Origin of the sequence: Streptomyces qaidamensis, from assembly GCF_001611795.1 — a bacterium.
In the GTDB taxonomy this organism is placed as follows: Bacteria; Actinomycetota; Actinomycetes; order Streptomycetales; family Streptomycetaceae; genus Streptomyces; species Streptomyces qaidamensis.
The window spans coordinates 4,108,350-4,217,607 of sequence record NZ_CP015098.1 but is presented as its reverse complement, the minus strand read 5'-3'; the positions used below and the strand labels follow the sequence as shown (position 1 = coordinate 4,217,607).

The window sequence follows — 109,258 nt, the reverse complement described above, 5'->3', positions numbered from 1 at the left end:
CCGTCTCCCGCGACACCGTTCAGCGGGTGCTGACGGAGTTGAAGAGCGAGGGATGGCTTGAATCTCGCCAGGGAAGCGGATCCAGGGTGATCAGGACTCAGCAGATCCACTCGCTCACGAGCGGTCGCGTGGTCACGCTCGGCCCGCTCATCAGTGAGGCGTTCGAGCAGCCCGAGGTAACCCTGGATGTCTTCACGCTGACGTCGGAGTCGCTGGACGCGCACATCCGTCTGCAGACGGATCGCATAGCGGCTGGGGAGATCGCCCCGCAGAGCATCACTCTTCGCATGCTGCTACCCGACGAGTCCCTCGACTTCCCCTACTGGCGCACGAAGGACGGCGTCGACGACGACATCCTGAGGGAACGGTTCCTGGCCATCACTCGAAGGCATACCGCTTCGCTGCGCAGCGTGTTGAGCGACCTGAGAACCATGGAGCTCGTGCCTTCGGTGGACTTCGAGATTCGTAAGGCCAGGTTGGTGCCGGCCTTCAAGCTGTATCTGGTCAACAAGGTGGCGGCGCTGCACGCCCTCTACCAGACGAACGAGCGCAAGATCGTTCTCGAGGACGGCCGGGAGATCGAGGCCATCGACGTGTTCGGCCTGGGGGCCCAGCTCACCCACCACGTCAAGGACGAGGATCCTTACTCGTCGGGCACGGTGTTCGTCAAGACCCATCAGAACTGGTTCGACTCCGCCTGGACGTATCTCACCTGACGCGCTCGGGTGAACGTGAGTCCAAGAGCCTCTTCGCTGCGGCGAGGACGGTGAGGTGTGAGGAAACCACGAAGTCCGCGCCGCTCTGACGCATGTCCTCGGCCCGGCCCTCATGCCTGGTGTAACCGAGAAAGCATGCTCCGGCTGAGCGGGCCGCCTTGAGGTCGGTGAGCTGGTCCCCCACCATCAGGCAGGACGCCATCGGAAGCTCCAGGTGCTCCCTGGCCCGCTTGATGCAGTGCGGGTCCGGCTTCATACGGCGGGCGTCCTCCCGGTCGCGACCGAAGATCCGCTCGAACTTGGTGTCGAGCCCGTGAGCCTTCAGATACGTTCGGATCGGTTCCTCAGCGTTGTTGCTCACCATGACCAAGCGCATGCCGAGGTCGGACAAAGCATCCACGAGGGCTTCGACGTGCGGCGTGGGCGTGGCACCCGCGACCGCTCGCGCCTCCTGTCCCGTGACGATGTCCTCCGCCAGTTCCAGGGGCCGCCGGCTGCGAGGTCGCGATGACCGCCGGTCGTACATGTCCCTGAGTCTCAGGAGGATGCCGTGGGAGTCGTCGCAGGCGCTCACGTCCGGGTCGAGGGTGCCCCAGTGCCGCTGTGCCGCCCGCTTGACCTCCTGCGCGACGGCCCGCGTCGACTCACCGCCGAAAAGGTCACAAACCGGGCCATCGAAGTCGAACAGCACCGCTCGGGTGGGGGCGAGCAAGCGCACCAGGGCATCGTCGGCGGTCGGTTCGGGCATGGGGCTCCTCGGCCTCTTCGTGGTCGCGGCGCCAGTCTGTCCCAAGGGCCCCGGTCCTTCCAACGGCGCAGGTCCGGCGTAGTCCAGGGTCCTCGCCATCGTTCGGGTGTGCGTTCCCTGCCCTTGGGAGGGACATGCTTCTGGGATGGCCGGGTTTTCCTCCGGCAATCGAGTTCGGTGGAGTAACCTGCGTTTCCTCCTCCACCATTGGCACCACCGAAACAGGCTCAATCAGCTGATGACACCTTCCCTGATCTCCGGTGCTCGAGAGCGAGCCGAGGAGATGAGCGGCGACTCGAACCTGGTCAAGGGGCCGCTCAAGGGGTATCACCACGAGACGTACGTTCTCGCAGTGCCAGGCTTGGCGCGCGCGGTCAAAGTCCGTGAGCCGCGGGCCGAGATCCTTTGGTTCGACCGGAGGTGTTTCGGGTCGGAGGAGGAACTGCTCAAGGCACTTCGAGCGCACCTGAGCCGAGTCCCGGACATCATCGACGTGGGGGGCATGGCGCTGCAGGCCTTCATCGAGGGGCGGACACTCGGTGAGCAGCGCCGGCCGGGGCGCCGCGTCACCGAGGCCGTGTTCGCCCAGATCGTCGACGTCTTCCGCGAGATGGTGCGGATCACGCCGGACATGCTCAGCGTGGAGCGGCGCTGTGAGGACCGAGACCGTGCTGAGGACGGTGACAGCGACGGCTTCCTTGATCGCCTGGTCGCCTTCGTCGAGGAGCAGGTCTATGAGAAGAACCACAGAGCCTTCGCCGGACTGTTCCACGCGCTCGGCATTTCGGAGGAATCGTTCAGCCTGCTCAGGAAACACGTGCTGGGACTTCAGGAGCGCCCCTTCTGTCTCCTGCACGCGGACCTGCACCGGGAGAACTTCGTTCTCGACCCCCGACAGCGGCTCTGGGTCATCGACTGGGAACTGGCGATGCTGGGGGATCCGCTCTACGACTTGGCCACCCATCTGTACCTGATGCGTTACCCGGCCGATCAGGAGCACCGGATGGTGCGCGAGTGGTGCCGTGTCGTCGAGGGGATCCGGCCGGGCGGCTCGTCCGGCTGGGAACGGGACCTGCCGATGATCCTCGACTTCAAGAGGGCGCAGTCGGTCTTCACCGACGTCATCCGGGTATCCCTCGCCCTGCGCGAGGAGTGGGGCTTCAACTGGGTGGCTGCTCCCCTTGCCGCCGTCCGGCTGCAGAAGATCCTGGCTGCCGCCGCACAGCCGCTCGGCCTGGTGCAGGTGCCGAGTCGGTCCCACATCATGGCCGCCCTCGTTCGCTGGCACGGGGAACGCGAGGAACCGCTCACGCCCACCACGTCGGACGGCAACTGACGCCGGGCCGGCGCAGCTTGAACGGCATGTGTCCGCCGTGCGGAATCTTCCGGCTGCCTGGAGTTTGCCCCGTATGGTGGTATCCGGCTCCGCCGAGAGGCCCGAGCGATCAGGAGCAGCCCGTGGGCGCACCTCCTTACCCGTCACACTTCCGTGGGGACCCCGAGGGGCCGGCATCAGTCGTCGAGGACTTCCTGGAACGGGCCGTGGAGCGGGGCCGGGAAACCAAGGGCCATCACAACCGGAACTACGTTGTGCCGCTGACCGAGGGCATGGCCCGGCTGCTCGGCCGAAAGGCGGGCACCTCCGTGACCGTACGCATCCGTCGTCGTGATGCTCTGCCTGTCGTGATCCGGACCTGGCAGGACGAGACGGAGATTCTCCGAGCCGTCGCGGGGGCCCTGTCGCACGCCCCCGAATGCCTGATGAAGGGAGCACATTTCGCGATCCACAGCTTCGTGGAAGGCGTACCGCTCTCCAGCGTCTGTGGCAACGGCAAGCCTGTGGACGGCCTGCTCGTCGAGGCGTTGGCGGGTCTGCTCGCCCAGATGACCCGAGTGCGGCGTGGTGCACTGCCCGCCCTTCCACCCGGCTGGCCCCGCGACGACGGGGACAGCCAGAGTTTCCTCCGGACGCTGGTCCACTTGGCCGACCGGCAGGTCAGGCGGCCGAACTGGGGCGTGTTCGGAGGGCTCTTCGCGGCGCTGGGCGTTCGGGACGACGCCCTCGACGAACTCGCCGGCCGGATACCGGCCATGGCCCGACGGCCCTACAGCCTGCTCCATGCCGACCTCCACCGCGACAACGTGATCATGTCGTACGCGGGCGACCCGCCCCTCATCTGTGTCGACTGGGAGTTGGCGACCTACGGCGACCCGCTGCACGACCTCGCGACCCACCTCGTGCGCATGCGGTACCCGGCTCACCAGTGGGCCGAAGTGGTCGACGCCTGGGCCGAGGCGATGCAGGAGGTCCGTCCGGCCGCAGTCGACGGGCTGGCCAGGGATCTGCGGCACTACCTGGCGTTCGAACGGGCTCAGTCCGTCTTCCCGGACGTGATGCGCGCCGCCCGGTCCCTCGAAAGCTCTCTCACGCACACGACACTTGACGAGGCGACGGCCCGGGTCCGGCGCGCCCTCGAAGCGGCGGCGGCACCGCTGCGGCTCGGCAGCGTGCCAGGGGAGGACGAGGTTCGGCGGGCCCTTCTCCGGTGGCTTGCGCCGCGGATGAACGAGGACGTCACCGGGCCGGCCTGGACCGCGAAGGTGATCGAGTGGCGGCCCGATCGGCGGGTACCGGAGCGTCCTGACTTCCCGCCTTCCGCGGTCCTCGAGGCTCTGCTGGCGGAGGGGGCCGCGCCAGCGGGCAGGGTGTTCAAGGGCACGGCGCACCTGAACACGGTGGTGTCGGTGCCGGGCATCGACTTTCCCGTGGTCGTACGCCGCGAGCTGGCCGGGGTGTGCCGGCGGCAGCGCCGCTTTCTCAGCGAGCACGCCGTGCTGCGCGCGATCGAGGAGTCGTCGGCCGGAGTGGCGGCGCCTCGGGTGCTCGCCCTGGGCGAGACCTACCAGGGCGACACCATCGCCCTGCACACCTACGTCGGGCCGCGGGACGTCGACCGGCCTCCCGGCCATCCCGTTCACGGCCTGCTGCCGCACGAGGCGGACGGTCTGGTGGACCAGCTGTGCGCCCTGACGCAGGTCAGGTACCAGGTGGTGGACCCCACCGCCGGCGAGTGCGCGTTCCATCAGTGGCTGCGGGATCAGCTGATCTCCCTGGTGCGGGACCTGCCGAAAGAGTCGCAGCAGCTGGCGCGGCACCTCGGGCTGCCCGGCGCGGACCGGTTGCGAGCGATCCTCTCCCGGCACGAGGTGAGCGACAGGGAGCCCGCCCTCCTGCATGGGGATCTGAGTCCCCGGAACCTCGTGCGCCGCGACGACCGACTGGCGCTGACCCTCATCGACTGGGAGATGGCCGTCGTCGGCGACCCCCTCTACGACCTCGTACGGCACATGCATCTGACTCCTACCCGGCCGGAGATCCGGGCCCGCATGTTCCGCCGCTGGGAGCACCGGCTGCCGGCCGAGTACACCCGTGACTGGCGCAGGGACTGGCCGGTGTACCGCCGGCTGGAGATCGTGCGGTCCGCGTATCTCGATCTCGACCGCCTTGTCACCGGTGCGAGCCTGAGCGTTCCGGAAGCCCGGCGGGCTGCGGATACGTATCCCATGACCCTCGCGGCCGCCATGGCTCTCCTCGGCCTGCCGGCGCCTCCCAGGGCGAACCCGTACCTCGCCCGCGTCTTCGCCTAGCCCACCAGCCGCTCCCCGGCACTGCGTAGGCTCCCCTCATGAGCGACCCCGGCCTGCGTGAGCGCAAGAAGCAGCGGATGTACGAGACCGTGTCGGACATCGCCGTGCGGCTCTTCATGGAGAAGGGGTTCGACGCGGTGTCCGTCGCGGAGGTGGCGGCGGCGGCCGAGATCTCGAAGCCGACGCTGTTCCGGTACTTCCCGGCCAAGGAGGATCTGGTGCTGTACCGGATCGCCGATCACGAGGGGGAGGCCGCCCGGGTGGTCGCGGCGGCCGAGGGGGCGGCGGTGGAGGCGCTGCGGCGGCATTTCCTGGAGGGGCTGGAGCGGGCGGACCCGGTGACCGGACTCAGCGACCATCCCGACGTGCTCGCCTTCCACTCCCTGCTCTACGGGACGCCCTCCCTGGTGGCCCGGGCGTACACGCATCAGGAGCGGTCGGAGGCAGCGCTCGCCGAGGTGCTCGGGGGTGATCTGGACGCGCGGCTCGCGGCCGGGCAGATCATGGCCGTGCTGCGGGTGCTCGCGCTGGAGAACTGGCGTCGGATCGCAGCGGGGGAGCGGGTGGCGGACGTGCGGCCGGACGCGGTGGCGGCGGCGGAGCGGGCGTTCGGCCGGCTCGCGGCCGGGCTGCCGCCGCACCTCTCGACGAGTGAGACTCGGTAATTTATTTAACTCGGTCACATTTTCCCGTACGCTCGGTGGAATGACCTCGACCGAGCCTGCCCTTCAGCACGTCCTCGACCAGGAACGCGCCCACCACGAGCGCTGCCGGACCGCCCTCGCCGCGATGGTCGAGGGCGCCGGTCAACAGGTCGTCATCGGGGCGGACGTCTCCGCGTCCGGGGCCGATGCCGAAGTCCTCGGATACCAGCTGCGCAGCCGGGCGAAGGCGCTGCGGGAACTGCCCGAGGGGCCGCTGTTCTTCGGGGCTCTGCGGGGCAGCGAGGGGCAGTTGCACATCGGACGGCTGCGGATCTCCGAGCACCCGGCCGAACCGCCCCTCGTCGTCGACTGGCGTGCGCCCGTCTCGCGCGCCTTCTACCAGGCCTCGGCCCGGGACCCGCAGGGCGTCACTGTGCGGCGCCGGTTCGGTTGGGCGCCCGGGAGCCGGGGCGACTCCGGGGATCTCACCGGCCTGGAGGACGAACACCTGGAGCAGGGGGAGACGCGCGACAGCGAGATCGTCGCCCGGGAGATCGAACGGCCCCGGGTCGGGCCCATGCGGGACATCGCCGCGACGATCCAGCCCGAGCAGGACGACCTCGTCCGGGGGGATCTGGCGCTGTCGGTGTGCGTGCAGGGCGCGCCGGGCACCGGCAAGACCGCCGTCGGGCTGCACCGGGCCGCGTATCTGCTCTACACGTACCCGCAGCGCATCCGGCGCGGCGGTCTGCTGATCCTCGGACCCAACCGCACCTTCCTGTCGTACATCGCCGAAGTACTGCCCGCCCTCGGCGAGACCGGGGTGCGGCAGTCGACCCTGGGGGAGGAGATCGCGCGCGGTCCGGTCCGGGGCGTGGACGACGAGCGGGCCGCCGTCGTCAAGCACGACGCCCGGATGGCCGGGGTGCTGCGGCGGGCGCTGTACGCGAGGGTGCGCCCCGAGGGGAACGGCGCGGAGATCGCCCTGCCGGACGGGGCCTACCGGTGGCGGGTGCCGGCGGGGCAGCTCGCGCGGATCGTGACCGAGGTCCGGGAGGAGGAACCGCCGTACGAGGTCGGGCGGGAGCGCCTCCGGGCCCGGATCGTGCGCTGTCTGCGCGAGCAGGTCGAGCGGCGGGCCGGGCCGCCCCCGGGTGCCTGGGTCCGGCGGATCGAGCGGGCGCGGCCGGTGTCGGCGTACGTCGACGCCGTATGGCCGCGGGTGCGGCCCGAGGAGGTCGTGGCCGGACTGCTCGGCGACGAGGCGGCGTTGGCGGCGGCCGCCGAGGGGCTGCTCGACGCCGGTGAGCAGCGGGCCCTGCTGTGGGAACGGCCGCCCCGGTCGTGGAAGTCGGCGCGCTGGTCGGCAGCCGACCTCGTGCTGCTCGACGAGGTCGCCGGGCTGATCGCGCATCCGGAGGGGTACGGGCACGTCGTCGTCGACGAGGCGCAGGACCTGTCCCCGATGGAGTGCCGGGTCATCGCCCGCCGGGCCCGCTTCGGCTCCCTGACGGTGCTGGGCGATCTGGCGCAGGGGACGACGCCGTGGGCGGCGCGGGCATGGCCCACGGTCCTCGCACACCTGGGGAAACCGGACGCGGCCGTGGTCACCCTGACCACCGGGTTCCGGGTGCCGCAGGCCGTCGTCGGGCTCGCCAACCGGCTGCTGGAGCGCCTCGACGTGGAGGTGCCGGCGGCCCGTTCGCTGCGCGGGGACGGGGAGTTGCGGATGCGGGAGACGACCGTGGACGGTGTGCCCGGAGCGGTCGTGGCGGCCGTCCGGGACGCGCTGGGGCGGGAGGGCTCGGTCGGGGTCGTCGCGGCGGACGCGGACGTTCCCCGGGTGCGGACGGCACTGGACGCGGCCGGCATCGGGGCGGCGGGCCCGGACGAACCCGGCGCGCGGGTCGCCCTGGTGCCGGCGAGTGTGGTCAAGGGCCTCGAATACGACCATGTCGTGGCCGTCGAGCCGGCGGCGATCGCCGAGGCGGAGGAACGGGGGCTGCACCGGCTGTACGTGGTGCTGACGCGGGCGGTGTCGCGGCTGGAGGTGGTGCGGGGGCGGGAACTGCCGTTCTAGGGATCCTTCTCGACGGGTCCTTCTCGACGGCTAGGGTCCCCTGCCATGGCTGACGTCGACGCGTTCACGGACATCCCCACGACCACACTGGCCGACGTGCTGGGCCGCGGGCAGGTCATGGACTTCGGGATCCGGCCGCTGTGGGGGCCGGTGCCCCGCGTGGCCGGGCCCGCCTTCACCGTACGGTGCCCTCCCGGGGACAACCTGATGCTGCACGCCGCGATCCACCGGGCCGGCCCCGGCTCCGTCGTGGTCGTGGAGTCGGGCGACCTGGACTACGCCCTGGCCGGCGGCAACGTCTGCGCCGTCGCCCGGCGCCGGGGCATCACCGCGTTCGTCGCCGACGGGCTGATCCGCGACCTCGGCGAGGTCCGGGAGATGCGCTTCCCGGTCTTCGCGCGCGGCGTCATCCCCATCCCGGGCACCAAGTCGGCCGCACGGCCGCTGAACGAGCGGGTGCGCTGCGGTGGGGTGGACGTGGACGCGGGTGACGTGGTCGTCGCCGACGAGGAGGGCGTCGTGGTGGTCCCCGGGGCCCGCCGCGAGGAGGTCCTGGCCGCGGCCCGGGCCAAGACGGCCGAGGAGGCCGCGGAGTCCCTGGGCACCTGGGAGTCGGCACACCGGGCCCGCATCGGCAGGATCCTGGCGGACCAGGGCTTCGAGGACTGACGGAGGCTCACCGCCGCCCGCGCCCGGGAGACCGGCCTCAGCCGGTCAGACGCCGGGGCACCGTGAAGTGCGGGTCCGTGAACAGGCGGGCCAGGGCGTCCGGATCGCCGCCGGCGCACGTGCCGGCGAGCCGGTCGAGGAGGAGGTCGTACTCGGGCCCGGTCCCGCCCTCGTACGCCTCCGTCATCCGGCCCCATTCGTCCCAGTTGAGCATCTCGTGCTTGCAGAGGGCGGCGAGGTCGCGGACGGCGTTGCCGCTGATCTCGTGGGCACCCCAGGCGTGTTCGGTCCCGGCCACGCCGAACGTGCCGGGGTCGATGAGCCCCGCGCGGTACCGGACCCACGCCTCACCGCCCGTCAGGAACTCGCCGGGCGCGAGGTCCTCGGGGTGGTCGACGTACCCGTTGCCGAGGTGCTCGGTGTCGACGCGCACCCAGCGCCCGTCGCCGGCGTGCCAGTACTCGGTGATCCAGTGGTCGAGGCCGCGGCCCTCCGCGAAGTAGGTGCCGAAGCCGCAGCGGGCCCGGGCGGGAACGCCCCGGGCCCGCAGCAACGCGCAGGCCAGGGTCGCGAAGTGACGGCAGGTGCCCACGACCCGGTGCTCAGGACTCCGGGGGTGGTGCAGCGGGGCGGGGGCGAGGTCCGTCAGGGCCGCGATCAGTGCGCTCACCGGCCGGATGTCCTTCTCCGCGATCCGCTCCCCGGGGAGCCCGAGCCGGGCGGCGTCCGCGGGCTGGACGACCAGGGCCTGTACCGCGGCGCAGACCTCGACCGGGTCGTCCGGCAGCCCTTCCAGGAGCGCTGCCTGCCCGGGCCCCAGACGGGTGAAGGGGCCGGGTCGGGAGTAGTGGCCGGGCGGGTCGGCGGTCATGGGTGAGCAGCGTAGGGGACGGGTCTGACAGCCGCCCCTCTTCCGCTCACCCTCTCCCGCTCACCCTCTTCCGCTCGCCCTCTTCCGCTCGCCCCTGCTCCGCTCATGCCTCTTCCGCTCACGCCTCCTCCGCGAAGGGGCCTCCCTTCGTGAAGGCCAGATGGTGGAAACGGTCGCCGATGTGGTGGTGGGTGGCCGCGTCCGGGTGGATGCGGTCGGGCAGGGGGAGGGCGGCGGCGTCCTGCGGGCCGTAGAGGTCGAGGCCGTCGAGGTAGTGCAGGTTCGGATCGTCGGCGGCGCGCTGTTCGACGATGCGGGACATCTCCTCGCGGATGACCGTCAGGGTGAGTTTGCCCATGGGCGTCTCCGCCGGGTCGCCCATGGGGGAGAAGAGCAGGCGGCCCTTGGCGATCTCGTCGCTGTCGGGGGCGGTGGGGCCGGGGGTGTCCTCGTGGATGGCGCAGTGGATGGGGGAGACGAGCAGCAGCGGGGTGTCCGGGTGCCCGTCGCGGATCGTGTCGAGGAAACCGTGCACGGCGGGGCCGAACGCGCGCAGCCGCATCGCGTCCGCGTTGACGATGTTGATGCCCGTCTTGACGCTGATCAGGTCGGCCGGGGTGTCCCGCATGGCGCGCGCGGTGAACGGGTCGAGCATCGCGCTGCCGCCGAAGCCGAGATTGACCAGCTCCACACCGCCGCGCAGCGCGGCGATCGCCGGCCAGATGGCCGTGGGGCTCGCGGCGTCCGAGCCGTGGCTGATCGAGCTGCCGTGGTGCAGCCACACCCGGCGGTCCCCGTCCGGCACGGGTGCGACGGGCGCGTCCGTGCGCAGGGCGACCAGCTCGGTGGTCTCGTTGTGCGGCAGCCAGATCTCGACGTCCTTGTCCCGCGCGGGCAGGCCCGTGAAGCGGACGGTGCCGACCGGGCCGGACGTGACCTCGCCCGCCCAGGTGGCCAGGTCGACGGTGAGGACGTTGCCGCCGGTCCCCGAGGCCTGGCCGGCCGGGACGCCGTCGACGAGCAGGTCGTACAGCCCGTCCGGGCGCGGCGGGAAGCCCGTGTAGTCGCGCTTGGTGCGCAGCGTGTCCAGTTCGACGGCGGTCGCGGCGGTACGGAACACCAGGCGGACGCCGGAGGGCTGGGCCTCGGCCATCGCCAGCTGCGGGTTGGTGTTCTGCGTGCGGGCCCGGGCCGGGAGCCGGTGGGGGAGCAGGCCGTGCTCGGTGCCCTCCACGTCGAGGGCGCCGCGCAGCAGGTCCGCCGTGAGGGGGGTGGTGATCCAGTCGTGCTCGGTGTGCATGGGTGTCAGCCTCGGGGGTCGGTAGGGGCCGCGGGCCAGTTCCGCAGCAGGGCGTCGAGGGCGTCGAGGATCCGGGCCCAGGTCTCCTCGGTGTCCGGGGCGCTGTGGCTGAAACCGCCGCCGAGCTCCAGGCTCACGTAGCCGTGGAAGACGCTGCCGAGCAGCCGGACCGCGTGGGTCTGGTCCGGTTCCGTCAGGTCGTAGCCGCGCAGCAGCGCCCGGGTCATCTGCGCGTGCCGGACACCGGCGCTCGCGGCCGCCGTCTGCGGGTCGAGCCGTAGCTGGGCCGCGGCGTAGCGGCCCGGGTGTTCCCGGGCGTAGTCGCGGTACACGTTCGCGAGGGCGGCCAGGGCGTCCTTGCCGGCCCGTCCGGCCAGGGCCTCGGCGGCCCGGTCGGCGAGTTCCGTGAGGGCGAGCAGGGCGATCCTCGTCTTCAGGTCGTGGGAGTTGCGCACGTGCGAGTAGAGGCTCGCGACCTTGACGTCGAACCGCCGGGCGAGTGCCGAGACGGTGACCTGCTCGAAGCCGACCTCGTCGGCGAGTTCGGCGCCGGCCTCCGTCAGACGCTCGGGCGTCAGTCCTACGCGTGCCATGAGTGCTCTCCCTTCTACCTGAAGAGAGTGTGCCTTTGCCTAAAGGTTTTAGGCAAATGTCTGTGACCTTTCGCGGCCGCGGCGGGTCTTCCCCCAGGGCTTGAGGACGGAGATCACCGTCATGAAGACGTACGCGGACAGCGACACGACTGGCCCGAACAGCACGTCACCGGCGTCCGGCAGCGGCCCGCCCGCGGCGACGGCGGTGACCGCGGAGTTCACCCCGGGGCGCAGCGCGAACACCGTGGCGGCGGTCGTGGCGAGGGTCAGCCAGAACTTCGTGTACACCCAGCGGTACCGGGCCAGGCCCCACTTCGTGCCCAGCGACAGCAACAGGCCGCTGAAGAGCGTGAGGAACGCGACGGGCAGCAGGAGCCAGTCGGCGAAGAGCTTCATGGCCCGCACGGAGGCCTCCACGGTCCCGGCGGATCCGTCGCTGGCGGCGGTGATCCCGAGCGCGAGCAGCCCGAGCGTGAGCCCGAGCCAGCCGGCGGAGGCGATGACGTGCACGGCGAGGGCGGCCCGGCGGGCCGGGCGGCCGAGTCTCGGCGACGGGCCCGGGTGCGGCTGCCTCGGCTTCTTCGGCGTGCTCGGCGTGCTCGGCTTCTGTTCGGTATGCGTGTCCACGCCGAACACGGTGCCGAACGGGGGCCGCGGGGTCGTCTCACGGCGGGAGTAACCCGGCGTACCGGCGTCGGAGTACGGACGTGTCACTCCCGTCGCCTAGGTTCGCGGCATGACCGAGCCCTCCCACCTCACCGCGGTCCGCGAGTCCTACGACGCCGTCGCGGCCGACTACGCCCGGCGCGTCAAGGAACCGGCCGAACTGGACCCGGTGTCCCGCGCGACGCTGGCCGCGTTCGCCGATCTCGTCCGGCCCCCGCACCCCGGGCCGGTCGCCGACCTGGGCTGCGGCCCCGGCAAGGTGACGGCACATCTGGTCGCCCTCGGGGTTCCGGCGTTCGGCGTGGACGTGTCGCCGAGGATGATCGAGCTGGCCCGGGCGGCGTACCCGGAACTCCGCTTCACCGTCGGCTCGATGACCGCGCTGGACATCGCCGACGGCGAGCTCGGCGGCATCCTCGCGTACTACGCCACCCACCACACCCCGCCGCAGTGGCTGCCGACGGTGTTCTCCGAGTTCCACCGCACCCTCGCGCCCGGCGGCCGGCTGATGCTGGCCGGCCACATCGGAGGCGGCGAGCACCTCCGCCCGACCCACGCCTACGGCGACCACCCGGTGTCCTACGCGTCGTACCTGCTCCCCGCGGACCGCATCGCCGAACTCCTCCGGCGGGCGGGCCTGGTGGTCACGACCCGGGTGGTGCAGGAACCGGAGGGAGGATCGAAGAGGCAGGTGGGCACGTTCCTGGCGTACAAGGCGGAATGACGTCGGCGGAGCTCAGGCCGGCCGTTCGTGCACCCACACCCGGAGCGGCCCGACGGCCTCGAAACCATGGCGGAGGGCGGCCGTCAGGTCGTCCCCCTGCTCGTAGCCCACGACGGGCAGGGCGGGGAAGAGCCGGCCGACCGCGTGCAGAACGAGGGGCCAGGCCACGTTCGGCGGTCCGAAGACGTTGGACACGCCGACCACGTCACTGCTCCGGCCTGCCACCGCTCCGACGGCCACGCGTCCGTCGGCGGACCGCCCGGCGAGCAGGAACGTCTGCGGATCACCGAGCAGCCCCGGCCGGAACAGGTCCGCGTGCCCGCCCCCGTCGTCCCAGGCCCGAGCCCAGTCCCGCAGCGCGTCCGGATCCCTCACGGCGTCCCACGCGAGATCCGGCGCCGTGACGGGCACACCCGCCGGACGGTGGATCCACTCCGCCTCGAACAGCACCCGGAACCCCGCCCCGGTCAGATCGAGGTCGGCGAAACCGTCCTTCACCGAGGCGCCGGGCGAGACCGTGTCGATCCGCGCCACGAGCGCCTCCGGGTCGGCGCCCGGCTCCAGTGTCACGGCGTCGGGGTAGTAGAGAGGCGTACGCCGGGCGGCGGCCCAGGCCTCACCCTCGAACGTGCTCGCCACCCCGTGCGCCCGGCACATCACCGCACACCACTCGGCGTTGTTGCGGGCGGCCGACCGGACCAGGGCTTGCTGCGGAGTCGTCACGGCGTGGATCAAATCGATGGCAGGCCCGGTCCGTCCACCGATTTGATGGTCGCGACCCCCGGCCACTGCTGGAAGGACTCCCCCTGTGCCCGTCTCCCCTCCTGACTCCGGACCGGCCGTCGCGCTCCTGCGCGGCCTCGGCGCGGCGGACATCGCCCACCCGGGCGGCACGCTCCTCGCCCACCTCACGCGGGTACAGCGACAACTCGCCGCGTGGGGTGCCCGCCCGGCCCTCCAGCTGGCGGGCCTGTGCCACGCGTTCTACGGAACCGACGGCTTCCCGGAAGCCCTGCTGCCCCTGGACCGCCGTGGCGAACTCGCAGCGGCGGTGGGTGCCGAGGCCGAGGCCCTGGTGTACTTGTACGCCTCGTGCGATCGCAGGGCCACCTATCCGACGCTCGGGGAAGCCGACGGACCTTTTCATGACCGGTTCACCGGCCTGAGCCACATCCCGGAACCGCAGTCGCGGCGCGACTTCGCCGAGTTGTCCGCCGCCAACGAGACCGACCTCGCTCGCCTCGACCCCGCGTTCCGCGACCAGTGGGGACCCGGACTCCTCGGCCTCTTCACCCGCGTCCGTCCCCTGCTGAGCCCACCGGCCTGGGCGGACTGTCAGGAGGTGCTGGCCGGATGAAGTTGAGCGCGATAACCCTGGACTGCGCAGATCCGCTGGCGCTGGCGGCGTTCTATCAACGGGCCACCGGACTCGAACTCCATCCGAAGTCGGACGCCGACTTCGCCGCGCTGGGCGGTGAGGGCGGACTCTCCCTCGGCTTTCAGCGGGTCGACGGCTACCGGGCGCCGAGCTGGCCCGACCAGGAGGTCCCTCAGCAGCTGCACTGTTGCTTCAGGGTCGAGGACCTGGACGAGGCCGAGGCGCGGCTGGTGAGGTTGGGTGCGGGCAGGCCGGAGCAGCAGCCGAACGCGGGCAGATGGCGGGTGCTCACGGACCCGGCGGGGCATCCCTTTTGCATCCTCGGGGGCTGAGGCCGCCACAGGGAGAGGCGGGGGTTCAGGTGCTCGGTTCGCCCTCCTCGGGCGCGTCGCCGGCCGGCTCCGGCAGCTCGATGCCGTAGGTGTGCCCTTCGCGGGCAGGGCGGCGACGAGTCCTCGTTGCGGAGTTCGACGACGGCCCGACGCACGGTGCCGATGCTCACGCTGTACAGATCGGTCATGGCGCGCTCGCCCGGCAACGCGGCGCCCAGCGGCAGCTTGCCGGACGCGATGTCTGCGGCGATGGCGTCGACGAGTTTCACGTACTCGTAGCGCGGAAGCTCCGTCGTCTTTCCACCGTGCCGCAGCCCTACGCATGCCGCAGAGGTGGAACGCGTCCTGCCGCAGTGGGACGCGGAGGGGTGCGGGGGGAGGCAGGTGGCGGGGGTCGACAGCCTGCGGTGTCAGAGGTGCCTGGCACAGTGCCGCCGTGGACATCGATTCCTTCTGGAAGCTCATCGAAGAGTGCCGACGGCAGACGCGGGGCCGGGACGAACGGCTGACGTGGTTGCGTGACGAGTTGTCGCGGAGGCCGCTGACAGAGATCGTGCAGTTCCAGGTTCGCCTGGACGAAGTGACGCACGAAGCCTTCACCTGGGATCTCTGGGCTGCTGCGGAGCGGATCTTCGGCGGCTGGTGTTCGGACGACGGATTCTGCTACTTCGGCCTGTGGATGGTGGGGATCGGTCGGGAAGCCTTCGTGCGGGCAGTGATCGATCCCGACTCTCTGGCCGACACCCCAGAGGTTCAGTGCCTGGTGGGTCGCCCTCGGGAGCTCTGGAACGACGACTGGCCGGAGTGGGAGTCTCTCGACTACGTCGCCATGGAGGCGTATGGACTACTCACCCGCGCGGATGACGACTGCGGCGACGCCTTCCATGAAACCGTCGAAGCCGAGGAGGGCGCTGTAGGCGGCAATCGAGGGCCGCGCGGCGAGCAGTGGGACGTGCGATGCGAAGACGAGGCGATGCGCAAACTGCCGAGACTGAGCGCGATGTTTCCCCTCCGGCCACTGGTCCGGTAGGCGCGAAAGCGCGAGGGATCAGGCCGAGGCTTCGGGGATGTCGACAGACAGGCGATGCCACGCGTGGCCGCAACCGTCGGAGCAGAAGCGCTCGCGCCGGCGTTCGTCGGCGACGGCCAGCACCGCGATCAGTAGCCGGAACGACTTGAGGCGCTCGTCGTGCGGGGTGAGACTGGCGATCTTTCCGAGTTGCTGGTCGATCCGCCCTCGTGTGATCAGAACTGCCGGTGTGTGCGTGGCGCGAAGTCCGGCGCGTCGGATACTTTCCGGGCCGTCCTCGGCGGTGGCGCGGGCCTGAATGCAGAAATGTGACAGGAGGCGCAGGGTGTTGGACTGCTCCTCAGCCGAGAGTCCCTCGAACCACTCGATTCCCTGTGGCATCGGCCGAAGCTCTTGGGCGAGTTCGTTGAGAATGATGTACGGATCAGCCATCCTCACGCCCCCGTTGCTCTCGATTCACAGACTTTCCCGGTCATCCAAGCAGACCCTCGGATGCCCGGAAAGGCAGTTCGTCGGCTTCCAACGGCTCTGAGTACCCACGTACCCAGTGGCCGGGGAGGGCGGCGCAGAGCGACTCCAGGTCGGCCAACGTACTTCCCCGAACGTGCAGCCAGCTGTGGTCACTCAGTCCGTCGAGCCGCAAGAGCTTCCCCGGCGCGGAAAACCAGCACACGGGTGACTCTTCCTTCCCCGTCCACATCGGGTACTCGGGAAACTCCACCGGTGCGAACCGACTCGGCAGCTCTCGAATCAGGCCGGCGGGAAATTCGCAGGCGTTGTAGAGCCGTCCTTCGCTGCCAAGCAGCGTCTGCTGTCGCCGAATTCGCATCGTTCCTGACGTGATCCGCACTCTTCGCAGGCAAGTTGCCGTCCGGACCGTGCCGCCGGTAGGCGACGTCCACGCCGTGCACGGACACGGCGCGGGTCGGCGCGTTCTTGTACGACGACGGGGTGGGCGTGGGGGAGCTGGACGGCGCGTTCGTGATCGGGTCCTGGTGTGGGAGAAAGGAGCGTGGGGCGGGTTCTTCTCGTTGTGGCGGGCGGCGTTCACGGCGTCCGGCAGGGCCGTTGCCCTGGGTTCACGTCATGGAGACGACGACCTTGCCGGCTTTTGCGCGGCCTTTCTCGACGTACTCCATGGCCTGAAGGGTCTCGTCGAAGGGGAAGACCTGGTCGACGACGGGGCGGATCTTCCCGGCGTCGATGAGGGGGGTGAGTTCGCGCAGCTGGTCGCCACTGGCCCTCATGAACAGGAAGGAGTACGTGACACCGAGACGCTTGGCCTGGCGCCGGATCTTGGCGCTGAGCGCGGCGACGCCCAGGCGGAGCACCAGGTTCGAGCCGAGTTCGCGGGCGGTGGCCGGGTCGGGCGGGCCCGCGACGGAGATGGCCAGGCCGCCGGGCTTGAGGATGCGCAGGGACTTGGCGAGGTTCTCGCCGCCGAGGGAGTCCAGGACGAGGTCGTAGCCGGTGAGGAGTTCGGAGAAGTCCTGGGTGCGGTAGTCGATGACCTCGTCCGCGCCGAGGTCCTTGACGAGGTCGATCTTGGCGGTGCTCGCGGTGGCGGCCACGTGCGCGCCCAGTGCCTTGGCCAGTTGGATGGTGATGGATCCCAGGCCGCCGGCGCCCGCGTGGATGAGGACCTTCTGGCCCGGCTGGACGTTCGCCCGCTCGACCAGGGCCTGCCAGGCGGTCAGCGCGACCAGGGGGAGGGAGGCGGCCTCGGTCATGGTGAGCGTGGCGGGCTTGGCCGCCAGGTCGTCCTGGTGGACGGCGAGGAGTTCGGCGAAGGTGCCGATGCGGTCCTTGTCGGGCCGCGCCCAGACCTCGTCGCCCACCGCGAAGCGGGTGACGGACGATCCGACGCGGACGACGGTCCCGGCGAGGTCGTTGCCCAGGACGAGCGGGAGACGGTAGGGCAGGATCTGCTTGAGGTCACCGTCGCGGATCTTCATGTCCAGCGGGTTGACACTCGCCGCGTCGATCCTGACCAGGACGTCGTCGGCGCCCACCTGGGGGTCGGGTATCTCGGCGGCACGCATGTTGGACGCGTCACCGTACTTCTCGACCATGAAGGCCTTCATCGTCATCTCCGTTCGTGTGGTCTCCCGTCCAAGCGGGAGGGGTGTTCTGTCCGTGAGGGGTTTGTCTCGTTACGAGACAGTTGGTGGTGTCTTCTGGTCCGCGCGCTCCGCGTCGGCGCGGCAGTGGCCAGTGCCTGCGCGGAGAGCTCTGCGGCGGCCGTGTTTGCGGGCTCAGGCCACCGGCACGCCCGGGGCGATGACGCTGCCCGCGTCGCCGCCCTGGAGGTGTCCCAGCGAGCCCGCGACGCCCTCGTGCGGTACGCCGAGCGGCATGGCGCTGGCCTTGTCGAGGCGCGCGTACTGCTCGTCGGTGAGCTGGACGTCGAGGGCTGCGAGGTAGCTGTCGGCGCTGTCGAGGAAGGTGCCGCCGGCCTCGGCGAACCGGTCGAAGATCCGGCGGGCCTCGTCGGGCTCGGCGCCGGCGCCCCAGCCGGTGCCGAAGTTCGCGGTGCCGAGCGCGTACTCGCAGACGCGCGGTCCGGTCTTGCGGCCGAAGGCCGTGTAACGCATGAGAAGTCCTTGCGTAAGGGGGCCTGGAAGGCCGTCGTGCCGTGGTGGAGAGGGTGAGCGTCAGCCCGCGTTCGGCTGGGGCGCCGCGGACAGGCTCTGCTTGACGTACCTGCTGGTCTCGTCGGCGAGGATCTCGGGCAGGCCGGTCTCGATGCCGTAAAGGGCCTGGGCCGCGACGTCGGCGGCGGCGACCTTCTGATCGGCGGGCACGCCGGCGGCCATGTCGGTGTCCATGTAGCCGACGTGCAGCGCCGAGACGGTGATCCCGCGGGGCGCCAGTTCCTCGCGACTCGCGTCGCTCAGCGCCCAGGCGGCGGCCTTGGAAGCCGCGTAGGAGCCGAGGCCTGCCGGGTGGAACCAGGACAGGGCGGACAGGACGTTGAGGACGGCGCCGCCGCCGTTGCCCTCGATGACGGGAGCGAAGGCCCTGGTGGCTGCGAGCGGGCCGAAGAAGTTGGTCTCCATCTCGCGACGTACCTCGTCCAGGTCGCCGCCGACCAGCGTCGCGCCGGTGGAGATGCCCGCGTTGTTGATCAGAAGCGTCGCGTCCGACGCGATGCGGGCGGCCTCCCGTATCGACTCCTGGTCCGTCACGTCGAGGCGCAGTGGGCGGACGCCCGGCAGGTCGACCGTTTCGGAACGGCGGGCCGCCGCGTAGACCTTCGCGCCGCGCTCGACGAGCTGGGCGGCCAGGTGCCGCCCGAGGCCCCGGTTGGCGCCGGTGACCACCGCGACCGCGTTCTTGAGTTCCATGCTCGCTCCTGTCCTTCGCAGGCGCCGTCGGAGCACCCGCGTCAGTTAGATTGCGACCACAATCTAAACACGCGGCTAGGATAGATGCCAATCGACATCCAAGCTGGTTCGTGCAGGAGGTGGCCATGGGCCGCGTATCGCAGGCGCAGGCGGCGGAAAATCGCAGGCGGGTGGTGGACACCGCGTCGCGGCTGTTCCGGGAGCAGGGCACCCACGTCAGCGTCGCCGATCTCATGAAGGCGGCCGGCCTCACCCACGGCGCCTTCTACAAGCAGTTCGCCTCCAAGGAAGCGCTCGTCGATGAGGTCACCGCCCATGCCTTCGATGAGTTCGCACGGCGCTTTGCGGCCGGGCTCGAGCGGCACGACGGGCAGCGGGATGCCGCTCAGCGGGCCCTGATCGACGCCTACCTCTCCGTGGAGCACCGTGACAACGCGGCGGACGGCTGCCCGGTCACGGCTCTCGCCACCGATATCGCGCGCGGACCCGAAGGCCGCGCGGCGCGCCGTACCTACGCGGAGGGCGTGGCCGACTTCGCCGCGTTCCTCGCCCCCGCCGAGGCCGTCGCGGACGGCGAGGGCGTCGGTGGCGTCGGGGGCGGCGAGGGCGGCCTCGCCCGGCTGTGCACCCTGGTCGGTGCTCTGGTCCTGTCCCGGGCCACCCAGGGCTCCCCGCTCTCCGAGGAGATCCTCGCCGCCGCGCACGCGGCCCTGACGGAAGCCGGCTGACCGGGGCCCGGCATCGGGCGCCGCGCGGCGTGTGTGTACCGGCCGCACCCGCGAGGTGACGCGGGGTCCGAGGCTTCCGTGCTCGCGGCCTGATCGGTCTGGCGTAGTTCCGTGCTCCCTGCGGCAGTTGTCGTGCAAATGCGACACCTGTCGTGCCCGGGCTCATCGGCGGCGGCCGGGTGGCGTGGCGCACTTTTGCAAGCGGGTGCTTGCAATAGTTAGCGAGGTGCTGCACTGTGGAGGCATGGCATCGCTCAACGTCGGCAATCTCGGTGACTATCTGCGCGAACAGCGGCGCACTGCGCAGCTGTCGCTCCGGCAGCTCGCCGATGCCGCCGGGGTGTCCAATCCGTATCTGAGCCAGATCGAGCGCGGGCTGCGCAAGCCGAGCGCGGAGGTGCTGCAGCAGGTCGCCAAGGCCCTGCGGATCTCCGCCGAGACGCTGTACGTCCGGGCCGGCATCCTCGACGCCGAGCGGGACCGGGACGAGGTGGAGACGCGCGCCGTCGTCCTCGCCGACCCGGCGCTGAACGAGCGCCAGAAGCAGGTGCTGCTGCAGATCTACGAGTCCTTCCGCAAGGAGAACGGGTTCGGGAGCGGTGACGGCTCGGATGTCCCGGGTGTTCCGGACGGCTCGGGCGGTGCGGGCGTCGTCGGTGTCGTCCCCGGGGGCGGTGCGGTGAGTGTGGACGGGGACGCTCCCGACGCCGGAGCCGAGATACCGAAGCCCGGCCCGGCCGCGGACGCTCAGCCCGCCCGGCGCCGCAGCCGCAAGAGCCCCGACAAGAGCATCAAGAAGAACGACGGCAGCGACATCGACCCGCAGCAGACGGCCGGCTGAGCCGGACCAGGGCACCGGCCGTACCGCCGCGGATCACACAACCCTCAGCCGAACCCTCAAGCGATACAGAATCCGGGAGGACCATCACCATGGCCATCACCGACGACCTGCGCAAGACCTTCAGCGACCCGACCCCGCTCTACTTCGCCGCAGGCACCGCCGACCTGGCCCTCCAGCAGGCCAGGAAGGTGCCGGCCCTGGTCGAGCAGCTGCGCTCCGAGGCCCCCGCGCGGATCGACGCCGTACGCAACACCGACACCAAGGCCGTCCAGGAGAAGGCGTCCGCCCGGGCCAAGGAGGCCTCCGCCCGCGTCAAGGAGACGCAGGAGACCCTGCAGACCAAGGTCACGGAGTTCATCGGCTCCATCGATGTCGACATCAAGAAGCTCGGCAGCACGATCGACTCGGACCTGAAGAAGTTCGGCGAGAACGCCCAGGACTTCGCGCTGCGCGGCGTCGGCGTGGCCGCCGAGTACGCCGTCAAGGCCCGTGAGACCTACGAGAAGGTCGCCGAGCACGGCGAGCAGGCCGTGCGGACCTGGCGCGGCGAGGCCGCCGACAGCATCGAGGACGTCGCCGAGGGCGTCGAGGAGCTGGCCGTGGCCGTCGAGCCGAAGCCGCAGCCGGTCGAGGTCAAGGAGGAGCCGGCGAAGCCGGTGGCGGCCGCCACCCCGGCTAAGAAGGCCCCCGCGGCCAAGAAGGCCCCGGCGCGCAAGACCACCACCGCGAAGAAGACCACCCCGCCCGCGAAGTAGGACGGCGGAGCGGTCGGACGGGCCGGGCACCCTGAGGGTGCCCGGCCCGTTGTACGGGTACGGTGACGCGTAGGACGAGCCGAGTCAGGTGGTGGATGTTGTGCTGATGCAGGGCTTCCAAGGGTTCATGTGGCTTCTGAGCATGGCCCTGATCGTTTTCAGCGGCTTCGCGTTGTTCGACGCGGCTGTGCGCCGGGAGGACGCCTACCGCGCTGCCGACAAGAAGACCAAGCCCTTCTGGCTGATCATCCTGGGGATCGCCTTCGTGGTGAACCTGTTCTTCCCGATCCTGTCGTTCCTGCCGATCATCGGCCTCATCGCGACGATCGTGTACATGGTCGACGTACGGCCCGCGATCCGGGCGCTTCCGGGCGGTGGCCGCAGCCAGCGGGGCTCCAGCAGCGACGGCCCCTACGGCCCGTACAACGGCGGCCGGTAAGGGCCCTCAGCGGCATCGATGCCCCGCGGCATCGGCGCCCGGGGCTACGGCACCCGGTCCAGCAGCAGGACCGCCACGTCGTCCGTCAGCTCACCACCGTTGAGGTCGCGCACCTCGTTCACCGCCGCCCGCAGCAGCTGCTCTCCCCGCAGGCCCTCGGCGAACTGGCGGCGGACCATCTCCGTCATGCCGTCCTGGCCGAGCCGCTCCCGGCCCTGGCCGATGTGGCCCTCGATCAGGCCGTCGGTGTAGAGCATCAGGCTCCACTCGGCGCCCAGCTCCACCTGCATCCGCGGCCAGCGGGCGCCGGGCAGCAGGCCCAGGGCCGGTCCGTTGTTGTCGTACGGCAGCAGGCGGGCCGGCTTGCCCGGGCGGGCCAGCAGCGGCGACGGGTGACCCGCCAGGCACAGGCCCGCGCGGCGGCCGTCCGACGCGATGTCCACCGTGCACAGGGTCGCGAAGATCTCGTCGTCGGCCCGCTCGTGCTCCAGCACCTGCTGGAGTGTGCCCAGCAGCTGGTCGCCGCACAGACCCGCCAGCGTCAGCGCGCGCCAGGCGATCCGCAGTTCCACCCCGAGGGCGGCCTCGTCCGGGCCGTGGCCGCAGACGTCGCCGATCATGGCGTGCACGGTGCCGTCCGGCGTGCGCACGACGTCGTAGAAGTCGCCGCCGAGCAGTGCGCGCGAGCGGCCGGGGCGGTAGCGGGCGGCGAACCGCAGCGAAGAGCCCTCCAGCAGTGGCGTCGGCAGCAGGCCGCGCTCCAGGCGGCGGTTCTCCTGCGCCCGCAGCCGGCCCTCGGCGAGCCGGCGCTCGGCCGACTCGGAACGCTTGCGCTCCACCGCGTAGCGGATCGCGCGGCTCAGCAGCCTGCTGTCCAGCTCGTCGCGGAAGAGGTAGTCCTGGGCGCCGACGCGCACCGCCTCGGCGCCGCGCTCGGCGTCGCCTGACGCGGTCAGCGCCAGGACGGCGTGCCGGGGCGCGAGCTCCAGCACGTGCCGGAGCACGGCGAGCTCGTCCTCGGAGTCGCTGTGGCCGGGCGCGGGCAGCGCCAGGTCCAGCAGGATGCAGTGGACGTCGTCGGTCAGCAGTCGCCCGGCCTCCGTCAGGTTGCGGGCCGTGCGGACGCGGATCGGCTTGCCCGCCTGGTCGAGCATGTCCGGCACGATCGGCGAACCGGCCGGATCGTCCTCGATCAGCAGCAGCGTCAGGTTGGTGTGGGCGGTGTTGTTCTCCACCTTGTCCGTGGTGTTCCCGGCGGTGTCCGGCGTGCGGCCCGCGGGCGAGGCGTCCTTCGCGGACTCCCCGGCCGAGCCGCCGCGCGGGGACGCGGCCTGCGCCTGACCACTCTCCACGGCCGGGATCGCTCTCTGCCGCGGTATGGGTACGGGCATCGTCTTGGGTTCCTTCCCTCCCCCCGAGGGCACGGTGGGGCGAGGGACCTCGACCCACCGACGGGGACCATAGCGGGTGTCGGCGCCGCATTGGAATGGTGTGAGCCACGCCGCTGTGCCATCGGCCAGTGTCATATGCCGCGATATGTACCGCAGTTGGACAGCTCGGAGATGCTGCGGGGATGACGAACGTCACGTCAGCGCACGGTTTTGCCCGTGGTGGGGCGTGCGGTGGGTCACGTGGGCCGGGTCACCGCGGGTGTCCGATATCCGGTGCGCCGTCTTCAGGCAGTCGCCAGGCGGTCGCCAGGCCACCGTCTTCAGGCTGCCGTCTTCAGATCGTCGTCTTCAGGTCGTCGTCGGCGATCAGTTGGTGCCGGTGTCGGTGCCGGTGTCCGCGTCCGGCCGGACCACCCCGAGGATGGGCATGGATCCGGCCCCCGCGATCGTCACGGTACGTCCGGGCCGCGGCGCGTGCACCATCGCCCCGTCACCGATGTACATCGCGACATGGCTGGCGTCGCCGAAGTAGATGATGAGGTCGCCGGGCCGCATGTCCTGGATGTCGATGTGCCGCAGCCGCTTCCACTGCTCCTGCGAGGTGCGGGGGATGCCGCGCCCGGCGGATATCCAGGCCTGTGACGTCAGCCCCGAGCAGTCGTAGGTCTTCGGGCCCTCGGCGCCCCACTGGTACGGCTTGCCGATCTGGGCCGTGGCGTACTGCACGGCCTTCTTGCCCTGCTCGGAGGCCTTTCCGTCGACCTCGTCGAGGATGCCGGAGTCGAGCCAGGCGGTCTGCGCCTTGTTCGCGGCCTCCTTCTCCAGCTCGGCGAGGCGCTCCTGCTCCTCCTTCTGCAGTGCGGATTCGAGCTTCTCCGCCTGCGCGATCTGCTTCTCGATCTTCTTCTGCGCGGCGGCCTTGGCCTTGCGGCCCGCCTCCAGTTTCTTCCACTGTGCGGAGGCGTCCTTCGCGTACTGCTCCAAGTCCTCCTGGGTGCGGGTCAGTTCGCCGAGCAGGCCCTTCGTCGCGTGGTGGCCCTCGCGGACGCGGCCTGCGCCGTCGAGGAAGTCCTGCGGGTCTTCGCTCAGGACCAGGTGGGCCTCGGGCGGCAGCCCGCCCCCGCGGTACTGGGCGGCGGCCGCGGCGCCCGCGCGATCCTTCAGCTTCCGGAGCCTCTCCTGGCCCTTGACGATCTTCTTGGCCAGTTCGACGACCTCGGCGGACTGCTTGTCCGCCTTCTCCTCGGCGGCGTTGTACTCGTCGGTGGCGCGGCCCGCGGCGCGGTACAGCTTGTCGAGCTTCTTGCGGACGGCTTCGAGGTCCTTGCCGGCTGCGAGGGCCGGGCCCGCGCTCGGGGTGGGGGAGGGGGTGGGGTTCGCGAACGCCGTGCCCGGTGCGGCCAGCACCGTGACCGCACAGACCACGGCCACCGCCGTCGCGATCAGGCCACGCTTGCCCGTTCCCATACCTCAGCCCCCAACTGATTAACCGTCAGTAACTTGCGGTTCGTCTGGGGATGCTGCCATGTCGATCAGGAAAGCGACAGAGGTAGTACTTCCCGCCGCCCCCTCGCCGTTATGCGGCACGCGATCTCCCCGGTCTGTGTGACGAACGACTCAAAGAGATCGTTCCATCGGACCGTGCCCGGATCGCAGCGGCGCCCGCCGGGAGGACGAGAGGTCCCTTTCGGACCGCAACGGAATTTCGGCGGAGCGGCATGGGCTCCGCCCTGGGCACGGCAGCGCCCGCCAGGTCCGTAACAGGCGCAGCCCGGTTCGCATCTGGTTCCGTCCGGTTCCCAGAGAGCCCCGTCCGGGGTGCCATGGGTCCCGCCCGCACCGCAACGGCCTGCAACGGCCTGCCGGGAGGGCGACGGGCCCTGCCCTGTGCCCTACGGGTCTCTCGCGGTCCCCAACGGGCCTCCCGGGGTGGGGGCGGCCCATGCCCGGAGGGAACGGGCCCCGCCCGGACCGCAAGGGCCCCGCCCGGAGCGCAACGGGCCCCGCCCGGACCGCAACGGGGTCCGTCCGGAGCGCAACGGGGTCCGTCCGGAGCGCAACGGGCCCCGCCCGGACCGCAACGGGGTCCGTCCGGAGCGCAACGGGGTCCGTCCGGAGCGCAACGGGCCCCGCCCGGACGCAACCGGGTCCGTCCGGAGCGCAACGGGGTCCGTCCGGAGCGCAACCGGGTCCGTCCGGAGCGCAACGGGGTCCGTCCGGAGCGCAACGGGCCCGCTGGGAAGACGACGGGCCCTGCCCGGTCCTCGACGGGTGCGCCCGGTCCTCGATGGGCCCCGCCCAGTCCGCAACGGCCCCACCGGGAGGGCAACGGACCCAGCCCGGAGCGCAGCAACCCCGCCCGACCGCAGCAGCCCCCGCCCGGAGGGCAACGGCCCCGCCCGGAGGGCAGCGCCCCCCTGCCAGGAGGGCAACGGCCCCCGCCCGGGGGTCAGCGCCCCCCTGCCAGGAGGGCAACGGCCCCCGCTCGGGGGTCAGCGCCCCCCCCCGCCCGGAGGGCAACGGCCCCGCTCGGAGGGCAACGGCCCCCGCCCGGGGGTCAGCGCCCCCCTGCCAGGAGGGCAACGGCCCCCGCCCGAGGGTCAGCGCCCCCCGCCCGGAGGGCAACGGCCCCCGCCCCGGAGGGCAGCGCACCCCGCCCGGAGGGCAGCGCACCCCGCCCGGAGGGCAGCGCCCCCCGCCCTGACCGCAGGGGTCAGGCGCAGAAAGACGACGGGGCCAACGCCCCCCACCGCACCGTCACTTCTCCCTGCCGCCACCGCGTCGGCCCGTCCGTCACAGGCCAGTCGGTCGTCAGGTCGCGTACCGCGCGGATCCAGCGCTGCCGGGCGCCGTACGCGGCGTAGGGCGCGGCGGCCGCCCAGGCGCGGTCGAAGTCGCGCAGGAAGGCGTGCACCGGCTCGCCCGGGACATTGCGGTGGATGAGTGCCTTCGGGAGCCGTTCCGCCAGGTCCGAGGGGCGCTCCAGGGAGCCCAGCCGGGTCGCGAAGGTGACCGTGCGCGGTCCCTCCGGGCCGAGCGCGACCCAGACGTGCCGGCGCCCGATCTCGTCGCAGGTCCCCTCGACCAGCAGCCCGCCGCGCGACCCGGTCGCCGGCTCGGCCGGTGCGAGCCGCGCGCACAGCCGGTGCCACACGGCCGCGACCTCGCCCTCCTCGTACTGCCGCAGCACGTTCGCCGCGCGGACGAGCAGAGGCCGCTGCGGGACCGGGATCTCGAAGCCGCCGTGCCGGAAGACGAGCCCCGGCCGTTCGTAGGGCAGCGCCGCCGCGACCCGTGCCGGTTCGATCTCGACGCCCACCACGCGCGCGCGTGGCGCGGCCGTCCGCAGGCGCTGCAGCAGCTCGACGGCCGTCCAGGGGGCGGCGCCGTACCCGAGGTCGACCGCCACGGGATCGGCGGCGCGGCGCAGCTCGGCACCGTGCGTGGCCGCGATCCAGCGGTCCATACGGCGCAGCCGATTGGGGTTGGTCGTCCCGCGCGTCACCGTGCCGAACGGGCGGGCGGCTGCGCGGGGTGTCATACGTACGAGGTTAAGCGGCCCCCGGCGCTGTCAGGGCGCGAGGTGCCACCGCGGCCGCTACGCCCCGGCCCCGTACGTCCCGAACCCCGGCGCCCCCGCCGACTCGAAGACATGGACCGACAGACCCCCCGGTGTCGTCCGGTGGTCGGTCAGCCGCAGCCCCGCGGGTGCCCCGCCGTCCGGGAAGAGCCGCCGCCCCTGGCCGACCACGACCGGGGCGATCGCCAGCCGGAGCGTGTCGACCAGCCCGGCCGCCAGCAGCGACTGGGCGAGACGGGCGCTGCCGTGGATCTGGAGCTCCCGGCCGGGGTGCCGCTTCAGCTCCGCGACCTGGGCGGGGACGTCACCGGACAGGATCGTGGTCGGGTTCCACCCGGCTTCGGCTTCGGTCAGGCTGCGGGAGGCGACGTACTTCGGCAGGCTGTTCATGATCCCGGCGAGGGGGTGCCCGGTCATCGCGGGCCAGTCCCGGGCGAAGCTCGTGTACGTCCGGCGCCCGAGCAGCAGCGCGTCGGCCTCGCCGAGCCAGTTGCCGGCCAGCCGCTCGAACTCCTCGTCCAGATGCGGCACGAACCAGCCGCCCCGCTCGAAGCCGTCACTGGTGTCCTCGTCCGGGGCGCCCGGCCCCTGGGAGACACCGTCGAGCGACAGGAATTCCTGCACCACCAGTTTCATCACGAACCACTCTCTTCCCGGTCGTCACCACCACTGCTTCAGACGTCGTGGCGCGGCGAAACTCATCGGTGCGCCAGATCACCTCCGGGTCACCCCGCACGGACCGACGGACACGGACCTCCACGCCCTCGAACGGTTGAGCGACAAGCGGTAATGATTCGGTAAAACTGCCGAATCGGGAAATGGAGCACCTGCTTCCGGTGTTGGACTCCGTCGGAGGGCAGCGTGCGCCCTGCGGAAGGCATGCCCCGAGCGAGGAGGAACGCCACGTGAGCCAGTACATCGGCAGGCTCGGCCGGCTCTCCGCGTCGTCACCCACGCGTCTCCGGCTGCACCGCAAGCCCCGCCGCGTCGCCATGCTCTCCGTGCACACCTCCCCGCTCCACCAGCCGGGCACCGGCGACGCCGGCGGCATGAACGTCTACATCGTGGAGCTCGCCCAGCGCCTCGCAGCGCACGGCGTCGAGGTCGAGATCTTCACGCGCGCGACCGCGGCGGCCCTCCCCCCGGCCGTCGAGCTGGCCCCCGGCGTCCTCGTCCGGCACGTCGACGCCGGTCCCTACGAGGGCCTCAACAAGGAGGACCTCCCCGCCCAGCTGTGCGCCTTCACCCACGGCGTCATGCAGGCGTGGGCCCACCAGCGCCCGGGCCACTACGACCTGGTCCACTCCCACTACTGGCTCTCCGGCCACGTCGGATGGCTCGCCGCCCAGCGCTGGGGCGTCCCCCTGGTGCACGCCATGCACACCATGGCCAAGGTCAAGAACGCCAACCTGGCCGACGGCGACACCCCAGAACCCGCCGCCCGCGTCATCGGCGAGACCCAGATCGTCGCCGCCGCCGACCGGCTCATCGCCAACACCACCGAAGAGGCCGACGAACTCGTCCGGCACTACGCGGCCGAGACCGACAAGGTCGCCGTGGTCCACCCCGGCGTGAACCTCAGCCGCTTCTCGCCCGCCGACGGCCGCGCCGCCGCCCGGGCCCGTCTCGGCCTGCCCCAGGACGCGCTGATCCCCCTCTTCGCGGGCCGCATCCAGCCCCTGAAGGCGCCGGACGTGCTGCTGCGCGCCGTCGCCGTCCTCCTCGACCGGCGTCCCGAACTGCGCTCGCGCATCCTCGTGCCCGTCGTCGGCGGCCCCTCCGGCAGCGGCCTCGCCAAGCCCGAGGGCCTGCAGAAGCTCGCCGCACGCCTGGGCATCGCCGACGTCGTACGGTTCCGCCCGCCCGTCGGCCAGGAGCAGCTGGCGGACTGGTTCCGCGCCGCCTCCGTGCTGGTCATGCCCTCCTACAGCGAGTCCTTCGGCCTGGTCGCCATAGAGGCGCAGGCGGCCGGCACCCCGGTGCTCGCGGCGTCGGTCGGCGGCCTGCCGGTCGCCGTGCGCGACGGACACACCGGCTTCCTCGTCCGGGGCCACGACCCGGCCGAGTACGCGCGCGTGCTGGGCGACTTCGCCGACGACCCGCAACTGGTGCCCCGGCTCGGCGAACAGGCCGCCCGGCACGCCCAGTCCTTCGGCTGGGACACGGCGGCCGCCGCCACGGCGGACGTCTACACGGCCGCGATGCAGGCCCACCGCCGTCGCGTACGCTCGCTGCATGGGTGAAACCGATCAGGAACAGCGCGCGGCCCAGGTCATCGAGGGAGCGCTGAAGGACGCCGAACTGGAGTGGGAGAGCCCCCAGCCCGGCACCTACGTCGCACAGCTCCCCGGCACCCGCAAGCTGAAGACGACGGTCTCCCTGATCGTCGGCCGCCACTCCCTGTCGCTGAACGCCTTCGTCATCCGCCACCCCGACGAGAACGAACAGGGCGTCCACCGCTGGCTCCTGGAACGCAACCTCAAGCTCTACGGCGTGAGTTACGCCGTCGACCAGCACGGCGACGTCTACCTCACCGGCCGCCTCTCCCTGTCCGCCGTCACCGCCGACGAGCTCGACCGGCTGCTCGGCCAGGTCCTGGAGGCGTCCGACGGCGCCTTCAACACCCTGCTGGAGCTGGGCTTCGCCTCGGCGATCCGCAAGGAGTACGAGTGGCGGGTGTCGCGGGGGGAGCCCACGCGCAACCTGGACGCGTTCGCCCACCTCACGCAGCGCCCCGAGCGCTAGGCCCCTTCTGATGGAACTCCGCGGCGTCGCGACGCCCGGCACGCACTCTCGCCGCACCGCGCGAAGGCCCAGGTAGCTCCTCCCCCACTCTCGGCTTCGTTCGAGCGGGGGGACCCCCATCGAGGGCTTCCACGCGGCACGCCGAGAGCACGTACCGAACGCCGCTCCTTCTCCCGCGGAGATCCATCAGAAGGGGCCTAACCCTTGCCGCCTGCGCGGTAACGCCCCGGCGGCACACCCACCAGCTTGCGGAAGTGCCGGGTGAGGTGTGACTGGTCGTAGAACCCGGCCGCCACCGCCGCATCGCCCGGTGAGCGGCCCTCCAGGAGCAGCCGCCGGGCGCGCCCCACGCGCAGGGACGTCAGGTACTGGTGCGGTGCGATGCCGTAGGCGGTGCTGAACGCCCGGACCAGATGGGCCGGATGGGCGCCGAGCAGCCCGGCGGCCTCCCGCAGGACGACGCCCTCGACGATCCGCTCGTCCAGCAACTCGCGCAGCCGCCGCGCGAGTACGGGATCGGTGGGCCGGAGGGAAGCGGCGTCGCCCCGCAGATGCCCGCGCAACCGCTCCCCGACGAACAACAGCCTGCTCTCGGCCTCCAGTTCCTCACCGGGCCGCCCCAGTGTGCCGTGCAACTGCCCCACGCGCCGCCGCAGCAGCGGATCGCGCAGATCGGGCCGGTCGACGGCAGCCCCGATGAACTCGTCGCCGAGGTGCGTCGCGTCGAGGTACAGCACCCGCTTGCGGAAGCCCTCAGCGGTGACGGGGGAGCCGTTGTGCGGCACGTGCGGCGGCAGCAGCGACACGGTGTCGTGCGGGGTGCCGTGCTCGTGCCGGTCGAGGTCGTACCGCACGGCGCCGGTGTCGACGATCAGCAGCGTCCAGGCGTCGTGGACGTGCATCGGATACGCGTACTCGGTGAACCGCGCGTGGAAGACCTCGACGACACCCGGGACGGCGGGCCGCCAGGCGGAGACGATCCGGGCGGGCTGGGAGGCCATGCAAAGAACGTACAAGACCGCGACGGGGACTGCCCGGCACGCTCGGATCATGAACACGAGTACCGAACCCGAACCCACTGGGCCGGAGCCGGTCCGCTTCGACACGAAGATCGCCGTGCTGCTGCGCGCCGACCTGGAAACCTGGCAGCGCCTCAACGTGACGTCGTTCCTGGTCAGCGGCCTGGGAACGCAGCTTCCCGAGGTGATCGGCGAACCGTACGAGGACGCGGACGGCGTGCCCTACCTCCCCATGTTCCGCCAGCCGGTCATGGTCTTCGAGGCCACCAAGGAAACCCTGGCCACGGCTCACACCCGGGCTCTGACGCGCGCCCTGCCCCGCGCGGTCTTCACCTCCGACCTCTTCGCCACGGGCAACGACCGCGACAACCGCGCGGCCGTGCGGGCGGTGCCGACGGCGGATCTGGACCTGGTCGGCCTCGCGGTCCACGGCCCGAAGAACGCGGTGGACAAGGTGGTCAAGGGGGCGCGGATGCATCCCTGAAACCAAAGTCGAAGGCCCGTAGACCAACGGTTGATGACGGGGCGGACGGCCGCTGAAGAGACTGGCTGCATGGAGGAAGCCAGGAACGTTCCCATGGGCAAGAGCCCCCGGCCGCGGGCGGGCGAGGCGACGGAACTCGCCGAATCGGCCTGGGCCGTCGTGCTCTTCTGCGTCGCCTGCGGTGCCGTGGCCGGCGCCCTGCTCCCGCTTCTCGCCCGCTGGCTGCTCACCCTGCCGTGGGCGCCGCTCGAAGGCCCGGCCGAACTGCTGACCTCGGTCCCGGAACCCGCCCTCACCCTCGGCACGATCGCGGTGGGCGTCTTCGGCGGCCTGCTGCTCGGCTTCACGGCGGTGCACGAGTCGCTGTCGGTCGGCATCTCCGGCACCCAGGTGACCCTGACCATCAGGGACGGCTCCCAGGAGTTCCCCCGCGAGGAGATCTCCGTGCTGTTCCGGGACGGCAAGCAGCTCGTCCTGCTCGGCCCGGACGGCATGGAACGGGCGAGGGAGCACTGCGGCCTGCCCTGGCAACGCCTCGCGGACGCCCTCGCGGAACACGGATACGAGTGGGCGGAGGAGGACCCGTACCGAACCGAGTTCCGCCGCTGGGTCCCCGGCACCCCCGGCCTTCCCCCGGGCGCGGACGCCCTGCTGCGGGCTCGTGCGCAGGCCCGCAAACACGAGGACGACGCCAAGGACGCCCGGGAGTTGCGGGGTGAACTGCTGCGGCTGGGCGTGGTCGTACGGGACGAGGAGAAGCGGCAGTACTGGCGGCTGGTGCGACGGGACTGAGGTGCACGGCGTGGGTCCGCGCCGCCGCCACCGCTGGCTGGACCCCTTGGCGGCCGTCCGGCCTGACGCCCCCTCGGGCCTCTCCGGCGCCCCGGCTCCACCAACGTCCCGGCTCAGCGACAGAGCCCGGTCAGGGGGCGCAGGCCTCGGCGATCGACAGGCTGTTCTCGTAGAGGTGGTGCCGGGTGATCCGCCCGTCCTCGACGGTGAGCCGCAGCGCGAACGGCCCCGAGAAGGACTTCCCGGTCGCCCGGACGGTCCCGGAGACCTGCCCCATCAGCACGGCGTCGGTCCCGTCGACGAGGACGGTGTCCACGGACGCGCGAGCGTCCTCCGGGACGGTGTACCGGGCCAGCTCATCGGCCTGTGCCGCACATTCGGCGGCGGTGGACCGAGGCCGGATCCAAGGGACGCCGGGGTTGTCGGCGAGCACCCAGTCGACCTCGTCGGCGAAGAGCGCGGTGAGCCCCTCGGTGTCACCGGCGAGCCGGAGTCCGAGGAACTTCTGAACGGTGAGGCGGGTGGCTTCGGCGATGTCAGTGGATGTCATGGGGCCCAGCCTGCCGGGACGGCGGCGGAGCGTCGATGACGTCGGAGGTAATGGGTGCCGCCGCCGGTGGTGGTCCGGGGTGGGCCGGAGGCGACGGCGAACCTAGAATCGAACGCATGAACGATCCAGAGTCGCGGCTCGCGCTGCTCCGCTTCCTGGAGCGCGTGCAGGAACGCGACCTGGCACGCACCCGCCGGTGGATCGCGGACGAGGAGCGCCGCCAGGCCGAACGCCGGCACGGTCTCCTGTCCCGGCCGCCCGCGCCGGACTGGCTGATCGAACGCGGCCTGTCCGGGCAGGAGGCGGTGTACGTCCACGTCGGCGGCTGCTGGAACGCGGGCCGGCGCAGCAAGGGCGTCGACCGCGACCGCGCCCGGCGCGCCCTCGCCGAGGGGATCACGTCCTGCCCGCAGTGCCGGCCGGACACGGAGCTCGGCTTCGTGGACGGGTAGGGCGGCCGTGCTCGGGCGGGGTGAGAGGCCGGAGCCGTGTGCCCCGTGACCGGTGCCGTGTGCCCCGTGACCGGTGCCGTGTGCCCCGTGACCGGTGCCCTGTTGATGCTCCTATCGCTGTCAGTGCCCGGCGCTATGGTCGCGAGCGCGCGGCCGGCTTCCGGGGGTTCCAGCTCCGCAGGGAATGGTTGCATCCCCGGCCTGTCAGGGGGCGGCCCGGAGAAGTCGTCCGGGACCCAACCGACGACCGGGCTTCGTCGATGGCCAGGAGGAGACCTGCCAGCGCCGGCCGCGCGCCACGTCGCTGCGGACGCGAGGGACGGCCATGAGGTCACGCGTCGCCTCGGCGGGCCGCCGCGCCGCCGTCACGCCGAGGAGTGGTACTCCTCCCGCGTGATCGCCATGACCCGGACCGGCTGCCCATGGGCGGGGACGCGCGTGGTGCGGTCGTACGTCATTCCGAGCTTGGTCATGACGCGGAGCGAGGCGTGGTTGTCGACGTGGCAGATGCTGACGACGCGTTCCAGGCCGGCGCCCGCTTCCGCCTCGCCGAAAGCGAACGCCAGGACCTCGCGTGCGGCTTCCGTGGCGTAGCCCCGGCCCCAGGACCGGCGCCGCAGCCGCCATCCGATCTCCACCGCCGGCATGACTTCCGGGAGGAAGGCCGGAACGGCCAGCCCCACCCAGCCCACCAGCTCGCCGGTCACCCTCTCCTCGGCGGCGAACAGGCCGTAGCCGCGCTCGTCCCAGACCGCGCGCATCCGGGCCAGGGCCGCGGCGGTCCGCTCACGGGTGCCGGGCGAGCCGTCACCGATGTACCGCATGACGTCCGGGTCCGCGTCCATCTCCGCGAGCACGTCCAGGTCCGCCTCGCTCCACTGACGCAGCCGCAGGCGTGCGGTGTGGCGCTCGGGGTGCCGCGTGGTCACAGTGTCCGGCTCCTTCGCGTGTCCCTGCCGGGCCCGGCAGGCAGCGCCCGGAGCCCGTCCGCCGCCTCCGTCCCCGCCTCAGCCTTCTCCCCGTCCTCCGCGACCCGCCGCATCAGCGCGGCGTACCCCGCCCCGGCCGCCGTCCCGAGCACCGCGCAGGACCCCCACAGCCACTCCGCCCCGAACCGGTCGATGACGAACCCGGACAGCAGCGGCGCGACGAGGGCGGCCACGGACCAGGACATCGTGTACATGCCCTGGTAGCGCCCGCGCCCGTGCACCGGGGACAGCCGTACGACGAGGCCCGTCTGCGTGGGCGCGTTGACGATCTCCGCCAGGGTCCACACGCACACCGTGAGCGCGATGACCCCCACGGACCCCGCGAAGGCGGTGAGGGCGAAGCCGTACCCCGCGAGGAGGGACGAGACGACCAGCAGCCGGCGGGGGTCCCGGTGCTCGATGAAGCGGGTGACGGGGATCTGGAGGACGACGATCAGCGCGCCGTTCACGGCGATCGCCATGCCGTACTCGGCCGGGGAGAAACCGGCCTCGCCCATCGCCACCGGCAGTCCCACCGACCCCTGCTGGAAGATCAGCGCGACCAGGAAGGACAGCCCGACGACGCTCATGAACCGCCCGTCGCGCAGGACGGTGCCCAGGCTCACGGAGTCCGCCGGCACGGCAGTCGAGACCGCCGGCTCTGCGGGCTTGGACTCCGGCAGCCGCAGGAAGACGAGGATCGCGCAGGCCATCGTCATCCCCGCCTCGATCAGGAACCCGGCGCGGTAGCTGACCTCCGCGATGAACCCGGCGGCCATGGAGGAGACGGCGAAGCCGAGGTTGATGGCCCAGTAGTTGAGGGAGAAGGCACGGATCCGGTCCTCGGGCCGGACGATGTCCGCCATCATCGCCTGCACGGCGGGCCGCGAGGCGTTGCTCGCCATGCCGACGAGGAAGGCGACACCGGCGATCGCGACCGGGTCGTGCACGAATCCCAGCAGGGCCACGGACACGGCGGTCGAGGCCTGCGCGATCAGCAGCGTCGGCCGCCGGCCCAGCCGGTCCGCCATCACCCCGCCGCCCAGCGAGGAGAGCACCCCGCCGAGCCCGTGCAGGGCGGCGACCAGACCGGCGTACGTGGCGGAGTAGCCGCGGTCGAGGGTCAGGTACAGCGCCATGAAGGTGGCGACGAAGGCACCGAGCCGGTTGACCAGCGTGCTGGTCCACAGCCACCAGAACTCGCGGGGCAGACCCGAGACCGTCTCCCGGACGGCACGTCGGGCACGCAGGACGTACGGCATGGATCCCCCCGGAGGCGACACGTGTCGGCTGCGCTGTCAGCCGCGCTTGTAAGCAGCGCTGATGGCAAGCGCAAATTACAAGCCGCCGGTTGACGGGGGCCACTCAATTAACAGATCCAGTCAAACGTCCGCCTGCCGGGCAGCCACGCGAACGGGCGAAAGCGTGGATTACGCTCTGAGGCATGGCCGACGCACCGTACAAGCTGATCCTCCTCCGCCACGGCGAGAGCGAGTGGAACGCGAAGAACCTGTTCACCGGCTGGGTGGACGTCAATCTCAACGAGAAGGGCGAGAAGGAGGCAGTCCGCGGTGGCGAGCTCCTGAAGGACGCCGATCTCCTCCCCGACGTGGTCCACACGTCCCTCCAGAAGCGCGCGATCCGCACGGCCCAGCTCGCGCTGGAGTCCGCGGACCGCCACTGGATCCCGGTCCACCGCTCGTGGCGCCTGAACGAGCGCCACTACGGCGCCCTGCAGGGCAAGGACAAGGCCCAGACGCTCGCCGAGTTCGGCGAGGAGCAGTTCATGCTGTGGCGCCGGTCCTACGACACCCCGCCCCCGCCGCTCGACGTCGACGCCGAGTACTCCCAGTTCTCCGACGCGCGCTACGCGACCCTCCCGCCGGAGCTGCGCCCGCGCACGGAGTGCCTGAAGGACGTCGTCGTCCGCATGCTCCCGTACTGGTTCGACGCGATCGTCCCCGACCTGCTGACCGGCCGCACGGTCCTGGTAGCGGCCCACGGCAACTCCCTCCGCGCCCTGGTCAAGCACCTGGACGGCATCTCCGACGCGGACATCGCGGGCCTCAACATCCCCACGGGCATCCCGCTCTCCTACGAGCTCGACGCCGACTTCAAGCCCCTGAACCCGGGCGGCACGTACCTGGACCCCGAGGCTGCGGCAGCGGCCATCGAGGCGGTCAAGAACCAGGGCAAGAAGAAGTAGGGTTTGTGATCATGCCTCCCACCTGCGCATAGGGCGCGAGTGGGAGGCATTTTCGTGCTCTGGAACCTCCCTGGAACCTCAGCCCTCGTGATCTTGTGGCCTGAGCTGCCCTGCCGAGAGCCTTCCGAGCCCGGTCCTGGCTGCTCGGCATGAGGTGCGCGTACACCTTCAGCGTCAGCCCCGGGTCAGAGTGCCCGAGGTACTCCGCGAGCACCTTGATGCTCTCTCCCGCATCCAGGAGCACGTACGCGTAGAAGTGACGCAGGGCGTGCATGCCGTGCTCACGGGCGGCGGCGTGCTCGCGACTCTTGGCCTTGGGGATGACACTGGCCTTGGCGAGCGCGGGCTTCCAGTGGTCTTCGTTCAGCGACGTACGCCGGACGTGCCCACCGTTCGGGCCCGTGAAGATGAGCCGCCGGGTCACCGGCTGGCCGTTCGCTCGCATCCACGGAAGCTTGATCTCCACAGGCGGGAACCGCTTCATGTGCTCCTGTAGCGCCTCTGCCACGGGATCGGGCAGAGGTACGTCACGGAGCTTGCCGCCCTTGGGGGGCGCGAACACGGCCTTGCTCAGGCTCAGCTTGACTGCCGTCTCATCTGCTTCGACTACATTCCGGAGAGGAGCATTGACTGCATCGGAGAGCTCCTGATATCCCGCTTCCACGGCGCGTTGCTGCTCTCGCGCTTCGACGCCACGGGCCGCCCCTTCCTCCCCCGGGGGCGCCGGCACCGTTGATGCCCTTGTCGCTTGTCGCTTGTCGTGACAAGACGGGACCCGCACTGCGGGTAGCCCAGAACAGGCTCTGACCTGCGAGCCGACAAGCGACAAGACAAGCGACAAGCGGACCAGGCCCATGGGTTAGCCCGGACACGGCGGCGGAAGGCTGCTGACATGCCCAAGCCGAAGAGCTTCACCGCATGGTTGAAGACCCACGCCGACCAGCGCAATGCCATTGGGGATCTCGCGCGGGACGTCTCCACTGACCCTGACTGGCCCTCACACAAGGGAAGGCAGGGCCAGTTTGACTACCTCGAAGAGCGCGGCGCCATCGACGCGGCTGTCGAGACCCTCGAACGCGCCTGGGCTCAGTACGAGGCGTACCGGGCCGCTCAGACAGATACCTGAGCGGCCCGGAAGGCGGATGGCTCATCCGCCGTAGATCATGAGCGCGCCAGGACCCGGAACCTGTCTGGAACCTCCGAGGTCCTGTCCGTCACTTCTTCGTCCCCGCTCGTCTGCTGATGCTGTGACCTCATTGGGTCGCCGGGTTGGCTCAGTGTCAGGCGGCCGGGTGGGTGGTCATGGCTTCCCCCTCTGGTGGGGAGCAGAGGGGGCGGAAAAAGCCCGTCAGCCCTGGGTGCCGTCCTGGTTGACGGGGTACAGGCCGAGCACGCCCTGCGGGTCGGAGGGGTTCACGCCCTTCACGTCGCCGACATAGAGGTTGATGCGGGCCTTGTAGCGGTCGAGGGCGGTGCGGTTGTTCATGAACTCGCCGAGACCGAGCGGGTTCATGTTCTCGTAGTCGAAGATGCCCCTGCGGCCCGCCGGCGCGGCGACGTCGGTGCGGGCGCTCCAGGTGCCGATGGAGTTCTGCTGGGCTTCCTTGGACAGCAGCCAGCTCATGTAGAGCTTGGCGGCGGCCTTGTGCGGGGCGTTCTTGAGGATGGCGCCGGTCTGCGGCCAGGCGACCCACGGCGACTTCTTCGGCAGGGTGGTCTCAGCGACGCCCGGGGTGCCTCCGGTTGTGCCGAAGCTCGCCACGTAGTTATCGGAGCCGACCAGGTCGGCGGAGTCCTGGGTGCCGCGGACGAACTTCGGGTTCTGGGCGAGCAGCTTCTTCAGGTAGTCGAAGCCGTACTTGTCGGTGAGCTGTTTGAAGTAGTAGAGGACGGCGTCGTCGTCGTTCGGGTAGGTGAAGACGAGCTTGTTCTTGAACTCGGGCTTGAGGAAGTCCTTGGCCTCGACGGGTGCGTCGCCGCCGAGCTTGGTGGCCGTGACATTGGAGAAGGCGAAGAAGAACAGGCCGGTGTAGTAGCCGTCCTTGTCCTTGATCTGGTCGAAGACCTTGTCCCAGCCGACCGGCTTGTACTTCTGCAGCACTCCTTCCTTCTTCCAGCGCGGGAAGTCGTCGACGGTCTGGAGGTGGACGACGTCGGCAACCACGTGGTGCTCGGCGATCTGGTTGTCGACGCGGGCGTCGTGGTTCTTGCTGAAGTCGACGACGATGTCGACCTTCATCTTGGGGAACTTCTTGACGAACGCGTCCTTGAGGTAGTCCGCCTGGCCCGGCTTGTCACCGCCGGCATAGACGACCAGGCGGCCGTCCTCGGCCACGGCTTCCTTGTACAGCTTCTGCAGTTGGTCTTCTTCGCTCGTGTGCTTGGGGGTGGGTTTCGGGGAAGGGGTGGCGGCGGCGATGGTGGCACCGCTTGCGGCCAGGACGCCCAGGGCGACGGCGACGGCCCATGCCTTGTGGGGGGACTTCACACTCGACTCCTTCGTGGTGGGGCAAGAAGGGGAAGCTTGATGCTTCAAGCATCTGATTTCACCCTAGGGCAGGTATTGCAGATCTGCAAGAAAATGCGATGAGTGCCTGAATGGTCATGCAGGGTAGCCAGGGAGGCTGGCAGTCCGGCGGGCTCGGCTCTGCCTCTGCCTCTGGAAGGAGGTCAGCGGCGCCAGGGGAGGTCGGCGGGGAAGGCCGGGCGGTCCGGGCCCGTGAGGCCGGTGAGGATGATCTCGCACGCTTCACCGAAGGCGCGCGCCTGCTCAGGCGTCAGCCGGTCGAAGACGGCAGCCCGAACGGTGGCGACGTGACTGGGGGCGGCCTCCTCAAGGGCGGTCAGCCCCTCCTCCGTCAGCACGGCGAGCTGGGCCCGCCCGTCCCCCGGCGCGTCCTCGCGGCGCACCCAGCCGCGCTCCTCCATGCGGCTGACGGTGTAGGAGAGCCGTGTCCGGGCGATCTTCAGCTGTTCGGCGAGGTCTGTCATGCGCAGCCGTCGCTCGGGGGCCTCCGAGAGGAACACCATCACCGAGTAGTACAGGTGGCTGAGGTCGGCCTTGTGTCGCAGTTGCTGGTCGAGGACGTCCTCCAGGACCAGGCTGAGGTCGCGGTAGGCGCGCCAGGCGCGCTGCTCCTCGGGGGAGAGCCAACGGGGTTCCATGGATCGCACTCTAGTGAGAGCTCCTTCGCGGGCCGTCGACCCGACGGGGTTCCGGGAGGCCTGATGGCACCGGCATTCAGGTGGCTATCCGTACTGGATGAGGCGAGTCGGCGACTAGCTGTATTGAGCCGCAGCGTTGTTCACACGGCTGATTGGTGGCTGGCCGCCGAGTGCGGTGTGGCAGCGATGGTGGTTGTAGGTGTGCAGGAACCCGGGCCCTGCACCGCTACCTGCGCTGGCGCAACGCCAACGCCCGCCACCCCGACGTCCTGGCTGCACAGCGCAAGGAACGCGCCCGTATCCGCAGCGAGAAAGGCACGCTGGGGCGGACGCCCTCTGACGGCCGCAGCCTGATCCAGACCGGCGAAGACTGGACACGCCCGCGAAGGCTCGAATCGGTGCGGTAGGAACTGGTTTGCTGCCGTCCCTGCTACGCAGCGCAGCCGAAAATCTCTTGCGGAGTCGTCTGAGCACTCGATACCCAGCATCGAGACGACAAGGAGCACAGGATGACGACCCGTCTGGGTTCATTGAACGAGTTCTGCTGGATGGACCTCAAAACCCGTGACCTGGCCAGCACCGCCACCTTCTTCTCGAAGACGCTGGGCTGGCGCTTCGCGCTGGACGAGAAGGACTGGCGAAAGGCCACCAGGATAGCCATCGACGGCCACCTGATCGGTGGCGTGAGCGACCTGGCGAACCCGGTCTACCCACCGGGAACACCCGCCCACATTGCCTACTACTTGGCAGTCGACAACGTCGACCGTCGCGCCGAAGTGGCGACGGTGAACGGCGCTCGTCTTGTCGTACCTCCCTTCGACGCGGGCGATCAGGGGCGCATGGCGACATTGATCGATCCGGTAGGTGCTGCCTTCTCGCTGTGGCAGCCGCGCAACTTCACCGGATGGCAGTTCCCGTCCCACTTGGCGGGCGCCCCGCACCGCATGGTCCTGACGTGCGACCAGCCTGACAGAGCCCGGCACTTCTACGACAAGACGACGGGGACCCCTCTGAACTGCGCCGATTTCATCGCTACACGTGGACCCAGTGCATCCGTTCCGCAGTGGGAACTTGCGGTCGACGTCGAGGATTTGGACAGCGTCGTCGTACGCGCACACGAACACGGCCATGACTTGGCCACGCGGTCCGAGAAAACCGGTCGTCGTGTTGTGCGGTTGAGCAGCCCGGAGGGACTGACATTCCTGGTTCGCTGCCTTGAGCAGTGACTTGGCCGTCGACCAGGCGCGGTGGTGGGTCGCAGCCTGGACCGACCCGGCGGACCATGCGGTCACAGCACTAGGTTGAGAGCGTGAACGAGGAAGCGATCACCATCAGGCTCACGCGCGATCAAGCGTTCGTGCTGTCGGACTGGCTCTACCAAGTCATGTTCCAGTGGCGATGACCTTGAAGGGATCGTGCACGACCGAGCCGTCTGGTTGCCCGCAGCTTCCCCAGCTGAGGGCGCACGTGGCCTGCTCTCAGGCTTCCCAATCCTCTTCACCGCCGGGACCGACGGTGATGGCGTGGACGCCGCTTCCGGTCAAGTGCCAGGACTCGAAGTGCGGATCCGGTCCGATGCGCAGCCCAGTGCCGTCCTGGAACTCGATGGTCAAGGTGCCGAGATACTGGACGTCAACTGCTGCGACCGATTGGCCGAGGAGGCCGAGCACGGGGGCAAGGCGGACGCCCGTCCCGGGCTCCAGTTCGTGCCCATGACCGGCTGCGTCACGGAGCAGGAATGGTGTCTCCAGGATCAACTCGGCCTCGACACCAAGCCCCCAGGGCAAGAAGAAGTAGACCCCGTGATCATGCCCCCGACCTGCGCTTACGGCGCGAGGCGGGGGCATTTTCGATCTTGCGGCTGAGTGCCCTGCCGAGAGCTTTCCGAGCCCGGTCCCGGCTGCTCGGCATGAGGTGCGCGCCGACGCAGCCAGGCCTCGACCACCTGTACGTCAGACAGTCGTCACTCCGCAGCCGCCGTCACTGCGAAGGCTTCCGACCCGGCACCATGATCAACGTGACCGGGTCGATGCGCCCTCAGCAGATGTCGAGGCGATTGAAGTCGTACGTCGCGTGGTCCGGGAAGTTGTAGATGTTGCCGTCCGCGGGGGCGTGGTACGCGTAGGTGGGACCCCAGAAACGGACCTGGGCTCCGCCGGTCTGGTTGTTGCGGACGGAGAGCGCGTCGATGAAGTTCGAGAGCGACCGCGTATCGCACTTGAACAAGTGGAAGATGCTGTGTTTGCCGTCGCCCTGACCGACCGCCACGCAGGCGATCCCGGATGCCCGGGAGCAGTCGATCAGCTCATCCCTCCGCTTGTCACCCGACACATCCCGCTTGACCCACTCGCCTGAGAACAGCGGGTAGATCTCCGGTGTCCAGGCGGCCGTTCCGGTCGCAACGTTCGGTGCTGCCTGTGCCGGTGCCTGCGCCGCCAGCGGAACGAGGGCCACTGCGGCGATCATCGTCACGGCCGTTGCAGTCGCCCGTTTTCTGATGCTTCTCAAGCTCATTCGGTCTCCTCCGTAGTCGCAACCGATGCAGCCGCGGCTGCTGCTGCTACCCGACCGGAGCGCTCACATCTCCTGCTCAGATGCCGTAGTGGCCAAGAGCTCCCCCGCGTCAGCGCCTGGCAGCGTAAAACGCGTCAGGGACGTCGCGGTCCTGACAGATGTCAGGGCGTGGTATTCGGGGCCGGCCGACGCTGCGGCCCCTCTGTTCCCCGGCGTGCGGTGGGTCGTGCGCGGCGTTATCCGCTCTGTCCTCACGACGAGAACCCGCGTGCCGCCCGCAGGATGTCACCCGGGGCCGTCCCGCACTGGGCCCATGCGATGCCGACACCCGCGTGCATGCGCACGGTCTGGTCGCCCAGGGGGATCGGCAGGTGGATCCGGTCCTGCATCCACACCGCGGCGGTGTGCGCGCCGGCGGGGTCCAGGCCGTCGGCCAGGACGACGAACTCGTCACCGCCGTACCGGGCCACCGTGTCGTCGTCGCGCACGGCCTCACCGAGCCGTCGGGCGACCTCGACGAGGACGCCGTCCCCCGCGTCGTGCCCGAAGCGGGTGTTGATGGCCTTGAAGTCGCGGAGGGCGAAGAACAGCACGGCCAGGCCGTGGGTGTCGGCGTCGCCCACGGGGGCCCGGACGTGAGTGTGGGGGGTTGTGGCCGGGTAGGCGTGGTCGAGGTAGGGGTCGTCGGCTCCTTCCGCGGCGTCGGACCCGTGCTCCCGGAGCGCGCAGAGCCGGGCGTCGATACGGGCATGCAGCTCGGCGGAGTTCGGCAGGCCGGTGAGGGCGTCGTGCGAGGCGCGGTGGGCGAGATCGAACTCGCGCTGTTTGCGCTCCTCGATGTCCTCGACGTGAGTGAGCAGGAAGCGGGGGCCCTCGGCCTCGTCCGCGACCACGCTGTTGCGCATCGAGACCCACAGGTACGTCCCGTCGCGGCGCCCGAGGCGCAGTTCCGCGCGCCCGCCCTCGGCGCTGGTGTGGAGCAGAGTGCCGATGTCCTCGGGGTGGACGAGGTCGGAGAAGGCGTAGCGGCGCATGGCGGAGGCCGGGCGGCCCAGCATGCGGCACAGTGCGTCGTTCGTCCGGAGGATGCGGCCGTTCCGGTCGCCGCCCAGCTCGGCGATGGCCATTCCGGTGGGCGCGTACTCGAAGGCCTGCCGGAAGGACTCCTCGCTGGCCCGCAGTGTCTGCTGCTCCCTGTCCAGTCTGACCAGTGCGCGTTGCATGTTCGTGCGCAGCCGCGCGTTGCTGATCGCGATGGCGGCCTGGAAGGCGTACTCCTCCAGGTCCCGGCGTTCGTCCGGCCTGGGACGGCGGCGGGTGAGGGGGTGGTCCACGGAGATCACGCCGATCAGCTCACCGTGCGAGGCACCGGAAGCGCTCCGGGCGTACATCGGGGCGAAGAGGCGGTCGGAGGGGTGCCACTCGTCCTCGAAGCGGGGGGCGGGGCCCTCGGTGTGCCACTGCGGGACGTCGTCGTCGTCGAGGACCCAGCCCTCGCTGTGCGGTATGAACACCAGGTCGCCCCAGTGCTCGCCCATGCTCAGCCTGCGGTCCCAGGACGCGCGCGAGCCGACACGGCCAGTGAGGAGGGCCTCGGCGGCGGAGTTGCCCGCCAAGGAGGCGACCACGAGATCGCCGTCCGGGCGGGCGAGGTTGACGCACGCCAGCTCGTAGCCGAGACCGGTGACGACTCCGTCGGCGACGATCTGCAGAGTGTCCGCGAGACTCCGGGCGAGATGCAGACCCTGGACCGCGGCCTGGAGATCGTGACTCTTGTCGATGGCGAGCGCGCTGCGGGTGGCGAACTCGGCGGCGACCGACAGGTCGGCGTCCTGGAAGGCCCGCTCGGCGGCGTGGCGCAGGAGGACCGCCGTGCCGATGATCCGCCGGCGGCCGTGCAGGGGCACGAGGACGGTGTGGCCGCCGCCGGGTGTCCCATGGCCCTCACCGAGCAGTTCCGGCAGCGCGGCGCCGCCGACCGGCGAGTCGGTGGCGACCGGCAGTGCCCCGTTCAGTACGTCGAAGAGCGCGCTGCCGGGGCGCACCTCGCACAGCGCGGCACCGCCTCCGGCGTGGAGCGGGTGCACCTGCTGCAACCGCAGGACCAGCGGGCCCGCCTGTTCTTCGTCGCCCATCGGGATCGGGTCCCGCAGATAGACCATGACCGCGTCGGCGACGGTGGGGACGACGGCCCGGCACAGCCGCGTCACGATGTCCTCCGCGTCCCTGCCCCGGGTGATCCGGCGGGCCGCCTCGGAGATGTCGCTCTGGGGGTCGGCGGCCGGGGACCGGGGGGATTCCAGTGCTGGGAAGGATGTCTCCTGGCCGGTCGGCGGGTTGTCCGGGGTTGTTCCGGACAACTCGAAGGGTTGTCCGGGCAGGTCTTGCCCGACCTGCCCGGGCGCGGAGGCGGCGGCTTCCGCCGGAGCAGCCGAGGGGATCGAGGACGACCAGTAGCCCACCTCGCCGGCCGCCTGCTGAACGGCCTCGTGCTCCTCGTCGAGGACGGCGCGTGCCTTCTCCAGCGCGCGGTCCACGTCGTTGAGCGCGGCGTCGTCGGGGCCGAGGGCGTGCAGGTCGGGGTGGGACAGCGGCGGCGCCGGCTCCTGCGTCCGGGAGGGCCCGTCCTCCCCCATACGGAGCCGCAGCTCGGCGAGTTCGGCCTCCAGCTCGTGGATACGGCGTGCCGCGTGGTCGGCGACCTGCTGGGCGATGCCCCGCTCCCGCTCGGCGCGGACCAGCTGTTCGCGCAGATCCGTCTCCTGCCGTTGCGCCCGTGAGAGCAGCTCCACGACCCCTTGGCCGTCGGGGAGTTCCGTCGTCACCGACTCCAGCGCGTCGAGCCTTCGCCTCAGTTCGGCGACCTTCGCCTGGGCCTGTCCGAGCATGACGAACAGCAACGTGGCGATGGACAGGGCCTGTTGCCGCCCGTGCTCGCCGGCCTCGTAGGCCTGGCGGACGCGCTGCATCTCCTGGAGGACCTCGATGGTGCGGTCCTTGGCCTCCAGCAACTCCCGGGCGGGGACCAGTTCCTGTGCCTCCGCGATGGCTGTGGGGTTGGTGCCCGCCCGGTCCCACAGCGTCCTCGCCTCCCCGAGGCGTCGCCGGGAGAGGTCGGCCTGTTCGTCGGGAAAGCAGACGTCGGCCACGGCCTCGACGAGATCCCACTCCAGAAACTCGCCGGACAGCCGGTCACGCAACCGGCGTAACTCGGGCACGGACCCGGCGACGAAGTGCTCGGGAGTGAGCCGCGCGTGCAACTCCCGCACGGACACCGCCGATTCGTCGAGCCAGGACCGGACCACCGCGACCAGCTGGTTGATCTCGACGCACGAGCCCCGGGCCGGTCCCCACGGTCGCCCCGCCCGCTTCCTCTGGCCGGCCACTCGTTCTCCCCCACGGTTTGTTCGCCGGACAACCCCCTGTTGTCACCGGAGAACACATCCAACCGTCCCACCTGCGGTTCCGCCCGGGGATCGTCGTAATTCGTCATCGACACCACACGACCCAGGCGGTGCCTCCATGAAACACACCTTCCCGGCGTTGCTGCTTCTCGCGCTGGCGGTGGCCGTCCTCTTCTCGCTTGTCGCCGCTGCGATCGCCTTCGCCCTCGCCCGCTGGGAGGGGGCCGCGGTGCCGACGGCCCTGTCCCGCTGCGGCATCGCGTTCGCCGCGAGCCTCACCCTGTGCCTGGCCGTCTTCACGGCGTTGGACCGGACGTAGCGGAGTGGGGACAGGGGGCAGGCGGTCGACGGAGCCAGGCCGCGAGGGCGCGGAAGTCGGCGTCCACGAGGCCCGCGGCCGGGTCGACGCGATGCAGCAGGGACGGCCCGGGGTGACTCACGTCGACCCACAGGTGATCCATCGTGCCGATCTCGTCGTCGACCCAGATGAACGGCCGGCCGCCGGCCCACTCGACGAGGGGGCCGGTCTTCCAGTGCAGGCCGTTCGGGCCCTGGTCGGCGCCGGGGGCCGGCCACTCCACCACGGGCAGTCGCGGCAGTCCGACGAGGGGAGAGACGACCTCGTTCGCCTCCTCCATCCAGGTCGTCGCCCAGATGAGCTGACAGTCGAGGGCCAGCAGACGCGGACCCAGCCCGGGGTCGAGCCGCTCCAGCAGGGGGTTTCCCCGATCGGGGCGGGCCGGAGAGCCGGCCGCAGCGGTCGGTGACCGAACGGACGGTGATCCGAATGGGAGGAGCGGGCCGTCAACGTCGAGGAAGAGGAGGGGACGATCCGTCGCGCCGGTCACGCCGGCACAATAGCCCGGCGCGGCGACGGCGGCTTCGTCAGCGCCGGGTCGTCCACAGGGCCGCCGCCCTCCCGTACCGCCGTCCACGGGGCCGCCGCCCTCCCGTACCGCCGTCCACGGGGCCGCCGCCCTCCCGTACCGCCGTCCCCGATATTCGGTGGCGCCCCCACCCCGCCCGGTCCACCATGCCCGCATGGTCTCAGGCGAACACACCGGCGAACGAGCGACATCCACCGCGTCAGGAACCTCGGACACGACGCGGTGGACGAAGGCCACCGTCTATCCCGACATGTGGGTCGATCCCGACGACGACCCTCGCGAGACCGACACCCAGCCGGTAGACGAACGCGGCATCCTCCTCGACTACCTGCGCAACTACCGCCTCACCTTCGAGATGAAGTGCGCGGGCCTGGACGCCGAGCAGATGGCCCGGCGGTCCTGCCCGCCGTCCACGATGTCGCTGCTCGGACTGGTGCGGCACCTGACGGAGGACGAGCGGCATATCCGCCGGGTGATGGCCGGCGAGGACGCGCCGAAGCTGTATCGGACGGAGGCGGACCGGGACGGTGACTTCAACGGTGCCGTCGCCGACCCGGCGGTCGTGGAAGAGGCCTGGCGGCAGTGGCGTGCCGAGTGCGAGCGCACGGACCGCTGGCTGGCCGGCGTCACCGACCTCGCCACGCGCAACACCGGCTTCTCCGACTACGGCCCCGAACCCGGCGGGCAGGTCCAGCTCCGCGACATCCTGGTCGCGCAGATCGCGGAGTACGCACGGCACTGCGGCCACGCCGACCTCCTGCGCGAACGGATCGACGGCCGCGTCGGGCAGTGAGGACCGGCCCACAAAAAATCGGCGGCAAAAAAAACCTCGGCGGCGATGTCGAGAACCCGTGCCCCGCTCCGTCCCCGGGGTGAAGGCGGCCAAGATGGGTCGCACCAGCACCGAGGAGAGCCACCATGGCCAAGTACCTGCTTCTGAAGCACTACCGCGGCGCCCCGGCAGCGGTCAACGACGTGCCCATGGACCAGTGGACGCCCGAGGAGATCTCGGCGCACCTGCAGTTCATGCGGGACTTCGCGGACCGGCTGGAGAAGACCGGCGAGTTCGTCGACGGTCAGGCGCTCGCCCCCGAGGGGGCATGGGTCCGGTACGACGGTGAGGGGCGCCCGCCGGTCACCGACGGCCCGTTCGCCGAGACCAAGGACCTCATCGCCGGCTGGATGATCATCGACGTCGACGGCTACGACCGTGCTGTGGAGCTGGCCGGGGAACTGTCGGCCGCCCCCGGGGCGGGAGGCAAGCCGATCCACGAGTGGCTGGAGGTGCGCCCCTTCCTGGCCGCCCACCCCACCGTCACGGACTGACCCCACCGATGGACGAGGCCCTCGTCAGAAGCCTCACGCCCGGCGTGCTCACGATCCTCGTCCGCCGCGGAGCCGACTTCGCGGCGGCCGAGGACGCCGTGCAGGACGCCCTGATCGAGGCGTTCCGCGTCTGGCCGGCAGACCCTCCCCGGGATCCGAAGGGCTGGCTGGTCACCGTGGCCTGGCGGAAGTTCCTCGACCAGGCGCGGGCCGACAGCGCCCGCCGACGGCGTGAGGACCTCGTCGAGGACGAGCCGCCGCCCGGGCCCGCGCCCGGCCTGGACGACACGCTCCAGCTCTACTTCCTGTGCGCCCACCCCTCGCTGACGCCGTCGTCGGCGGCCGCGCTCACGCTGCGCGCCGTCGGCGGGCTCACCACCCGGCAGATCGCCCGGGCCCATCTCGTGCCCGAGGCGACGATGGCCCAGCGCATCAGCCGGGCCAAGCGCACCGTCTCCGGCGTGCGGTTCGACCGGCCCGGCGACGTCGCGACCGTGCTGCGCGTGCTCTACCTGGTGTTCAACGAGGGCTACTCCGGCGACGTCGACCTCGCCGCCGAGGCCATCCGGCTCACCCGGCAGCTCGCGGCCGCGATCGACCACCCCGAGGTGGCGGGGCTGCTCGCCCTGATGCTGCTCCACCACGCGCGGCGGGCGTCCCGGACCGGGCCCGACGGCAGCCTGGTGCCACTCGCCGAGCAGGACCGCGGCCGGTGGGACACGCGGATGATCGCCGAGGGCATCGGGATCCTCCAGGCGGCCCTCGCCCGCGACCGGCTGGGCGAGTTCCAGGCCCAGGCCGCCGTCGCGGCACTCCACGCCGACGCACCCACCGCCGGGGAGACCGACTGGGTGCAGATCGTCGAGTGGTACGACGAACTCGTGCGCCTGACCGACAGCCCGGTCGTCCGGCTCAACCGCGCGGTGGCCCTCGGCGAGGCCGACGGACCGCGCGCCGGACTCGCGGCGCTCGCGGCACTGGACGACTCACTGCCCCGGTACGCGGCGGTGGCGGCGTACCTCCACGAGCGCGACGGTGACCCGGAAACGGCGGCCCGGCTGTACGCCGAGGCGGCCCGCAAAGCGCCCAACCTCGCCGAACGCGACTACCTGACCCGGCAGGCGGCCCGCCTCAACGCCGGCCGGCGCCGCTGACGGACCGCGTGGGGTGGGTCACCGCACCGTCAACGGCACGGGGTGCACCTCGTCCGCCTTGTGCCCGGCGCGCTCGTGAATGCGCTGGACCGCTTCGGCCGAGGGGGCCTCGGAGAGGCAGTAGACATGGCCGGATTCCGGGTCCGCCCAGGCCGTCTCGAAGTGGACCTGCTCGTCCTTCTCTATCGCGAGGTCCGCGTTGTGGGCTTCACGCAGCTGTTCCTCCGTGATGCCCTTCATGCCGCTGTGGACATCCATGAACTTGGGCATGCCTCGCGCCTCCTTCCGGCAACGGCGACGGCAACGCCGACGGCGCCGGCCCGCGCCGCCTCGCCTCCCTCCCATGCTCCGCCCGTACGGCCACCCGGGCGACCCCAAGCTCCACGCCGCAGGGCCCCGGCGAGACCGCCGGGGCCCTGAAGGACGTACGGAACGACACTGCGCCGGCGTCAGCCGCACTGGCAGGGGCTGCCCGACTGGCACCCGCAGCCACAGCCCGAGCCGCAGCCGCACGCGGCGATCAGGGGAAGGTTCCTGATCTCGGCGGGCTGTTCGGTCTCGCGCTGCCGGGCAGGGTCGGGCGTCGTGCTGGGGGATTCGGCCATGGGTCCCTCCTAGAGGCTGGTGCCTGTGCCCATTGGATGCCCATGGCGCTGGGCGCATCAACGGCGCATTGAGGCGCCCGCGCGCCCGGGCCGGACCTCCGCCGCGCGCCCGGGCCGGACCCCCGGCCCGCCCCCCGGGCACGACCCGTCAGGCGCTCTCCGCCCCCGGAACCGCCTGGATCTCCGGCTGCGCGTCCGCCTGGAGCTCGTCCGCGTGCTCGCCCGTCACCAGGTACACCACGCGCTTGGCGACCGAGACCGCGTGGTCGGCGAACCGCTCGTAGTAGCGGCCGAGCAGCGTGACGTCCACGGCCGTCTCGATGCCGTGCTTCCACCGGTCGTCCATCAGGTGCTGGAAGAGCGTGCGGTGCAGCAGGTCCATCTCGTCATCGTCCTGCTCCAGCTGGAGCGCCAGGTCGACGTCCTTGGTGATGATCACCTCGGCGGCCTTCGCCATCAGGCGCTGCGCGAGCTGGCCCATCTCCAGGATGGTGGCGTGCAGGTCGCTCGGGACCGCGCGGTCGGGGTAGCGCAGGCGTGCGAGCTTCGCCACGTGCTGGGCGAGGTCGCCCGAGCGCTCCAGGTCGGCCGACATCCGCAGCGACGTGACGACGATCCGCAGGTCCGTCGCCACCGGCTGCTGCCGCGCCAGCAGGGCTATGGCCCGGGCCTCCAGTTCGTGCTGGAGCTCGTCGACCCGCTGGTCGGCCTCGATGACGTTCTCGGCCAGCTTGAGGTCGGAGTCGAGCATGGCGGTCGTGGCGCGCCCGATCGCCGACCCGACCAGCCGGGCCATCTCCACCAGACCGTCGCCGATCGAATCCAGTTCCTCGTGGTACGCGTCCCGCATCAGGCTTTCCCTCTCGTGCGTCTCAGTCGGGGGTCCAAAGGGCCGGGGCCCACCGGACAACCGGCGGTACGACCGTCGTATTACCAACGGTCCGAACCCCACGCTCCCACGTTCCGGCTCTTACGCGTCCGTTTCCGTCACCCCAAATGAACCAATACTGGCTCCAAGGTGAACTCTGGGCGACGAGTGTTCGAGCTCGCAGCCCGACGGCTGTGGAGGGTGCCCGAGCCATGCCTAACCTGGGTGCATGGACGTGAACGCGGCGGTCGCCGCAGTGGCTGCGATCGCCGGGGTGCTCACCGGCGTCATCGCCATGCTCGCGTTCCGCTGGAGTGAGCGCGAGCAGAAGCGCCCCACCCGTAGCTCCCTGCACACCGACGCGGTGCTCCCGCCGGGGGTGGACACGGTCCTGTCGGTCCTCAGGTCGTCCGCCGTCGTCCTGGACGAGGCGGACGCCGTGGTCAAGGCCAGCTCGGCGGCGTACGCCCTCGGTCTGGTCCGCGGCGGCAAGCTCGCCGTCGAGCCGATGCTGCAGATGGCCAGGGACACCCGGCGGGACGGCGAGATACGCCAGGTCGAGCTTGACCTGCCGAGGCGCGGCACCGGACGCGGAGAGGCCCTGGCCGTCTCCGCGCGGGTCGCGCCGCTCGGCTCCCGGCTGGTGCTGCTCCTCGTGGAGGACCTGACCGAGGCCCGCCGCATCGAGGCGGTCCGGCGCGACTTCGTCGCGAACGTGAGCCACGAGCTGAAGACGCCCGTCGGCGCCCTGTCGCTGCTCTCCGAGGCCGTGATGGACGCATCCGACGACCCCGAGGCCGTCGAGCGGTTCGCCGGGCGCATGCAGATCGAGGCCACCCGGCTCACCAGCCTGGTGCAGGAGCTCATCGACCTCTCGCGGGTGCAGAACGACGACCCGCTGGAGGACGCCGAACCGGTCCGGGTCGACGAGCTCGTCGCCGAGGCCGTCGACCGCTGCCGGCACCAGGCCGGCGCCAAACAGATCACCATGGCCTCGAATGTATGGGCGCCCGAAGGGCCCGATCAGGGTGGTGGCGGGCGACGGGCCGGCGAAACCGCCGACCTGCGCGTCTGGGGAAACCGCGGCCAGCTCGCCGCCGCACTCGGCAACCTCGTCGAGAACGCCGTCAACTACTCACCCGCCCGCACCCGCGTCGGCATAGCGGCCCGCAGCGTGAACGCGCCCGGCGGGGACCACATCGAGATCGCCGTCACCGACCAGGGCATCGGCATCTCCGACAAGGACAAGGAGCGCATCTTCGAGCGCTTCTACCGCGTCGACCCGGCCCGCTCCCGTGCCACCGGCGGTACAGGACTAGGACTGGCGATCGTGAAGCACGTGGCCGCCTCGCACGGCGGGGAGGTCACGGTGTGGAGCGCCGAAGGCCAGGGCTCCACCTTCACCCTGCGGCTGCCGGAGGCCGGTGCGGCCCGCGACCGCGCACATCAGCAGCCCGCCCGAGAGACACGCGCAGGAGGCGCGGGCCTCGACGTGGAGGCCGGGCGGTCCACCTCTCCATCCCCCGATTCGAACGCGTACGAAACGCTTCCCGCCCCGGAGGTCCTTCCGTGACCCGTGTGCTCGTCGTCGAGGACGAGGAGTCCTTCTCCGACGCCCTGTCGTACATGCTCCGCAAAGAGGGCTTCGAGGTCGCGGTCGCGACCACCGGGCCCGACGGACTCGACGAGTTCGAGCGCAATGGCGCCGACCTCGTCCTCCTCGACCTCATGCTGCCCGGCCTGCCGGGCACCGAGGTGTGCCGCCAGCTGCGCGGCCGTTCCAACGTCCCCGTCATCATGGTGACCGCCAAGGACAGCGAGATCGACAAGGTCGTCGGGCTGGAGATAGGAGCCGACGACTACGTCACCAAGCCGTTCTCCTCGCGCGAGCTGGTCGCCCGCATCCGCGCCGTGCTGCGCCGCAGAGGCGAGCCCGAGGAGGTCACGCCGGCGGCCCTGGAGGCCGGTCCGGTCCGCATGGACGTCGACCGGCACGTGGTCACCGTCGGCGGCACCAAGATCGACCTGCCGCTGAAGGAGTTCGACCTGCTGGAGATGCTGCTGCGCAACGCCGGCCGCGTGCTCACGCGCATGCAGCTGATCGACCGGGTCTGGGGCGCCGACTACGTCGGTGACACCAAGACCCTCGATGTCCACGTCAAGCGCCTGCGCGCCAAGATCGAGCCGGACCCGGGCGCCCCGCGCTACCTGGTGACGGTCCGCGGCCTCGGCTACAAGTTCGAGCCGTAGACCGGCCGCCGCGCGACGGCACGACGACACGACGAAGGGCGGGCCCTCTCCTCGGAGAGGGCCCGCCCTTCGTTCTACGACCGACTGCTCAGTGCCCGGCGCTCGCGCTCGCCGAGGCCGCGTCGGTCGGCGTGCTCGACGCTCCGTGGCCACCCGGCGTCTCACCGCCCGCGGGGCTCTCCGGCGCGCCCGACTCACCCTCGGCGGGGGAACCGGACGGCGAACCGGACGGGGAGGACGAGGCGCCCGGCGCGGCCGGAACCTCCGTCGGGCCCCACTCCTTGAAGTAGTGCTCGGCGGGGACGACGAACGCGCGCAGGCTCACGGCACCCGTCTTGCTGAAGGTGAAGGTGACCTTCTGCGCGTTGCCGTCCTGCACCGCCTCGCGGCTGCTCGGCAGCATCGCCGTGGCGTTGTTCTGGCCGCCCAGGATCAGCGAGCCGCCGGGCGGGATGGTGAGGCTGCCGCCCTTGGCGGGCTTCAGCTGGGCGGTCTTGCCGGTGCCCGGGAGGGTGATGGACTCCAGCGTCTCGGCAGTGCGGCCGGAGTTGAAGAAGGTCGCGGAGATCGCGGCCGGGCCGGTCGACTCGAGGTCGGGCTGCGTGATCACGACAGCGTTCTGGATCTTGATGTCGCCGACGCTCGTGGCAGCGTTGTCCGGCTTGATCTCCAGGGTCTGGGCGTCGGAGCCGGCGCCGCACGCGGCGAGCGAGGCGATCGAGAACGCGGTGACGACGGCGGCGAGGGCACCGCGTCGAAGGCTGCTGCTCACGGCGGCGGCAACTCCTTGACTCGAGCGGAGCGGCCGATAAAGCCGCCCTAAGTGTCTGTCAGCGGGCCTTAGGTTACCGAGCCGTCCTCGTCCGGCCGCACCCGACCCCCCGTCACCGCCGAGTCCACCCGAGTCACACATGACTGCCGCGTCACATTGGCGTGGTGCTCGTCCGGCATTCACATAAGAGCCCCGGGCAGTAGCACGGATTTTCAGTGGAGGAATGCGCGGGGCACCTCGGAATTGATCACCGACGGCCCGTCCGGGAACCTCGTGATCAATTCCGGATTCGACCGGAACCCGGCTCGGGCCTCCGAACGGAGTAGCGGAAGTCGATCATACGGAACTGGACATATGGGGATGTTCGGCCGTCTGGAGGATGCTCCGGATGCGTGTAACGTACGCGTTTCGCTCACCCCGGAGAGCCGCTCCCACCTGCGAATACCTTCTTCCACTCCCTGTCCGAAGCACGTTCCTGTCGGAGTTGTCAAGCCCCGAGATGCGCCCTGACCTGCGAAAACGCCATTCAGAACCCGCGATTTCCGTGTTACCCTGGATAGCCACGGAAGGGGTACCTGTCACATGACGTTCAAGGTTGGCGACACCGTGGTCTATCCCCATCACGGGGCCGCGCTGATCGAGGCTATCGAAACTCGCCAGATCAAAGGCGTGGACAAGACCTACTTGGTGCTGAAGGTCGCCCAGGGCGACCTGACGGTACGTGTGCCAGCGGACAATGCGGAGTTCGTCGGCGTGCGTGATGTGGTCGGTCAGGACGGGCTGGACCGGGTCTTCGAGGTGCTGCGCGCGCCGTACGCCGAGGAGCCCACGAACTGGTCCCGTCGATACAAGGCAAACCTGGAGAAGCTCGCCTCGGGCGATGTCATCAAGGTCGCGGAAGTGGTGCGTGACCTGTGGCGTCGTGAGCGCGAGCGTGGACTCTCCGCCGGTGAGAAGCGCATGCTCGCCAAGGCCCGCCAGATCCTGGTGAGCGAGCTGGCCCTCGCGGAGAACACCAACGAGGACAAGGCCGAAGCCCTGCTCGACGAGGTTCTCGCCTCCTGAGGCGAAGCCGGTCGTTCAGCGCTCTGCGCATCAAGCGCGCGCCTGCACATCGAAATGCCGCGGTGCCCGATGACGAATTCTCTGTCGCCGGGCGCTGCGGCATGTTCATACTCCGACGCCGATGCGCCACCGCCCCAGAGTGTGCTATCACTCACGCCCCGGTGTTTCGGGGTGCCGGGCCCGGGCAGCCGGCTCGACCAGCGTCACGGAAGGGTCCGGTCGAGCGCGTCGCGCCCGGCACTCCTCCAGGCCATACCCACGCCAGGCCAGCACACAAACCTGACAGGAACCGATGTCTGACGATTCGCGTCCCTCGCCGCCCGCCGGCCCCTCGGCGGCCCGTACGGCGGCCGTGATCCCGGCCGCCGGCCGCGGTGTGCGGCTCGGTCCGGGCGCGCCCAAGGCGCTGCGCGCGCTGAGCGGCACCCCCATGCTGATCCACGCGGTCCGCGCGATGGCCGCCTCCCGGGCCGTCTCCCTGGTCGTCGTCGTGGCCCCGCCCGAGGGCGCCGCTGAGGTCAGGTCCCTGCTCGACGCGCACGCGCTGCCCGAGCGGACGGACTTCCTCGTCGTGCCGGGCGGGCAGAGCCGCCAGGAGTCAGTGAAGCTCGGGCTGGACGCCTTGCCGCCCGGCCACGACATCGTGCTGGTCCACGACGCGGCCCGGCCGCTGGTGCCGGTGGACACGGTCGACGCGGTGATCGAGGCCGTGCGCGACGGCGCACCCGCCGTGGTTCCGGCGCTCCCGCTGGCCGACACCGTCAAGCAGGTCGAGCCCGCCGGCACCCCCGGCGAGCCGGAGCCGGTCGTCGCCACGCCGGAGCGCGCCCTGCTGAGGGCGGTGCAGACCCCGCAGGGCTTCGACCGGGCCACGCTGGTCCGGGCGCACGAGACGGTCACCGGCGAGGTCACCGACGACGCCGGCATGGTCGAGCAGCTCGGCCTCACGGTCGTGGCCGTGCCCGGCCACGAGGAGGCCTTCAAGGTCACCCGCCCCCTGGACCTGGTTCTCGCCGAGGCGGTCCTGGCCCGCAGGAGGCTCAACGATGGCTTCTGACCAGCCCGTTCTGCCCCAGGTCGGCATCGGCACCGACATCCACGCCTTCGAGGAGGGCCGCGAGCTGTGGTGCGCCGGCCTGAAGTGGGAGGGCGAGGGCCCGGGCCTGGCCGGCCACTCCGACGCGGACGTCGTCGCACACGCCGCCTGCAACGCCCTCTTCTCCGCCGCCGGCCTCGGCGACCTGGGGCAGCACTTCGGCACGGGCCGCCCCGAGTGGTCGGGCGCCTCCGGCGTCACCCTCCTGACGGAGGCCGCGCGCATCGTGCGCGAGGCGGGCTTCCGGATCGGCAACATCGCCGTACAGGTGGTGGGCCCCCGCCCGAAGATCGGCAAGCGCCGGGACGAGGCGCAGAAACTCCTGTCCGAGGCGGCCGGAGCCCCGGTGTCGGTGTCGGGCGCGACGACGGACGGCCTCGGCTTCCCCGGCCGGGACGAAGGGCTGATGGCGGTGGCCACGGCGCTGGTGGTGCGCGCGGGCTGAGGGCAGGCGTTCGGGGCGGACCCGTTGCCAATGTCACGAATATGTGAGCCCCGAGGTGAAGGTCCTGATGCACACCCCGGGGCCCACTACCCTGGAGTGGTGACTATTCGCCTGTACGACACCAGCGCCCGGCAGATCCGTGACTTCTCCCCGCTCCAGCCGGGTTGCGTCTCGATCTACCTGTGCGGTGCCACCGTGCAGGCCGCCCCGCACATCGGGCACATCCGGTCCGGGCTGAACTTCGACATCATGCGCCGCTGGTTCGAGTACCGCGGCTACGACGTCACGTTCGTGCGGAACGTCACCGACATCGACGACAAGATCATCGCCAAGTCGGCCGACCAGAACCGCCCTTGGTGGGCCATCGGCTACGAGAACGAGCGGGCGTTCAACGACGGCTACCGCGCCCTCGGCTGCCTGCCCCCGACCTACGAGCCGCGTGCCACCGGCCACATCACCGAGATGGTCGAGATGATGCGCGGCCTCATCGAGCGCGGGCACGCCTACGAGGCCGACGGCAGCGTCTACTTCGACGTCCGCTCCTTCCCCGCGTACCTGGCGCTGTCCAACCAGGACATCGACGACCTGCGCCAGCCCGACGAGGGCGTCTCGGGCAAGCGCGACCCGCGCGACTTCGCCATGTGGAAGGCCACCAAGCCCGGCGAGCCCGACTGGGAGACGCCCTGGGGCCGCGGCCGTCCCGGCTGGCACCTGGAGTGCTCGGCGATGGCCCACAAGTACCTCGGGACCGCCTTCGACATCCACGGCGGCGGCCTGGACCTGGTCTTCCCGCACCACGAGAACGAGATCGCCCAGGCCAAGGCCTACGGCGACGAGTTCGCCCGGTACTGGGTGCACAACGCCTGGGTCACCATGAGCGGCGAGAAGATGTCCAAGTCGCTCGGCAACTCGGTGCTGGTCAGCGAGATGGTCAAGCGCTGGCGTCCCATCGTGCTGCGCTACTACCTGGGCACCCCGCACTACCGGTCGATGATCGAGTACAGCGAGGAGGCGCTGCGCGAGGCCGAGTCGGCGTTCGCGCGGATCGAGGGCTTCGTGCAGCGCGTGGTCGAGAAGGCCGGCGTCGTCGAGCCCGCCCCCGAGGTGCCGCTCGCCTTCGCCGAGGCCATGGACGACGACCTGGGCGTGCCGCAGGCGCTCGCCGTGGTGCACACCACGGTCCGGCAGGGCAACAGCGCCCTGGCCGCCGACGACAAGGAAGCCGCGGTGGCCCGGCTCGCCGAGGTCCGCGCGATGCTGGGCGTGCTCGGTCTCGACCCGCTGGACCCCCAGTGGGCCGGGGAGGGCGACCGCGGCGATGATCTGCACGGTGTGGTCGACACGCTCGTCCGCATGGTGCTGGACCAGCGCGAGGCCGCCCGGGCCCGCAAGGACTGGCCCACCGCGGACGCCATCCGCGACCAGCTGAGCCAGTCCGGTCTGGTCATCGAGGACAGCCCGCAGGGGCCGCGATGGAGCCTCGGCCCGCGCTGAGACCAGTCCCACGGGCTGATCGACTGTGCCGCCGGGGCCTCCGGGCGGCACACTGCACAGACGTAAGAGCCGTACACAGACGTACGTACGCATCACTTCACGGAGACAGGTAGCTCAATGGCCGCGAACAACCGCCGCATGTCCGGCAAGAAGGGCGCGCAGGTCGGCAGTGGCGGCCAGCGGCGCCGGGGCCTGGAAGGCAAGGGCCCGACCCCGCCCGCCGAGATGCGCAAGGGGCACAAGAAGAACCGCGTCGCCAACGCCAAGGCGAAGCAGGCCGTGCGCCGGCCCACCGTGCGCGGCCGGGGCGGCAAGGGCACGTCCGAGCTGGTCGTCGGGCGCAACCCGGTCCTGGAGGCGTTGCGCGAGGGCGTGCCGGCCTCGACCCTCTACGTCCAGCAGTTCATCGACAACGACGAGCGGGTGCGCGAGGCCCTCCAGGTCGCCGCCGAGCGCGGCGGGATCAACCTCATGGAGGCCCCGCGCCCCGAGCTGGACCGGATGACCAACGGTCTCAACCACCAGGGCATGGTGCTCCAGGTCCCGCCGTACGAGTACGCCCACCCCGAGGACCTGGCGTCCGCCGCCTACGACGAGGGCGTGGACCCGCTGATCGTCGCCCTCGACGGCGTCACCGACCCGCGCAACCTCGGCGCGGTCGTCCGCTCCGTCTCCGCCTTCGGCGGTCACGGTGTGGTCGTCCCCGAGCGCCGTGCGGCAGGTATGACGGCCGGTGCCTGGAAGACGTCCGCCGGTGCGGCGGCCCGCACCCCGGTCGCCCGCGCCACCAACCTGACCCGGACCCTGGAGGCGTACAAGAAGGCCGGCATCACGGTCGTCGGCCTGGCCGCCGACGGCGAGGCCGACCTCGGCGAGCTTCCGGCGCTGAACGGCCCGGTCGTCATCGTCGTCGGCAGTGAGGGAAAGGGCCTGTCCCGGCTGGTCGGAGAGACCTGTGACGTCCGGGTGCGGATCCCGATGCCGGGCGGCGCCGAGTCGCTCAACGCCGGTGTGGCGGCGGGGATCGTGCTGTACGAGGCGGCCCGCCGACGTCACTGAACAGGCGTCCGGAACTTCACCCGTACGGGGTAATTCCGGTGTCAACGGCGCGACGAGGACAAGCTTGACGGGGTCCGGACAGATCTGGCGGGTCAAAGCAGTGTCCTAATGCGACGTCACTCGGTTAGATGAGTGTGGACACCAGAACACCCCGCACACCCACGGGGGACCGCTCGTCGGGACTCGACGACGCTCCCGCGCTGAGCATGGTGAAGGTGCCGAGCGACCCGGCGCAGGTCATCGTCAATCACGCGAGTTTCCGCGTGCAGTTGGGCGTATCGACGCGTCGCGTCCAGTCCCCCCGGGTCGCACGGCATCTGACCGCCACCGAGGACACCGCCCGCATCCCTCAGGTGGGGGGCGAGGCGGACGGGGCCACCGCCCGCCGCCGGCCCGTCGTCTGGAGCGGCAGATCCGCCCCCGACGACACCGGCGCACACCGGCTCCTGCAGGCCGTGCGGCACGAGAGCGTCCGCCACGCCGACGAGCCTGCCTCCGACACCGGAGCCACCCAGGTCATCTCCCGTGTGGGCCCGGGCTACGACGACCCCGGGTACCAGGGCGCGGGCTACAGCGGCGGCGGCTACGAGGACAACCTCGCCCAGACCGTCGAGACCCCGGTCGTCGGCCCCCAGCGCACCCACGAACCCGCCGACGGCACCCGGCTGCTGCCGCCCATGCGCACCGTCGGCAGCGCCTACGACGAACCGGCGTACGGCGAACCGGCCTACGGCGACGGAGAGTTCGAGGAGTCGGTCTCCGGCGCGGACGGCACTGGGCGCCGGGCCAAGCGGCACGGCGACGACCCGGCCCGGCACGCCTACTACCCGGGCCGTCGGATGAACCTCGGCGTCGTCCTGCTCCCGTTGCGGGTCTTCCTCGGCTTCATCTCGATCTACGCCGGCATGGGCAAGCTGTGCGACCCCGTCTACTTCGAAGGCGGCAAGCGCGGCTCCATGGTCAAGTGGCTCAACACGCTGCACCCGTGGGAAGTCGCCGAGCCGCTGCGCCAGTTCGCCCTGGAACACCCGGTGGGCGCCGGCCTGGTCATCGCCTTCGCCCAGGTCATCGTCGGCGTCCTGACGGTGCTGGGCTGCTGGCAGCGCGTCGCCGCCTGCCTGGGCGCCCTGCTGTCGGCCGCGCTGCTGGTCACGGTCAGCTGGAAGAGCGTCCCCGCCTACGAGACGCCCGACATCATCTACCTCGCCGCCTGGTCGCCGCTGATCATCGCCGGCGCCCCCGTGTACTCCGTCGACGGCCGCCTGGCCGGCAGCGCCTGGCGCCGTCTCGGCCCCCGCGCCGACATCTGGGACCTGCGCCGCTACGTGCTGCGCCGCGGTGCCCTCGTCACCGCCATCGCCACCGGCGTCACCCTGCTCGTCGGCTCGCTGCTCGGCGGTGCCGTCCGCGACGCCGACCGGGTCGTCGTCCCGGGTCCCGGCGAGGCCCCCCGCAACGAACTGCCCGGCTCGCCGCTCCCGGGTGAGCCCGGCAAGCGCAAGGAGAAGCGGACCCCGTCGGCTTCCTCCTCCTCGCCCACCCAGGGCGCCACGGCCGGCTCCGCGAGCCCGAGCGCGGGCACCACGACCCGGCCGGACGCCACCCGCGACACCGGCACCGTCACCGGCGGCTCGCCCAGTCAGACCCAGGGCACCGCGGGCCAGGCCCCGCCCCAGCAGTCCACCCCGGAGAACCAGGCCCCCAGCACCACGACCGGCCCCACCTCCGGCGGCACGGCGACGGGCGGCGCGGGCTCGACGGGCGGCTCGGGCGACGACGGCTCGTCCTCCACGGGCCGGCCGGGCCTGGTGGGCGGCCTTCTGGGCTAGCCCCCGCCCCGAACGACAGAGGGGCCCCGCACCGGGAGGCGCGGGGCCCTCTCACGCGTAGGGTCGGACGTCCCTCAAGGGGTGCGGGGAGCTGCGCGAGTGACCACATCGGGTCCGCGGCCGCCTGGCATGCCGGGGGCAGTTCTTGGCGCGTGCGGGTCGGACGTCCCTCAAGGGGTGCGGGGAGCTGCGCGAGTGACCACATCGGGTCCGCGGCCGAAGCGCAGCGCACCGCACACCGCGGCTAGCGCCCCGCCGCCAGTTCCTTCGCGGCCTCCGTCAGGTCCTTCGCCGTGTCGATGGCCCGCCAGTACGACCCCTGCGGGATCGTGAACCCGGCCAGCCGCCTCTCACGGGCCAGATGGGGAAACGTCGTCCGCTCGTGGTCCCCCCGGTGCGGCAGCAGCCCGGCGAACTCGGGGGAGAAGACGTACACGCCGGCGTTGATCTCGAAGGTCGACGGGGGCGCCTCGATGAAGTCGGTGATGCGCCCGAACCCGTCGGTCTGCACCGCCCCCCACGGCAGCCGGGGCCGCGCCAGCGCCAGCGTCGCGACGGCATCGCGCTCGGCGTGGAAGTCGGCCATGTCGCGCAGCGAGAACCGGGTCCAGATGTCCCCGTTCGTCGCGTACCAGGGCTGGTCGGGGTGGGGGAGATGCGCCGCGGCGTACTTGAGGCCGCCGCCGCGCCCGAGCGGCTCGGGCTCCACGACCGTCTTGACGGAGACGGGCAATTCGGCCGTCTCCAGCCACTTCTGCAGCACCTCGGCGAGATGGCCGCAGGAGACCACGACGTCCGTCACACCCTCGTCGGCGAGCCAGGACAGCTGATGACCGATGATCGGCGTCCCCGTCCCGGGGATCTCGACCATCGGCTTGGGCCGGTCGTCGGTGTACGGACGCAGCCGGGAACCCTGGCCACCGGCCAGAACGACGGCTTGAACGGGGCGGGACGCGGCGCTCGGATCGCTCATGAGAACGAACTGTACGTGGCGTCCCGCCCGTGACAGCGGCTGACGATCGGGCCGGCGTCAGCCGTCAGGGACTTCCCACCCGGTGGCAGGGCGGTGCGCTCAGCTGTGCGCGGCGGCGACGCCGGTGGCGAAGGCAGTGTCGCACACCGGTCGCGCGTAGGACTGGGCGCGGGTCGGGCCGTAGATCCGGACGGCGGCCTGCCCGAGGGTGCGGGCGATGGATGCGCAGTGCTTCGCCAGCGACGGGCGGCCGTTGACGGCCTGCTGGAGGTGGGTCAGGGCGACGCCCGGGTCCTCCTCCTGCAGTTCGGTCAGCAGCTTGTCGCGCAGGACGTCCTGGGGGGCGCGCTTGGCGGCCCGGGGGGAACCCACGGAGGTGTCCGCGGCGGTGAGCACCGGGTCGGTGGAGTTCCCCGACCAGTTGACTCGGGTGACCGCGAGGGTCCCGGAGAGCACCAGGACGACGGGCAGGACGAAAGCGAGGGTGCGGCCGATCCGGCGGGCGGGGCCCCGGCCGCGTCGCGTCTGTTGGTTCATGGAGTGCTTCACGCGTGTGAGGGTAGCGCCCGGTAATGGTTTGTAGACATTTAGTCACCGGTTCGGGGGATGAGAGAGTGCCACTTTCTGGGTATGGCGTTGACGCACACAGCTCGAAACGTCCGGTCTGCCGGGGTATTTGTCGACAACGGGAAGGGCCCCGCAGCACGCTGCGGGGCCCTCTTCGTCAACCTGGGTGATTCACCCGGGGTTGTGCGGTTGCTGGTTGATCAGTCGGACAGGCGCGCACCGGTCGACGTCGAGAACACGTGGGTCTCGCCGGAGCGGGGCACGACGTGCAGCTGGCTGCCCTTGTCCGGGACGTCACGGCCGCTGACGCGGACGACGAGGTCCTTGGAGTCGTCGCCGACCTTGGCGGTGCCGTAGACGTACGCGTCGGCGCCGAGCTCCTCGACGACGTTCACCGTGACCGCGAGGCCCAGCTCGGCGTCCGCGCCGGCCACCTCGAAGTGCTCGGGGCGCACGCCCACGGTGACGGTCTTGTCGGTGGCGGCGGCGATCGCGTCACGCTGCACCGGCACGACCGACTTGCCGAACTTCACGCCGCCGTCGGTGATCGGCACCTCGACGAGGTTCATCGCCGGGGAGCCGATGAAGCCGGCGACGAAGAGGTTGGCGGGCTTGTCGTACATGTTGCGCGGGGTGTCGATCTGCTGGAGCAGACCGTCCTTGAGGACCGCCACGCGGTCGCCCATCGTCATGGCCTCGACCTGGTCGTGGGTGACGTAGACGGTGGTGATGCCCAGGCGGCGCTGGAGCGAGGCGATCTGCGTACGCGTGGACACACGGAGCTTGGCGTCCAGGTTGGACAGCGGCTCGTCCATGAGGAACACCTGGGGCTCACGCACGATGGCGCGGCCCATGGCGACGCGCTGGCGCTGACCGCCGGAGAGGGCCTTCGGCTTGCGGTCCAGGTACTCGGTGAGGTCGAGGATCTTCGCGGCCTCCTCGACCTTCTGCCGGATCTCCGCCTTGTTGACGCCGGCGATCTTGAGCGCGAAGCCCATGTTGTCGGCGACGGTCATGTGCGGGTAGAGCGCGTAGTTCTGGAACACCATGGCGATGTCCCGGTCCTTGGGCGGCAGGTGCGTGACGTCGCGGTCACCGATGCGGATGGCTCCGCCGTTGACGTCCTCGAGCCCCGCGAGCATGCGGAGCGAGGTGGACTTGCCGCAGCCGGAAGGGCCGACGAGGACGAGGAACTCGCCGTCCTCGATGTCGATCTCCAGCGCGTCGACGGCGGGCTTGGTGGAACCCGGGTAGATCCGGGTCGCCTTGTCGAACGAGACAGTGGCCATGGTGAATGAACCCCTTCTACCGGCAGGAACGTGCCGGACGATCCGAGTAGGAAGGTGGTGCCACGACGGGTGTTCCGTTGTGGTGTAGTCCACGCGTGTGAACTGGCTCAGGACGGTACCTGGCGTTCACACGTCTGTCAGTAGTTCCGGGCCTGTGAACTTCGCGGAAATTTTCGAAGCGACACGTCACGGCTGAACGGGCCTGTTCACGACCGGCCGGGCCCGCTCACGGCAGTGCGGGCTCTTTCACGGCTGCCCGTACCGGTCGGCCGGCGCCGTCACCGCCCGGGCCACGGCCTGCCGGAGCCCGGGAGAGCCGAGCACCTCCGCCTCCGTGCCGAACCGGAGCAGGCCTCCCGCGGCGACGGCCCCCGTCTCCTCCACGGACAGCAGGCGCGACACCCGGTAGGTCCGTACGGCCTCCTCCGCGAGGGCGACCAGGTACCAGATCCCGCCCTTCGAAGTGAAAGGGCCGCTTCACCGCTCGGCACGGTGAGACGGCTGTGGCGTACCACTTCGAGTACGAGACGCCGTGACCCCGGCCCGGACGGAACTTCGTGGCTCGGCGTAACGGGCTCTGTGTACAGTGGTGCCGCCCTCGCGCACGACAACCCGGCGCACGGCACCCGCCTCCTTAGCTCAGCTGGCCAGAGCAACGCACTTGTAATGCGTAGGTCGTCGGTTCGAATCCGACAGGGGGCTCCACTGAACCCCAGGTCGGATGTGGTCTGACCTGGGGTTTCGTCGTCAGCGGACCCGGCGGCGGCGCCGGGTGCGGGCCGCGCGATCGTCGGCGGCCTCAGTTCTGGTCTCGGAAGTCGCCGCACTCCTCCTCCAGCCGGCTCGTCCCACGTGGCACAGGACACGTTCATGACAGGATTGCGCCGGGGAAGGGTCAGGGAAGCCATAGGGGCGCCCATGATTGCCGTGAAGGGAGTTCCGTGACGTCCGCTGCGTCTCTCCCCATACCTCGGGCTGCCGGATCGCTTCCGTTCATCGGCCACGCTCTGAGAATGCGCGACAACCTCGGCTTCATCGACTCGCTGCGTGACACACGGGAACCGATGGTCGAGATCGTCCTGCAACCCGGAACGCGCACCGTCGTGGTCCAGGACCCGGCCCTGATCCACCAGATGCTCAAGGCCCTGGCACCCACGCTCGACAAGGGCCGGCTCTACGACAAGCTGGGCCAGCTGCTGGGCGACAGCGTCGTCACCGCCACCGGCCGGCCTCACGTACGCAAACGCCGCCAGCTGCAACCGGCGTTCGCCCACACCGAGATCAGCCGGTACGTCGACATCATGCGTACCGAGGTCACGGCCACGGTCGCCGGCTGGGAACCCGGGCGGCCCCTCGACGTACGCGAGGCGATGGTCGGACTCAGCCTCGACATGCTGGCCAAGACGGTGTTCTCCGGCAGCCTCGACGACGCCGTCTTCCGCCGGCTGCGCAGCGACCTGTCGGTGGTGATGAACGGCGTCGGTGTGCGCCTGATGCTGCCCGACTGGGCCGAGCGCCTGCCGTTGCCTTTCAACCGCCGTTTCGACCGGGCCCGGGCCGGCGTACGCGCCACCGTCAACACCGCCGTCGAGGAGTTGCAGGCCTCCGGGCACGACACCGGAGACATGCTCTCCATGTTGCTGCGCGCCGTCGACGAGGAGACCGGCGAGCCGTTGACCGGGCATCAGATCGCCTCCGAGATCCTCACCCTGGCCGTGGCGGGCACCGAGACCACCGCGTCGGTTCTGTCCTGGGCCCTGTACGAACTCGCCCGCCACCCCGGCATCGAGGCCCGGGTCCTGGCCGAGCTGGACGAGGTCCTCGGCGAGCGGCCCGTCGCCCTCGACGACGTGGCCCGGCTGCCGTACGTGAATCGGGTGATCACCGAGACCCTGCGGCTGCACCACCCCGGCTGGTTGGTCACACGCCGTACCACCGAGGAGACCCGTCTCGGCGAGTGGACGCTGCCCGCCGGCACCGAACTTGCCTACTGTCAGCACGCTCTGCACCGCGACCCCGAGCGTTTCCCCGATCCGCTCACCTTCGACCCGGACCGGTGGAACGACGCCACGCAGGAGCCCCCGCCAGGCGCGTTCCTGCCCTTCGGGGACGGCAAGCACAAGTGCATGGGGGACCGCTTGGCGCGCACCGAGATGGTCACGGCGATCGCGACGATGCTGCGTTCGGTACGGCTGGAACTCGCCGAGGGCCGGACCGTCCGCCAGGTCGCCCGGCTCACCGTACGGCCGCGCGCCCTGCGGATGACCGTCCTCCCCCGGAACCGCCCCCGAGCCTGAACGTGTTCGGCCTCAGCCCGGGGCCGGGCCTGTGCGGTCGATGCGGACGATGTCGCCCGGCTGCAGCAGCTCGTAGCACCACTTCGCGTCCGCCGAGCGCAGTCCGATCCAGCCGTGTGTGACGTCGCGTTCGCCGGGGGCCTGCTCGTTGTAGGCCAGGGCGACGAGGTAGTTGATCGTGCCGTCGGCGGCCCGCAGCTCGACCACCCAGCGCATGGCGACGTCGTACTCCTCGCCCAGCCCGACGGTCGCGCCCGGCAAGCGCCGTTCTGGGTACTTGGCGACGACGGTCATCCGGCCGGTCGGCGTCGGATGCTGTGCGGTGCCGCCGGACACGGGCAACCGGCGCCCGGCCAGAACGAGTTCGTGCTGCGTGAGGTCGACCGTCGCCGTGGCCTGCTGCTGCGGCGGTGACGGCCGTGGCGGCGCGCTGGCGCTCGCAGCGGCGGGTGGTGCGGGGCGGGCACCGTCGTGACCGGTGAACGCCACCGCCAGACCACCGGCGAGAGCCAGTGCGACGGCGGCGGCCCCGCTCGCGTACGCCGCACGGCGCCGGCGCCCACGGCGCTCGGCCAGCCGCCTGATCTCCTGCGCCGGCACCGACGGGGCGACCCGATTCCGGTCGGCGACCTCGTGCAGCAGGTCGGTGAGGTCATCGGACACGGTCGCCCTCCTTCTCACCGCTGCTGCGCTCGGGGTCGAGATGCACGGCGAGCGCGGCCCTGCCGCGTGACAAGCGGGCCTTCACCGTTCCCACGGCCGCGCCGGTCTCGGCAGCCACCTGTTCCACACTCAGGTCGCACAAGTGGTGCAGGACGATCGCGGTGCGCTGTGCCTGCGGCAGCCTGCGCAGGGCCTGGACCAGCGCGGTGTGCTCCGGGCCCGGTCCCGGGACATGCTCGGGGGCCGCGTGGTGGCGCATCAGCTCCAGCCAGCGCCGGGCACGGCGCCAGCGGCTGACCGCGAGCCGTACCGCGACCGTACGCACCCACGCCTCCGGTGCCTCGTCCGTCAGCATCTCGCGCCGCCGGTCCCAGGCGCGCACGAACGCTTCCTGGACGACGTCCTGCGCCTCTGCCAGATCCCCCGTCACGGCGTAGACCCGCCCGACCAGCCGCGGGAAGGCTGAGGCGTAGAAGATGTCGAACTCCTCCTCCGTCATGCCCCGTTGCGCCCCCGTGTGGTCCTCGCCCGGAAGTCCGGGAAAAGAATTCGTATCCGCTGCAACCCGGCTGCCGTGCCGTGCGTACAGGTGGCGTACATGGAAGCACAGGCAGCGAGTTGTGCGCGTGATCAAAGGAGACAGACGACGATGCAGCGTTTCACTTCACGTTCGAGGATCAAGCTCATGACGGCGGCTGCCGCGGCGATCCTCGTCGGGGCGGGTGCGGCGGCTCCGGCGGTCGCCGCGCCGGGCCAGCAGACCGAGCGGGCCGCCGCGACCGTGCGTGCCAGCCAGACGGTCGTCACCTGGATCAACGGCAACGTGCGGGTCGGGCCGGCGGTGGGCTACCGAATCGCCTACACCGTCGCACCGAACCAGAGCCTCAGCGCCGAATGCTGGCTCGTGGGCGGTCCTGTCACCGCCAACGGCATCAGCCACGACAAGTGGGTGCTGCTGTCGGACGGCAACTACATCTGGGGCGGCCTGCTCAAGGGCAACGAGGTGGGCAACGTGTCCCGCCCCTGCTTCTGACGGACGGCACCGGGCCGCGGTACGACGGGGGGGTACCGCGGCCCGGGCTGTTCGCTTCCCCGCCCGCGTCAGAGGCCGCGGCCGCGCAGCCGCCGGGCGATCTCCAGCTGGGCGTCGTCGACGGGGCGGTCCTCCTCGATGTCCCACAGGGCGTTCTGGAGGAGGCGGGCGAGGGTCCAGGCGTGAGCCCGGGGGCGGTCCAGGGCGAGGATGTCGGTCATGGCGTCGAAGCGCCAGAGGATGTCGTCGGGGTCGTAGCGGTTGTCGAGGGCGGGCCACAGTTCGAAGCCGGGGTCACCGGCGAGGGGCTTGGGGTCGATCGCGAGCCAGGGGGTGCGGTCGGAGGCGAGGACGTTCTCGTCGTGCAGGTCCCAGTGGAGGAGGCGGTCGCCGGGTTCGTCCACGACCTCGCGTACGGCTGCCGCGCAGTCGGCGACGAGGCGGCGGACCGCGGGGTCGGGGATGCGGGCCAGGGCCCAGGGGGTCCGGTCGAGCATGCCGCGGGCGATGTCACCGAGGCGGCGCATGCCGGGCGGGGACGGGAAGGACGTGAGGTGGGCCAGGAGCTCGGCGATGGTGACCACGGCCGCGTGGGCGTCCGGCACGTGGGACAGCATGCGGGTCTCGTCGAGGCGCTCCAGCAGCATCGTGCCGGTGGGCTCGTCGTGGTCGAGGAGACGGACGGCTCCGTCACCGTTCCAGGCGCGCAGCGCGACCGGTTCGCCCGCGCTCTCCTCGTCGAGGATCTGGAGCTTGAGGACCACGGGGGTGCCGTCGGCGCGGACGACCGGGAGGACCAGGGCGGAGACGCCGTGCATGGGTGGTCCGTCGGGTCTGAGGTCCCAGTGGTCGAGGAAGCGGGCCGACTGCTCCGGTAGTCCGGCGATGAAGGCGCGGCCCGCCTCTCCGTTGAACTTCTCCTGTGATGCCGCCAGTTCCCGGGGAATGTCGATCACCCCGGCACGGTAGCGGCGCGCGCCGGGGGCCGGCATGCGAATTCGCCGGGGGCTTCCTCGTGCCTGCCTGGCCGCCGGTCAGGGCTCCAGAACCACCTTTCCGGTCGTGGCCCGGGTCTCCAGCGCCCGGTGCGCCGCGGCTGCCTCGCTCAGCGGGAAGCGCTGTACGGCCGGGGTGAGCCGGCCGGATGCGGCCTCGGCGAGGGCGCGCAGTTCCAGGGTGCGGACGGGGTCGGGTCCGCCGGCCTTCCCCAGCATCACCGGGCCGAGGACCTCCTCGGAGACGCCGTCGACGAGGTGGGGGCCGCCGCCCTGGATGCCCGCGCCGGACCAGCCGAAGACGATGTGCTTGCCGCCCGGGCCGAGGAGGGCGACGGCCTCGCGGGCGATGTCGCCGCCGACGCCGTCGAAGACGACGGTCGCGGTCCGGCCGCCGAGGTGCGCGCGGACCTTCGCGGGCCAGGCGGGGTCCTTGTAGTCGACGGCGAGGTCGGCGCCGCCCGCCTGCACCCGGGCGGTCTTGTCCGGCCCGCCCGCGAGGCCCACGACGGTCGCCCCGGCGTTCTTGGCGTACTGCACGAGGAGGGTGCCGAGGCCTCCGGCGGCGGCCGGGACGACGACCACGGAGTCGGGGCCGAGGTCGGCGAACTGGAGGATCCCCATCGCCGTACGGCCCGTGCCGATCATGGCGACGGCCTCGGCGAAGTCCAGGTTCCCGGGGATCTCGTGCAGGCGCTCGACCTCGGTGACGGCCAGTTCGGCGTAGCCGCCCGGGACGAAGCCGAGGTGGGCGACGACCTGCTTGCCGCGCCACACCTCGGCCACACCCTCGCCCAGGGACTCGACGACACCGGCGACCTCACGGCCGGGGATGGTCGGCAGCGGCGTCGGCTCGGCCGCCGGGCCGCCCCGCATGCCCTCGCGCAGGGCGGCGTCCAGGAGGTGGACGCCCGCCGCGCGTACGGCGACACGGACTTGCCCCGGGCCCGGCAGGGGGTCCTCGACCCGCTCGTAGCCGAGGTTCTCGGCCGGGCCGAAGGCGTGCAGGCGGATGGCGTGCATGGCGACTCCTCTGGAGGAACGTTCGGTGCGACCAGTCTTGAACCTCAAGCTTGCTTGAGGTCAAGCTCGTGCCGGCCGAGGGCCAGCGAGACCGCCGTCAGGGCGCTGTTGAAGGACACCTCCGACAGCACACCGGGGGCCGCGACCTGGTCACCGGCCAGGTAGACCCCGTCGCCCCGGTCCACGGCCGGCCGGTCGCGCCAGCTGGTGCCGGGCGGATCGACCGCGCCCGTACGGCCGTTCGCCACCGCCTCGCGCCGCCAGGTGAGCCGTTCGCGCCAGCCCGGGAAGCCCAGGTCCAGCAGCTGCTCGGCGCGGGCGGTGCCGTCGGCCTTCGACTCGTGCGGGGCGATGGGGATCTGGCCCTGGATCAGCTGCTCGCCGGCCGGAGCGAGACCGCGGTCCTGGGCGGTGAACCGTTCGAGCCAGCCGGGCGCGTCCAGGTCGGAGACCGCGAAGGCGTCGCCGCGCCGGGTGCGTACGGCCAGGTCGACCAGGGCGGTACGGCCGCTCGGCCAGGTCAGGGAGTCGTCTCCGAGCAGGCGGCGGGCGGCGTCGAGGGAGGTGGCGACGACGACCGGCGTGTCGGTGGGAAGCGTGTCGACGCGGGACAACGTCTCCATCCGAACGCCAAGGTTCCAGGCGCGGGCGGCCATCCGGTCGATGAGGCTCGCCCAGCCGCCGCGCGGATAGTGCGCCTCGGGCGGCAGCTTGGTGGCGCGGCGCAGCCGTTCCTGCACGAACGCGGCCGACAGCGACCCGGGATCGTGGTGGAACAGGGCGACCGCCGAGTAGTGGGCGGCGGCCCGGGCCCCCTCCTCGCCCGCGATGCCCGTCGCCCAGGTCAGGAAATCGGCGTCGACGGGTGCCTGCCGGCCCGTCCGGCGCAGCAGCTTCAGCATCGCGAAGGGCGGGGTGCGGCGCAGCACGCCCTGGTGCCGCAGCCGGAGCCGGGCCGCTTCCAGGGGCGGCAGCGGGGCGAGCGGCCCGATGAGGTCGCGCTGCCTGAGCCAGGCCCAGTGCGGGCCACCGTTGTAGAGGGCGTGCGGGCCCTCGTTGGTGCGGTACGGGCCTTCGGCGGTGCGTGCCCGGCCGCCGAGCGTGTGATGGGCCTCGTGGATGGTGACCCTGGCGCCCGCCTCGGCAGCGGTGATGGCCGCGGTCAGTCCGGCGAAGCCGCCGCCGATGACGGTGATGCGGTGCATGACTGTGGTTCTCCCTCGGGTCGGGGCCGCCTTCTGCCCGTACGACCGATCGAGGGCGCCGGAATGTGACATCACCGGTGTCCGTGCAGGTCAGGGGCAGGTCGCAGTCGGTTGTCAGTGGTGGGGTGCAGCATGGGCGCATGGCGAGGAGAGCGGCGGGCGGTACGGGTGTGAAGGGCGCGCGGCGACCGGAGGTGCGGCTGCCGGTGCTGGAGCCGTTCGAGGGCGGCGAGCTGGAGCCGGACGGGGACTACGACGGGCTGGACTTCCGGGAGGCCGACTTCACCGGGCAGGACGGATCGGGCGCCCGTTTCATGGACTGCGCCCTGACGGGCTGCGCGCTGGACGAGACCCGGCTGCGGCACGCCCGCGTCCTGGACTCCGCCTTCACCGGCGTCCGCGGCGTCGGCACCGACCTCGCGGAGGCGACCCTGCGCGACGTGGAGCTGACCGATGCCCGGCTCGGCGGACCGCAGCTGCACGGGGCGGTGCTGGAGCGGGTGCTGATCCGCGGCGGCAAGATCGACTATCTGAACCTGCGCACGGCCCGCCTCAGAGACGTCGTCTTCGAGGGCTGCGTCCTGGTCGAGCCGGACTTCGGCGGTGCCCGCCTGGAGCGCGTGGAGTTCGTGGACTGCGCACTGAAGGGCGCCGACTTCCACGCGGCGACCCTCACGGACGTCGACCTGCGCGGCGCCGCTTCCCTGGAGATCAGCGGCGGGCTGGACCGCCTGTCGGGGGCGGTGATCAGCACGGCGCAGCTGCTGGACCTGGCGCCCGTGCTGGCCGCACAGTGGGGGATCCGCGTGGAGGGCTGACCAGAGCGGCGTTCAGGGGGCGCTCAGGGGGCATTCAGGGGGTGTTCACGGCACGCGGGGGAAGCGGGCCTGGAGGGTCCAGATCGCCGGGTTCTCCGCGAGGTCGTCGTGCAGGTCCGTGAGGTCGGCGATCAGGTCGTGCAGGAAGTCCCGTGCCTCGCGGCGCAGTTCGCTGTGGGAGACGGTGAGTGCGGGCTCCTCCGCGCGCATCCAGTCGGCCTCGATGTCCACCCAGCCGAAGCGGCGCTCGAACAGCATCCGGTCCGTCGACTCGGTGAAGTCCAGTTCCGCCCGCTGCGGCCGGGAGGCCCGCGAGCCCGCCGGGTCCCGGTCGATCCGCTCCACGATGTCGCACAGCGCCCACGCGAAGTCGAGCACCGGCACCCATCCCCAGGCTGTGGACACCTCGTGATCCGTCTTGGTGTCCGCCAGGTAGACGTCCCCGCAGAACAGGTCGTGCCGCAGCGTCCGGACGTCCGCGCGGCGGTAGTCGGTCTGCGGCGGGTCGGGGAAGCGGTTGGAGAGGGCGTAGCCGATGTCGAGCACGGAGGTGATGGTGTCACGCGCCCGTAGGATCGCGACCGTGGCCCGTTCTGTGCGTCTTGTCCCCACCCTGTCCGCAGCCACCCCGCCCGCCCCCGCGCTGCCCGTCTCCGCTCTGCTCGCCTCCGCTCTCGTCCTCACCGCGTGCGGCGGTGGAGTGCACGGCACTCCGGGCGGCTCCGGCGTCCGTGACCCCTATTTCCCGAAGGCCGGCAACGGCGGCTACGACGTCTCCCACTACGGACTGCGCCTCGCCTACGACCCCGCCGACCACCACCTCACCGGCACGGCCACCCTCACCGCCCGCGCGACCAAGGACCTCTCCGCCGTCAACCTCGACCTGCTCGGCATGGAGGTCGAGGAGATCACCGTCGACGGCGAGACGGCCCGCTGGAACCGCGCCGGGCAGGAGCTCACCGTCCGCCCGCGGGAGGATCTCGGCCGGGACGCGACGTTCAGCGTGACGGTCCGCTACGCGGGCGCACCCGAGACCGTCACGGACCCGGACGGCTCCCAGGAGGGCTGGCTGCGCACCACGGACGGGGCGCTCGCGCTGGGCGAGCCGACGGGGTCGATGGCGTGGTTCCCCGGCAACCACCACCCTTCCGACAAGGCGTCGTACGACCTCACGGTGACCGTGCCGGAGGGGCTGCGGGCCGTGTCCAACGGGGAGTTGCGCAGCGAGCGGACCGCGCGGGGCCGTACGACGTTCGTGTGGCACAGCGGGGAGCCGATGGCGAGCTACCTCGCCACCCTCGCGATCGGCCGCTTCGACATCAGCCGCTCCAGAGCCGGGGACCTGCCCGTCTACACGGCCGTCGACCCGGCCGAGGCGGCGGCGAGCCGGCCCGTGCTCGGGCGGCTGCCCGAGGTGCTGCGGTGGGCCGAGCGGCGTTTCGGGCCGTACCCCTTCTCCTCCACGGGCGCCATCGTCGACAGCGCCGCGTCCGTCGGCTACGCGCTGGAGACCCAGAGCCGGCCGGTGTTCCCGGGGGCGCCCGACATCACGCTCCTCGTCCACGAGCTCGCCCACCAGTGGTACGGCGACTCGGTCTCGCCGGAGAGCTGGCGGGACATGTGGCTCAACGAGGGCTTCGCGACGTACGCGGAGTGGCTGTGGGAGGAGGACCACGGCGGGGACAGCGCGCAGGAGACGTTCGACGCGCTGTACTCCGGTGAGCACTTCGGCACGGAGGAGGACGGGGAGGAGATCTGGGCGTTTCCGCCGGCCGACCCGCCGAGCGCCGCGCGGATCTCCGACCCGCCGGTGTACTTCCGGGGGGCGATGGTGCTGCAGAAGGTGCGGCAGGTGGTCGGGGACGACCGGTTCTTCTCGATCATCAGGGGGTGGGCGGCCGAGTACCGGTACGGCAACGCCGACACCGCCGACTTCACGGCCTACGCCGAGAAGCGGGCTCCCGGGGCGGACTTGGAGGGGGTCTGGGAGGACTGGCTGTACGGGGAGGGCAAGCCGGAGCGGCCCTGAGGCCTCACGGCGTGGCCGGTTCCTTGCGCAGGACGGTGCAGGGGTGCCCCATGCCCCGGTTCTCACGGTGGTCGAGCACCTCGTAGCCCAGGGCGGTCCAGAAGGCCATGGCCTTGTGGTTGTTCGCCAGGAGGGCCAGCCGGGCGGCGGTGCGGCCGGCCGCGCGGAAGCGGTCCTCCAGGAGGGCGGCCAGGCGGCTGCCGTGGCCCTGGCCGTGCAGCTTCGCGTCGACCATCAGCAGGCCGATCCAGGGGTCCGGATCGGCGGGGTCGGGGTGGTGGGCGAGGGTGACGGCGATGCCGGTCAGACGGCCGGAGCTGCGGGCGGGCGTCGTAGCGGGGTCGGGCGTCCTGCCCGGTGCGGGTCGGGCGCGGCATGTCGCGCCCCGCGGCGGAGCCGCCGATGCGGCACAGCCCCGCGCCCCTGAGGGCGAAGCCCCCGGGAGGCGCAGTTCCCCGCGCCCCCTGAGGCGAAGCCCCCCGGGCCGGTCACCGGCCCGGGGGGCTTCCCCGCGAAACGCTCAGGCGTCCGTCAGACGTTCACGCCGAAGTCCTGGGCGATGCCGACCAGGCCCGAGGCGTAGCCCTGGCCGACCGCGCGGAACTTCCACTCCGCGCCGTTGCGGTAGAGCTCGCCGAAGACCATGGCCGTCTCCGTGGCCGCGTCCTCCGACAGGTCGTAGCGGGCGATCTCCGCGCCGCCGGCCTGGTTGACGATGCGGATGTAGGCGTTGCGGACCTGGCCGAAGTTCTGCGAGCGGTTCTCCGCGTCGTAGATCGAGACCGGGAAGACGATCTTCTCGATGTCGGCCGGGAGGCCGGCGAGGTTGACGTTGATCGCCTCGTCGTCGCCGGCGCCTTCACCCGTGCGGTTGTCACCGGTGTGGACGATCGTGCTGTCCGGCGTCTCCTTGTTGTTGAAGAAGACGAAGTGGGCGTCCGAGTAGACCTTGCCCTGCGTGTTGACCGCGATCGCGGAGGCGTCGAGGTCGAAGTCCGTGCCGGTGGTGGTGCGGACGTCCCAGCCGAGGCCCACGGTGACGGCGGTCAGGCCCGGAGCCTCCTTGGTGAGCGAGACGTTGCCACCCTTGGACAGGCTTACAGCCATTGTTGGGAGTCCCTTCCCTCGTTTACGTGCGGCAAAGACACTGCGGCATCGAAGCTACAGCTACCCCCATGAACGTGGAGAGGGGTACGCGAGGTTCCAGCTCCTTTACTTTCTTTACTCGCGATTATTCGGGTGACGTGGACGGGACAGGAGCGGGAACATGGACGGCATGTCCGGTCCCCATGTCATCCGCGGTTCCGTCTCCCTGCCCGAGGCCGAGCTCATGTGGCGTTTCTCGCGGTCGTCGGGCCCGGGCGGGCAGCACGTCAACACCAGCGACTCCAAGGTCGAGCTGAGCTTCGACCTGGCGAAGACCGAGGCGTTGCCCGCGGTGTGGAAGCAGCGGGCGCTGGAGCGGCTGGCCGGGCGCCTGGTCGACGGAGTCGTCACCGTACGGTCCTCCGAACACCGCTCCCAGTGGCGCAACCGCGAGGCCGCGGCCGTACGCCTCACCGCGCTCCTGGCCGAGGCCACCGCACCCCCGCCCCGGCCCCGCAAGCCCACCCGGATCCCCCGGGGCATCAACGAACGCCGGCTGCGGGAGAAGAAGCAGCGCTCGGAGACGAAGCGGGGGCGCAACGGGCAGAACTGGAGCTAGGCCAGCTCAAGCACTCCCACCGTCTGGCCCCCGCTGTTCTCGCCGTCCGGGCGGAAGCCGAGGCCCAGGTAGAAGTCCTCGGGGCCGTCCGGGCCGGGGTGCCAGGTCACGTAGAACTTCTCGGTGCCGCGGCGGCGCAGCTCGGCGGCGACGGATTCGACGGCGAACCGGCCGTACCCCCTGCCCTGCTCAGCGGCCGCGATGTTCAGCCGCCACAGGCCCGAGCGGATCTCGCTGCCGTCCCCGTACCAGTCGATGCCGAGGCAGGCCATCAGGAAGCCGACCGGGCGGTCGCCGTCGACGATCAGGCGGGGCCAGGCGATGCCGGGATGGACGTAGGCCTCGGCGAGGGACTTCACGACCGGGGCGACCGCGTGCTCCTGGCCGGGGCGGACGCGGATGCCGAGGGCGGCGTCGAGGTTCGCGGGGGTGATCTCTTCGAGGCGCGGGCCGGTCGTGGTCATGCGCGCACCCTAGGCAGGCCGTAGGCGGCCGGGCCAGCGGGTTTCCTCAGCCCAACTGCCGGTACCGGCCCCGGAAGTACGTCAGCGGCCCGCCCTCCGCGCTCGGCACCCGCGCCGTCAGGACGCGGCCGATGACCAGCGTGTGGTCGCCCGCCAGGACGCGCTGCTCGGTGCGGCACTCCAGGACGGCCAGGGCGCCGCCGACCAGCGGGGCGTCGGTGTACTCGCCCCGGGTGTACGGGATGTCGGCGAACAGCAGCCGGTCGCTGAGGCGGCCCTTCATCGCGAAACGGCCCGCGATGTGCCGCTGGCTCTCGGACAGGACCGAGACCGCCCACAGCTCCTGCTCCTCCAGCAGCTCGTCCATGCGGGAGCCCTCGCGCAGGCTCACCAGCACCAGGGGCGGGTCCAGGGACACCGACATGAAGGCCGTGGCCGTCATGCCCACGTCCTCGACATCCGGCGCCGAGGGGTCGTCCGGGTCGAGCGAGGGCTCCTGCGCGGTCACCAGGACCACACCCGAGGCCAGCCGGGACATGGCGGCGCGGAACTCGTCGTTGCTCACCCCCTCAGCATGCCCGGAGGCGGGCGACGGAATGATCGCGGACGGGGCGGCGGGAGTGTTCGACACGCCGGAAACGCTAATCTCCGCCCCGCACGCCCCGCATCGGACTCCCGCCCGATCACGGTCCTAGGACTCCCGACGGACCTGCGGCCCGCGGATGAGCAGGGCGGATGAGCAGGGTGAAAGAGCAGGAAGGAAAAACATGTGCGCAACCTGACAAAGTTTGCGTTCGGTAGCCGCCCGTGAAGAACGCAGAAACTCCACTCAATTGTTCAGGTTTGCCTGTGACTTGAGTCACAAGGGGCAGGAATTGTTGACCCTGTGTACCGAGTGAGCAGCGCGCTGTGATTCAGTGGCTGGGAAGCTGCCAGGACGATACGCCGACGAGACCCTTGAATCGCTGCGAGTACTCGGGGGGAGGGCGAGCATGGAGACCGAGTCGGAACCCTACGTCCGTCTTGCGTCCCTGCGACAACTGCACCAGGTCATGGCCGACATGAACACGGCCCGCAGCCTGGCGGACACCCTGCAGACCGTCGCGGAGGGCGTCGTGGCGGCCCTCGGGTACGAGCTGGCGTGCGTGAACCTCGTACGGCCGGACGGCGACCTCGTCGTCGCCGCCTTCGCCGGGAACCCCGCCGCCGAGGCCCTCATCACCGGCCGGGTCGGCTCGCGCGACTCCTGGGAACGCCGCCTCGGCATGGGTGAGCACTGGGGCGACCTGGTGTTCATACCGCACACCGAGGGCTGGGTCCTCGACGACGACGACGTCCCGCAGTGGTACACCGACGGCCCCGCCCCCCGCTTCGAGGACGAGTGGCACCCGGCCGACCGGCTCTTCGCCCCCATGTACGCGCCGGGCCCGCAGGGCAGCGGGGCGTGCGGCGAGCTGGTCGGCGTGCTGTCCGTGGACCGGCCGCGCAACGGCCGCCGGCCCGGGGCCTGGGGCCGCGAGGCGCTCCAGATGTACGCCTTCCAGGCCGCCATCGCCATCAGCAACGCCCGGCTGCGCGCCAACATGCAGCGCGCCCTGGTCCGGCTGGAGCGCGAGCAGCAGGCCCTGCGGGCGAGCGAGGAAAGCTTCAGGCAGGCCTTCGAGTACGCACCGTCCGGCATGGCCATCGCCGAGATGGGCGGCGACCAGCACGGCCGGATCCTGCGCACCAACGACGCGCTGTGCCGGCTGCTGGGCCGCCCCGCCTCCGCGATGCGCCGCTACTCGTTCTCCGACCTGGTCCACCCCGAGGACATAGGCACCCTGCTGCGCACCTCGGCGGAGGGCGGGCGCGCTGAGCTCCGCCTCGGCCGCCGCGACGGCACGTACGTCTGGGTCAGCCTGCGCAACAGCGTGGTCGCGGACGCCGCCGACGGGCCCCGCTTCCTCCTCACCCACGTCGAGGACATCGAGGAGCGCAAGCGCCGCGAGCTCCAGCTCGCCCACCGCGCCTCGCACGACTCGCTCACCGGCCTGCCGAACTCCGCGGAGCTGCGCTCCCGGCTGTCCGCCCGGCTCTGTCAACGCGCGTCATCACCGCTCACCGCCGCGGAGTCCGTCGACGCGGCCTACGGCCATCCGGCCTTCGACGTGGTCGGGCCCGGCTTCGACTTCCGGCAGGGCGCCGAGCCGTACGACGCCTACGACCACCACGTGCACACCGTCGCCCCGGACGGGGACCACGACGACGGCACCAAGGGGCTCGCGGTGCTCTTCTGCGACCTCGACGGCTTCAAGTCGATCAACGACCGGTTCGGGCACAACGCGGGTGACGCGGTTCTCATCGAGGTCGCCCGGCGGCTGAGCAACGGCGTCCGTGACGGGGACACGGTCGCGCGGCTCGGGGGTGACGAATTCGTCATCCTGGCCGACGGGCTCGGCCGCGCCGACGCGCAGGACCTCGCGGTCCGGCTCCGCAACGAGATCATCCAGCCCATCCGTGCCGAGGGGCGGGCCGTCCGGGTGGGCGCCAGCTTCGGCATCGGATGGGCACACTGTGGAATGACGGCGGACGAAGTGTTGAAATCCGCTGACGAGCGGATGTACGTCGAGAAACGATCTCGTCCCAAACAACACAGACGCGCCGGGTGAAGCCCTGGTCAGCGAGTTGATGCGGTCTGAGTCACCCGTTTGGGTCTCTGGGAGCGGGTAGGCTCGCTTACTCACCCGTGTACCGCATGCACCGCACCTGACTGAGGAGACCAAGGGATGACGCCCGGCAACAACGGCGCGAGCACGCCCGAGGACGACGACCCGTTCGGCTATCTCTACGCCGACGGGCAGGCCAACGGGGCCCAGCCGCCGTCCGGGGGCTACGGCTACCCGAACTCGGTCAACCGGGTGCGCGCGGTCGGCACGCGCCAGTACGGCCAGCAGCCGCAGAACGCGCAGACCGCGCCGTACGGCCAGGTCCCGCAGCAGCAGGGCTCCTACAGCCAGCAGAACGCGCACTACGCGGCGCCGGAGACGCTGCCGGGCGGTGCGCAGACCGCGCACCACGCGACCCCGGCGGGCGGCGGCGGCCGGGGTGGCCGCGGCCCCAACACCAAGGGTCTGCTGATCGGCGCGATCGCGGTGGTCGCCGCGGCCGTCATCGGCATCGGCGTGGCCATGCTGGGCGGCGACAAGGACAAGGACGACGCGTCCGACAAGACGGGCACGACCCCGACCCAGTCCGAGGAGTCGAAGCCGAGCCCTTCGACCAGCAAGGCCGGAGCGGCCAAGCAGGATCTCCCGAAGACCGACGCGAAGGCCCTGCGGCTCAGCCCCGGCATGACGACGGCGTCCGACATCAAGGGCGCGAAGGCCGGCGGCGGGGTCTACGTGACGGGCCTCAACCAGGTCGGTGCCAAGGTGACCTGGACGGTCGATGGCATCAAGAAGGCCGACATCTACCGGTTGTATGTGCGCTACGCCATCCCCGGCGTGGACGCCAACGCCACGCTGGTGGTCAACGGCGATGCTCAAGACCGGCCCGTCAACATGGAGAACTTCGGCAAACTGCCCAAGGGCGACTGGGAAAAGGGCTGGCAGGAGACGTGGTCCAACGTCAACCTGACCAAGGGCACCAACACGATCGAGATTGCCTGCAACGAGGGCAACCAGTGCGATGCGCTTCTCGACCAGCTCTGGATCGCCCCGGAGAAGGGCCAGTAGAGCCGGCAACGGTCCCACTGCCGGAGCGGTTGGGGGCCACCCGTGGCGGACGGCCCCCGCTGTGCGAAATCCCCCTTGTGGCGATCTACTGACCGGGGCGGAGCATGCCGGGCGTCATCCCCAGACGGCCATGCTCTTCACCGGCCACGGGGTCTTGTCCGAGTAGTGGCCCGGCTTGATGTCGAAGTGGCTGCCGTAGCACGACGCGTCCTTGTAGACGGTGATGAGCTTGCCACTCTGGTTGGACACCGAGCGGCCGCTGCGCGGGTAGCACCCGTTGTCCTTGCCGTAGGTGTGCTTCGTTCCTCCGAAGTCGGCCTTCTGCCAAGTGCAGATCTTGCCGCTTGCGCACCTGGTCGCGGCGGAGGCGGTCTGGGTGGTGAGCGGCAGAGTGGCGATCAGAGTGGCGCCGAGCAGCGCGAACAGGCGCATGCGCATGAGGTTGTTCCCCCTACATGGTCAAATCTGGTCGCTCATGATCATGTCGATCATGTGACTGAAAGGCAATCGGGTTCCGGTCAGGGCGAGTGTTTCGTCAGATGCTGGACCGACCTCAGGCAGCGCTGGCCTCGGCAGTCACCGTCACCCTCGCCAGCAACTCCTCGTACGTCCCCCGGTCGAACTCCCCCGCCACCGGCGCCTGCACCGTCGCCGCCGACAGAGCGATGGCCCGGGCCAATCGGTCCGGCCACGGGAGGTGTTCCACCAAGCCCGACAGGAGGCCCGCTACCGCCGCGTCGCCCGCGCCGGTCGGGTTGCCTCGTATGGAGGTCGGTGGGGTCGCTCGCCAGCGGCCCTCTCGGGTGGCGGCGAGGAGGCCCCCCGGGCCGAGGGACGCGACCACCGCGCCCGCGCCCCGGCGGCGGGCGTCCTGAGTGGCGCGCAGCGGTTCGTGGGAGCCGGTCAGTTCCGCCAGTTCGTCGGCGTTCGGCTTGATGATGTCGGGGCGGGCCGCGACGCCCCGGCGCAGGGGTTCGCCGCTGGTGTCCAGGAGGACCGGGAGACCGAAGGAGCGGGCCGTGCGGATCAGGCCCGCGTACGCGCCCACCGGGACACCCGGCGGCAGGCTGCCGCACAGGGCCACCGCCGACGCGGTGTGCAGCAGGTCCGCGTAGGCCTCCTGGAAGGCCGACCATTCGGTGGGCGTGACCGTGGGGCCGGGTTCGTTGAGCTGGGTCGTGTCGCCGGTGCGCTCGTCGACCACGGCGACCGTGCGGCGGGTCGCGCCCGAGAGGGGGACCAGCGCGTCCAGCACGCCCGGTACCGCCGCGAGCTTCTCCTGCACGACCCGGCCCGTCGCCCCGCCCGTGAAGCCCGTCACCGTCACCTCGTGCCCGAGGGCAGCGAGCACCCGGGCCACGTTGACGCCCTTGCCGCCCGGGCGTTCCGTCACCTCGGAGACGCGGTGCGAGGCGTGCGGCCTGAGGGACCGTATGCGGTAGGTGATGTCGAGAGCGGTGTTCAGCGTGACCGTGAGGATCACCTGGGTCGACCTCCCCCGATGTGCTTGCCGACGTGAACGTGCAGGTAGTCCGATCATGCCAAAGAGACGGCGGTCGGCCCACTCCTGGGGTCGGCCACCGTCTCTCGACTGGGGGATGGATCAGCCCAGTTGGGGACCCACCACCCATTCACCCCGGCGCATCACGCCCTTCACCTCGTACGCGGAGTCCAGGATCAGCAGGTCGGCGTACTTCCCGGGCTCCAGTGAGCCGATCGTGTCGGCCATGCCGAGCAGCCGGGCGGGGGTGGCGGACAGGGCCGTCACCGCGTCCTCGACGGACAGGCCGTCGACCGTGACCGCCCGCTGGAAGGCGCGGTCCAGCGTGAGGGTCGAGCCGGCGATCGTGCCGTCCTCCACGAGCCGGGCCACGCCGTCCGCGACCTCCACCTCCAGCGGGCCCAGCCAGTAGCGTCCGTCGCCGAAACCGGCCGCGTCCATCGCGTCCGTGATGAACGCCACGCGGTCCGCTCCCGCGTGGTGGAACGCCAGCTGCAGCGCGGCGGGGTGGAGGTGCGTGCCGTCGTTGACCAGCTCGACCGTGACCCGGTCGTCCTCCAGGAGGGCCGCGATCGGGCCGGGGGAGCGGTGGCCGAGCGGGGGCATCGCGTTGAAGAGGTGGGTGGCGACGGTGGCGCCCGCGTCGATGGCCTCGACCGTCTGTTCGTACGTGGCGTCCGTGTGGCCGATCGCCGCGATCACGCCGTGGTCGGCGAGGAGGCGTACGGAGTCCAGGCCGCCGGGGAGTTCGGTGGCCAGCGTCAGCATCCTGGCCTGGCCCCGGGCCGCGTCGATCAGCTTGCGGACGTCCGTGGGGTGGGGGTCGCGCAGGAGGGCCTCGGAGTGGGCGCCCTTGCGGCAGGGGGAGATGAACGGGCCCTCGAAGTGGACGCCGGCGATCTCGCCCTGCTCGGCGAGTTCGCTCAGCAGGCCGGCGCGCCGGGTGAGGAAGTCCATGTCGCCGGTGACGGTGGAGGCGACCAGGGTGGTCGTGCCGTGCAGGCGGTGGGTGTGGATGCCCTTGAGGATGTCGTCGACCGAGCCGGAGGTGAAGGAGGCTCCGCCGCCGCCGTGGTTGTGGATGTCGACGAAGCCGGGGATCACGTAGTGGTCTGTTACGTCGATGACCTGGGCGTTCTCCGGGGTGACCCGGGTGATGCGGGTGCCGTCGACGGCTACCTGGCCGTTTTCGACGGTTCCGGTCGGGAGGACCACTGTCGCGCCGGTGAGCACGGTGGGGGTCCCCGATGTAGCGGGGTGCGGGTGCGTCGTGGCTGGTCGCGCAGTTCCCCGCGCCCCTTGCGGCGATGCCATCAGGGCGTTACCTCCATGCGGTCGGTCGATGCCAGAAGGTCCCAGGCCAGCAGGCCCGCCCCCAGGCAACCGGCGCTGTCACCCAGCGCCGCCGGGACGAGTGTCGGCTGTTTCTGGAAGGTGATGCGGCCGCGGATCGCTTCCCTGAGCGGCGTGAACAGGGTTTCCCCCGCCTCCGCCAAGCCGCCGCCGATGATCAAAGTGCGGGGGTCCAGCAACGTCAGGGCCGTGACCAGTCCGTCGGCCAGGGCGTCCACGGCCTGCTGCCAGACCGCCCGGGCCTTCGGGTCTTCGGAGTCCACCGCCTTCGCGCAGTCCGCCGCGTCCGCGGCCGGGTCGCCGGAGGCCGCGGCCCAGGCCTCGCTCACGGCCGCCGCCGAGGCGAAGCGCTCCAGGCAGCCGTGCTGCCCGCACGGGCAGGGGGACCCGCCGGGGCGTACGACGATGTGGCCGATCTCGCCCGCGAAGCCGTGCGCGCCCGCCTCGACCCGGCCGTCGACGCCGATGGCGCCCGCGATGCCGGTGCCCAGGGCCACGAACAGGAACCGGTCCGCTCCCCGGCCCGCTCCGACCCGGCCCTCGGCGAGGCCGCCGGTGCGCACGTCGTGGCCGAGGGCGACCGGAACGCCGAGCCGCTCCGACAGCAGGGCGCGCAGCGGGACGTCGCGCCAGCCGAGGTTGGCCGCGTAGACGGCGACGCCCTCCGCCTCGTCGACGATGCCGGGGACGGCCACGCCGGCGGCGGACGCGAGCGTGCCGAAGTGCTCGGCGCCGTAGGCGCGCAGCTCGGCGGCGAAGTCGAGGATGCCCGCGACGACGGCGTCCGGCCCCTGGGCGCGTCCGGTGGCCCGGCGGGCCCGGTGCAGCACCTCGCCCCCGGGCCCGGCCAGCGCGGCCTTCATTCCGGTGCCGCCCACGTCGAGGGCGATGACATGTCTCACGGAAACAGTGTGACCCGCTGACCCGCGAGAGGTCTAGTCCACTCGCGTGGTGTAGACCTTATTCCGAATATCGAAAAGTTTTCAGAGGCGGCGACGCCAGGGTTGGGGAAGAACAGCGGTGCAGCGGCGGCGAATGGCAGGAACGATCGCGGCGGTGTCCGCACTGGGCATGACGGCGGTGCTCGGCGGCTGCGGCATCACGGGCGGCTCGGCGGACGTGACGCTCAAGCTCGTCGCCGCCGACTACGGCGACAGCGCGGCCAACAGCTCGAAGAAGTACTGGGACAAGCTCGTCGAGGAGTACGAGGCCGACCACCCCGACGTCAAGATCGACGTCAGCGTCTACTCCTGGAACGACGTCGACCGCAAGGTCAGGGAGATGGTCGCCGCCGGTGACCCGCCGGACATGGCGCAGATCGGCGCCTACGCCGACTACGCGGCCAAGAACCAGCTCTACAAGGCCGACGACCTGCTCTCCATACCCGTGCAGGCCGACTTCGTCGGGCAGCTGGCCTCCGCGGGCCGGGTGAAGGGCGTGCAGTACGGGATGCCGTTCGCCGCCTCCACGCGCGTCCTCTTCTACAACAAGACCCTCTTCGCCAAGGCCGGCATCACCCCGCCCGAGTCCTGGGACGACCTGGCCGAGGACGCCGAGGCGCTCAAGGCCGAGGGCGTGAAGTACCCGTACGCGCTGCCGCTCGGTCCGGAGGAGGCACAGGCCGAGACCATGCAGTGGATGCTCAGCGGCGGGGGCGGCTACACCGACAGCGTCGACAGCTACGGCATCGACTCCCCGGAGAACATCGACACCTTCTCCTGGCTGAAGAACGACCTGGTCGGCAAGGACCTGACCGGGCCGGTCGCGCCGGGCGAGCTGAACCGGGCCGCCGCGTTCGCCGCCTTCGCCAAGGGCCAGGTCGGCATGCTCAACGGCCACCCCTCGCTGATGAAGATCGCCGAGAGCAAGGGCGTGAAGTACGGCATGGTGCCCATGCCGGGCAAGGGCGGCCCGAGCAAGTCCACGCTCGGTGTGGCCGACTGGATGACGGCCTTCCGCGAGAACGGCCACCGCGACCAGGTCGGCGACTTCCTCGACTTCGTCTACAGCGAGAAGAACGTGCTGGCCTTCTCCCGCGAGTACGACTTGCTGCCGGTCACCTCCTCCGCGTCCGGCACCATGGCCGCCTCCGACGAGGACCGGCACCTCAGGCCGTTCCTGGAGGAGCTGCTGGCCTCCGAGCTCTACCCGGTCGGCAAGACCTCCTGGGCCGACGTCAGCGCCCAGGTCAAGCAGCAGATCGGCAAGGCCGTCGCGCCCGGCGGCAGCCCCTCGGGCGTCCTCGGCCACCTTCAGGCGGCGGCGGGCCGGGCGGAGAGTGCGGAGTAGCTCCGCTGTCGGTGGCAGGCGTTACGGTGCCGGGCATGGACGAGGACACGGGTGAGCAGGGGCTCGGGCGCAGGGAACGGGACATCCTCGCGCTCGAACGCCGGGGTTTTCCCGGACCCGGTGCGAAGGAACGGGCCATACGTGAGGAGCTGGGGCTCGCCCCTGTGCGCTACTACCAGCTTCTCAATGCGCTGTTGGATGATCCACGGGCCTTGGCTCATGACCCCGTGACGGTGAACCGGCTGCGGCGGATACGGGAGACGCGGCGGGCGGAGCGCTGAGGAACGCGGGGCGTCCGGTCGTCGCGGGGCGCGGGTGCGTCGTGGTTGATCGCGCAGTTCCCCGCGCCCCTGAGTACGTGCCCTTCAGCCGATGAAATCAGCAAGCGCCCGCAGCAGCCCCACCACACCCTCCGGGCCGTCCACCACCACGTCCGCCCGCTCCCTGAGCTCGGTCACCTCGTCGCTGCCGCTGCACACCAGCAGGCCCGGCGTGCCGGAGGTGCGGAGGGTGTCGACGGCGGAGTACGCGGGCAGGTCGCCCAGGTCGTCGCCGCCGTAGAGGACGGATCCGGCGCCGATCTCGCGGGCGAAGCCGGCGAGCGCGACGCCCTTGTCCATGCCGGGCGGGCGCAGTTCGAGGACCATGCGGCCGGGCTCGACGATCAGGCCGTGCCGGGTCGCCAGGCCGGTGAGGGGCTCGCGCAGGGCCTCGAAGGCGGCCTGCGGGTCGGCGGCCCGGCGGGTGTGCACGGCCACCGCCCGGCCCTTGTCCTCGACCCAGGTCCCGCTCCCTTCGAGCAGCCCGGGCAGCTCGGCGCGGACGGCGTCGACGCCGGGGTGCGGATCGGGGGCGGTGACCTCGCCGCTGCGGGCGTCCCACCGCTCGGCGCCGTAGTGCCCGAGGACGACCAGGTGTTCAAGACCCGGTGCGTCCGCGAAGCCACCGTTGCGTACGGCGACCTCGGCCGGCCGGCCGGTGATCACCGCGATGGCGGCGACCTTCGGGGCGAGCGCCACCAGTGCGCCCAGCGCCTCCGGATGGGCCCGGGCCAGCTCCGGATCGGCGACGATCGGCGCGAGCGTCCCGTCGAAGTCCAGTGCGACCAGCGCCTTGCCGGGATCGGCGAGCAGGGCGGCGAGCCCGTCCTCGCCGGCCTTCGTGACAGGCACGGGCAACGCGTTCGCGCTCATCGCCGCTCAGCCCCTCAGCGCGTCGAGCTGGTCCACGAACCACTGGGCCGGCGGCAGTGCCGTCGCCGCCGCTGCCAGGCGCTTGCTGCGCTCGGCCCGTTCCTCCGGGCGCATCGACAGCGCCTCGTGCAGGGCCGCGGCCGTGCCCGTCACGTCGTAGGGGTTCACCGTGATCGCGTCCTCGCCCAGCTCCTCGTGCGCCCCGGCCTCCCGCGACAGCACCAGCGCGCAGCCCGCGTCGGAGACGACGGGAACCTCCTTGGCGACGAGGTTCATGCCGTCGCGGATGGGGTTGACGAGGGCCACGTCGGCCAGCCGGTAGGCGGCCAGCGAGCGGGCGAAGTCGTCCTTGAGGTTGAGGAGGACCGGGGTCCACCCGGGCGTGCCGTACTCGGCGTTGATCTCGTCGGCGACCCGCTGCACCTCGGCCGTGTAGTCCCGGTACACCGCGAGGTCCTGCCGCGAGGGGTACGCGAAGGCGACGTGCACCACCCGCTCGCGCCACTCGGCGTGGGTCTCCAGGAGCCGGCGGTAGGCCAGCAGGCCGCGCACGATGTTCTTGGACAGCTCGGTGCGGTCGACGCGGACGATGGTGCGGCGGCCGTCGCCGATCTCCTGCCGCAGCGCGGCCATCCGCTCCTCGACGTCCGGCTCGTGCGCCCGCTTGCGCAGGAAGTCCGCGTCGGCGCCCAGGCCGTGCACCCCGACCCGGGTGCCGCCGAGCCCGCCCGCGAACCGCTCGGCGCACTCGGTGAACGCCTCCGCCCAGCGCTCGGTGAGGAAGCCCAGCCGGTCCGCGCCGAGCATGCCGCGCAGCACCTGCCCGGCCACGTCGTCCGGCAGCATCCGGAAGTACTCGGGCGGTGCCCACGGCGTGTGCGAGAAGTGTCCGATGCGCAGGTCGGGCCGCAGCTCGCGGAGCATGCCCGGCACGAGCGTCAGGTGGTAGTCCTGCACCACCGCCGCCGCGCCCTGCGCCGCCTCCTCGGCCAGCGCCTCGGCGAACGCCCGGTTGTACGCCTCGTAGGACGCCCACTGCCGCCGGAACTCCGCGTCGAAGACCGGCTCCAGGGGCGTCTGGTAGAGCATGTGGTGCACGAACCACAGGACCGAGTTGGCGATGCCGTTGTACGCGTCGGCGTGCACGTCGGCCGGGATGTCCAGCATCCGCACGCCGTCCTCGCCGATCCCGCGCCGGACCGCCTCCCGGTCGCCGTCGGACAGCGCCGAGCACACCCACAGCGCGTCCGCGTCCGAGCCGATCGCGGAGAGCCCGGAGACCAGCCCGCCGCCGCCCCGTTTGGCGTCCAGCGAACCGTCCTCACCCACCGTGTAGGAGACCGGACCCCGGTTGGAGGCCACCAGCACCTGCGCAGCACCGTACGTTGAAGCCATAAGCCTCAACCTAGCCCGGCCCGGAAACGCTCAAACGTGCGGATCTGTCGTACCCGGCCGAAAACGGCCCCGGTCAGGCCGCTCTCCGCGCCTGGTACTCGGCGATGTCCACCATCGGCGGACGCTCCTCGGTGTCCACGGAGTACGTGCGCGGCTCGAAGCCGTCCTCCCCCCGCTCGAACTGGGTGAGGGAAGGCCGGATCAGATGCCCGCGGGCCAGCCGCAGCTGGGCCGTGCGGTAGATCGCGGCGGCCATCCGGCCGAGCGCCTGACCGTCCTGGTGCCGGTGCTTGCGCACCCCGACGTCCACCTGGGCGAGGGCGTCCAGGCCCGCCAGGTGCAGGGCGTCGACGAGCATCCCCAGCTCCACGCCGTAGCCGACGGGGAACGGCAGCTGCTCCAGCAGCGAGCGGCGGGCCGCGTACTCGCCGCCGAGCGGCTGCACGAAGCCGGCCAGCTGCGGCCAGTGCATGTTGAGCAGCGGGCGCGCCATCAGCTCGGTGACCCGGCCGCCCTGCCCGGCGGCACCGGACAGCGGCCGGTCGTACATGGCCTTCACCAGGTCCACGTCCGGGTCCGTGAGCAGCGGGCCGACGATCCCGGAGACGAAGTCCGACGAGAAGTCCCTGAGGTCCGCGTCGACGAAACAGACGATGTCCCCGCGGGTGACGAGCATCGAGCGCCACAGCACCTCGCCCTTGCCGGGCACGGCGGGCAAGCGCGGGAGTATGTCGTCCCGGTGCACCACCCGCGCGCCCGCGGCGGCGGCCACCTCGGACGTACGGTCGGTCGAGCCGGAGTCGACGACGACCAGCTCGTCGACGAGCGGGACCTGCCGCATCAGGTCGTGGCGGATGACGGCGACGATGTCGCCGACCGTCGCCTCCTCGTTGAGGGCGGGCAGCACGACACTGACCGTCTGGCCCGTGCGCTGCTTGGCGGCCAGGATCTGGTGGAGCGGGCGATCGGTCGCGGACCAGGAACGGGTGCTCAGCCAGCGCTCGACTTCTTCCAGCACCGTGGCGGCTCCTCTGCGTTCTCCAGGCGGGACGGACTGTGATCCATCTCGCGGTTCGGACGACTATCTCAACTGTCCTGGTCGTCGGTTACAGTCTTGAACAAGGCGGATGACCATCGCATGTCCGGGGTCACCCGCCGCCTACAACCACATACAGCTCATCCAGAGGGGCAGAGGGAAACGGCCCGATGAAGCCCCGGCAACCCTCCAGTCGGTACTCGTAGGTCACTGTCGACCACATGCGCGAGGCTCCCGGCTCGGGAAGGTGCCAAATCCGTCTCACGGCGAGATGCGTCGTGAGGAAGATGAGGAGAAAGGGCCTCGCCTCACATGGCTGTGCAGACTGTTGCAAGCACCACTGACTCCACCGTAGACCTCGGTCCCGCCGCTGCCCTGAGCTGCCGCGAGTGCGGTCACCGTGTACCCCTCGGACCGGTCTTCGCGTGCGAGGAGTGTTTCGGGCCGCTGGAGATCGCCTACGACTTCTCGGCCTACGACACCGAGGAGCTCCGCAAGCAGATCGAAGCGGGCCCCGCGAACATCTGGCGCTACGCCCCACTGCTGCCGGTCCCGGCCGACGTCGCGGACAAGCCGAACATCAACCCCGGCTGGACCAAGCTCGTCAAGGCCGACAACCTCGCGCGCGAGCTGGGCGTCGACGCCGGCAAGCTGTTCGTCAAGGACGACTCCGGCAACCCGACGCACTCCTTCAAGGACCGCGTCGTCGCCCAGGCCCTGGAGGCCGCCCGCGCCTTCGGCTTCACCACGCTCTCCTGCTCCTCCACCGGCAACCTCGCCGGTGCGGTGGGTGCCGCCGCGGCCCGCGCCGGCTTCCGCTCCTGCGTGTTCATCCCGCACGACCTGGAGCAGGGCAAGGTCGTCATGGCCGCGGTCTACGGCGGCGAGCTCGTCGGCATCGAGGGCAACTACGACGACGTGAACCGCTTCTGCTCCGAGCTGATCGGCGACCCGGCCGGTGAGGGCTGGGGCTTCGTCAACGTCAACCTCCGGCCGTACTACGCGGAGGGCTCCAAGACCCTCGCGTACGAGATCTGCGAGCAGCTCGGCTGGCAGCTGCCGGACCAGCTGGTCGTGCCGATCGCCTCCGGCTCGCAGCTGACGAAGATCGACAAGGGCCTTCAGGAGCTGATCAAGCTCGGTCTGGTGGAGGACAAGCCGTACAAGATCTTCGGCGCGCAGGCCGAGGGCTGCTCGCCGGTGTCCGTCGCCTACAAGGCCGGGCATGACGTCGTTCGGCCGCAGAAGCCGAACACCATCGCCAAGTCGCTCGCCATCGGCAACCCGGCGGACGGGCCCTACGTGCTGGACATCGCGCGGCGGACCGGCGGTGCGGTGGAGGACGTGAACGACGAGCAGGTCGTCGACGCGATCAAGATCCTTGCTCGCACCGAGGGGATCTTCGCGGAGACCGCCGGTGGGGTGACGGTGGGTGTCACCAAGAAGCTGATCGAGAGCGGGCTGCTGGATCCGTCGAAGACGACGGTGGTGCTCAACACCGGGGACGGTCTCAAGACGCTGGACGCAGTGGCGGGCACGGGTCTGACGGCGACCATTCGCCCCAACCTCGAATCGTTCCGTGAGGCCGGGCTCGTCTGAGCGTCGTTGTTCGCTGCGGGGCCGTGGGGGGCTGGTCGCGCAGTTCCCCGCGCCTCTGAGCGCGATACCCAACCGGAGGTTTTGAAGTCATGAGCGTCACCGTTCGCATCCCCACCATCCTGCGCACCTACACCGGCGGGCAGGCCGAGGTCGCCGCCGACGGGGCGAACCTCGGCGAGGTCATCGCCGATCTGGAGAAGAACCACACCGGGATCGCCGCCCGGGTGCTCGACGACCAGGGCAAGTTGCGCCGGTTCGTCAACGTCTACGTGAACGACGACGACGTGCGGTTCGAGCAGGGCCTGGAGACGGCGACGCCGGACGGTGCCGGTGTGTCGATCATTCCCGCCGTCGCCGGCGGCTGAACCGGTCGACCGGCCCGATTGTTACCTTCGGTAACGACAATTACCGAGAGTTCACCGAATTGCCCCCTCCGTGAGAGAAGCGGAGGGGGCAATTCTGTGTGGTTGAGCGGGGTACAGTTGGGGAACGCGGTATCGATCCTCTGATCGGAACCCTGAATTCCTGCCGCGAGCCCGACAAGATGTAGCCAAAGTGTGCACGTCTTTCGCGCCTTTTGTTCCTTTTGTGTAGCCCGATTTGCCCTGAATTCGGGCGAGTTCTCCCCACATTCCGGACCCTGCGCGTCCAGAATTCTCGTCCGATTGACCTGTTGCAGACGGCAGTTGGACAGATACATTCAGCCGCGGTCGACGCGTTCCGGCGCACGCCCCCAACCGTGGGGGGTGAGGTCTGACCCGGGTCCGCGAAGTGTGGATCTGTGCAAGGGCCAGTAATAGGGGAGTTAGGCATGGCTCAGGGCACCGTCAAGTGGTTCAACGCGGAGAAGGGGTACGGCTTCATCGCGGTCGACGGTGGTGCGGATGTTTTCGTCCACTACAGCGCGATTCAGATGGACGGCTACCGCACCCTTGAAGAGGGCCAGCGGGTCGAGTTCGAGATCTCGCAGGGCCAGAAGGGACCGCAGGCCGACATGGTTCGCGTCTCTGCCTGAACGCGCACCACGACCAACGCTCAAGCGACCGGTCTTCTCAGAAGGGCCCGTACCCCCCGGGGTGCGGGCCCTTCCGCGTGCCCGCAGGGCCCGCCGGCCGGTGTTCGCGGGCGGCTGACGTCCCTGCCCGATCCCCTGCGGGCGCTTGCACTCGCAGGGGTCGAGTGCTAATCATTGCGTTAGCACTCTGAAGGTGAGAGTGACAACGTAAGGACCGGGTCGGTGAGGCCCAGGACCGGATGGGGCAAGGAACCAGCCGGTCGGGGCCGTCCGTCGCGGGCGCGGGCGCGGTCCGAAGTAATCACCCCCAGTCCTGGAGGGACCACTTCACATGGCCAAGATCATCGCGTTCGACGAGGAGGCGCGGCGCGGCCTCGAGCGCGGCATGAACCAGCTCGCGGACGCCGTCAAGGTGACGCTCGGCCCCAAGGGCCGCAACGTCGTCCTCGAGAAGAAGTGGGGCGCGCCCACGATCACCAACGATGGTGTCTCCATCGCCAAGGAGATCGAGCTCGAGGACCCGTACGAGAAGATCGGCGCCGAGCTGGTCAAGGAAGTCGCCAAGAAGACGGACGACGTCGCCGGTGACGGTACGACCACCGCGACCGTTCTCGCCCAGGCCCTGGTCAAGGAGGGCCTGCGCAACGTAGCCGCCGGCGCCAACCCGATGGCTCTCAAGCGCGGTATCGAGAAGGCCGTCGAGGCCGTCTCCGCCGCCCTGCTGGAGCAGGCGAAGGACGTCGAGACCAAGGAGCAGATCGCCTCCACGGCCTCCATCTCCGCCGCCGACACCCAGATCGGCGAGCTCATCGCCGAGGCCATGGACAAGGTCGGCAAGGAAGGCGTCATCACCGTCGAGGAGTCCCAGACCTTCGGTCTGGAGCTGGAGCTCACCGAGGGTATGCGCTTCGACAAGGGCTACATCTCGGCGTACTTCGCGACCGACATGGAGCGTATGGAGGCCGTCCTCGACGACCCGTACATCCTGATCGCGAACTCCAAGATCTCGAACGTCAAGGACCTGCTCCCGCTCCTGGAGAAGGTCATGCAGTCGGGCAAGCCGCTGCTGATCATCGCCGAGGACGTCGAGGGCGAGGCCCTGTCGACCCTGGTCGTCAACAAGATCCGCGGCACCTTCAAGTCCGTCGCCGTCAAGGCCCCGGGCTTCGGCGACCGCCGCAAGGCGATGCTGCAGGACATCGGCATCCTCACCGGCGGCGAGGTGATCTCCGAGGAGGTCGGCCTCAAGCTGGAGAACGCCACGGTCGACCTCCTGGGCAAGGCCCGCAAGGTCGTCATCACCAAGGACGAGACCACCATCGTCGACGGTGCCGGCTCCGCCGAGCAGGTCCAGGGCCGGGTCAACCAGATCCGCGCCGAGATCGAGAACAGCGACTCGGACTACGACCGCGAGAAGCTCCAGGAGCGCCTGGCGAAGCTCGCCGGCGGCGTGGCCGTCATCAAGGCCGGTGCCGCCACCGAGGTGGAGCTCAAGGAGCGCAAGCACCGCATCGAGGACGCCGTGCGCAACGCCAAGGCGGCCGTCGAGGAGGGCATCGTCGCCGGTGGTGGCGTGGCCCTGCTGCAGGCCTCCCAGGTCTTCGAGAAGCTGGAGCTCGACGGTGACGAGGCGACCGGCGCCAACGCCGTGAAGCTCGCCCTGGAGGCCCCGCTGAAGCAGATCGCCGTCAACGGTGGTCTCGAGGGCGGCGTCGTCGTGGAGAAGGTCCGCAACCTCCAGGTCGGCCACGGCCTGAACGCCGCGACCGGTGAGTACGTCGACATGATCGCCGAGGGCATCATCGACCCGGCGAAGGTGACCCGTTCCGCGCTGCAGAACGCCGCCTCCATCGCCGCGCTGTTCCTCACCACCGAGGCCGTCATCGCCGACAAGCCGGAGAAGAACGCCGCGCCCGCCGGCGGCGGCATGCCGGGCGGTGACATGGACTTCTGATCGACCCGGTCGATCAACGTCCTTGCCGAGGGCGGTACTTCCTGTTCCGACAGGGGGTGCCGCCCTCGGGCGTGTCCGGGATCACAGCGGGGCCGGGATGCCAGGGCCGCGCCGGGTGGTTGAACCATGTGTCCTATGCGTATGCACATACCATCCGGTACCTCCAAGGGAGCCCCCACGTGACCGTCGCCGCCTCCGCTTCCCGCGCCGCCGAAATCCTGTCCCGGCCCGTATCGCTGGGCGGCCTGACCGTTCCCAACCGGATCGCGATGGCGCCGATGACCCGCATGTTCTCCCCGGGCGGTGTGCCCGGCGAGGACGTCGTGTCGTACTACGGGCGCCGTGCCGCCGCCGGAGTGGGCCTGATCGTCACCGAGGGCACCTACGTCGGCCACGAGTCGGCCGGGCAGAGCGACCGCGTGCCGCGGTTCCACGGCGAGGAGCAGCTCGCGGGCTGGGCGAAGGTCGCCGAGGCGGTGCACGCCGGGGGCGGCACTATCGTGCCGCAGCTCTGGCACATCGGCATGGTGCGCAACCAGGGCGAGCCCCCGTTCGCCGATGCCCCCGCCGTCGGCCCCTCCGGTCTGCGCATCGGCGCCGACGAGCCCACCGGCAAGGTCATGACCCAGGCCGACATCGACGCCGTCATCGGCGCGTTCGCCGAGGCCGCTGCCGCCGCCGAGCGCATCGGCTTCGACGGCGTGGAGCTGCACGGCGCCCACGGCTACCTGCTCGACCAGTTCCTGTGGGAGGGCACCAACCGCCGCACCGACGCCTACGGCGGCGACCGGGTCGCGCGCGCCAAGCTCTCGGAGGAGATCGTCGCGGCCGTCCGCGAGACGGTCTCCGCCGACTTCCCCGTCATCTTCCGCTACTCCCAGTGGAAGCAGGAGGCCTACGACGCCCGCCTCGCCGAGACCCCGGAGGAGCTGGAGGCCATCCTGACGCCGCTCGCCGCCGCCGGTGTCGACGCCTTCCACGCCTCCACCCGCCGCTACTGGGTCCCCGAGTTCGAGGACTCCGACCTCAACCTGGCCGGCTGGACCAAGAAGCTCACCGGCAAGCCCACCATCACCGTCGGCTCGGTCGGCCTGAACGGCGACTTCATCAAGGCCTTCCAGGGCGAGAGCGCCGAGGTCGGCGACCTCGACAACCTCCTCGACCGCTTCGAGCGCGACGAGTTCGACATGGTCGCCGTCGGCCGCGCCCTGCTCCAGGACCCCGAGTGGGCCCGGAAGGTGCTCGACGGCCGTCTGGAAGACCTGGCTCCGTACAACCCGGCGTCGCTGAAGACCCTCAGCTGACACCCGTCACCTGAGCCTCTGGATCTGCTTGCGTCAGTCAAGGACACTGGCCGGACGCCTGTTCACCGGCATCCGCGAGGAGATCCAGATGACGACGACCGAATCCCGCCCGTCGGCGGGCGGCCCTTCGGAGGAGCCCGCACCGGTGGTCCGTACGACCGCCGGTGCGGTTCGGGGCCGAAGGGAAGAGGGACTCGCGGTCTTCCGCGGCATCCCGTTCGCCGCACCCCCGGTGGGCGAGGCCCGCTTCATGGCCCCCCGCCCGGCCCGTCCTTGGGACGGCATACGCGACGCCCACGCCTTCGGCCCGCCGCCCCCGCAGGACCTCGGCAACCTGGGCGGCCCGGGCCTGCTCGACGTGCCCGAGGGCGACGAGTGGCTCACGGTCAACGTCTGGACGCCCGAACCCGACCCGGGCGCCCGGCGGCCGGTGATGGTGTGGATCTACGGCGGCGCCTACAAGCTGGGCCACTCCGGCAGCCCCGGCTACGACGCCCGGCGCATCGCCACCGAGGGCGACGTGGTGGTCGTGTCCCTCAACTACCGCCTGGGCATGGAGGGTTTCGCGACGATCGAGGGCGCTCCCGCCAACCGCGGCCTGCTCGACCAAGTGGCCGCCCTGGAATGGGTGCGGGACAACGTCGAGGCCTTCGGCGGCGACCCCGGCCAGGTCACGGTCTTCGGTGAGTCCGCGGGCGCGGGTTCGATCGCCTCGCTGCTGTCCATGCCGAACACGGCCGGACTGTTCCGGCGGGCGATCGTCCAGAGCGTGCCCGGGACGTTCTTCTCCGACGCCCTGGCCCGGGACGTCGGCACCGCCCTCGCCGCCGAGCTGGGCCTGCGCCCCACGGTCGCCGACCTCTCGACGATCGCTCCGCACCGGCTGACCTCGGCGGGCGAGACGCTCAGCGCCAAGATGCTCCAGCGCGTCGACCGCTGGGGCCAGGCGGCGCCCACGGTCACGCCCTTCTCCCCGGTGGTCGACGGCGAGGTCCTGCCGACCATGCCGTGGCAGGCGCTGCGGTCCGGATCGGCGAAGGACGTCGACCTCCTCGTCGGCCACAACCGCGACGAGTACCGCCTGTTCATCGCGATGGCGGGCCGACTGGGCCGGATCACCGACGAGAGGGCGGCCTCCGCCCTGCGCCTGTTCGCCCCCGGGCCCGACGGCGAACAGGCGTACCGCGCCGCCTTCCCCGAGGCCTCCCCGAGCGAACTCTACGAACGCGTCCAGACGGACTGGCTGTTCAACATGCCCACCCTGCACCTGGCCGAGGCCCAGCGCGCGGGCGGAGGCCGCGCCCACGTCTACGAACTGACCTGGCCGGCCCCGGGCAACGGCGGCGCGCTCGGTGCCTGCCACGGTCTGGACATCCCGTTGCTGTTCGGCACGTACGGCGCGGACCTGGGGCTGCTGCTGTTCGCGGGCGCGGAGCCGTCCGCCGAGGCCCTCGCGCTGTCGTCCCGCTTCCGCGCGTCCTGGACGTCCTTCGCGAGGACGGGCGACCCGGGCTGGCCGGCCTACGACGACGAGCAGCGGCTGGTACAGGTGCTGGACGCGGAGCCGGAGGTGAGGGCGTACCCGGAGGAGCGGTCGCGGCGGCTGTGGGAGGGGTACGAGTTCCTGCCGCTTCCGCTGCTGTAGCCCGGCCGGTCAGAGGTTGCCCATCGGCTCGATGTCCACCTTCACCGGCGTCCCCCACACCCGCAGCACCTCGTAGTCGGTGAACTCGTGCACCAGCCGGTACGCCATGGCGGCCCGGGGAGCCTTGCGCTGGGCGTTGATGAACAGCTCCGCCTCCCGCCGGTCCCGGCGCGGGGTGCCGCACAGCTGCCAGTTCTGGCCGTTCCACAGCTCCGCCAGCCAGCGCTGCTGGGGCTGGGGGCGGTCGCCGCGCACGCCGTAGCGGGACGGCGCGGGTTCGACGGGCTGGTACTGGGGAGCGGGCCCGTTGAACTCGGCCCTGCGGGCGGCCCGGCGCCGCGTCTCGCACAGCAGGCACAGGTCGGGGGCGGCCTCGTCGACCGGGCCGTTCGGGTGCTCGGGGCAGCGGGTGGTGGGCGCGGCGTTCGAGACGCTCTCCTCCAGCAGGTCCAGCGCACGCTTCAGATCGGCCTTGACCTCGTGCAGCTTGGCGTCCGGGGTGTCGGCCGTGAGGGCCTCCCCGTGCTCGCCGAGGAGTCGGAGGGCGCGGCCTAGGGCGGTGAGCTGGGCGTGGTTCATGGGTCCATTGTCCTCAGTCGGCGCAATCGTGGCGTCGTCGGGACATCGCCGCGCGGATCACAGCCGCGTGGGCGTGGACCGTAGGGGCGGAAAGGGGTGCAGCGGGTTGTGCGGGGGCGCGTTCGCCCCGGCAGGCGCTGCAACGACCCCCTGGCAGGGTTTCCGGACGCCCCGGGGCGCCGCAGTTCGCGCACTCCAGGATCCGTAGGGGTGGGCGGGGAGGGGGTGGTGGGGATGGAAGTTTGCTGGTCAGGCGGTTTCGGACCAGCGCGGCGGCGTGGTGGACGGGCGTCGGCAGGCCGGCGGTGAGCGCTCGCAGTACGTCGTCTTCCGATGCGCCCCGCTCGAACCACTCCGCCACGAGTGGGGCGAGGGTCGCGCAGTCCGCCTCGGAGAGGGACAGGACGGGTGCTGTGCGGCCGAGGGCGGCGAGGAGGATGTGGGCCCGGGATCGGGTCGGGCGTGCAGTCTGCGGCCGTGGTGCGTCGCCGCGGGTGAACGCCGTCCACCAGTCGTCATCCCGTGCGGTGCGGGTGAACCACGTTCGGGTGATCCAGCGGGAGCTGCCGTCGTCGGCCGTCACGCACTCCCGGCCTCGGCGCAGGTGGCCCGCCTGCTGGATGCGGTTGAGGGCCGTGCCGAGGGCGCACTGTCCGTAGGGGAGCTGTTTGGCCAGCGTCTTCACGGAGATGTCGGCGCCGTCGGGGAGCCGGTCGAGGTAGGCGGCGATGGCGGCTTCGCGGGGCGGGAGGTGGGCGAAGTCGTGTTTCGTGCCGGGGAGTTGGCCGGGGGTGGTGCGTTTGCCGTAGCCCGGCCCCGCCATGGGGTGCGCGGACGGGACGGCGGCACTAAAGTTGGCGTCAGCCATGGGATCGACTGTCTTTCGATCTCGTTGGTTAAGCCCCCGCAGGTGTTGGCGCACCGGGCGGGGGCTGTTGCTTGTCCAGGAACGGTAGAGGTATGTGACTGTCCGTGGCAAGCCGAACGCGTCGCGTCAACTCACTGGGTGGGAGGGTGGGTTGAGGCCCTCCACCCGTTCCTTGAAAAGAGGGCTCGAAGCCCGGGTCCCGAAGCTCAGGCCGTCTCGTCCTTGAGGTTCTCGACGAATGCGGTCCAGGCCATCGCCCGGAACACGAGCTTCGGGCCGTGAGGGGTCTTGGAGTCGCGGACGGGGGTGAGGCTGGGGTGGCCGTCGGCTATTTCCAGGCAGTCGCCGCCGCTGCCGCCGCTGTAGCTGGACTTGTGCCAGGTCGCGCCGTCCAGGTCGTACTCAGGGATGCTCCTCATGGCTGCCATCCTGCGCGATGTCCTCGATGAGAACCAGGGACCTTTCCGGCGAGAGGGCGTACGCGGTCAGTAGTTGGAAGGTGCGCCGCTGATACCGGACGGTTGCCGGGTCATCCTCCAGCCGCCCCGTGCCGACCCCCTCGAAGTAGAGCAGCGGAGGGGCGTCCTCGAAGTCCATGAGCTTCATGGAGCCCTCCATCGAGGCGTGGGCGCCCGCGCTGAAGGGCAACACCTGCGCGATGATCCGGTTCCGGCGGATCAGGGCAGTGACGTGACGTAGTGCCTCGGCCATGACCTCCGGGCCGCCGGTCTGCCGACGCAGTGCAGCCTCGTCAAGCACCGTCCACAACAACGGGCTTGTTGGAACGTCGAGGATGCGGGCCCTCTCCGTCCGGGCCGTCACCAACTCCTCGATCACCTGCTCCGGTGCTGTGGGCCGGTACGCGCGGAAGACGGCCCGTGCGTACGCGGCGGTTTGCAGCAGCCCGGGAATGAGGAGCGGCGCGAACTGTCGGATCTCAGTAGCCGCAGCCTCTGCCTCCGCCGCCTCCGCAAAGTGCTCCGGATACTTCGACTTCGCCGCCGCCGCACAGTTCCGCTGGAAGAAGTCCTCCGTCCCCAGCACCTCGTCCAGCAACCGCGCGTACTCCCGCTGCAACCTCCGCGTCCCCGCCTCCAGCTGCCCGATGAACGACCCGCTCACGAACAGCCGCTGTCCCAGTTCCTCCTGGCTCAGGCCGGCCTTTTCTCGGGCGTGGCGGAGTTCGGCGCCCAGGAGGGCCCGAGGGGAGGAGGACGGGTCGAGGTCCCTGGATCCGGGCATGGGCGACTCCCTGTCGTACGGATCGGGTTGTTGGACCGCCGTGTCTGGCCAGGTTAGGGACGCGTCGGACACGCTGTGTGGTGATTCGCCAACTCAGCGTGGAGGTAGGACGGGATGCGCTCGACCGAAGAGATCGTGAAGTCGCTGCGGGACGCTCTCGCGGGGGTCGGTGTCGTGTTGCCGTCCCTGCGCGTGGACCCGGTCACGGCCGCGAGTGACGAGCCGTTCGCGCTGGTCGATCTGGGGCGGTGCAACGTACGGACGGCCGAGCAACTCACCGACGTGCTGCGGTCGTTGCCCGTGCGGGAGGCCTTGCGGGCTCGCGTTCGGCAAGTCAACCGGGAGCCCAAGTCACGGTGAAGTAATAGCCAACGATGGATGTACAACCATTCGCCCTCCGCCACCGTCGAACAGGCGTATCGCGCATACACCGGCGTTCGCCCCACCGCACGCCACTCCGGAAATCACATCCTTTCCCCAGAGGAATCCTGTCTTATGACGTTCCGTTGGCTGTGCGGTGTCCTGCGTGTGCGCGGGAAGACCGACCTTTTGCTTGTGTTCCTGTTCGCCGCCGGATTCGCCGCACTGCCCGTCTTCGCGCTGCTCCCCTCACTGTGGGGCTTCGCCGCGGCCTCGGCCGTGACGTACGCCGTGGACGAGGTGCTGCACACGCGGGCTCCCGCCTTCGTGCGGCGGCTGGCCGCGTTGCAGCTGACCCGGACGATGCGGTTCGCCGTGCGGACGGTGATGCTGCTCGCGCTGGCCGAGCGGATGGGCGCGCCGGAAGCGGTGCTGGTGGCCGCGCTGGCCGTGTTCAGCGTCCACTTCGGCATGGTGATCATGTATACGGCGGTGCACCACGCCATCCGGCGGCGCCGCACGCTGTCGGTCGTGGTGCGCAACCTCGACATGAGCGGGGCGGGCATCCAGCAGTCGCCGCCCGCGCTCCTCTACCGGCGCTTCCTGCGCAAGCTGCTGCATCTCGACGTGCCGGCCCACGCCGGGCTCCTCGCCGCGCTCGCGGCCGGGGCGTGGCAGTCAGCCGGCATCGGGTTCGCCCTCACCGCCGGGCTGGCGGTCGCGGCCGTGGCGGCGCTGCTGGGGCAGCTGCGCCGGGCCCGCCGGATGCCGCCGGACGCCGAGGTGATCGCCGAGCTCAACCGGCAACTCGCCGGATACCGGCCGGAGGTGGCGCTGTACTTCAGCTTCGCTTCCGTGTCGCGGGACTTCATGTACCAGGTCAACATGTGGATCGAGACGCTGGAGCAGCTCGACCGGCGGCCGCTGATCATCCTGAGGGAGCGGGCCTCGTTCCGCTACCTGGGCCGTACGTCGATCCCGGTCGTGTGCGTGCCGAAGGCCGACGACGTGGCGCAGCTGGAGCTGCCCGAGCTGCGGGTCGTCCTCTACCCGGGCAACGCGGGCAAGAACGTGCACATGCTGCGCGTCGCCGAGGCCAAGCACGTGTTCATCGGGCACGGCGACAGCGACAAGCTCGCCAGCAGCAACCGGGTGAGCAAGGTGTACGACGAGATCTGGGTGGCCGGGCGGGCCGGGCGCGACCGCTACCAGCGGGTGCGGCACGCCATCAGCGACTCGGCGATCGTCGAGGTGGGCCGCCCGCAGCTGTCGTCGATCCGGCTGCACGCCGACCACGTTCCGGGACCGGTGCCGACCGTGCTGTACGCGCCGACGTGGGAGGGCTGGAGCGACGACGACTGCCACACGTCGCTGATCCCGATGGGCGTGCCGCTGGTCGAGAAGCTGCTCGCCGAGAACGTCCGGGTCCTCTACAAGCCGCACCCGCTCACCGGCAAGCGCTCCCGGGTGGCGGCCGAGGCGGACCGGGCCGTCCGGGAGCTGCTGCGCGCAGACAACGAGCGGCGGGACGCCCGGGACGCCCAGGAGGCCGAGGCCGCGATCGCCGCCGCCCGGCCGCGGCTCGCGGAGATCCAGGCCCGGCTCGGCGAACTGTCCGGGCGGCTCACCGGCGACGACGCCCAGCAGGTGCGCGATGCGCGGATCCCCGTCCGGGACGGGGAGGCGGAGTGGCACGAGCTGCGGGCCGAGTGGCACCGGCTCTTCTGGCAGAGCCGGGGGCCGGTCCGGCACCAGGTGATCCTCAAGCAACTGCCCACGCTGTACGAGTGCTTCGACCAGGCCGACGTCCTCGTCAGCGACGTCTCGTCCGTGGTCGCGGACTTCGTGGCGAGCCTCAAGCCGTACGTCCTGACCAACGCGAACGATCTGCCCGACGAGGACTTCCGGGCGGCGTACACCACCGCCGGGGGCGCGTACCTCCTGGACCGGGCCTGCACCCGCCTGCCGGAGATCCTCGACTCGGTGCGCGCGCCGGGCCGCGACCCGATGGCACCCGAGCGCCGGGTCCTCAAGGAGTACGTCCTCGGCCCGGACCGCCCCACGTCGATGGAGCGGTTCAACACGGCGGTCAACGTCCTGGCCGAGAAGGCGACGGCGGAGCAGGCCGAGCGGCTGGGGGAGGGGGAGGTGCAGAGGGTGGTCGTGGGCGCGTGACGGTTCAGCCGGCGGCAGCCGCCAGGGCCTCGCGCAGGTGGCCGTCGGACTCCTCCAGCAGCCTGGCCGCCGTCGGTCCGTCGACGTCGGCCAGGAGGGCGAGGATCGCGTTCTTGACCTCGCCGTCCGTGGCGGTCAGGGCCCGCTCGATGTCCTCCTCGGCGGCGCCGGTGGCGAGGGCGACGATGCGGTGGGAGCGGGCCCGGAGCTTATCGTTCGACGCGCGGACGTCGACCATCAGGTTCCCGTAGGTCTTGCCCAGCCGGATCATCGTGATCGTCGAGAGCATGTTGAGGACGAGCTTCTGCGCCGTGCCCGCCTTCAGGCGGGTGGAGCCGGTGAGCAGTTCGGGGCCCACGACGATCTCGATGCCGTGGTCGGCGGCGGCCGCGAGCGGGCTGCCGGGGTTGCAGGCGAGGCCGATGGTGAGGGAGCGGCGGGCGCGGGCGTGTTCGACCGCGCCGATGGCGTACGGGGGGCGGCCGGAGGCGGAGATGCCGACCACCGTGTCGTCGGGGGTCAGGGCGAGGACCTCCAGGTCCGCCTCGGCCAGTTCCCGCGAGTCCTCAGCGCCCTCCACCGAGGTGACCACGGCGTCCCGGCCGCCCGCGATCAGGCCGACGACCCGGGAGGGGTCGGTGTTGAACGTGGGAGGACACTCGGAGGCGTCCAGGACGCCCATCCGGCCCGCCGTGCCCGCGCCCGCGTAGACCAGGCGGCCGCCCCGGGCCATCCGCTCCGCGACGGCGTCGATCGCGGCGGCGATCTGCGGCAGCCGGGCCGCGACCGCCCCGGCGACGGTGGCGTCCTCGCCGTTCATCAGCCGGGCGATGTCGAGGGTGGGCAGCCGGTCGATGTCCGCGAGTTCCGGCCGGAAGGCCTCGGTGGTCAGGGACTCCAACTCGGTCCTGACATCGCGGGGGCTGGAGGTGGAGGTCATGGACGGCTCTTTCCGTGTCTTTCCGGTGCTGGGCGGGGCGGCTGCCTCAGGAACGATGCCGGTGGGCCAGCGCCTCGTACGACGCCGAGAGCGCCGGCGCCGCCGTCTCGTACGTCCGCTGCGCCACCCCCACGAACAGGCAGTCCACCACGAGGAGCTGGCCCGTGCGGGACGACATCGCCGCCGGGCGCAGCTCGCTCTCGCGTGCGGTGGACGTGGTGAGGACATGATCGGCGTACTGCGTGACCGGGCCGTCCGGGCGGCCGGTGATGGCCACCGTCGTCGCGCCGCGCTCGAAGGCGACCCGCAGCGGCTCGATGACGTCCCCCGTCGACCCGGAGTGCGTGACGGCCACCGCGACATCGCCCGCGCGCAGTTGCACGGCGTTGGTGACGGCGAGGTGCGGGTCGCTGTGGGCGTGGGCCATGAGTCCTATGCGCAGCAGCTTCTGCGTGAGGTCCTGGGCGACCAGGCCGGACGCCCCGACGCCGTACACGTCGGTGCGGCGGGCCGTGGCCAGTGCGGCCACGGCCGCGCCCAGTTGGACGGTGTCGAGGCCGGCGGCGGTGTCGGCGAGGGTCTGCTGCTCGTCGTAGGCGAGCTTGGCGACCACGTCGGCGATCGGGTCGTCCACCGCGATGTCCGTCGTGATGGCCGGGGCGCGGCCCGACTGCTGCTGCGCGGCGAGGCCGGCGAGCGCCAGGCGCAGGTCCCGGTAACCCGGATAGCCCAGCAGGCGGGCGGTGCGTACGACGGTCGCCTCGCTGGTGCCGGTGAGTTCGGCGAGGCCGGTGACCGTGAGGGCCGCGCAGCCGGCCGGGTCGCCGGCGACGGCCTCGGCAACGCGCTGCATGGAGCGCGTCATCGACGGGCCCAGCGTGCGGACCTTGGCCGCGAGGGCGGCGGGGGCGGGTGGGGCGCCGCTCGCCCCCAAGGAGCCGCTCCGCTCGCGGGCGAAAATTTCCTTCACGTCACGGGTCACGATTGAAAGATATTTTCGGCGCGGCGCCGGGGTCAAGAGTGCGCACAATGGGTGCATGGAACCCATCAGCCCCCTGGAGCAGGCGCTGCACGCCGCGCGCGCCCTCGTGCTGGCCGACCTCGTCGCGGGACGCGTCGCCGAGGCGGATGTCGTGTCCCTGGTCGAGGACTCCGTCACACAGCGGCGATGGTGGGTCGAGCAGTGGCCCGAGGGCGCCCGGTACGTGGCCGGCCTGGTCGCGCAGGACGTCCAGGACGCCCTGCTGGAGCGGTACGGCCGCTGGCCGCTGTGCCCGGTGTGCGGGGCCGGTGAGCCGCACGCCCTCGACGTGGAACCGGAGTTGGGGCCCGACCCGCACTGGGTGTGCAGCGAGGCGGGCGTGAAGGTCGCCGCGGTGGGATCGCTGGGCGAGGCCATCGGCGGGCCGGCGTCCTCGTGAGGCCTTCGTGACGATCTACATCGACCCGCCGACCTGGCCCGGCCACGGCCGCATGTGGTCCCACCTCGTCAGCGACGTCTCCTACGAGGAGCTCCACACCTTCGCCGCGCGCCTCGGCGTCCCCCGCCGGGCCTTCGAGCGCGACCACTACGACATCCCCGACGAGCGGTACGCCGACGTGGTGGCCGCCGGGGCCGTGGAGGTCAGCAGCCGTGAGGTGGTGCGGCTGCTGCACGCGGCGGGGCTGCGGTGGCCCAAGGGGCGCTATCCCTCGCGGGGTTCGCGCAGCTCGTAGGCCAGAAGCTCGGGGTCCTCGGCGGGCACCTGGATGAATCCGGCCCGGGCGAGCACGTTCTGCGACGGCAGGTTGCCCCGCTCGACGTTCGCGAGCACGGTCCGCACCCCGTCCCGCTTCAGCGCCCGGGCCGACAGCGTGCGCAGCGCCTCGGTGGCGTAGCCGTGGCCGCGGGCGCCCTCGACCAGGTCGTAGCCGATCTCGACCCGCCCCGCCGCGTCCGGGACGCCGTGGAAGCCCATGGCGCCGAGCGCGCGGCCGTCCTCGCGCCGGACGAGCACGTACATGCCCCACTCCGGCCGGTGGGTCCCGTCCTCGTACTGCTTGTACACCAGCCCGGCGCCGACCCGGGTGCCCTCGACCGGGCCGCCCTCGATCCACTCGAAGCCGCCGTCGCCGACCGTGGACAGGTCGGTGGCCGCCGCGGGCGTGACGCCCTCCAGGGTGAGCCGCTCGGTGTCGAGCACCAGGTTGTTGTTCCAGCGCCACTCGGTGAGCGGGGCGCGGCCTGCCAGATCCCCCCGGCCGGTGGCCCACAGCAGGGTCGGCCACGGGGTGGGGCCGGGCTGGACGTGCGGGAAGATCCGGGTGAGCACGAAGTCGCACAGCTCGGGCGCCGGTTCGTACGACAGGCCCAGCCCCTCGCAGATGTCGTGTGTGTGCAGCAGCACCTCGATCACGCCCATCGCGGCGAACCCCTCACGGTTCGCGCTGCGGAAGGGGTACGGATGGAAGGCCCGCACGTGCCGCGGGGCGGTACGGATCGCGGCCGCGAGCAGGGCACCCGTCGTGCCGATCACCCGCAGCACGTCCGCGTTGCCCGTGTCCTCCTCCATCGACAGCTCGAACGGCGCGTACCCGTCCTGCTCCCGCCCCGCCAGCTGCCCCGCGTACGCGATGAGGTCCTCGGCGATGTGCACCGCCGTCCGCCGGCAGTCCCAGTCGAGCCGCCCCGCCCGTACGCCTTCCCAGTCCCCCTCGGTGACCGCCCCCAGCAGCCCCACGCACTCGGCGACGGCCTGCTCCACCTGTTCCGCTCCCGTTGTCCACATGGCGGGCAGGCTACGAGGCGTCCCGGGATGGGAGCGACAGCATTTCCAGCTCGGCCGTGAGGTTGTAGCGGGCCGTGACCTCCCACGCGGCGGTGCCGTGCGGTGTCCTGAACAGGCGGGGGAGAGCGAGGAGCTGGCGCAGGATCGTGGCGCGCCCCTCGCGGAAGGCGTCGTTGGGGACGAAGTGGTACTCCGCGCGGACGGCCGCGGTGTAGGCGGCGTACGCCGACGGGGGCGAGGCGAGGACCGCGAGGTCGGCGTCGCACAGGACCTGGCCGTCGGGGTCGTCGTCGGCGGGGTCGTGGGTGACGGTGAGCCGGACCAGGCGGGCCACCTCGGCGGTCTTCGCGTCGGGCACGCCGGCTTCGGCGAGGGCGCGTTCGGCGAGGCGCGCCGAGCGCTCCTCGTTCTCGGAGCGGTCGGGCAGGTACACCGCGTCGTGGAACCAGGCGGCCAGCCGGACCACGTCCGGGTCGTGCGCGTACCGCTCCAGTTCGTCGACGCGGTCGAGGACCGCCGTGAGGTGTCCGACCGTGTGGTAGCGGCGCTGGGGCTCCTGCCAGCGGGTGAGCAGGTTGTCGGCGTACGGCGCCGGGTCCGGGCCGCCGGCCGCGCCCCGGGTCGCTTCCAGGGTGCGGGCGAAGCGGGTTCGCAGGGAGTCGAGATCGGCCATGGGGGCATTCTCCCGCCGAGCGGGGTCGGGCACCTAGCGTGGGGGCATGACGACACCTGCTGATGTTCCAGACGTACGGGACCCCGAGCAGCCCGGGCGGCTGCTGACGATCGAGCGTGACGCGCTGATCCCGCTGCTGCGGGGCCGGGCCGGGGAGGACTTCGCGCGGCCTGTCGCCGCGTGTCCGGGCTGGACGGTGCGGGACGTGCTGGCGCACTGCTCGGCCGCGCTGACCCGGGTGGCGGAGGGCAGGTTCGAGGAGGGCGTGTTCTCACCCGAGTCCAACGACCGGGACATCGCGGACCGGGCCGAGTGGAGCGACGCGCAGGTCGTCGACGAACTGGAGCGAGGGATGGGCGCGGCCGGAGCCGCGATCGCCGGGGCCGACGGCAGGCTGGACGGCCTCGCCCTCGGGGAGTGGGTGCACGCCGGGGACGTCCGCGAGGCCCTCGGCGAGCCGGGGGCGTACGGCGGGGCCGGGCTGCCGGACGCGCTCGCGCTGCTCGCCCGGATCACCCGCGAGCGGGGGCACGTGCCGCTGCACGCCGACCTCGACGACCTGGACGAGCCGCTGCGACTGGGGGAGAGCGGCGGGGAGCGGCCCCCGGGCCGTTTCATCGGGGACGGACCGACACTCGTACGGCTGTACACGGGGCGGCCGGTCGACGGGGCGGCGGCGTTCGAGCTGGCCGGGGTCGAGGCGAAGGAGCTGAACATCTACGGCTGAGGCGGGGCCCCGGGGGCTTCGGATTCCGCGGGAGTGGGCAGCGTAGTCTTGATTGGACTAGACCTGTCGCAACCGCCGGGCGTCCGAACGCCGACGCCATCCCGACGAAGGGGCCCCATGAGCAAGCGTGCAGTCCTGGAGGTGATCGCCCTCGGCGTCGAGGACGCGGTCGCCGCCCAGGCGGGAGGCGCGGACCGCCTTGAACTGGTCACCGACATGGCGGCCGACGGGCTCACACCGTCGGCCGCCACCGTCGCCGGGATCCGGGGGGCGGTCGACATCTCCCTGCGGGTGATGATCCGGCCGGCTGACGGGTTCGCCGCGGGTGATGTCGACCGGCTCGCCGATACGGCTGCGGAGCTGCGGGAGGCCGGGGCGGAGGAGTTCGTGCTGGGGTTCCTCGACGGAGGGGGTGCGGTTGATCTCGCCGCCGTGGAGCGGGTGGTCGCGGTCCTGGACGGATGCCCCTGGACATTCCACCGGGCCATCGACCGGGCCGCCGACCGGGACGCCCTGCGTAAGCAGTTGGACGGGATGCCGGGGCTGGACACGTACCTGACGGCCGGGGCTGCGGGTGGGGTCGACGAGGGGCTGCCTGTGCTGCTCGCTGAGGCCGGGCGGGCCGGGGAGCCCGGGTATGAACAGCGGTTGCTGGTGGGGGGCGGGTTGCGGCTGGAGCATGTGCCGGTGCTGTCGAAGGCCGGGGTCGATGGGTTTCATATCGGCGGGGCGGCTCGGCCTCGGGGGTGGGACGAGCCGGTGTCCGTCGAGGCGGTCGCGGTGTGGCGGGCTGCGGTGGATGGCGCTCAGTAGGAACTGCGCGTCGGGGCCGGCGCCGGGTGGGTGCGCGGCTCGGCGCGACGAGGTACCGCTGCGCCCACCCGTGCCGCCCCCCCCGGCGGCACGCACGCCCGCAGCTAAGCCAGTTGGTCCGGCAGCGGGGCCGTGTGGGTCACCGTCAGGCCCGATACCGCCCTCGTCAGTGCCACGTACAGGCGGCGTAGGCCCGTGCGTTCGTCCGGTTCTGCGGCTACCACCGCCCGGGGGTCGTCCAGGACCACGTAGTCGTACTCCAGGCCCTTCGCCAGCGACGCCGGGACCAGGGTCAGGCGGGTGTCCTGGGTGGTCTCCTCGCCGGGGCCGAGGTACGGGATGCCGGCCTCCGTCAGGGCCTCGGCCAGCTCGGGCACGCGGGCGTCCGCCGCGATCAGGCCCGTCGAGCCCTCGTGGCGCAGCGACTCGCGGCAGGCCTCGACCACGTCCTTGCCGCCGGAGACCGGCCGGACTTCGAAGTGGCCCGGGTTCTCGCGGATCGACACGACCGGGGTGAGGCCCGGGGCGATGTGCGGGAGCAGCCGGGAGGCGTAGGTGATGACGTCCGTCGGGACGCGGAAACCCGCCGTCAGTTCCTCCACCAGGGCGTCCTGCTTGCCGAGGTGCGCCAGTGCCTCCTGCCAGCTCCGGGTCGCCCAGGGCGTCGTGCCCTGCGCCAGGTCGCCGAGGACGGTGGCGCTTCCGGTGGTGCAGCGGCGGCCGACCGCCCGGTACTGCATGGGGGAGAGGTCCTGCGCCTCGTCGAGGACGACGTGGCCGAGGGAGTGCGTGCGCTGGATCAGGTCGGTGGCCTCGTCGATCAGGACGGCGTCCGCGGGGGACCACTTGGCCGACTTCACGCTGCGCGCCGGCTTGGCCCACAGGATCGCCTTCTGCTCGTCCCCGTCGAGGATCCCTTCGGCGTGGGTGGCGAGGAACTCCGCGTCCGACAGCAGCCGCAGCACCAGCTTGGCCGGGTCGACGGCCGGCCAGACCGCCTTGACCGCCGCCTTGACCGCGCTGTTGCGGGCCACCGCGTCCTGCACCCGGTCGTCCGGCGCCTCACCCGACCGTTCCATCTGTACCAGCACGGCGTGCGCGATGCGCTGCGGCAGGGCCTCGCGGGCGGCGCCGTAGCGGATGTCCCGGTCGAGCAACTCGCGGACGAGTTCTTCCAGTTCGTAGGCCGGGACCCGCCAGCGGCGGGAGCCGCGCACGACCACGACCGGTTCGGCGGGCATCGTGACGTGCGAGTAGAGGGCCCTGCGCAGCACCTGCGCCAGCCGGGCGTCGCCCTTGACGACGGCGGCCGTCGCGTCGTCCGTGCCCTTGATCTCGACATGGGCGACGAGGTCGTCGACGGTGGCCTGCTGGACGGCCAGCTCGCCCAGCGCGGGCAGGACTTGCTCGATGTAGTGCAGGAAGGACCGGTTCGGGCCGATGACCAGCGTGCCGGTACGGGCGAGCCGCTCGCGGTGGGCGTAGAGGAGATAGGCGACCCGGTGCAGGCCGACGGCGGTCTTCCCGGTGCCCGGGCCGCCCTGCACGCACACCGTGCCGGACAGGCCGGACCGGACGATCTCGTCCTGCTCCGGCTGGATCGTCGCGACGATGTCCCGCATCGGGCCGACACGCGGCCGCTCGATCTCCTGCTGGAGCAGCTTGCTGGTCCGGGCCTCCCCGGCGGAGCCGGATGGTGTCACAGCCGCCGGGTCGGACAGGTGCTCGTCCTCGTACGCCGTGAGGTCGCCGCCCGTGTAGCCGAAGCGGCGGCGCAGCGCGATGTCCATCGGGTCCTTCTTGGAGGCCCGGTAGAACGGCTGCGAGACCGGCGCGCGCCAGTCGATGACCATGGGGTCGCCGTCGTGGTCGTGCACATGGCGGCGTCCGATGTAGAAGCGCTCGCCTTCCGCGCCCTCCGCCTCCTCGGCGTCCGGGGCGTGCAGGTAGTCGAGCCGGCCGAAGAACAGCGGGGTGCCGCTGAGGTCGGCCAGCGCCTTGATGCGTTTCTCGATCTGGTGGGCCAGCGCCTCGGCGTTGACCCAGTTCGCGGTGACGTCGCTGATGTCGAGGGCCTCGACGCCCTCGCGCATGGCACGCAGGGCGGAACGGGACGCGCAGAGGTGGGAGCGCTCACGCGCGAGCGGGTCGTCGACGGGCGTGGACAAGGGGGTGCCTCCGGAGGGACCTGCTGAAGAGTGGGCGGTGAGATGCCGGCCGGTTTCCGTCCGGTCGGCGGCACTCCGTGGCGGAGGCGGGCAAGAGCGGAGATCCTAGAGGAGCGGGGGCGCCGGCCGCGAACGGTTTTCCCCCTTCCGGTTCCCCTGCCCCCTCGTCCCCTAGGGGACAGAGCCCTCCTCCCCGAGGGGGCCGGATCGCCCCACGGGCGTACGCGGACCACCGCACAGTTCGGTCCGGAGACCGACGCGGGCTTTACGGACGAAAACGCACCATGGAGACATGAGCGCAGCAACCATTCACCCCGCCCCGGCACCGGGCCGCCCGCCCGGCGCCACCGCCGTGGCAGGCAGCCACCGCCACCGCCTCGGCGATGCCCTGCGCGCCGTCAAGGTCTTCGCGGGCGCCGCCTTCGACGTGGTCGTCCTCGGTCAGTACGGAGAGGAAGTCGGCGTGGTCCGCCGCAAGTGAGGACGCGTGGTCCGCCGCAAGGGAGCCGACCGGCCCGGCCCCGTCAGCTCTCCGCCAGCAGCTCGTCCGCGTCCATGATCCGGTACGCGTAGCCCTGCTCCGCCAGGAAGCGCTGGCGGTGGGCCGCGAAGTCCTGGTCGATGGTGTCCCGGGCGACCACCGAGTAGAAGTGCGCCTGGTGGCCGTCGGACTTGGGGCGCAGCACCCGGCCGAGGCGCTGGGCCTCCTCCTGCCGGGAGCCGAAGGTGCCCGAGACCTGGATGGCGACCGTCGCCTCCGGCAGGTCGATCGAGAAGTTCGCGACCTTGGACACGACGAGCACGCTGATCTCGCCCTCGCGGAAGGCGTCGAAGAGCTTCTCCCGCTGCGCGTTCGACGTCTCGCCCTTGATCACGGGCGCGCCCAGATGCTCCCCGAGCTCGTCGAGCTGGTCGATGTACTGCCCGATCACGAGGATCTGCTGCCCGGCGAACCGCCGCACGATCGCCTCGGTCACCTTCCGCTTCGTCGCGGTCGTCGCGCAGAAGCGGTACTTCTCCTCCGTCTCGGCCGTGGCGTACGCGAGCCGCTCGGAGTCGGTCAGATTGACCCGGACCTCGACGCAGTCGGCGGGCGCGATGTAGCCCTGCGCCTCGATCTCCTTCCACGGCGCGTCGAACCGCTTGGGACCGATCAGGGAGAACACGTCCGACTCGCGGCCGTCCTCGCGCACCAGGGTGGCGGTCAGACCGAGCCGCCGGCGCGCCTGGAGGTCGGCGGTGAACTTGAAGACCG

At 71.2% G+C, this 109,258-nt stretch carries 115 protein-coding genes, 1 tRNA gene, 3 pseudogenes and 1 riboswitch (2 of these 120 only partly in view); of the genes and pseudogenes, 58 read left to right on the top strand and 61 right to left on the bottom strand.

The annotated features are described in order from the left end of the window. Positions 1–716, top strand: partial view of a GntR family transcriptional regulator gene (locus A4E84_RS18505; RefSeq protein ID WP_062927655.1) — the 3' portion only. 139 nt of this gene lie to the left of the window's left edge; 716 of the gene's 855 nt are visible here — the last part of the coding sequence; its start codon lies beyond the left edge, outside the window; the stop codon is at positions 714–716. Here the strand turns inward: A4E84_RS18505 and A4E84_RS18500 are convergent. Continuing rightward, a complete protein-coding gene (locus A4E84_RS18500) occupies positions 709–1,464 on the bottom strand; it encodes an HAD family hydrolase (protein ID WP_062927654.1) in 756 nt (251 codons plus the stop codon). The two genes, A4E84_RS18505 and A4E84_RS18500, sit on opposite strands and share 8 nt — an antisense overlap. Positions 1,465–1,702: 238 nt before the next feature. Between A4E84_RS18500 and A4E84_RS18495 the strand changes: the two genes are divergently transcribed. From A4E84_RS18495 to A4E84_RS18475, 5 genes are all read left to right on the top strand, one after another. Beyond that, on the top strand, positions 1,703–2,800 hold the full coding sequence (locus A4E84_RS18495) for a phosphotransferase (protein ID WP_062927653.1): 1,098 nt from the start codon (positions 1,703–1,705) through the stop codon (positions 2,798–2,800). Positions 2,801–2,922: 122 nt separating this feature from the next. Continuing rightward, entirely contained in the window at positions 2,923–5,112 is a 2,190-nt protein-coding gene (locus A4E84_RS18490) for an aminoglycoside phosphotransferase family protein (protein ID WP_062927652.1), read from the top strand. Between the two features lie 38 nt (positions 5,113–5,150). Beyond that, positions 5,151–5,777 carry a TetR family transcriptional regulator gene (locus tag A4E84_RS18485; protein WP_062927651.1) on the top strand — a complete coding sequence of 209 codons (627 nt, stop codon included), beginning with the start codon at positions 5,151–5,153 and terminating at the stop codon, positions 5,775–5,777. Positions 5,778–5,817: 40 nt separating this feature from the next. After that, a complete protein-coding gene (locus tag A4E84_RS18480) occupies positions 5,818–7,836 on the top strand; it encodes a HelD family protein (RefSeq protein ID WP_062927650.1) in 2,019 nt (672 codons plus the stop codon). A gap of 45 nt (positions 7,837–7,881) precedes the next feature. Beyond that, positions 7,882–8,505, top strand: a complete 624-nt coding sequence (locus tag A4E84_RS18475; RefSeq protein WP_062927649.1) for an RraA family protein — start codon at positions 7,882–7,884, stop codon at positions 8,503–8,505. A gap of 37 nt (positions 8,506–8,542) precedes the next feature. Here A4E84_RS18475 and A4E84_RS18470 read toward each other — a convergent pair whose 3' ends face one another. From A4E84_RS18470 to A4E84_RS18455, 4 genes are all read right to left on the bottom strand, one after another. Further along, positions 8,543–9,376 (bottom strand): transglutaminase-like domain-containing protein, encoded by an 834-nt coding sequence (locus A4E84_RS18470; protein ID WP_062927648.1) that lies wholly within the window; start codon positions 9,374–9,376, stop codon positions 8,543–8,545. Between the two features lie 118 nt (positions 9,377–9,494). After that, positions 9,495–10,676, bottom strand: coding sequence for an SGNH/GDSL hydrolase family protein (locus A4E84_RS18465; protein ID WP_062927647.1), 1,182 nt, complete (start codon positions 10,674–10,676; stop codon positions 9,495–9,497). 5 nt (positions 10,677–10,681) lie between these two features. Continuing rightward, positions 10,682–11,269 carry a TetR/AcrR family transcriptional regulator gene (locus tag A4E84_RS18460; RefSeq protein WP_062927646.1) on the bottom strand — a complete coding sequence of 196 codons (588 nt, stop codon included), beginning with the start codon at positions 11,267–11,269 and terminating at the stop codon, positions 10,682–10,684. Positions 11,270–11,317: 48 nt separating this feature from the next. Then, the gene (locus A4E84_RS18455) at positions 11,318–11,779 is read right to left on the bottom strand and encodes a hypothetical protein (RefSeq protein WP_062931508.1); all 462 of its coding nucleotides are present in this window, start codon (positions 11,777–11,779) and stop codon (positions 11,318–11,320) included. A gap of 226 nt (positions 11,780–12,005) precedes the next feature. On the opposite strand from A4E84_RS18455, the gene A4E84_RS18450 reads away from it, so the two are divergent. Beyond that, entirely contained in the window at positions 12,006–12,659 is a 654-nt protein-coding gene (locus A4E84_RS18450) for a class I SAM-dependent methyltransferase (RefSeq protein ID WP_062927645.1), read from the top strand. Between the two features lie 12 nt (positions 12,660–12,671). Here A4E84_RS18450 and A4E84_RS18445 read toward each other — a convergent pair whose 3' ends face one another. Then, the gene (locus A4E84_RS18445) at positions 12,672–13,382 is read right to left on the bottom strand and encodes a hypothetical protein (RefSeq protein WP_062931507.1); all 711 of its coding nucleotides are present in this window, start codon (positions 13,380–13,382) and stop codon (positions 12,672–12,674) included. Between the two features lie 85 nt (positions 13,383–13,467). On the opposite strand from A4E84_RS18445, the gene A4E84_RS18440 reads away from it, so the two are divergent. Next, positions 13,468–14,016 (top strand): DUF6817 domain-containing protein, encoded by a 549-nt coding sequence (locus A4E84_RS18440; RefSeq protein ID WP_062927644.1) that lies wholly within the window; start codon positions 13,468–13,470, stop codon positions 14,014–14,016. After that, positions 14,013–14,369 carry a VOC family protein gene (locus tag A4E84_RS18435; RefSeq protein ID WP_062927643.1) on the top strand — a complete coding sequence of 119 codons (357 nt, stop codon included), beginning with the start codon at positions 14,013–14,015 and terminating at the stop codon, positions 14,367–14,369. Before A4E84_RS18440 ends, A4E84_RS18435 begins: the two co-directional genes overlap by 4 nt. 182 nt (positions 14,370–14,551) lie before the next feature. Here A4E84_RS18435 and A4E84_RS45490 read toward each other — a convergent pair. Then, positions 14,552–14,638, bottom strand: a pseudogene (locus A4E84_RS45490) (GntR family transcriptional regulator); the annotation flags it as partial. Positions 14,639–14,805: 167 nt separating this feature from the next. On the opposite strand from A4E84_RS45490, the gene A4E84_RS18430 reads away from it, so the two are divergent. Next, positions 14,806–15,399, top strand: a complete 594-nt coding sequence (locus A4E84_RS18430) for a DUF4240 domain-containing protein (protein WP_062927642.1) — start codon at positions 14,806–14,808, stop codon at positions 15,397–15,399. An 18-nt stretch (positions 15,400–15,417) separates the two neighbouring features. Here A4E84_RS18430 and A4E84_RS18425 read toward each other — a convergent pair whose 3' ends face one another. The 4 genes from A4E84_RS18425 to A4E84_RS18410 form a co-directional block, all read right to left on the bottom strand. After that, on the bottom strand, positions 15,418–15,831 hold the full coding sequence (locus tag A4E84_RS18425; protein WP_062927641.1) for a DUF5958 family protein: 414 nt from the start codon (positions 15,829–15,831) through the stop codon (positions 15,418–15,420). A gap of 647 nt (positions 15,832–16,478) precedes the next feature. Next, the gene (locus A4E84_RS18420; RefSeq protein WP_062931506.1) at positions 16,479–17,483 is read right to left on the bottom strand and encodes an NADP-dependent oxidoreductase; all 1,005 of its coding nucleotides are present in this window, start codon (positions 17,481–17,483) and stop codon (positions 16,479–16,481) included. A gap of 171 nt (positions 17,484–17,654) precedes the next feature. After that, positions 17,655–17,993 (bottom strand): aldo/keto reductase, encoded by a 339-nt coding sequence (locus A4E84_RS44580; protein WP_062927640.1) that lies wholly within the window; start codon positions 17,991–17,993, stop codon positions 17,655–17,657. Between the two features lie 60 nt (positions 17,994–18,053). After that, positions 18,054–18,746 carry an SDR family oxidoreductase gene (locus tag A4E84_RS18410; RefSeq protein WP_062927639.1) on the bottom strand — a complete coding sequence of 231 codons (693 nt, stop codon included), beginning with the start codon at positions 18,744–18,746 and terminating at the stop codon, positions 18,054–18,056. 125 nt (positions 18,747–18,871) lie between these two features. On the opposite strand from A4E84_RS18410, the gene A4E84_RS18405 reads away from it, so the two are divergent. The 4 genes from A4E84_RS18405 (at position 18,872) to A4E84_RS18390 (ending at position 21,509) form a co-directional block, all read left to right on the top strand. Next, on the top strand, positions 18,872–19,474 hold the full coding sequence (locus A4E84_RS18405; protein ID WP_062927638.1) for a TetR/AcrR family transcriptional regulator: 603 nt from the start codon (positions 18,872–18,874) through the stop codon (positions 19,472–19,474). A 244-nt stretch (positions 19,475–19,718) separates the two neighbouring features. Then, entirely contained in the window at positions 19,719–20,315 is a 597-nt protein-coding gene (locus A4E84_RS18400) for a helix-turn-helix domain-containing protein (RefSeq protein WP_062927637.1), read from the top strand. A gap of 89 nt (positions 20,316–20,404) precedes the next feature. After that, positions 20,405–21,070 (top strand): hypothetical protein, encoded by a 666-nt coding sequence (locus A4E84_RS18395; protein WP_062927636.1) that lies wholly within the window; start codon positions 20,405–20,407, stop codon positions 21,068–21,070. 106 nt (positions 21,071–21,176) lie between these two features. Continuing rightward, on the top strand, positions 21,177–21,509 hold the full coding sequence (locus tag A4E84_RS18390; RefSeq protein WP_079129377.1) for a DUF2516 family protein: 333 nt from the start codon (positions 21,177–21,179) through the stop codon (positions 21,507–21,509). A 44-nt stretch (positions 21,510–21,553) separates the two neighbouring features. Here A4E84_RS18390 and A4E84_RS18385 read toward each other — a convergent pair whose 3' ends face one another. From A4E84_RS18385 to A4E84_RS18370, 4 genes are all read right to left on the bottom strand, one after another. Continuing rightward, positions 21,554–22,900, bottom strand: coding sequence for a PP2C family protein-serine/threonine phosphatase (locus tag A4E84_RS18385; RefSeq protein WP_062927634.1), 1,347 nt, complete (start codon positions 22,898–22,900; stop codon positions 21,554–21,556). A 366-nt stretch (positions 22,901–23,266) separates the two neighbouring features. Further along, the gene (locus A4E84_RS18380) at positions 23,267–24,367 is read right to left on the bottom strand and encodes a C40 family peptidase (protein WP_062927633.1); all 1,101 of its coding nucleotides are present in this window, start codon (positions 24,365–24,367) and stop codon (positions 23,267–23,269) included. Between the two features lie 1,246 nt (positions 24,368–25,613). Continuing rightward, positions 25,614–26,441 (bottom strand): class I SAM-dependent methyltransferase, encoded by an 828-nt coding sequence (locus A4E84_RS18375; protein ID WP_062927632.1) that lies wholly within the window; start codon positions 26,439–26,441, stop codon positions 25,614–25,616. 57 nt (positions 26,442–26,498) lie between these two features. After that, a complete protein-coding gene (locus A4E84_RS18370; RefSeq protein WP_062927631.1) occupies positions 26,499–27,116 on the bottom strand; it encodes a dihydrofolate reductase family protein in 618 nt (205 codons plus the stop codon). 269 nt (positions 27,117–27,385) lie between these two features. On the opposite strand from A4E84_RS18370, the gene mshA reads away from it, so the two are divergent. Next, positions 27,386–28,723 carry a D-inositol-3-phosphate glycosyltransferase gene (mshA, locus tag A4E84_RS18365; RefSeq protein ID WP_062927630.1) on the top strand — a complete coding sequence of 446 codons (1,338 nt, stop codon included), beginning with the start codon at positions 27,386–27,388 and terminating at the stop codon, positions 28,721–28,723. Continuing rightward, entirely contained in the window at positions 28,716–29,225 is a 510-nt protein-coding gene (locus A4E84_RS18360; protein ID WP_062927629.1) for a type III secretion system chaperone family protein, read from the top strand. Before mshA ends, A4E84_RS18360 begins: the two co-directional genes overlap by 8 nt. A gap of 197 nt (positions 29,226–29,422) precedes the next feature. Here the strand turns inward: A4E84_RS18360 and A4E84_RS18355 are convergent, their stop codons facing one another. Further along, the gene (locus A4E84_RS18355) at positions 29,423–30,226 is read right to left on the bottom strand and encodes a helix-turn-helix transcriptional regulator (RefSeq protein WP_062927628.1); all 804 of its coding nucleotides are present in this window, start codon (positions 30,224–30,226) and stop codon (positions 29,423–29,425) included. 49 nt (positions 30,227–30,275) lie between these two features. Here A4E84_RS18355 and A4E84_RS18350 point away from each other — a divergent pair, with 49 nt between their 5' ends. Next, positions 30,276–30,728 carry a DUF2000 domain-containing protein gene (locus tag A4E84_RS18350; protein ID WP_062927627.1) on the top strand — a complete coding sequence of 151 codons (453 nt, stop codon included), beginning with the start codon at positions 30,276–30,278 and terminating at the stop codon, positions 30,726–30,728. A 93-nt stretch (positions 30,729–30,821) separates the two neighbouring features. After that, entirely contained in the window at positions 30,822–31,520 is a 699-nt protein-coding gene (locus A4E84_RS18345; RefSeq protein WP_237304950.1) for a YqeB family protein, read from the top strand. Positions 31,521–31,650: 130 nt separating this feature from the next. On the opposite strand, the gene A4E84_RS18340 is transcribed toward A4E84_RS18345, so the two are convergent. Continuing rightward, the gene (locus A4E84_RS18340) at positions 31,651–32,070 is read right to left on the bottom strand and encodes a nuclear transport factor 2 family protein (RefSeq protein ID WP_062927625.1); all 420 of its coding nucleotides are present in this window, start codon (positions 32,068–32,070) and stop codon (positions 31,651–31,653) included. Between the two features lie 116 nt (positions 32,071–32,186). On the opposite strand from A4E84_RS18340, the gene A4E84_RS18335 reads away from it, so the two are divergent. Then, positions 32,187–32,522 carry a DUF6233 domain-containing protein gene (locus tag A4E84_RS18335; protein ID WP_062927624.1) on the top strand — a complete coding sequence of 112 codons (336 nt, stop codon included), beginning with the start codon at positions 32,187–32,189 and terminating at the stop codon, positions 32,520–32,522. Positions 32,523–32,887: 365 nt separating this feature from the next. Here A4E84_RS18335 and A4E84_RS18330 read toward each other — a convergent pair whose 3' ends face one another. After that, positions 32,888–33,451, bottom strand: coding sequence for a GNAT family N-acetyltransferase (locus A4E84_RS18330; protein ID WP_062927623.1), 564 nt, complete (start codon positions 33,449–33,451; stop codon positions 32,888–32,890). Then, positions 33,448–34,752 (bottom strand): MDR family MFS transporter, encoded by a 1,305-nt coding sequence (locus tag A4E84_RS18325; RefSeq protein ID WP_079129013.1) that lies wholly within the window; start codon positions 34,750–34,752, stop codon positions 33,448–33,450. The genes A4E84_RS18330 and A4E84_RS18325 overlap by 4 nt, the downstream gene beginning before the upstream one ends. 182 nt (positions 34,753–34,934) lie before the next feature. Between A4E84_RS18325 and A4E84_RS18320 the strand changes: the two genes are divergently transcribed. Then, the gene (locus A4E84_RS18320) at positions 34,935–35,696 is read left to right on the top strand and encodes a phosphoglyceromutase (protein ID WP_033312308.1); all 762 of its coding nucleotides are present in this window, start codon (positions 34,935–34,937) and stop codon (positions 35,694–35,696) included. On the opposite strand, the pseudogene A4E84_RS40845 reads toward A4E84_RS18320, so the two are convergent. Then, a pseudogene (locus A4E84_RS40845) lies at positions 35,671–36,282 on the bottom strand (tyrosine-type recombinase/integrase); the annotation flags it as partial. The gene A4E84_RS18320 and the pseudogene A4E84_RS40845 sit on opposite strands and share 26 nt — an antisense overlap. Positions 36,283–36,588: 306 nt before the next feature. Between A4E84_RS40845 and A4E84_RS18315 the strand changes: the two are divergent. Then, the gene (locus tag A4E84_RS18315; protein ID WP_062927622.1) at positions 36,589–36,822 is read left to right on the top strand and encodes a YozE family protein; all 234 of its coding nucleotides are present in this window, start codon (positions 36,589–36,591) and stop codon (positions 36,820–36,822) included. Positions 36,823–37,044: 222 nt separating this feature from the next. Here the strand turns inward: A4E84_RS18315 and A4E84_RS18310 are convergent, their stop codons facing one another. Continuing rightward, positions 37,045–38,184: an ABC transporter substrate-binding protein gene (locus A4E84_RS18310; protein ID WP_062927621.1), complete on the bottom strand. Its 1,140-nt coding sequence runs from the start codon at positions 38,182–38,184 to the stop codon at positions 37,045–37,047. A 182-nt stretch (positions 38,185–38,366) separates the two neighbouring features. Further along, positions 38,367–38,861, bottom strand: a complete 495-nt coding sequence (locus A4E84_RS18305) for a MarR family winged helix-turn-helix transcriptional regulator (RefSeq protein WP_062927620.1) — start codon at positions 38,859–38,861, stop codon at positions 38,367–38,369. Between the two features lie 209 nt (positions 38,862–39,070). On the opposite strand from A4E84_RS18305, the pseudogene A4E84_RS44575 reads away from it, so the two are divergent. Then, positions 39,071–39,215 (top strand): annotated as a pseudogene (locus tag A4E84_RS44575) (IS630 family transposase); the annotation flags it as partial. A gap of 155 nt (positions 39,216–39,370) precedes the next feature. Beyond that, positions 39,371–40,087 (top strand): VOC family protein, encoded by a 717-nt coding sequence (locus A4E84_RS18300; RefSeq protein WP_062927619.1) that lies wholly within the window; start codon positions 39,371–39,373, stop codon positions 40,085–40,087. Positions 40,088–40,339: 252 nt separating this feature from the next. Here the strand turns inward: A4E84_RS18300 and A4E84_RS18295 are convergent, their stop codons facing one another. From A4E84_RS18295 to cdgB (A4E84_RS18285), 3 genes are all read right to left on the bottom strand, one after another. Beyond that, complete coding sequence (locus A4E84_RS18295) at positions 40,340–40,618, bottom strand: DUF6188 family protein (RefSeq protein WP_213084252.1); 279 nt, start codon at positions 40,616–40,618, stop codon at positions 40,340–40,342. A gap of 280 nt (positions 40,619–40,898) precedes the next feature. Next, positions 40,899–41,369 (bottom strand): hypothetical protein, encoded by a 471-nt coding sequence (locus A4E84_RS18290; RefSeq protein WP_159029591.1) that lies wholly within the window; start codon positions 41,367–41,369, stop codon positions 40,899–40,901. A gap of 257 nt (positions 41,370–41,626) precedes the next feature. Next, positions 41,627–43,156: a diguanylate cyclase CdgB gene (gene cdgB, locus A4E84_RS18285; protein WP_062931505.1), complete on the bottom strand. Its 1,530-nt coding sequence runs from the start codon at positions 43,154–43,156 to the stop codon at positions 41,627–41,629. Positions 43,157–44,897: 1,741 nt separating this feature from the next. Between cdgB (A4E84_RS18285) and A4E84_RS18280 the strand changes: the two genes are divergently transcribed. Then, on the top strand, positions 44,898–45,098 hold the full coding sequence (locus A4E84_RS18280; RefSeq protein WP_062927617.1) for a hypothetical protein: 201 nt from the start codon (positions 44,898–44,900) through the stop codon (positions 45,096–45,098). On the opposite strand, the gene A4E84_RS18275 is transcribed toward A4E84_RS18280, so the two are convergent. Next, positions 45,076–45,627 (bottom strand): HAD domain-containing protein, encoded by a 552-nt coding sequence (locus A4E84_RS18275; protein ID WP_062927616.1) that lies wholly within the window; start codon positions 45,625–45,627, stop codon positions 45,076–45,078. The genes A4E84_RS18280 and A4E84_RS18275 overlap by 23 nt on opposite strands. Before the next feature lie 193 nt (positions 45,628–45,820). Between A4E84_RS18275 and A4E84_RS18270 the strand changes: the two genes are divergently transcribed. From A4E84_RS18270 to A4E84_RS18260, 3 genes are all read left to right on the top strand, one after another. Beyond that, positions 45,821–46,459 (top strand): DinB family protein, encoded by a 639-nt coding sequence (locus A4E84_RS18270; RefSeq protein WP_418082205.1) that lies wholly within the window; start codon positions 45,821–45,823, stop codon positions 46,457–46,459. Between the two features lie 125 nt (positions 46,460–46,584). Beyond that, entirely contained in the window at positions 46,585–46,992 is a 408-nt protein-coding gene (locus A4E84_RS18265; RefSeq protein WP_062927614.1) for a YciI family protein, read from the top strand. An 8-nt stretch (positions 46,993–47,000) separates the two neighbouring features. Beyond that, positions 47,001–48,146, top strand: coding sequence for an RNA polymerase sigma factor (locus A4E84_RS18260; RefSeq protein ID WP_062927613.1), 1,146 nt, complete (start codon positions 47,001–47,003; stop codon positions 48,144–48,146). An 18-nt stretch (positions 48,147–48,164) separates the two neighbouring features. Here the strand turns inward: A4E84_RS18260 and A4E84_RS18255 are convergent, their stop codons facing one another. The 3 genes from A4E84_RS18255 to phoU form a co-directional block, all read right to left on the bottom strand. Beyond that, the gene (locus A4E84_RS18255) at positions 48,165–48,416 is read right to left on the bottom strand and encodes an SCO4226 family nickel-binding protein (protein ID WP_062927612.1); all 252 of its coding nucleotides are present in this window, start codon (positions 48,414–48,416) and stop codon (positions 48,165–48,167) included. Positions 48,417–48,595: 179 nt separating this feature from the next. Further along, positions 48,596–48,751 (bottom strand): hypothetical protein, encoded by a 156-nt coding sequence (locus A4E84_RS43450; RefSeq protein ID WP_167455410.1) that lies wholly within the window; start codon positions 48,749–48,751, stop codon positions 48,596–48,598. A gap of 148 nt (positions 48,752–48,899) precedes the next feature. Next, positions 48,900–49,601, bottom strand: a complete 702-nt coding sequence (gene phoU, locus A4E84_RS18250; RefSeq protein WP_062927611.1) for a phosphate signaling complex protein PhoU — start codon at positions 49,599–49,601, stop codon at positions 48,900–48,902. Positions 49,602–49,848: 247 nt separating this feature from the next. Between phoU and phoR the strand changes: the two genes are divergently transcribed. Both phoR and phoP read left to right on the top strand, forming a co-directional pair. Continuing rightward, on the top strand, positions 49,849–51,192 hold the full coding sequence (gene phoR, locus A4E84_RS18245) for a two-component system sensor histidine kinase PhoR (protein ID WP_062927610.1): 1,344 nt from the start codon (positions 49,849–49,851) through the stop codon (positions 51,190–51,192). Between the two features lie 5 nt (positions 51,193–51,197). After that, positions 51,198–51,869, top strand: a complete 672-nt coding sequence (gene phoP, locus A4E84_RS18240) for a two-component system response regulator PhoP (RefSeq protein WP_020271862.1) — start codon at positions 51,198–51,200, stop codon at positions 51,867–51,869. 88 nt (positions 51,870–51,957) lie between these two features. Here phoP and A4E84_RS18235 read toward each other — a convergent pair whose 3' ends face one another. Continuing rightward, the gene (locus A4E84_RS18235) at positions 51,958–52,641 is read right to left on the bottom strand and encodes a copper chaperone PCu(A)C domain-containing protein (protein WP_062927609.1); all 684 of its coding nucleotides are present in this window, start codon (positions 52,639–52,641) and stop codon (positions 51,958–51,960) included. 582 nt (positions 52,642–53,223) lie between these two features. Here A4E84_RS18235 and A4E84_RS18230 point away from each other — a divergent pair. The 6 genes from A4E84_RS18230 to A4E84_RS18205 all read left to right on the top strand — a co-directional run bounded on the left by A4E84_RS18230 (position 53,224) and on the right by A4E84_RS18205 (position 59,629). Beyond that, positions 53,224–53,706, top strand: a complete 483-nt coding sequence (locus A4E84_RS18230; RefSeq protein ID WP_003953493.1) for a CarD family transcriptional regulator — start codon at positions 53,224–53,226, stop codon at positions 53,704–53,706. A 292-nt stretch (positions 53,707–53,998) separates the two neighbouring features. Then, the gene (ispD, locus tag A4E84_RS18225) at positions 53,999–54,763 is read left to right on the top strand and encodes a 2-C-methyl-D-erythritol 4-phosphate cytidylyltransferase (RefSeq protein ID WP_062927608.1); all 765 of its coding nucleotides are present in this window, start codon (positions 53,999–54,001) and stop codon (positions 54,761–54,763) included. Continuing rightward, positions 54,753–55,247: a 2-C-methyl-D-erythritol 2,4-cyclodiphosphate synthase gene (gene ispF / locus A4E84_RS18220; protein ID WP_062927607.1), complete on the top strand. Its 495-nt coding sequence runs from the start codon at positions 54,753–54,755 to the stop codon at positions 55,245–55,247. Before ispD ends, ispF begins: the two co-directional genes overlap by 11 nt. A 99-nt stretch (positions 55,248–55,346) precedes the next feature. Beyond that, the gene (gene cysS / locus A4E84_RS18215; protein ID WP_062927606.1) at positions 55,347–56,741 is read left to right on the top strand and encodes a cysteine--tRNA ligase; all 1,395 of its coding nucleotides are present in this window, start codon (positions 55,347–55,349) and stop codon (positions 56,739–56,741) included. 117 nt (positions 56,742–56,858) lie between these two features. Then, positions 56,859–57,800, top strand: a complete 942-nt coding sequence (rlmB, locus tag A4E84_RS18210) for a 23S rRNA (guanosine(2251)-2'-O)-methyltransferase RlmB (protein ID WP_062927605.1) — start codon at positions 56,859–56,861, stop codon at positions 57,798–57,800. Between the two features lie 128 nt (positions 57,801–57,928). Further along, positions 57,929–59,629 carry a DoxX family protein gene (locus A4E84_RS18205; protein ID WP_062927604.1) on the top strand — a complete coding sequence of 567 codons (1,701 nt, stop codon included), beginning with the start codon at positions 57,929–57,931 and terminating at the stop codon, positions 59,627–59,629. A 244-nt stretch (positions 59,630–59,873) separates the two neighbouring features. Here A4E84_RS18205 and A4E84_RS18200 read toward each other — a convergent pair whose 3' ends face one another. The 4 genes from A4E84_RS18200 to A4E84_RS40835 all read right to left on the bottom strand — a co-directional run bounded on the left by A4E84_RS18200 (position 59,874) and on the right by A4E84_RS40835 (position 62,860). Beyond that, positions 59,874–60,602 (bottom strand): nucleotidyltransferase family protein, encoded by a 729-nt coding sequence (locus tag A4E84_RS18200; protein WP_062927603.1) that lies wholly within the window; start codon positions 60,600–60,602, stop codon positions 59,874–59,876. A 99-nt stretch (positions 60,603–60,701) separates the two neighbouring features. After that, a complete protein-coding gene (locus A4E84_RS18195) occupies positions 60,702–61,151 on the bottom strand; it encodes a hypothetical protein (protein ID WP_062927602.1) in 450 nt (149 codons plus the stop codon). 218 nt (positions 61,152–61,369) lie between these two features. Further along, complete coding sequence (locus tag A4E84_RS18190; protein WP_062927601.1) at positions 61,370–62,458, bottom strand: ABC transporter ATP-binding protein; 1,089 nt, start codon at positions 62,456–62,458, stop codon at positions 61,370–61,372. 246 nt (positions 62,459–62,704) lie between these two features. Further along, positions 62,705–62,860 (bottom strand): hypothetical protein, encoded by a 156-nt coding sequence (locus tag A4E84_RS40835; protein ID WP_470661511.1) that lies wholly within the window; start codon positions 62,858–62,860, stop codon positions 62,705–62,707. Between the two features lie 226 nt (positions 62,861–63,086). Between A4E84_RS40835 and A4E84_RS18185 the strand changes: the two genes are divergently transcribed. Both A4E84_RS18185 and A4E84_RS18180 read left to right on the top strand, forming a co-directional pair. After that, positions 63,087–63,163, top strand: a tRNA-Thr gene (locus A4E84_RS18185). 236 nt (positions 63,164–63,399) lie between these two features. Next, positions 63,400–64,755: a cytochrome P450 gene (locus A4E84_RS18180; RefSeq protein ID WP_062927600.1), complete on the top strand. Its 1,356-nt coding sequence runs from the start codon at positions 63,400–63,402 to the stop codon at positions 64,753–64,755. Positions 64,756–64,767: 12 nt separating this feature from the next. Here A4E84_RS18180 and A4E84_RS18175 read toward each other — a convergent pair whose 3' ends face one another. Then, entirely contained in the window at positions 64,768–65,418 is a 651-nt protein-coding gene (locus A4E84_RS18175) for a L,D-transpeptidase (protein ID WP_062927599.1), read from the bottom strand. Then, a complete protein-coding gene (locus A4E84_RS18170; RefSeq protein ID WP_062927598.1) occupies positions 65,408–65,917 on the bottom strand; it encodes a SigE family RNA polymerase sigma factor in 510 nt (169 codons plus the stop codon). The genes A4E84_RS18175 and A4E84_RS18170 overlap by 11 nt, the downstream gene beginning before the upstream one ends. Before the next feature lie 186 nt (positions 65,918–66,103). Here A4E84_RS18170 and A4E84_RS18165 point away from each other — a divergent pair, with 186 nt between their 5' ends. After that, a complete protein-coding gene (locus A4E84_RS18165; RefSeq protein WP_159029590.1) occupies positions 66,104–66,451 on the top strand; it encodes an SH3 domain-containing protein in 348 nt (115 codons plus the stop codon). A gap of 68 nt (positions 66,452–66,519) precedes the next feature. On the opposite strand, the gene A4E84_RS18160 is transcribed toward A4E84_RS18165, so the two are convergent. The 3 genes from A4E84_RS18160 to A4E84_RS18150 form a co-directional block, all read right to left on the bottom strand. Then, positions 66,520–67,407 (bottom strand): aminoglycoside phosphotransferase family protein, encoded by an 888-nt coding sequence (locus tag A4E84_RS18160; protein ID WP_062931504.1) that lies wholly within the window; start codon positions 67,405–67,407, stop codon positions 66,520–66,522. A 78-nt stretch (positions 67,408–67,485) separates the two neighbouring features. Then, the gene (locus A4E84_RS18155) at positions 67,486–68,469 is read right to left on the bottom strand and encodes a zinc-binding dehydrogenase (protein ID WP_062927596.1); all 984 of its coding nucleotides are present in this window, start codon (positions 68,467–68,469) and stop codon (positions 67,486–67,488) included. 44 nt (positions 68,470–68,513) lie between these two features. After that, entirely contained in the window at positions 68,514–69,674 is a 1,161-nt protein-coding gene (locus tag A4E84_RS18150) for an FAD-dependent oxidoreductase (RefSeq protein ID WP_062927595.1), read from the bottom strand. A 140-nt stretch (positions 69,675–69,814) separates the two neighbouring features. Between A4E84_RS18150 and A4E84_RS18145 the strand changes: the two genes are divergently transcribed. Continuing rightward, on the top strand, positions 69,815–70,492 hold the full coding sequence (locus A4E84_RS18145; protein ID WP_079129010.1) for a pentapeptide repeat-containing protein: 678 nt from the start codon (positions 69,815–69,817) through the stop codon (positions 70,490–70,492). Positions 70,493–70,537: 45 nt separating this feature from the next. On the opposite strand, the gene A4E84_RS18140 is transcribed toward A4E84_RS18145, so the two are convergent. Continuing rightward, on the bottom strand, positions 70,538–71,038 hold the full coding sequence (locus A4E84_RS18140) for a hypothetical protein (protein WP_062927593.1): 501 nt from the start codon (positions 71,036–71,038) through the stop codon (positions 70,538–70,540). Between the two features lie 7 nt (positions 71,039–71,045). Between A4E84_RS18140 and A4E84_RS18135 the strand changes: the two genes are divergently transcribed. Continuing rightward, positions 71,046–72,521: a M1 family metallopeptidase gene (locus tag A4E84_RS18135; RefSeq protein ID WP_167455440.1), complete on the top strand. Its 1,476-nt coding sequence runs from the start codon at positions 71,046–71,048 to the stop codon at positions 72,519–72,521. A gap of 4 nt (positions 72,522–72,525) precedes the next feature. On the opposite strand, the gene A4E84_RS18130 is transcribed toward A4E84_RS18135, so the two are convergent. Beyond that, positions 72,526–72,972: a GNAT family N-acetyltransferase gene (locus tag A4E84_RS18130; protein ID WP_079129008.1), complete on the bottom strand. Its 447-nt coding sequence runs from the start codon at positions 72,970–72,972 to the stop codon at positions 72,526–72,528. An 80-nt stretch (positions 72,973–73,052) separates the two neighbouring features. Further along, positions 73,053–73,628: a TerD family protein gene (locus A4E84_RS18125; RefSeq protein WP_031135830.1), complete on the bottom strand. Its 576-nt coding sequence runs from the start codon at positions 73,626–73,628 to the stop codon at positions 73,053–73,055. Between the two features lie 160 nt (positions 73,629–73,788). Between A4E84_RS18125 and arfB the strand changes: the two genes are divergently transcribed. Further along, positions 73,789–74,226: an alternative ribosome rescue aminoacyl-tRNA hydrolase ArfB gene (gene arfB / locus A4E84_RS18120; protein ID WP_062927592.1), complete on the top strand. Its 438-nt coding sequence runs from the start codon at positions 73,789–73,791 to the stop codon at positions 74,224–74,226. Here the strand turns inward: arfB and A4E84_RS18115 are convergent. Then, on the bottom strand, positions 74,223–74,690 hold the full coding sequence (locus tag A4E84_RS18115) for a GNAT family N-acetyltransferase (protein ID WP_062927591.1): 468 nt from the start codon (positions 74,688–74,690) through the stop codon (positions 74,223–74,225). The two genes, arfB and A4E84_RS18115, sit on opposite strands and share 4 nt — an antisense overlap. 46 nt (positions 74,691–74,736) lie before the next feature. Next, the gene (locus A4E84_RS18110) at positions 74,737–75,321 is read right to left on the bottom strand and encodes a flavin reductase family protein (RefSeq protein WP_079129007.1); all 585 of its coding nucleotides are present in this window, start codon (positions 75,319–75,321) and stop codon (positions 74,737–74,739) included. A gap of 361 nt (positions 75,322–75,682) precedes the next feature. On the opposite strand from A4E84_RS18110, the gene cdgB (A4E84_RS18105) reads away from it, so the two are divergent. Together cdgB (A4E84_RS18105) and A4E84_RS18100 are read left to right on the top strand one after the other, a co-directional pair. Next, the gene (cdgB, locus tag A4E84_RS18105; RefSeq protein ID WP_062927589.1) at positions 75,683–77,341 is read left to right on the top strand and encodes a diguanylate cyclase CdgB; all 1,659 of its coding nucleotides are present in this window, start codon (positions 75,683–75,685) and stop codon (positions 77,339–77,341) included. Positions 77,342–77,458: 117 nt separating this feature from the next. Then, positions 77,459–78,406, top strand: a complete 948-nt coding sequence (locus tag A4E84_RS18100) for a carbohydrate-binding protein (protein ID WP_062927588.1) — start codon at positions 77,459–77,461, stop codon at positions 78,404–78,406. A 114-nt stretch (positions 78,407–78,520) separates the two neighbouring features. Here the strand turns inward: A4E84_RS18100 and A4E84_RS18095 are convergent, their stop codons facing one another. From A4E84_RS18095 to A4E84_RS18080, 4 genes are all read right to left on the bottom strand, one after another. Continuing rightward, positions 78,521–78,844 carry a peptidase inhibitor family I36 protein gene (locus tag A4E84_RS18095; RefSeq protein ID WP_062927587.1) on the bottom strand — a complete coding sequence of 108 codons (324 nt, stop codon included), beginning with the start codon at positions 78,842–78,844 and terminating at the stop codon, positions 78,521–78,523. 115 nt (positions 78,845–78,959) lie between these two features. Then, positions 78,960–79,889 (bottom strand): 1-phosphofructokinase family hexose kinase, encoded by a 930-nt coding sequence (locus tag A4E84_RS18090; RefSeq protein WP_062927586.1) that lies wholly within the window; start codon positions 79,887–79,889, stop codon positions 78,960–78,962. Positions 79,890–80,009: 120 nt separating this feature from the next. After that, positions 80,010–81,140 carry an N-acetylglucosamine-6-phosphate deacetylase gene (gene nagA / locus A4E84_RS18085; RefSeq protein ID WP_062927585.1) on the bottom strand — a complete coding sequence of 377 codons (1,131 nt, stop codon included), beginning with the start codon at positions 81,138–81,140 and terminating at the stop codon, positions 80,010–80,012. An 80-nt stretch (positions 81,141–81,220) separates the two neighbouring features. Then, positions 81,221–82,162: an ROK family protein gene (locus A4E84_RS18080; RefSeq protein ID WP_062927584.1), complete on the bottom strand. Its 942-nt coding sequence runs from the start codon at positions 82,160–82,162 to the stop codon at positions 81,221–81,223. Between the two features lie 133 nt (positions 82,163–82,295). Here A4E84_RS18080 and A4E84_RS18075 point away from each other — a divergent pair, with 133 nt between their 5' ends. Further along, positions 82,296–83,549, top strand: a complete 1,254-nt coding sequence (locus tag A4E84_RS18075) for an ABC transporter substrate-binding protein (protein WP_062927583.1) — start codon at positions 82,296–82,298, stop codon at positions 83,547–83,549. Between the two features lie 35 nt (positions 83,550–83,584). Continuing rightward, on the top strand, positions 83,585–83,830 hold the full coding sequence (locus A4E84_RS18070; protein WP_062927582.1) for a DUF3263 domain-containing protein: 246 nt from the start codon (positions 83,585–83,587) through the stop codon (positions 83,828–83,830). An 84-nt stretch (positions 83,831–83,914) separates the two neighbouring features. Here A4E84_RS18070 and otsB read toward each other — a convergent pair whose 3' ends face one another. The 3 genes from otsB to A4E84_RS18055 all read right to left on the bottom strand — a co-directional run bounded on the left by otsB (position 83,915) and on the right by A4E84_RS18055 (position 87,155). Continuing rightward, a complete protein-coding gene (gene otsB / locus A4E84_RS18065; protein ID WP_062927581.1) occupies positions 83,915–84,742 on the bottom strand; it encodes a trehalose-phosphatase in 828 nt (275 codons plus the stop codon). Between the two features lie 6 nt (positions 84,743–84,748). Then, positions 84,749–86,137 carry an alpha,alpha-trehalose-phosphate synthase (UDP-forming) gene (locus A4E84_RS18060; RefSeq protein WP_107308343.1) on the bottom strand — a complete coding sequence of 463 codons (1,389 nt, stop codon included), beginning with the start codon at positions 86,135–86,137 and terminating at the stop codon, positions 84,749–84,751. A 73-nt stretch (positions 86,138–86,210) separates the two neighbouring features. Next, complete coding sequence (locus tag A4E84_RS18055; protein WP_062927579.1) at positions 86,211–87,155, bottom strand: glucosyl-3-phosphoglycerate synthase; 945 nt, start codon at positions 87,153–87,155, stop codon at positions 86,211–86,213. Between the two features lie 155 nt (positions 87,156–87,310). Then, positions 87,311–87,467: riboswitch (SAM riboswitch) on the top strand. A gap of 18 nt (positions 87,468–87,485) precedes the next feature. Between A4E84_RS18055 and thrC the strand changes: the two genes are divergently transcribed. The 6 genes from thrC to A4E84_RS18025 all read left to right on the top strand — a co-directional run bounded on the left by thrC (position 87,486) and on the right by A4E84_RS18025 (position 94,690). Next, positions 87,486–88,772 carry a threonine synthase gene (gene thrC / locus A4E84_RS18050; RefSeq protein WP_062927578.1) on the top strand — a complete coding sequence of 429 codons (1,287 nt, stop codon included), beginning with the start codon at positions 87,486–87,488 and terminating at the stop codon, positions 88,770–88,772. 89 nt (positions 88,773–88,861) lie between these two features. Then, positions 88,862–89,137, top strand: a complete 276-nt coding sequence (locus A4E84_RS18045; RefSeq protein ID WP_062927577.1) for a MoaD/ThiS family protein — start codon at positions 88,862–88,864, stop codon at positions 89,135–89,137. A 446-nt stretch (positions 89,138–89,583) separates the two neighbouring features. Beyond that, positions 89,584–89,787, top strand: a complete 204-nt coding sequence (locus A4E84_RS18040; RefSeq protein ID WP_010035953.1) for a cold-shock protein — start codon at positions 89,584–89,586, stop codon at positions 89,785–89,787. A 331-nt stretch (positions 89,788–90,118) separates the two neighbouring features. Further along, the gene (groL, locus tag A4E84_RS18035) at positions 90,119–91,741 is read left to right on the top strand and encodes a chaperonin GroEL (RefSeq protein WP_062927576.1); all 1,623 of its coding nucleotides are present in this window, start codon (positions 90,119–90,121) and stop codon (positions 91,739–91,741) included. Between the two features lie 179 nt (positions 91,742–91,920). Beyond that, positions 91,921–93,045 (top strand): NADH:flavin oxidoreductase, encoded by a 1,125-nt coding sequence (locus A4E84_RS18030; protein ID WP_062927575.1) that lies wholly within the window; start codon positions 91,921–91,923, stop codon positions 93,043–93,045. Between the two features lie 88 nt (positions 93,046–93,133). Next, positions 93,134–94,690: a carboxylesterase/lipase family protein gene (locus A4E84_RS18025; RefSeq protein ID WP_062927574.1), complete on the top strand. Its 1,557-nt coding sequence runs from the start codon at positions 93,134–93,136 to the stop codon at positions 94,688–94,690. A gap of 9 nt (positions 94,691–94,699) precedes the next feature. On the opposite strand, the gene A4E84_RS18020 is transcribed toward A4E84_RS18025, so the two are convergent. The 4 genes from A4E84_RS18020 to A4E84_RS18005 all read right to left on the bottom strand — a co-directional run bounded on the left by A4E84_RS18020 (position 94,700) and on the right by A4E84_RS18005 (position 97,379). Then, positions 94,700–95,269, bottom strand: a complete 570-nt coding sequence (locus A4E84_RS18020) for a hypothetical protein (protein ID WP_062927573.1) — start codon at positions 95,267–95,269, stop codon at positions 94,700–94,702. A gap of 13 nt (positions 95,270–95,282) precedes the next feature. Then, positions 95,283–96,092 carry a hypothetical protein gene (locus tag A4E84_RS18015; protein ID WP_062927572.1) on the bottom strand — a complete coding sequence of 270 codons (810 nt, stop codon included), beginning with the start codon at positions 96,090–96,092 and terminating at the stop codon, positions 95,283–95,285. A gap of 251 nt (positions 96,093–96,343) precedes the next feature. After that, the gene (locus A4E84_RS18010; protein WP_062927571.1) at positions 96,344–96,556 is read right to left on the bottom strand and encodes a DUF397 domain-containing protein; all 213 of its coding nucleotides are present in this window, start codon (positions 96,554–96,556) and stop codon (positions 96,344–96,346) included. Next, positions 96,540–97,379: a helix-turn-helix domain-containing protein gene (locus A4E84_RS18005; protein ID WP_062927570.1), complete on the bottom strand. Its 840-nt coding sequence runs from the start codon at positions 97,377–97,379 to the stop codon at positions 96,540–96,542. The genes A4E84_RS18010 and A4E84_RS18005 overlap by 17 nt, the downstream gene beginning before the upstream one ends. Positions 97,380–97,493: 114 nt before the next feature. Between A4E84_RS18005 and A4E84_RS18000 the strand changes: the two genes are divergently transcribed. Together A4E84_RS18000 and A4E84_RS17995 are read left to right on the top strand one after the other, a co-directional pair. After that, positions 97,494–97,739, top strand: coding sequence for a hypothetical protein (locus A4E84_RS18000; protein ID WP_062927569.1), 246 nt, complete (start codon positions 97,494–97,496; stop codon positions 97,737–97,739). 135 nt (positions 97,740–97,874) lie between these two features. Beyond that, on the top strand, positions 97,875–99,914 hold the full coding sequence (locus A4E84_RS17995; protein WP_062927568.1) for a hypothetical protein: 2,040 nt from the start codon (positions 97,875–97,877) through the stop codon (positions 99,912–99,914). Between the two features lie 4 nt (positions 99,915–99,918). On the opposite strand, the gene murQ is transcribed toward A4E84_RS17995, so the two are convergent. Both murQ and A4E84_RS17985 read right to left on the bottom strand, forming a co-directional pair. Then, on the bottom strand, positions 99,919–100,854 hold the full coding sequence (murQ, locus tag A4E84_RS17990; RefSeq protein WP_062927567.1) for an N-acetylmuramic acid 6-phosphate etherase: 936 nt from the start codon (positions 100,852–100,854) through the stop codon (positions 99,919–99,921). A 46-nt stretch (positions 100,855–100,900) separates the two neighbouring features. Beyond that, on the bottom strand, positions 100,901–101,836 hold the full coding sequence (locus tag A4E84_RS17985; RefSeq protein WP_062927566.1) for a MurR/RpiR family transcriptional regulator: 936 nt from the start codon (positions 101,834–101,836) through the stop codon (positions 100,901–100,903). Positions 101,837–101,891: 55 nt separating this feature from the next. Between A4E84_RS17985 and A4E84_RS17980 the strand changes: the two genes are divergently transcribed. Then, positions 101,892–102,275, top strand: a complete 384-nt coding sequence (locus A4E84_RS17980) for a hypothetical protein (RefSeq protein ID WP_062927565.1) — start codon at positions 101,892–101,894, stop codon at positions 102,273–102,275. Between the two features lie 7 nt (positions 102,276–102,282). Then, positions 102,283–102,570, top strand: a complete 288-nt coding sequence (locus A4E84_RS17975; RefSeq protein ID WP_062927564.1) for a DUF4031 domain-containing protein — start codon at positions 102,283–102,285, stop codon at positions 102,568–102,570. Here A4E84_RS17975 and A4E84_RS17970 read toward each other — a convergent pair. Both A4E84_RS17970 and A4E84_RS17965 read right to left on the bottom strand, forming a co-directional pair. After that, positions 102,540–103,622 (bottom strand): GNAT family N-acetyltransferase, encoded by a 1,083-nt coding sequence (locus A4E84_RS17970; protein WP_237304948.1) that lies wholly within the window; start codon positions 103,620–103,622, stop codon positions 102,540–102,542. The genes A4E84_RS17975 and A4E84_RS17970 overlap by 31 nt on opposite strands. 10 nt (positions 103,623–103,632) lie before the next feature. Next, positions 103,633–104,295, bottom strand: coding sequence for an HD domain-containing protein (locus A4E84_RS17965; protein ID WP_062927562.1), 663 nt, complete (start codon positions 104,293–104,295; stop codon positions 103,633–103,635). Positions 104,296–104,341: 46 nt separating this feature from the next. Between A4E84_RS17965 and A4E84_RS17960 the strand changes: the two genes are divergently transcribed. Beyond that, complete coding sequence (locus tag A4E84_RS17960; RefSeq protein WP_062927561.1) at positions 104,342–105,022, top strand: maleylpyruvate isomerase family mycothiol-dependent enzyme; 681 nt, start codon at positions 104,342–104,344, stop codon at positions 105,020–105,022. A 117-nt stretch (positions 105,023–105,139) separates the two neighbouring features. Then, positions 105,140–105,835 carry a copper homeostasis protein CutC gene (locus tag A4E84_RS17955; protein ID WP_062927560.1) on the top strand — a complete coding sequence of 232 codons (696 nt, stop codon included), beginning with the start codon at positions 105,140–105,142 and terminating at the stop codon, positions 105,833–105,835. Positions 105,836–105,939: 104 nt separating this feature from the next. Here the strand turns inward: A4E84_RS17955 and A4E84_RS17950 are convergent, their stop codons facing one another. Further along, positions 105,940–108,003: a HelD family protein gene (locus tag A4E84_RS17950; protein WP_062927559.1), complete on the bottom strand. Its 2,064-nt coding sequence runs from the start codon at positions 108,001–108,003 to the stop codon at positions 105,940–105,942. A gap of 292 nt (positions 108,004–108,295) precedes the next feature. On the opposite strand from A4E84_RS17950, the gene A4E84_RS17945 reads away from it, so the two are divergent. Then, the gene (locus A4E84_RS17945) at positions 108,296–108,484 is read left to right on the top strand and encodes a hypothetical protein (protein ID WP_062927558.1); all 189 of its coding nucleotides are present in this window, start codon (positions 108,296–108,298) and stop codon (positions 108,482–108,484) included. Positions 108,485–108,527: 43 nt separating this feature from the next. Here A4E84_RS17945 and A4E84_RS17940 read toward each other — a convergent pair whose 3' ends face one another. Continuing rightward, positions 108,528–109,258: the final stretch of a DNA repair helicase XPB gene (locus A4E84_RS17940; RefSeq protein ID WP_062927557.1), read on the bottom strand. 913 nt of this gene lie beyond the right edge of the window; the window shows 731 of its 1,644 coding nt (coding positions 914–1,644); the start codon falls outside the window, past its right edge — the gene reads right to left on this strand; the stop codon is at positions 108,528–108,530.

Coding starts and splice junctions, on each gene's coding strand:
- A4E84_RS18500 (WP_062927654.1), bottom strand. CDS start 1,464: ATGCCCGAACCGACCGCCGACGATGCCCTGGTGCGCTTGCTCGCCCCC.
- A4E84_RS18495 (WP_062927653.1), top strand. CDS start 1,703: ATGACACCTTCCCTGATCTCCGGTGCTCGAGAGCGAGCCGAGGAGATG.
- A4E84_RS18485 (WP_062927651.1), top strand. CDS start 5,151: ATGAGCGACCCCGGCCTGCGTGAGCGCAAGAAGCAGCGGATGTACGAG.
- A4E84_RS18480 (WP_062927650.1), top strand. CDS start 5,818: ATGACCTCGACCGAGCCTGCCCTTCAGCACGTCCTCGACCAGGAACGC.
- A4E84_RS18475 (WP_062927649.1), top strand. CDS start 7,882: ATGGCTGACGTCGACGCGTTCACGGACATCCCCACGACCACACTGGCC.
- A4E84_RS18470 (WP_062927648.1), bottom strand. CDS start 9,376: ATGACCGCCGACCCGCCCGGCCACTACTCCCGACCCGGCCCCTTCACC.
- A4E84_RS18465 (WP_062927647.1), bottom strand. CDS start 10,676: ATGCACACCGAGCACGACTGGATCACCACCCCCCTCACGGCGGACCTG.
- A4E84_RS18460 (WP_062927646.1), bottom strand. CDS start 11,269: ATGGCACGCGTAGGACTGACGCCCGAGCGTCTGACGGAGGCCGGCGCC.
- A4E84_RS18450 (WP_062927645.1), top strand. CDS start 12,006: ATGACCGAGCCCTCCCACCTCACCGCGGTCCGCGAGTCCTACGACGCC.
- A4E84_RS18435 (WP_062927643.1), top strand. CDS start 14,013: ATGAAGTTGAGCGCGATAACCCTGGACTGCGCAGATCCGCTGGCGCTG.
- A4E84_RS18425 (WP_062927641.1), bottom strand. CDS start 15,831: ATGGCTGATCCGTACATCATTCTCAACGAACTCGCCCAAGAGCTTCGG.
- A4E84_RS18420 (WP_062931506.1), bottom strand. CDS start 17,483: ATGAAGGCCTTCATGGTCGAGAAGTACGGTGACGCGTCCAACATGCGT.
- A4E84_RS44580 (WP_062927640.1), bottom strand. CDS start 17,993: ATGCGTTACACGGCCTTCGGCCGCAAGACCGGACCGCGCGTCTGCGAG.
- A4E84_RS18410 (WP_062927639.1), bottom strand. CDS start 18,746: ATGGAACTCAAGAACGCGGTCGCGGTGGTCACCGGCGCCAACCGGGGC.
- A4E84_RS18405 (WP_062927638.1), top strand. CDS start 18,872: ATGGGCCGCGTATCGCAGGCGCAGGCGGCGGAAAATCGCAGGCGGGTG.
- A4E84_RS18400 (WP_062927637.1), top strand. CDS start 19,719: ATGGCATCGCTCAACGTCGGCAATCTCGGTGACTATCTGCGCGAACAG.
- A4E84_RS18395 (WP_062927636.1), top strand. CDS start 20,405: ATGGCCATCACCGACGACCTGCGCAAGACCTTCAGCGACCCGACCCCG.
- A4E84_RS18390 (WP_079129377.1), top strand. CDS start 21,177: ATGCAGGGCTTCCAAGGGTTCATGTGGCTTCTGAGCATGGCCCTGATC.
- A4E84_RS18385 (WP_062927634.1), bottom strand. CDS start 22,900: ATGCCCGTACCCATACCGCGGCAGAGAGCGATCCCGGCCGTGGAGAGT.
- A4E84_RS18380 (WP_062927633.1), bottom strand. CDS start 24,367: ATGGGAACGGGCAAGCGTGGCCTGATCGCGACGGCGGTGGCCGTGGTC.
- A4E84_RS18375 (WP_062927632.1), bottom strand. CDS start 26,441: ATGACACCCCGCGCAGCCGCCCGCCCGTTCGGCACGGTGACGCGCGGG.
- A4E84_RS18370 (WP_062927631.1), bottom strand. CDS start 27,116: ATGAAACTGGTGGTGCAGGAATTCCTGTCGCTCGACGGTGTCTCCCAG.
- A4E84_RS18360 (WP_062927629.1), top strand. CDS start 28,716: ATGGGTGAAACCGATCAGGAACAGCGCGCGGCCCAGGTCATCGAGGGA.
- A4E84_RS18355 (WP_062927628.1), bottom strand. CDS start 30,226: ATGGCCTCCCAGCCCGCCCGGATCGTCTCCGCCTGGCGGCCCGCCGTC.
- A4E84_RS18350 (WP_062927627.1), top strand. CDS start 30,276: ATGAACACGAGTACCGAACCCGAACCCACTGGGCCGGAGCCGGTCCGC.
- A4E84_RS18345 (WP_237304950.1), top strand. CDS start 30,822: ATGGGCAAGAGCCCCCGGCCGCGGGCGGGCGAGGCGACGGAACTCGCC.
- A4E84_RS18340 (WP_062927625.1), bottom strand. CDS start 32,070: ATGACATCCACTGACATCGCCGAAGCCACCCGCCTCACCGTTCAGAAG.
- A4E84_RS18335 (WP_062927624.1), top strand. CDS start 32,187: ATGAACGATCCAGAGTCGCGGCTCGCGCTGCTCCGCTTCCTGGAGCGC.
- A4E84_RS18325 (WP_079129013.1), bottom strand. CDS start 34,752: ATGCCGTACGTCCTGCGTGCCCGACGTGCCGTCCGGGAGACGGTCTCG.
- A4E84_RS18320 (WP_033312308.1), top strand. CDS start 34,935: ATGGCCGACGCACCGTACAAGCTGATCCTCCTCCGCCACGGCGAGAGC.
- A4E84_RS18315 (WP_062927622.1), top strand. CDS start 36,589: ATGCCCAAGCCGAAGAGCTTCACCGCATGGTTGAAGACCCACGCCGAC.
- A4E84_RS18305 (WP_062927620.1), bottom strand. CDS start 38,861: ATGGAACCCCGTTGGCTCTCCCCCGAGGAGCAGCGCGCCTGGCGCGCC.
- A4E84_RS18300 (WP_062927619.1), top strand. CDS start 39,371: ATGACGACCCGTCTGGGTTCATTGAACGAGTTCTGCTGGATGGACCTC.
- A4E84_RS18280 (WP_062927617.1), top strand. CDS start 44,898: ATGAAACACACCTTCCCGGCGTTGCTGCTTCTCGCGCTGGCGGTGGCC.
- A4E84_RS18270 (WP_418082205.1), top strand. CDS start 45,821: ATGGTCTCAGGCGAACACACCGGCGAACGAGCGACATCCACCGCGTCA.
- A4E84_RS18265 (WP_062927614.1), top strand. CDS start 46,585: ATGGCCAAGTACCTGCTTCTGAAGCACTACCGCGGCGCCCCGGCAGCG.
- A4E84_RS18260 (WP_062927613.1), top strand. CDS start 47,001: ATGGACGAGGCCCTCGTCAGAAGCCTCACGCCCGGCGTGCTCACGATC.
- A4E84_RS18255 (WP_062927612.1), bottom strand. CDS start 48,416: ATGCCCAAGTTCATGGATGTCCACAGCGGCATGAAGGGCATCACGGAG.
- A4E84_RS43450 (WP_167455410.1), bottom strand. CDS start 48,751: ATGGCCGAATCCCCCAGCACGACGCCCGACCCTGCCCGGCAGCGCGAG.
- phoU (WP_062927611.1), bottom strand. CDS start 49,601: ATGCGGGACGCGTACCACGAGGAACTGGATTCGATCGGCGACGGTCTG.
- phoR (WP_062927610.1), top strand. CDS start 49,849: ATGGACGTGAACGCGGCGGTCGCCGCAGTGGCTGCGATCGCCGGGGTG.
- A4E84_RS18230 (WP_003953493.1), top strand. CDS start 53,224: ATGACGTTCAAGGTTGGCGACACCGTGGTCTATCCCCATCACGGGGCC.
- ispD (WP_062927608.1), top strand. CDS start 53,999: ATGTCTGACGATTCGCGTCCCTCGCCGCCCGCCGGCCCCTCGGCGGCC.
- ispF (WP_062927607.1), top strand. CDS start 54,753: ATGGCTTCTGACCAGCCCGTTCTGCCCCAGGTCGGCATCGGCACCGAC.
- rlmB (WP_062927605.1), top strand. CDS start 56,859: ATGGCCGCGAACAACCGCCGCATGTCCGGCAAGAAGGGCGCGCAGGTC.
- A4E84_RS18205 (WP_062927604.1), top strand. CDS start 57,929: ATGAGTGTGGACACCAGAACACCCCGCACACCCACGGGGGACCGCTCG.
- A4E84_RS18200 (WP_062927603.1), bottom strand. CDS start 60,602: ATGAGCGATCCGAGCGCCGCGTCCCGCCCCGTTCAAGCCGTCGTTCTG.
- A4E84_RS18190 (WP_062927601.1), bottom strand. CDS start 62,458: ATGGCCACTGTCTCGTTCGACAAGGCGACCCGGATCTACCCGGGTTCC.
- A4E84_RS18170 (WP_062927598.1), bottom strand. CDS start 65,917: ATGACGGAGGAGGAGTTCGACATCTTCTACGCCTCAGCCTTCCCGCGG.
- A4E84_RS18165 (WP_159029590.1), top strand. CDS start 66,104: ATGACGGCGGCTGCCGCGGCGATCCTCGTCGGGGCGGGTGCGGCGGCT.
- A4E84_RS18155 (WP_062927596.1), bottom strand. CDS start 68,469: ATGCACGCCATCCGCCTGCACGCCTTCGGCCCGGCCGAGAACCTCGGC.
- A4E84_RS18150 (WP_062927595.1), bottom strand. CDS start 69,674: ATGCACCGCATCACCGTCATCGGCGGCGGCTTCGCCGGACTGACCGCG.
- A4E84_RS18145 (WP_079129010.1), top strand. CDS start 69,815: ATGGCGAGGAGAGCGGCGGGCGGTACGGGTGTGAAGGGCGCGCGGCGA.
- A4E84_RS18135 (WP_167455440.1), top strand. CDS start 71,046: ATGGTGTCACGCGCCCGTAGGATCGCGACCGTGGCCCGTTCTGTGCGT.
- A4E84_RS18125 (WP_031135830.1), bottom strand. CDS start 73,628: ATGGCTGTAAGCCTGTCCAAGGGTGGCAACGTCTCGCTCACCAAGGAG.
- arfB (WP_062927592.1), top strand. CDS start 73,789: ATGGACGGCATGTCCGGTCCCCATGTCATCCGCGGTTCCGTCTCCCTG.
- A4E84_RS18115 (WP_062927591.1), bottom strand. CDS start 74,690: ATGACCACGACCGGCCCGCGCCTCGAAGAGATCACCCCCGCGAACCTC.
- cdgB (WP_062927589.1), top strand. CDS start 75,683: ATGGAGACCGAGTCGGAACCCTACGTCCGTCTTGCGTCCCTGCGACAA.
- A4E84_RS18100 (WP_062927588.1), top strand. CDS start 77,459: ATGACGCCCGGCAACAACGGCGCGAGCACGCCCGAGGACGACGACCCG.
- A4E84_RS18095 (WP_062927587.1), bottom strand. CDS start 78,844: ATGCGCATGCGCCTGTTCGCGCTGCTCGGCGCCACTCTGATCGCCACT.
- A4E84_RS18075 (WP_062927583.1), top strand. CDS start 82,296: ATGGCAGGAACGATCGCGGCGGTGTCCGCACTGGGCATGACGGCGGTG.
- A4E84_RS18070 (WP_062927582.1), top strand. CDS start 83,585: ATGGACGAGGACACGGGTGAGCAGGGGCTCGGGCGCAGGGAACGGGAC.
- otsB (WP_062927581.1), bottom strand. CDS start 84,742: ATGAGCGCGAACGCGTTGCCCGTGCCTGTCACGAAGGCCGGCGAGGAC.
- A4E84_RS18060 (WP_107308343.1), bottom strand. CDS start 86,137: ATGGCTTCAACGTACGGTGCTGCGCAGGTGCTGGTGGCCTCCAACCGG.
- thrC (WP_062927578.1), top strand. CDS start 87,486: ATGGCTGTGCAGACTGTTGCAAGCACCACTGACTCCACCGTAGACCTC.
- A4E84_RS18045 (WP_062927577.1), top strand. CDS start 88,862: ATGAGCGTCACCGTTCGCATCCCCACCATCCTGCGCACCTACACCGGC.
- A4E84_RS18040 (WP_010035953.1), top strand. CDS start 89,584: ATGGCTCAGGGCACCGTCAAGTGGTTCAACGCGGAGAAGGGGTACGGC.
- groL (WP_062927576.1), top strand. CDS start 90,119: ATGGCCAAGATCATCGCGTTCGACGAGGAGGCGCGGCGCGGCCTCGAG.
- A4E84_RS18025 (WP_062927574.1), top strand. CDS start 93,134: ATGACGACGACCGAATCCCGCCCGTCGGCGGGCGGCCCTTCGGAGGAG.
- A4E84_RS18020 (WP_062927573.1), bottom strand. CDS start 95,269: ATGAACCACGCCCAGCTCACCGCCCTAGGCCGCGCCCTCCGACTCCTC.
- A4E84_RS18015 (WP_062927572.1), bottom strand. CDS start 96,092: ATGGCGGGGCCGGGCTACGGCAAACGCACCACCCCCGGCCAACTCCCC.
- A4E84_RS18010 (WP_062927571.1), bottom strand. CDS start 96,556: ATGAGGAGCATCCCTGAGTACGACCTGGACGGCGCGACCTGGCACAAG.
- A4E84_RS18005 (WP_062927570.1), bottom strand. CDS start 97,379: ATGCCCGGATCCAGGGACCTCGACCCGTCCTCCTCCCCTCGGGCCCTC.
- A4E84_RS18000 (WP_062927569.1), top strand. CDS start 97,494: ATGCGCTCGACCGAAGAGATCGTGAAGTCGCTGCGGGACGCTCTCGCG.
- A4E84_RS17995 (WP_062927568.1), top strand. CDS start 97,875: ATGACGTTCCGTTGGCTGTGCGGTGTCCTGCGTGTGCGCGGGAAGACC.
- murQ (WP_062927567.1), bottom strand. CDS start 100,854: ATGACCTCCACCTCCAGCCCCCGCGATGTCAGGACCGAGTTGGAGTCC.
- A4E84_RS17980 (WP_062927565.1), top strand. CDS start 101,892: ATGGAACCCATCAGCCCCCTGGAGCAGGCGCTGCACGCCGCGCGCGCC.
- A4E84_RS17970 (WP_237304948.1), bottom strand. CDS start 103,622: ATGTGGACAACGGGAGCGGAACAGGTGGAGCAGGCCGTCGCCGAGTGC.
- A4E84_RS17965 (WP_062927562.1), bottom strand. CDS start 104,295: ATGGCCGATCTCGACTCCCTGCGAACCCGCTTCGCCCGCACCCTGGAA.
- A4E84_RS17960 (WP_062927561.1), top strand. CDS start 104,342: ATGACGACACCTGCTGATGTTCCAGACGTACGGGACCCCGAGCAGCCC.
- A4E84_RS17955 (WP_062927560.1), top strand. CDS start 105,140: ATGAGCAAGCGTGCAGTCCTGGAGGTGATCGCCCTCGGCGTCGAGGAC.
- A4E84_RS17945 (WP_062927558.1), top strand. CDS start 108,296: ATGAGCGCAGCAACCATTCACCCCGCCCCGGCACCGGGCCGCCCGCCC.